99 protein-coding genes (2 of these 99 cut by a window edge) are annotated in these 115,343 nt (G+C 51.3%); 14 read left to right on the top strand and 85 right to left on the bottom strand.

Annotated elements, in window-relative coordinates; all coding sequences use genetic code 11:
* Nucleotides 1-1,156, bottom strand: partial view of a gamma-glutamyltransferase gene (ggt, locus tag V5T82_RS09240; RefSeq protein WP_332895339.1) — the 5' portion only. Its footprint begins 407 nt before the window's first position; only the first 1,156 of its 1,563 coding nucleotides appear in the window; the start codon lies at nt 1,154-1,156; its stop codon lies beyond the left edge, outside the window.
* A 119-nt stretch (nt 1,157-1,275) separates the two neighbouring features.
* Here ggt and V5T82_RS09235 point away from each other — a divergent pair, with 119 nt between their 5' ends.
* Both V5T82_RS09235 and V5T82_RS09230 read left to right on the top strand, forming a co-directional pair.
* Nucleotides 1,276-2,547, top strand: a complete 1,272-nt coding sequence (locus V5T82_RS09235) for a ChaN family lipoprotein (protein WP_332895338.1) — start codon at nt 1,276-1,278, stop codon at nt 2,545-2,547.
* Nucleotides 2,547-4,469 carry a M1 family metallopeptidase gene (locus V5T82_RS09230; protein ID WP_332895337.1) on the top strand — a complete coding sequence of 641 codons (1,923 nt, stop codon included), beginning with the start codon at nt 2,547-2,549 and terminating at the stop codon, nt 4,467-4,469. The genes V5T82_RS09235 and V5T82_RS09230 overlap by 1 nt, the downstream gene beginning before the upstream one ends.
* A 14-nt stretch (nt 4,470-4,483) precedes the next feature.
* On the opposite strand, the gene V5T82_RS09225 is transcribed toward V5T82_RS09230, so the two are convergent.
* Nucleotides 4,484-4,618 carry a hypothetical protein gene (locus V5T82_RS09225; RefSeq protein WP_332895336.1) on the bottom strand — a complete coding sequence of 45 codons (135 nt, stop codon included), beginning with the start codon at nt 4,616-4,618 and terminating at the stop codon, nt 4,484-4,486.
* A 228-nt stretch (nt 4,619-4,846) separates the two neighbouring features.
* Here V5T82_RS09225 and V5T82_RS09220 point away from each other — a divergent pair, with 228 nt between their 5' ends.
* The 4 genes from V5T82_RS09220 (at nt 4,847) to V5T82_RS09205 (ending at nt 10,414) form a co-directional block, all read left to right on the top strand.
* Nucleotides 4,847-6,007 carry an ATP phosphoribosyltransferase regulatory subunit gene (locus V5T82_RS09220; protein ID WP_332895335.1) on the top strand — a complete coding sequence of 387 codons (1,161 nt, stop codon included), beginning with the start codon at nt 4,847-4,849 and terminating at the stop codon, nt 6,005-6,007.
* 24 nt (nt 6,008-6,031) lie between these two features.
* Nucleotides 6,032-7,324, top strand: coding sequence for an adenylosuccinate synthase (locus tag V5T82_RS09215; protein WP_332895334.1), 1,293 nt, complete (start codon nt 6,032-6,034; stop codon nt 7,322-7,324).
* A 177-nt stretch (nt 7,325-7,501) separates the two neighbouring features.
* Nucleotides 7,502-9,838: a serine/threonine-protein kinase gene (locus tag V5T82_RS09210; protein WP_332895333.1), complete on the top strand. Its 2,337-nt coding sequence runs from the start codon at nt 7,502-7,504 to the stop codon at nt 9,836-9,838.
* Nucleotides 9,839-9,850: 12 nt separating this feature from the next.
* Complete coding sequence (locus tag V5T82_RS09205) at nt 9,851-10,414, top strand: hypothetical protein (RefSeq protein ID WP_332895332.1); 564 nt, start codon at nt 9,851-9,853, stop codon at nt 10,412-10,414.
* Between the two features lie 86 nt (nt 10,415-10,500).
* Here V5T82_RS09205 and rpoH read toward each other — a convergent pair whose 3' ends face one another.
* Nucleotides 10,501-11,415: an RNA polymerase sigma factor RpoH gene (gene rpoH, locus V5T82_RS09200; protein WP_332895331.1), complete on the bottom strand. Its 915-nt coding sequence runs from the start codon at nt 11,413-11,415 to the stop codon at nt 10,501-10,503.
* Nucleotides 11,416-11,530: 115 nt separating this feature from the next.
* Nucleotides 11,531-12,520, bottom strand: coding sequence for an RluA family pseudouridine synthase (locus V5T82_RS09195; protein WP_332895330.1), 990 nt, complete (start codon nt 12,518-12,520; stop codon nt 11,531-11,533).
* A gap of 19 nt (nt 12,521-12,539) precedes the next feature.
* On the opposite strand from V5T82_RS09195, the gene V5T82_RS09190 reads away from it, so the two are divergent.
* Together V5T82_RS09190 and V5T82_RS09185 are read left to right on the top strand one after the other, a co-directional pair.
* Entirely contained in the window at nt 12,540-12,872 is a 333-nt protein-coding gene (locus V5T82_RS09190) for a hypothetical protein (RefSeq protein ID WP_332895329.1), read from the top strand.
* Nucleotides 12,873-12,875: 3 nt separating this feature from the next.
* On the top strand, nt 12,876-13,319 hold the full coding sequence (locus tag V5T82_RS09185) for a M67 family metallopeptidase (protein ID WP_332895328.1): 444 nt from the start codon (nt 12,876-12,878) through the stop codon (nt 13,317-13,319).
* On the opposite strand, the gene V5T82_RS09180 is transcribed toward V5T82_RS09185, so the two are convergent.
* From V5T82_RS09180 to galE, 7 genes are all read right to left on the bottom strand, one after another.
* On the bottom strand, nt 13,302-14,195 hold the full coding sequence (locus V5T82_RS09180) for an NAD-dependent epimerase/dehydratase family protein (protein WP_332895327.1): 894 nt from the start codon (nt 14,193-14,195) through the stop codon (nt 13,302-13,304). The two genes, V5T82_RS09185 and V5T82_RS09180, sit on opposite strands and share 18 nt — an antisense overlap.
* Nucleotides 14,192-14,728, bottom strand: coding sequence for a dTDP-4-dehydrorhamnose 3,5-epimerase (gene rfbC / locus V5T82_RS09175; RefSeq protein WP_332895326.1), 537 nt, complete (start codon nt 14,726-14,728; stop codon nt 14,192-14,194). The genes V5T82_RS09180 and rfbC overlap by 4 nt, the downstream gene beginning before the upstream one ends.
* On the bottom strand, nt 14,728-15,951 hold the full coding sequence (locus V5T82_RS09170) for a methyltransferase domain-containing protein (RefSeq protein ID WP_332895325.1): 1,224 nt from the start codon (nt 15,949-15,951) through the stop codon (nt 14,728-14,730). Before V5T82_RS09170 ends, rfbC begins: the two co-directional genes overlap by 1 nt.
* Nucleotides 15,948-17,012 (bottom strand): CDP-glucose 4,6-dehydratase, encoded by a 1,065-nt coding sequence (gene rfbG, locus V5T82_RS09165; protein ID WP_332895324.1) that lies wholly within the window; start codon nt 17,010-17,012, stop codon nt 15,948-15,950. The genes V5T82_RS09170 and rfbG overlap by 4 nt, the downstream gene beginning before the upstream one ends.
* A complete protein-coding gene (locus V5T82_RS09160; RefSeq protein ID WP_332895323.1) occupies nt 17,009-17,929 on the bottom strand; it encodes a glycosyltransferase in 921 nt (306 codons plus the stop codon). The genes rfbG and V5T82_RS09160 overlap by 4 nt, the downstream gene beginning before the upstream one ends.
* Before the next feature lie 3 nt (nt 17,930-17,932).
* Complete coding sequence (gene rfbF / locus V5T82_RS09155) at nt 17,933-18,706, bottom strand: glucose-1-phosphate cytidylyltransferase (RefSeq protein ID WP_332895322.1); 774 nt, start codon at nt 18,704-18,706, stop codon at nt 17,933-17,935.
* A 122-nt stretch (nt 18,707-18,828) separates the two neighbouring features.
* Nucleotides 18,829-19,812: a UDP-glucose 4-epimerase GalE gene (gene galE, locus V5T82_RS09150; RefSeq protein ID WP_332895320.1), complete on the bottom strand. Its 984-nt coding sequence runs from the start codon at nt 19,810-19,812 to the stop codon at nt 18,829-18,831.
* A gap of 611 nt (nt 19,813-20,423) precedes the next feature.
* Here galE and V5T82_RS09145 point away from each other — a divergent pair.
* The 5 genes from V5T82_RS09145 to V5T82_RS09125 all read left to right on the top strand — a co-directional run bounded on the left by V5T82_RS09145 (nt 20,424) and on the right by V5T82_RS09125 (nt 25,806).
* Nucleotides 20,424-22,118 (top strand): B12-binding domain-containing radical SAM protein, encoded by a 1,695-nt coding sequence (locus V5T82_RS09145; RefSeq protein WP_332895319.1) that lies wholly within the window; start codon nt 20,424-20,426, stop codon nt 22,116-22,118.
* Between the two features lie 41 nt (nt 22,119-22,159).
* Nucleotides 22,160-23,077, top strand: a complete 918-nt coding sequence (locus V5T82_RS09140) for a DUF2334 domain-containing protein (RefSeq protein WP_332895318.1) — start codon at nt 22,160-22,162, stop codon at nt 23,075-23,077.
* 96 nt (nt 23,078-23,173) lie between these two features.
* Entirely contained in the window at nt 23,174-23,428 is a 255-nt protein-coding gene (locus tag V5T82_RS09135) for a phosphopantetheine-binding protein (protein ID WP_332895317.1), read from the top strand.
* Between the two features lie 78 nt (nt 23,429-23,506).
* Entirely contained in the window at nt 23,507-24,658 is a 1,152-nt protein-coding gene (wecB, locus tag V5T82_RS09130; protein ID WP_332895316.1) for a non-hydrolyzing UDP-N-acetylglucosamine 2-epimerase, read from the top strand.
* A 32-nt stretch (nt 24,659-24,690) separates the two neighbouring features.
* Entirely contained in the window at nt 24,691-25,806 is a 1,116-nt protein-coding gene (locus tag V5T82_RS09125; protein WP_332895315.1) for a DegT/DnrJ/EryC1/StrS family aminotransferase, read from the top strand.
* Between the two features lie 40 nt (nt 25,807-25,846).
* Here the strand turns inward: V5T82_RS09125 and asnB (V5T82_RS09120) are convergent, their stop codons facing one another.
* The 73 genes from asnB (V5T82_RS09120) to V5T82_RS08760 form a co-directional block, all read right to left on the bottom strand.
* Nucleotides 25,847-27,679 carry an asparagine synthase (glutamine-hydrolyzing) gene (gene asnB, locus V5T82_RS09120; protein WP_332895314.1) on the bottom strand — a complete coding sequence of 611 codons (1,833 nt, stop codon included), beginning with the start codon at nt 27,677-27,679 and terminating at the stop codon, nt 25,847-25,849.
* 12 nt (nt 27,680-27,691) lie between these two features.
* A complete protein-coding gene (locus V5T82_RS09115) occupies nt 27,692-28,732 on the bottom strand; it encodes a Gfo/Idh/MocA family protein (RefSeq protein WP_332895313.1) in 1,041 nt (346 codons plus the stop codon).
* Nucleotides 28,733-28,743: 11 nt separating this feature from the next.
* Nucleotides 28,744-29,388 (bottom strand): DapH/DapD/GlmU-related protein, encoded by a 645-nt coding sequence (locus V5T82_RS09110; protein WP_332895312.1) that lies wholly within the window; start codon nt 29,386-29,388, stop codon nt 28,744-28,746.
* Nucleotides 29,385-30,755, bottom strand: coding sequence for a polysaccharide deacetylase family protein (locus V5T82_RS09105; protein ID WP_332895311.1), 1,371 nt, complete (start codon nt 30,753-30,755; stop codon nt 29,385-29,387). Before V5T82_RS09105 ends, V5T82_RS09110 begins: the two co-directional genes overlap by 4 nt.
* 32 nt (nt 30,756-30,787) lie before the next feature.
* Nucleotides 30,788-31,987 (bottom strand): DegT/DnrJ/EryC1/StrS family aminotransferase, encoded by a 1,200-nt coding sequence (locus tag V5T82_RS09100; RefSeq protein WP_332895310.1) that lies wholly within the window; start codon nt 31,985-31,987, stop codon nt 30,788-30,790.
* Nucleotides 31,956-32,732 carry a glycosyltransferase family 2 protein gene (locus tag V5T82_RS09095; RefSeq protein ID WP_332895309.1) on the bottom strand — a complete coding sequence of 259 codons (777 nt, stop codon included), beginning with the start codon at nt 32,730-32,732 and terminating at the stop codon, nt 31,956-31,958. Before V5T82_RS09095 ends, V5T82_RS09100 begins: the two co-directional genes overlap by 32 nt.
* Nucleotides 32,729-34,219 (bottom strand): AMP-binding protein, encoded by a 1,491-nt coding sequence (locus tag V5T82_RS09090; RefSeq protein ID WP_332895308.1) that lies wholly within the window; start codon nt 34,217-34,219, stop codon nt 32,729-32,731. Before V5T82_RS09090 ends, V5T82_RS09095 begins: the two co-directional genes overlap by 4 nt.
* Before the next feature lie 72 nt (nt 34,220-34,291).
* A complete protein-coding gene (locus V5T82_RS09085; protein ID WP_332895307.1) occupies nt 34,292-35,317 on the bottom strand; it encodes a methyltransferase domain-containing protein in 1,026 nt (341 codons plus the stop codon).
* On the bottom strand, nt 35,295-35,903 hold the full coding sequence (locus V5T82_RS09080; protein ID WP_332895306.1) for a hypothetical protein: 609 nt from the start codon (nt 35,901-35,903) through the stop codon (nt 35,295-35,297). Before V5T82_RS09080 ends, V5T82_RS09085 begins: the two co-directional genes overlap by 23 nt.
* The gene (locus V5T82_RS09075) at nt 35,900-37,255 is read right to left on the bottom strand and encodes a class I adenylate-forming enzyme family protein (protein WP_332895305.1); all 1,356 of its coding nucleotides are present in this window, start codon (nt 37,253-37,255) and stop codon (nt 35,900-35,902) included. The genes V5T82_RS09080 and V5T82_RS09075 overlap by 4 nt, the downstream gene beginning before the upstream one ends.
* Nucleotides 37,252-37,956: an SDR family NAD(P)-dependent oxidoreductase gene (locus tag V5T82_RS09070; RefSeq protein WP_332895304.1), complete on the bottom strand. Its 705-nt coding sequence runs from the start codon at nt 37,954-37,956 to the stop codon at nt 37,252-37,254. Before V5T82_RS09070 ends, V5T82_RS09075 begins: the two co-directional genes overlap by 4 nt.
* Before the next feature lie 2 nt (nt 37,957-37,958).
* Entirely contained in the window at nt 37,959-38,255 is a 297-nt protein-coding gene (locus V5T82_RS09065) for a hypothetical protein (RefSeq protein ID WP_332895303.1), read from the bottom strand.
* 383 nt (nt 38,256-38,638) lie between these two features.
* Nucleotides 38,639-40,147, bottom strand: coding sequence for a B12-binding domain-containing radical SAM protein (locus V5T82_RS09060; protein WP_332895302.1), 1,509 nt, complete (start codon nt 40,145-40,147; stop codon nt 38,639-38,641).
* Between the two features lie 319 nt (nt 40,148-40,466).
* Nucleotides 40,467-41,423 (bottom strand): hypothetical protein, encoded by a 957-nt coding sequence (locus V5T82_RS09055; RefSeq protein WP_332895301.1) that lies wholly within the window; start codon nt 41,421-41,423, stop codon nt 40,467-40,469.
* Nucleotides 41,424-41,675: 252 nt separating this feature from the next.
* The gene (locus V5T82_RS09050; protein ID WP_332895300.1) at nt 41,676-43,343 is read right to left on the bottom strand and encodes an MBOAT family O-acyltransferase; all 1,668 of its coding nucleotides are present in this window, start codon (nt 43,341-43,343) and stop codon (nt 41,676-41,678) included.
* Nucleotides 43,344-43,371: 28 nt separating this feature from the next.
* Nucleotides 43,372-43,617 carry an acyl carrier protein gene (locus V5T82_RS09045; protein ID WP_332895299.1) on the bottom strand — a complete coding sequence of 82 codons (246 nt, stop codon included), beginning with the start codon at nt 43,615-43,617 and terminating at the stop codon, nt 43,372-43,374.
* Nucleotides 43,618-43,633: 16 nt separating this feature from the next.
* On the bottom strand, nt 43,634-45,580 hold the full coding sequence (locus V5T82_RS09040; protein ID WP_332895298.1) for an HAD-IIIC family phosphatase: 1,947 nt from the start codon (nt 45,578-45,580) through the stop codon (nt 43,634-43,636).
* Nucleotides 45,581-45,623: 43 nt separating this feature from the next.
* Complete coding sequence (locus V5T82_RS09035; RefSeq protein WP_332895297.1) at nt 45,624-46,304, bottom strand: SDR family NAD(P)-dependent oxidoreductase; 681 nt, start codon at nt 46,302-46,304, stop codon at nt 45,624-45,626.
* Between the two features lie 18 nt (nt 46,305-46,322).
* Entirely contained in the window at nt 46,323-46,757 is a 435-nt protein-coding gene (locus tag V5T82_RS09030; RefSeq protein ID WP_332895296.1) for a MaoC family dehydratase, read from the bottom strand.
* A 25-nt stretch (nt 46,758-46,782) separates the two neighbouring features.
* A complete protein-coding gene (locus V5T82_RS09025; protein WP_332895295.1) occupies nt 46,783-47,952 on the bottom strand; it encodes a glycosyltransferase family 4 protein in 1,170 nt (389 codons plus the stop codon).
* 4 nt (nt 47,953-47,956) lie between these two features.
* Nucleotides 47,957-49,282, bottom strand: a complete 1,326-nt coding sequence (locus V5T82_RS09020; RefSeq protein ID WP_332895294.1) for a lipopolysaccharide biosynthesis protein — start codon at nt 49,280-49,282, stop codon at nt 47,957-47,959.
* Complete coding sequence (asnB, locus tag V5T82_RS09015) at nt 49,279-51,156, bottom strand: asparagine synthase (glutamine-hydrolyzing) (RefSeq protein WP_332895293.1); 1,878 nt, start codon at nt 51,154-51,156, stop codon at nt 49,279-49,281. The genes V5T82_RS09020 and asnB (V5T82_RS09015) overlap by 4 nt, the downstream gene beginning before the upstream one ends.
* A gap of 9 nt (nt 51,157-51,165) precedes the next feature.
* Nucleotides 51,166-52,104, bottom strand: coding sequence for a glycosyltransferase family 2 protein (locus V5T82_RS09010; RefSeq protein WP_332895292.1), 939 nt, complete (start codon nt 52,102-52,104; stop codon nt 51,166-51,168).
* Nucleotides 52,101-54,605: a glycosyltransferase family 4 protein gene (locus tag V5T82_RS09005; RefSeq protein ID WP_332895291.1), complete on the bottom strand. Its 2,505-nt coding sequence runs from the start codon at nt 54,603-54,605 to the stop codon at nt 52,101-52,103. The genes V5T82_RS09010 and V5T82_RS09005 overlap by 4 nt, the downstream gene beginning before the upstream one ends.
* A gap of 2 nt (nt 54,606-54,607) precedes the next feature.
* The gene (asnB, locus tag V5T82_RS09000) at nt 54,608-56,542 is read right to left on the bottom strand and encodes an asparagine synthase (glutamine-hydrolyzing) (protein WP_332895290.1); all 1,935 of its coding nucleotides are present in this window, start codon (nt 56,540-56,542) and stop codon (nt 54,608-54,610) included.
* Nucleotides 56,543-56,611: 69 nt separating this feature from the next.
* Nucleotides 56,612-57,742, bottom strand: coding sequence for a glycosyltransferase family 4 protein (locus V5T82_RS08995; protein ID WP_332895289.1), 1,131 nt, complete (start codon nt 57,740-57,742; stop codon nt 56,612-56,614).
* Entirely contained in the window at nt 57,739-58,731 is a 993-nt protein-coding gene (locus V5T82_RS08990; protein ID WP_332895288.1) for a GDP-mannose 4,6-dehydratase, read from the bottom strand. The genes V5T82_RS08995 and V5T82_RS08990 overlap by 4 nt, the downstream gene beginning before the upstream one ends.
* A 121-nt stretch (nt 58,732-58,852) precedes the next feature.
* A complete protein-coding gene (locus tag V5T82_RS08985; protein ID WP_332895287.1) occupies nt 58,853-59,881 on the bottom strand; it encodes a glycosyltransferase in 1,029 nt (342 codons plus the stop codon).
* Nucleotides 59,878-60,801 carry an SGNH/GDSL hydrolase family protein gene (locus V5T82_RS08980; protein WP_332895286.1) on the bottom strand — a complete coding sequence of 308 codons (924 nt, stop codon included), beginning with the start codon at nt 60,799-60,801 and terminating at the stop codon, nt 59,878-59,880. The genes V5T82_RS08985 and V5T82_RS08980 overlap by 4 nt, the downstream gene beginning before the upstream one ends.
* Nucleotides 60,776-62,266, bottom strand: a complete 1,491-nt coding sequence (locus tag V5T82_RS08975) for an MBOAT family O-acyltransferase (RefSeq protein WP_332895285.1) — start codon at nt 62,264-62,266, stop codon at nt 60,776-60,778. Before V5T82_RS08975 ends, V5T82_RS08980 begins: the two co-directional genes overlap by 26 nt.
* A gap of 137 nt (nt 62,267-62,403) precedes the next feature.
* Nucleotides 62,404-63,564 (bottom strand): glycosyltransferase family 4 protein, encoded by a 1,161-nt coding sequence (locus V5T82_RS08970; protein WP_332895284.1) that lies wholly within the window; start codon nt 63,562-63,564, stop codon nt 62,404-62,406.
* A 152-nt stretch (nt 63,565-63,716) separates the two neighbouring features.
* Nucleotides 63,717-65,825 (bottom strand): B12-binding domain-containing radical SAM protein, encoded by a 2,109-nt coding sequence (locus V5T82_RS08965; protein WP_332895283.1) that lies wholly within the window; start codon nt 65,823-65,825, stop codon nt 63,717-63,719.
* A gap of 90 nt (nt 65,826-65,915) precedes the next feature.
* Nucleotides 65,916-66,938, bottom strand: a complete 1,023-nt coding sequence (locus V5T82_RS08960) for a polysaccharide deacetylase family protein (RefSeq protein ID WP_332895282.1) — start codon at nt 66,936-66,938, stop codon at nt 65,916-65,918.
* Nucleotides 66,939-66,995: 57 nt separating this feature from the next.
* Nucleotides 66,996-67,721 carry a class I SAM-dependent methyltransferase gene (locus V5T82_RS08955; protein ID WP_332895281.1) on the bottom strand — a complete coding sequence of 242 codons (726 nt, stop codon included), beginning with the start codon at nt 67,719-67,721 and terminating at the stop codon, nt 66,996-66,998.
* Between the two features lie 21 nt (nt 67,722-67,742).
* Nucleotides 67,743-68,588: a sulfotransferase family protein gene (locus V5T82_RS08950; protein ID WP_332895280.1), complete on the bottom strand. Its 846-nt coding sequence runs from the start codon at nt 68,586-68,588 to the stop codon at nt 67,743-67,745.
* Complete coding sequence (locus V5T82_RS08945) at nt 68,585-69,979, bottom strand: glycosyltransferase family protein (RefSeq protein ID WP_332895279.1); 1,395 nt, start codon at nt 69,977-69,979, stop codon at nt 68,585-68,587. Before V5T82_RS08945 ends, V5T82_RS08950 begins: the two co-directional genes overlap by 4 nt.
* 18 nt (nt 69,980-69,997) lie before the next feature.
* The gene (locus tag V5T82_RS08940) at nt 69,998-71,155 is read right to left on the bottom strand and encodes an NAD-dependent epimerase/dehydratase family protein (RefSeq protein ID WP_332895278.1); all 1,158 of its coding nucleotides are present in this window, start codon (nt 71,153-71,155) and stop codon (nt 69,998-70,000) included.
* A 49-nt stretch (nt 71,156-71,204) separates the two neighbouring features.
* Nucleotides 71,205-71,930 carry an acylneuraminate cytidylyltransferase family protein gene (locus tag V5T82_RS08935; RefSeq protein ID WP_332895277.1) on the bottom strand — a complete coding sequence of 242 codons (726 nt, stop codon included), beginning with the start codon at nt 71,928-71,930 and terminating at the stop codon, nt 71,205-71,207.
* 10 nt (nt 71,931-71,940) lie between these two features.
* Nucleotides 71,941-73,344: a glycosyltransferase family protein gene (locus V5T82_RS08930; RefSeq protein WP_332895276.1), complete on the bottom strand. Its 1,404-nt coding sequence runs from the start codon at nt 73,342-73,344 to the stop codon at nt 71,941-71,943.
* 42 nt (nt 73,345-73,386) lie between these two features.
* Nucleotides 73,387-74,346, bottom strand: a complete 960-nt coding sequence (locus tag V5T82_RS08925; RefSeq protein WP_332895275.1) for an NAD(P)-dependent oxidoreductase — start codon at nt 74,344-74,346, stop codon at nt 73,387-73,389.
* Nucleotides 74,347-74,369: 23 nt separating this feature from the next.
* Nucleotides 74,370-75,530, bottom strand: coding sequence for a UDP-N-acetylglucosamine 2-epimerase (neuC, locus tag V5T82_RS08920; protein WP_332895274.1), 1,161 nt, complete (start codon nt 75,528-75,530; stop codon nt 74,370-74,372).
* Nucleotides 75,527-76,549: an N-acetylneuraminate synthase family protein gene (locus V5T82_RS08915; protein WP_332895273.1), complete on the bottom strand. Its 1,023-nt coding sequence runs from the start codon at nt 76,547-76,549 to the stop codon at nt 75,527-75,529. The genes neuC and V5T82_RS08915 overlap by 4 nt, the downstream gene beginning before the upstream one ends.
* 2 nt (nt 76,550-76,551) lie before the next feature.
* On the bottom strand, nt 76,552-78,273 hold the full coding sequence (locus tag V5T82_RS08910) for an ABC transporter ATP-binding protein (RefSeq protein WP_332895461.1): 1,722 nt from the start codon (nt 78,271-78,273) through the stop codon (nt 76,552-76,554).
* Nucleotides 78,274-78,431: 158 nt separating this feature from the next.
* The gene (locus tag V5T82_RS08905) at nt 78,432-79,829 is read right to left on the bottom strand and encodes an aldehyde dehydrogenase family protein (RefSeq protein ID WP_332895272.1); all 1,398 of its coding nucleotides are present in this window, start codon (nt 79,827-79,829) and stop codon (nt 78,432-78,434) included.
* Entirely contained in the window at nt 79,826-80,389 is a 564-nt protein-coding gene (locus tag V5T82_RS08900; protein WP_332895271.1) for a thiamine pyrophosphate-dependent enzyme, read from the bottom strand. The genes V5T82_RS08905 and V5T82_RS08900 overlap by 4 nt, the downstream gene beginning before the upstream one ends.
* A 28-nt stretch (nt 80,390-80,417) precedes the next feature.
* Nucleotides 80,418-80,939, bottom strand: coding sequence for a sulfopyruvate decarboxylase subunit alpha (comD, locus tag V5T82_RS08895; RefSeq protein WP_332895270.1), 522 nt, complete (start codon nt 80,937-80,939; stop codon nt 80,418-80,420).
* The gene (locus tag V5T82_RS08890) at nt 80,936-82,258 is read right to left on the bottom strand and encodes a cysteate synthase (protein WP_332895269.1); all 1,323 of its coding nucleotides are present in this window, start codon (nt 82,256-82,258) and stop codon (nt 80,936-80,938) included. Before V5T82_RS08890 ends, comD begins: the two co-directional genes overlap by 4 nt.
* Nucleotides 82,259-82,302: 44 nt before the next feature.
* Nucleotides 82,303-84,720, bottom strand: coding sequence for a GNAT family N-acetyltransferase (locus V5T82_RS08885; protein ID WP_332895268.1), 2,418 nt, complete (start codon nt 84,718-84,720; stop codon nt 82,303-82,305).
* Between the two features lie 46 nt (nt 84,721-84,766).
* On the bottom strand, nt 84,767-86,014 hold the full coding sequence (locus V5T82_RS08880; RefSeq protein WP_332895267.1) for an N-acetyl sugar amidotransferase: 1,248 nt from the start codon (nt 86,012-86,014) through the stop codon (nt 84,767-84,769).
* The gene (gene hisF, locus V5T82_RS08875) at nt 86,011-86,886 is read right to left on the bottom strand and encodes an imidazole glycerol phosphate synthase subunit HisF (protein WP_332895266.1); all 876 of its coding nucleotides are present in this window, start codon (nt 86,884-86,886) and stop codon (nt 86,011-86,013) included. The genes V5T82_RS08880 and hisF (V5T82_RS08875) overlap by 4 nt, the downstream gene beginning before the upstream one ends.
* Nucleotides 86,879-87,547 (bottom strand): imidazole glycerol phosphate synthase subunit HisH, encoded by a 669-nt coding sequence (hisH, locus tag V5T82_RS08870; RefSeq protein ID WP_332895265.1) that lies wholly within the window; start codon nt 87,545-87,547, stop codon nt 86,879-86,881. The genes hisF (V5T82_RS08875) and hisH (V5T82_RS08870) overlap by 8 nt, the downstream gene beginning before the upstream one ends.
* A 15-nt stretch (nt 87,548-87,562) precedes the next feature.
* Entirely contained in the window at nt 87,563-88,684 is a 1,122-nt protein-coding gene (locus tag V5T82_RS08865) for an N-acetyl sugar amidotransferase (protein ID WP_332895264.1), read from the bottom strand.
* 53 nt (nt 88,685-88,737) lie between these two features.
* Entirely contained in the window at nt 88,738-90,216 is a 1,479-nt protein-coding gene (locus tag V5T82_RS08860; RefSeq protein WP_332895263.1) for a hypothetical protein, read from the bottom strand.
* A gap of 173 nt (nt 90,217-90,389) precedes the next feature.
* Nucleotides 90,390-91,505, bottom strand: a complete 1,116-nt coding sequence (locus V5T82_RS08855) for a polysialyltransferase family glycosyltransferase (RefSeq protein ID WP_332895262.1) — start codon at nt 91,503-91,505, stop codon at nt 90,390-90,392.
* Between the two features lies 1 nt (nt 91,506).
* Nucleotides 91,507-92,475 (bottom strand): Gfo/Idh/MocA family protein, encoded by a 969-nt coding sequence (locus V5T82_RS08850; RefSeq protein WP_332895261.1) that lies wholly within the window; start codon nt 92,473-92,475, stop codon nt 91,507-91,509.
* Complete coding sequence (locus V5T82_RS08845) at nt 92,465-93,166, bottom strand: cytidylyltransferase domain-containing protein (RefSeq protein ID WP_332895260.1); 702 nt, start codon at nt 93,164-93,166, stop codon at nt 92,465-92,467. The genes V5T82_RS08850 and V5T82_RS08845 overlap by 11 nt, the downstream gene beginning before the upstream one ends.
* A 38-nt stretch (nt 93,167-93,204) precedes the next feature.
* Nucleotides 93,205-94,254, bottom strand: a complete 1,050-nt coding sequence (pseI, locus tag V5T82_RS08840) for a pseudaminic acid synthase (protein WP_332895259.1) — start codon at nt 94,252-94,254, stop codon at nt 93,205-93,207.
* Nucleotides 94,251-95,534 (bottom strand): DegT/DnrJ/EryC1/StrS family aminotransferase, encoded by a 1,284-nt coding sequence (locus tag V5T82_RS08835; protein ID WP_332895258.1) that lies wholly within the window; start codon nt 95,532-95,534, stop codon nt 94,251-94,253. The genes pseI and V5T82_RS08835 overlap by 4 nt, the downstream gene beginning before the upstream one ends.
* Nucleotides 95,535-95,536: 2 nt before the next feature.
* Nucleotides 95,537-97,588 carry an aminotransferase class III-fold pyridoxal phosphate-dependent enzyme gene (locus tag V5T82_RS08830; protein WP_332895257.1) on the bottom strand — a complete coding sequence of 684 codons (2,052 nt, stop codon included), beginning with the start codon at nt 97,586-97,588 and terminating at the stop codon, nt 95,537-95,539.
* Nucleotides 97,581-98,555, bottom strand: coding sequence for a Gfo/Idh/MocA family protein (locus V5T82_RS08825; protein WP_332895256.1), 975 nt, complete (start codon nt 98,553-98,555; stop codon nt 97,581-97,583). The genes V5T82_RS08830 and V5T82_RS08825 overlap by 8 nt, the downstream gene beginning before the upstream one ends.
* Nucleotides 98,552-99,577, bottom strand: a complete 1,026-nt coding sequence (locus V5T82_RS08820; RefSeq protein WP_332895255.1) for a methionyl-tRNA formyltransferase — start codon at nt 99,575-99,577, stop codon at nt 98,552-98,554. The genes V5T82_RS08825 and V5T82_RS08820 overlap by 4 nt, the downstream gene beginning before the upstream one ends.
* Complete coding sequence (locus V5T82_RS08815; protein ID WP_332895254.1) at nt 99,574-100,353, bottom strand: SAM-dependent methyltransferase; 780 nt, start codon at nt 100,351-100,353, stop codon at nt 99,574-99,576. Before V5T82_RS08815 ends, V5T82_RS08820 begins: the two co-directional genes overlap by 4 nt.
* Nucleotides 100,354-100,398: 45 nt before the next feature.
* Nucleotides 100,399-102,093 (bottom strand): carbamoyltransferase C-terminal domain-containing protein, encoded by a 1,695-nt coding sequence (locus V5T82_RS08810; protein WP_332895253.1) that lies wholly within the window; start codon nt 102,091-102,093, stop codon nt 100,399-100,401.
* 45 nt (nt 102,094-102,138) lie between these two features.
* A complete protein-coding gene (gene pseG / locus V5T82_RS08805) occupies nt 102,139-103,188 on the bottom strand; it encodes a UDP-2,4-diacetamido-2,4,6-trideoxy-beta-L-altropyranose hydrolase (RefSeq protein ID WP_332895252.1) in 1,050 nt (349 codons plus the stop codon).
* 15 nt (nt 103,189-103,203) lie between these two features.
* The gene (hisF, locus tag V5T82_RS08800; protein WP_332895251.1) at nt 103,204-103,989 is read right to left on the bottom strand and encodes an imidazole glycerol phosphate synthase subunit HisF; all 786 of its coding nucleotides are present in this window, start codon (nt 103,987-103,989) and stop codon (nt 103,204-103,206) included.
* A complete protein-coding gene (gene hisH, locus V5T82_RS08795) occupies nt 103,986-104,612 on the bottom strand; it encodes an imidazole glycerol phosphate synthase subunit HisH (protein WP_332895250.1) in 627 nt (208 codons plus the stop codon). The genes hisF (V5T82_RS08800) and hisH (V5T82_RS08795) overlap by 4 nt, the downstream gene beginning before the upstream one ends.
* Nucleotides 104,609-105,790: an N-acetyl sugar amidotransferase gene (locus V5T82_RS08790; RefSeq protein WP_332895249.1), complete on the bottom strand. Its 1,182-nt coding sequence runs from the start codon at nt 105,788-105,790 to the stop codon at nt 104,609-104,611. The genes hisH (V5T82_RS08795) and V5T82_RS08790 overlap by 4 nt, the downstream gene beginning before the upstream one ends.
* An 18-nt stretch (nt 105,791-105,808) precedes the next feature.
* On the bottom strand, nt 105,809-106,660 hold the full coding sequence (locus tag V5T82_RS08785; RefSeq protein WP_332895248.1) for an SDR family oxidoreductase: 852 nt from the start codon (nt 106,658-106,660) through the stop codon (nt 105,809-105,811).
* Nucleotides 106,657-107,619, bottom strand: coding sequence for a UDP-N-acetylglucosamine 4,6-dehydratase (inverting) (gene pseB / locus V5T82_RS08780; protein ID WP_442917454.1), 963 nt, complete (start codon nt 107,617-107,619; stop codon nt 106,657-106,659). The genes V5T82_RS08785 and pseB overlap by 4 nt, the downstream gene beginning before the upstream one ends.
* A gap of 377 nt (nt 107,620-107,996) precedes the next feature.
* Nucleotides 107,997-109,829 (bottom strand): carbamoyltransferase family protein, encoded by a 1,833-nt coding sequence (locus tag V5T82_RS08775; RefSeq protein WP_332895247.1) that lies wholly within the window; start codon nt 109,827-109,829, stop codon nt 107,997-107,999.
* A 12-nt stretch (nt 109,830-109,841) separates the two neighbouring features.
* A complete protein-coding gene (locus V5T82_RS08770) occupies nt 109,842-109,991 on the bottom strand; it encodes a DUF5989 family protein (RefSeq protein ID WP_332895459.1) in 150 nt (49 codons plus the stop codon).
* A gap of 9 nt (nt 109,992-110,000) precedes the next feature.
* Nucleotides 110,001-110,420 carry a hypothetical protein gene (locus V5T82_RS08765; RefSeq protein WP_332895246.1) on the bottom strand — a complete coding sequence of 140 codons (420 nt, stop codon included), beginning with the start codon at nt 110,418-110,420 and terminating at the stop codon, nt 110,001-110,003.
* 2 nt (nt 110,421-110,422) lie between these two features.
* Nucleotides 110,423-111,871: an SGNH/GDSL hydrolase family protein gene (locus V5T82_RS08760; RefSeq protein ID WP_332895245.1), complete on the bottom strand. Its 1,449-nt coding sequence runs from the start codon at nt 111,869-111,871 to the stop codon at nt 110,423-110,425.
* Between the two features lie 632 nt (nt 111,872-112,503).
* Here V5T82_RS08760 and V5T82_RS08755 point away from each other — a divergent pair.
* Complete coding sequence (locus tag V5T82_RS08755) at nt 112,504-114,540, top strand: B12-binding domain-containing radical SAM protein (protein ID WP_332895244.1); 2,037 nt, start codon at nt 112,504-112,506, stop codon at nt 114,538-114,540.
* A gap of 33 nt (nt 114,541-114,573) precedes the next feature.
* Here V5T82_RS08755 and V5T82_RS08750 read toward each other — a convergent pair whose 3' ends face one another.
* Nucleotides 114,574-115,343 carry the 3' portion of a hypothetical protein gene (locus tag V5T82_RS08750; RefSeq protein ID WP_332895243.1) on the bottom strand. 409 nt of this gene lie beyond the right edge of the window, so the window shows 770 of its 1,179 coding nt (coding positions 410-1,179); the start codon falls outside the window, past its right edge; it ends in the stop codon at nt 114,574-114,576.

Raw genomic sequence — 115,343 nt, 5'->3', positions numbered from 1 at the left:
GATTGATGTCTTCTTCGCCCAACATATTGTTGAACACCACGCCGGTATGGGGGGCGATATAGCCAGAGCCCTCCCCGTTCGACACGGTCAGGGACGCTGCGTTGCCATCGCGGTCAATCACACTGATGTGGGTGGTGCCGCGATGGGCTTTGGGCGCGTCCAGAATTTCGCTGCGGTAGCGTTCGATGAAATCCGCATCCAACAGCTTTTCTGCACCCCCCTTTGGGCATTGATTAAGCCCGCTTTCCACCCGCGCCTGATTGGTCAACGCCATCACCTGGGCGAGTTGGTCAAGATGCGCAAACGAACCAAATTCGTGACCACCCAAGCCCGTGTCCTTTAACAGATTCAGCGCAAACGCGATCAAAATGCCCCCAACAGATGGCGGCGGGTTGGTCAAGATGCGCGCCTGGCCATAGTCGACCACCAGCGGTTTGCGTTTGAGGACCTGGTAATTTTCAAAGTCCGCCCGGTCCAAGTGCCCGCCCTTGTCCTCACAATCCAACGCGACGGCAGCGGCCACCTCGCCACGATAAAACAAGTCGTCGCCTTCGCGCGCCAAAACATCCAAAAAATCCGCCTTGGCCGGAACCGTCATGCGTTCGCCCGCACCGATGAGCGCATTGGAATTGTTTGGGCTGGCATACTGTTGGCGGCATTCAGGCGTCGACATATAAATCGGTTCGACAATTTCGAAGATATAGGCCTGCAACGGCGACAAATCCAAACCATGGCGGGCTAAATCTATGGCGGGCTGAACAATTTCGCTCATGGGCAGACGGCCCAGCTCGCGATGCACTTCAAACGCACCTTTGACGATGCCCGGTGTGGCGATGGAGCCCATGCCGATGTGAAATTCCTGGGTCACCGTGCCGAAATCGGCCAAAACCGGGTGAAAGTCCACTTCTGAGCGTTTTTGGAGCGGTGTGTGGGCGAAAAAATCGTAAAGCGTTGCCAGTCCGGATTGGGGGGCCGCCAACAAGAACCCACCGCCTGCCAAGCTCGACAACACCGGTTCGGCAATGGTGGACGCGAACAAGGCTGCCAAAACCGCGTCATACGCGTTACCGCCCGCCTTCAAAATGTCCGCACCGGCTTGTGCCGTTTGCACGTCGCCTGCAGCGATTGCGCCGCCGTTAGGCCCGGATCTGCTCACCGATGGTTCTCCTCTAAAATTCAAGACGTGCACCCTATCCATTGAAGCGCGGACTGACAATAGGGTCTCAGGCAATCGCGCCATAGCCGTGCCACATTTTATCGGCTAGATTCAAGACTATGAGCTTCAAAACTGTATGCCTAGGCCTCTCGCTCAGCTTGGCGTTGTCCGGCTGCGTCGTAAATGCCCAAACACCGTCGAGCTTCGCGGGCGCTGCCGATGACATGCGCGGCACGGCCTGTGTGCCCCAAGGCACTTGGTTTGATCCAGCGCGGGGCACCTCTCTCTCCACCCAAACTGTGATCGAGCGGATGCGCACCAGAGACCTTGTCCTGCTGGGCGAAACCCACACATATGCCGATCACCACCGCTGGCAGATGCAGACCCTTTCCCAGCTTTATCTGCAAAACCCGGATCTGATTTTGGGCTTTGAAAGTTTCCCCCGCCGGGTCCAAGGCGTGCTGGACAAATGGGTCGCCGGAGAGCTTAACGAAGACGACTTCGCCCGCGACACCGATTGGGAAACCGTCTGGAAGTACGACATCGGCCACTACATGCCCCTGTTCCAGTTTGCGCGCATGAACACCATACCCATGGTGGCGCTGAACGTGGACCGGACATTGATCCGCAAAATCTCTGCCAACGGCTGGAAAAATGTGCCTGAAGATGAACGCTTAGGTGTCGGTGATCCCGCGCCCGCCGTTCAGCCCTATATCGATATGTTGGCCGCCGTTTACACCAGACACGACGACAAAGACGCGTCGAAAACGCCGACGTTGGACAACCCAATGTTTTCCAACTTTGTTGACGTGCAGCTCACCTGGGACCGCGCCATGGCCGAGGCCGCTGACAGCGCGCTCAAAGCCGCCGAAACCCAAGGCCGCACCCCGCAATTCGTCGCCATTGTCGGGCGCGGACACATGGATCATTTCCTCGGCATTCCCGAACAACTCAATCATTTGGGCCGCACCAATTATGGTGTGTTGACGCCGTGGGATGATCTGCGCAAATGTTCCGATCTGCAACGTGGCGATCGCGTCGCTGCCGATGCGGTGTTCGGCATCGAACCCACCAAACAAGCCTTCAACCGGCCTAAGCCCAAACTGGGGGTGATGATCGAAGGTTCGGACGACGGGGTGCTCATTGGTGACGTGGTCGAAGGATCCATCGCCCAGAAACACGGCCTTCAAAAAGGCGACGTCATTGTCAAAGCTGCGGGAACCCCGGTCAAAAAAGTCGGTGATTTGGTTGAGATCATCAAGTCCATGAGCCCCGGCACCGTTCTGCCGCTGAAGATCAAGCGCGACAAGACTGAGCTCGATATCATGGCCCGCTTCCCGACTTTGGCTGAGCAAGACGCCGCCCACAAAAGTGTGCATGGGAATAACTAATGCGCACGCTCGGCAGGATCATCGCGTTGGCGCTCTGGACCGTTGCGCTTTCCCTGGCCCTGTCCCCGGCCCCGGCCTTCGCAGCCGAGGTTTTGCACCACGCCGTCGCCTTCAAAATCGATCCGGACAAAAAATCCCTTCGGGTTCGTGACACCCTGGAGATTGCCGGAACGGGCGAAGTCGTCTTGCATATCTCAGACGAACTCAAAATCTCCAGTGCAACGTCGGACGGTGTGCCCATCACCTATAGCCGTGATGGCGCAGAAATGATCATCATCTTCGCCGAACCTGGCAATCACACACTGGAACTCTCCTACGAAGGCTTCGGCCTTGCAGGGTTGAGCCGCGATGGTGGTTTTGTTGACCCAAGCTGGGTGGCCCATCCACAAGACCAACTTTCCACGTGGGAACTTGCGGGGGAAACCCCAAAGGGCCAAACGTTTGTGCTGCCCGGTAAACTGGAAGCCGAAGACGAGGACGCTGAGGGCTACCGGGCGCAGTACAAAATCACCCGTTTCAGCCCGGCGCCTATGTTGATCACGGGGCCGTTCCAGGTCGACGAGCTGATGTCGGACGGCGTGCGGATCCGCACCTACTTCCATCCTGAACTGTCCAAGCTCGCGCAAGACTATCTCAAAGACAGCGCGCGCTATATTCAATACTATGCCCATGAAATCGGCTCTTATCCCTATCCGGGGTTCGCCATCATTTCTGGGCCCGCCCCCGTCGGCTGGGGCCTGCCCGGCATGACCTATATGGGCAAGCGTGTCCTGACCCTGCCGTTTATCCGCTACACCTCCCTGCCCCACGAAATTGTGCACAACTGGTGGGGCAACGCCGTGGACGTCGATTACGCCACGGGCAACTGGGCCGAGGGGCTCACCACCTACCAAGCCGACCACGCCATGGCCGAAGCCGCCAAGCCCGGCGGCGGCAAGGCCAAGCGCATGGAGTGGCTGAGAAACTACGCCGCCTTGCCCGCAGATCGCGACAAGCCCATCTCGGCGTTCCGATCCAAAATCCACGACGCCGCCCAAGTGGTGGGATACGGCAAAACCGCTTACGTGTTTCACATGCTCAAAACCCAGCTGGGCGCTGAGACCTTTACCAAGGCTTTGCAGCGGTTTTACCAAGACAACCAACGCAAAATCGGCGACTGGTCCGATATTCAAGCCGCGTTTGAAGCCGAAAGCGGCCAAAACCTTAACGCTTTTTTTGAGGCTTGGATTTCACGCACAGGTGCCCCGGATCTGGTCTTAAAAGACGCCCAACGCACGGACACGTCCGTCACCTTCACCATCGAACAGCGCCAACCCGGCCCGGCCTATCCCTTAGACCTCACCGTGCAGTTAGACGACCAGCGCCGAACGGTAAATTTGAGAAAAAAAACTCAAAGCATCAGCCTGAGCACGCTCAAGCCCGTCAGCACCCTCACCATTGACCCCAACGGCGATATCTTTCGCAAGCTCCATCCCGGCGAAGCCCCACCTATACTGCGCGACATTACACTCGACGCCCAAACCCAGCTGATGGCTTTGGGCGACGGCGAATTGCGCGACGGGGCTTTCAATCTTGCTGCGCGTTTGCTTCAGACCCGGCTGCGCCTGTTGGACCCCAATCAGGCCAAAACCTTGATCGTCTCCGGTCCGGCTGTCGACGTTCGGGCGCACTTAAAAGCCAGAGACTGGAGCGCGCCCCCCGCAGATATCGCCGCCAAAGGCGACGCGCGGGCTTGGGCCTTTAAAACCAAAGGCGACCAGACGGTCTTGGCGGTGGAAGCTGAAGACCTTCAAGCCCTAAAAGCGCTCAGTCGCGTTTTGCCGCACTACAAACGCCGCAGTTTTGTGGTGATGAAATCGGGAAAAACCATCGACAAGGGCACCTGGGAAAGCACCCAAAGCCCACTGACTTGGAAATTTTGATAAATTTCAGGTGATTAAGCCACCAGGAGAATCGCCGCAACGCCAAAAAGCGCACCCGCACCAATGCCCACGCCATAAAGTCCCAACGTCACCATTTGGGTGATTGTGTTGGAGGCCTGAGGCTCAATTGCGACTGTCTGCGTGTTCATGCTCATCTATCCCTTGCTAAATCCCGAAAATCACACGCTCGGGACGCACAGAACCCTGAGTCTTACCCCCAACCCGTTAAGCATTCCTTACTGAACAGGGCATTGGCGGACTTGCCCAAAAGCGCGTTTTCGGCTACTTACTCAGTCTCTTGTCCGATTTGACCCGAAGTGGCGTCTCACCGGACGTCTCGAAGAAGATTTCAGATACCCGAACAAAGTCCGAATTCCATGAGCGACATTACCGACAAGGCCCTGCTGCCCGCAGGCATGCAAGATGGCCTGCCGCCCGAAGCCGCCCGCGAAGCCGACGCCGCAGAGCGTCTGGTTGCCCATTTTGACGCGTGGGGCTATGGCCGTGTGAAGCCGCCCATGATGGAGTTTGAAGAAAACCTGCTGCACGGCCCCGGCCAGGCGATGGCGGACCAAACGTTCCGCGTCCAAGACCCGGTCAGCCAACGCATGTTGGCGCTGCGCCCCGACATGACGCTGCAAGTGGCGCGCATCGCCGGTTCGCGCATGAGCAATTCCCCCCGCCCGCTGCGTCTGGCCTACGCCGGACAAGTCGTGCGCGTCAAAGGATCGCAATTGCGCCCCGAACGCCAATTCGGCCAAGTGGGTGCAGAGCTCATCGGCGCATCCGGCCCGGCGGCCGACGTCGAAGTGATTTTGATGGCGGTCGAAGCCTTGGACGCCATTGGCTTGGAAAATCTGTCCATCGATTTGGGCCTGCCCACCTTGGCGGGCTTGGTGTTGGACGATGTGGAACTTTCCAAAGACCAATCGCGCGATTTGCTCACCGCCTTAAACCGCAAGGACGCTGCCGCCGTTGGGGCTTTGGGCGATACCTTAGGCGATGCGGCCACCACGGCTTTGTTGGGAATGATCGAAGCCGTGGGCTCCGCCGAACAGGCCTTGGAAAAACTGAGCGCCATTGACCTGCCCGCAAGCGCACGCGATTTGTGCACGCATTTGAGCGCAGTGGTCGAAGGCCTGAAAACCGCTAACGCCAACATTCAACTGACCGTAGATCCGGTGGAGATCCGGGGTTTTGAATATCACACGGGCGTGACGTTTGCGCTGTTTGCCCGCGCTGCCAAAGGCGAACTGGGCCGCGGCGGTCACTATGAATCCGAAGGTAACGGCAACGCCGAAAGTGCCACAGGATTCACTGTGTTTATGGATACCGTCTTGCAGGCTCTGCCCGCAGGCGAACAAAAGGGCAGCGTTTATCTGCCTGCGAACACTCCGGCCGCTGAGGCCCGAAAACTTCGCGATGAGGGTTGGCGCACCATCAGCGCCTTAGATGAGACCGGCGATGCGGACACTGAAGCCCGTCGCCTCAACTGCACGCACCGGCTTGAAGGCGGCTCTGTGCGTGAACTGACATAATTTTAAGGGGAAGAGGGTTTTAACATGGCCAACGTAGTGGTCGTCGGCTCCCAATGGGGCGACGAAGGCAAAGGTAAAATCGTCGACTGGCTTTCGGAACGCGCCAGCGTCGTTGTGCGCTTCCAAGGCGGCAACAACGCTGGTCACACGCTGGTCATTGACGGCGTGACCTACAAGCTGCACATCCTGCCCAGCGGCATCGTGCGCGAAGGCACGCTATCGGTCATCGGCAACGGTGTGGTGCTGGATCCGTGGAACCTCATGAGCGAAATCGACAGCATCAAAGAACAAGGCGTCGACGTCACACCCGACCGCTTGAAGGTCGCGGAAAACGCACCGCTGATTTTGCCGCTGCACCAAAACCTGGACCAAGCGCGCGAAGCTGCATTGGGCAAAGCCAAAATCGGCACCACCGGGCGCGGCATCGGTCCGGCCTACGAAGACAAAGTCGCGCGCCGCGCCATCCGCGCCGGTGACTTGGCCGATGAAGAGCTGATCAAAGTCAAAGTGGACAAAATGCTGTTCCACCACAACGCGCTGCTCAAAGGTTTGGGCCAGCCGCTTTTGGACGCCGACGAAATCGTCGCCTCCTTGATGGAAATGGCGCCGAAGCTTCTGCCCTACGTTGACACCACCTGGAAAATCCTGGACGAAGCCAAAACCTCGGGCAAACGCATTTTGTTCGAAGGCGCGCAAGGCACGCTTTTGGACATTGATCACGGCACGTATCCGTTTGTGACCTCTTCGAACGTGGTGGCGTCCCAAGCTGCCGCCGGTTCGGGCATGGGTGCAAACGCCATTGATTACGTCCTGGGCATAACCAAGGCCTACACCACCCGCGTCGGCGCAGGCCCCTTCCCCACCGAACTGTTCGACGACGTCGGCCAGGGCCTGGGGGAGCGCGGTCACGAATTTGGCACCACCACGGGCCGTCCGCGCCGCTGTGGTTACTTCGACGCCGTTCTGGTGCGCCAAGCCGTTAAAGTCAACGGCATCAGCGGCATCGCGCTGACCAAGCTGGACGTTTTGGACGGCATGGAAGAGCTCAAAGTCTGCGTCGGCTACAAGCTGGACGGCAAAGAGCTGGACCACCTGCCCGCGTCCACCAAAGAGCAAGAAAACGTCGAGCCCATCTATGAGACCATGGAAGGCTGGTCGGAAAGCACCTATGGTGCGCGCAGCTGGGCGGACCTGCCCGCCAGCGCCGTGAAATACGTGCGCCGCATCGAAGAGCTGATCGAAGCACCCGTGGCACTTCTGTCCACCAGCCCCGAACGCGACGACACAATCTTGGTCCACGACCCGTTTGCGGATTAAGATTTTTAGGGGCCTTTTCGCCTAAGGTACTACCAATAGTGATTCGGGCCCCGCGTTAACCATACGCGGGGCCCGAAATGCATCGAGAATCGTTCAAAGTCATTGTTTTTTAGGCCTTTTATGGCTACATTTAAGCGATATCTTATACGCCCGTAGAACTCGGGCAGGAGGGCAAAGATGGCCGACGCCCTGGACCAAGCCGTAGAAACGGCTGAGGCTCAGAACAGCGCGCCCGCACCGGATGACGGTGGCGGAGCTGTTGGCGTGCCTACGGATACGTCTTCTGGCGAACCCAAAACAGACGACACACCGTCTCTTAAAGAACTCGAAAACGCGGCCGTCGCATCCAAAAGCGCGTCTGAGGCTGATACCCCAGAGAACAGCACCCCAGAGAACAGCACCGAAGACGCTCTGGCTGAACCCATAGAATCCAGCGTCCCCCAACAGGCCTCAAAGGGCAAAGCCCCCGACATTCCGATGCCGGATTACGATACGGATCAGCCCAAGCTCGATCCCATCGATCACCCCCCCGTCACCGTCAATGGCCGCTATACCGTCTATCCGTCCATGGCGTTGACAGAGCTTAACTCACCCCAGGCCTATGCCTACGCCGCAGAAGACCGGCGCGAGCCCGGTCGTCATGTCTTTGCCTTGGTCACCAAGCCCGGCATCCCCCTGCGCACCCGCATGATGCGCGAAATAAAAGCCCGGCGCATGAACGGGATGTTGCTGCTGGTCGATTTTGGCCCGGCGTTTTGGACGGCGACGGAACAGACTGCGGTCATCGCCATTTACGAACGACCCATGGGCGGGCGCTTGATTGATGCGTTCGGCGACAAGCCTATCCGCATTAATGAATATGAACTGGGCAAATTGATCATGGAGCCGATAGCCCAAGCGGCCACAGAATTGGCTGCGATTGATTATGCGCACCGGGCTGTACGCGTCGACAATTTGTTCTTCCTCGACAAGGAACGCCGGCAATTGGTTTTGGGAGAATGCATCACCTCGCCCCCGGGATACGACCAACCCGCCATCTATGAAACCATCGAACGGGCCTACGCCATGCCGTCCGGGCGCGGTGAAGGAATGTCCTACGACGATATGTATGCTTTAGGCGTCACCGCCCTGTTTGCCCTTTTGGGCTACAACCCGGTGCGCAAGCTCTCTGAAGACGACATGTTGGCCGCAAAATCCGAATACGGCAGCTACCAGACCCTATGCGGCAACGAACGCGTCCCCTTGTCCCTGATCGAACCACTACGCGGCCTGCTGGCCGATGACGAGTTTGAACGTTGGAACGGCGAAGCGTTGGAAACCTGGCTGAACGGTCAAAAGAAAACCCCCATCCAACGCCGCCCCGCACCCAAACCCAAAACTGCATTTAAGTTCGGCGGGCGCGATCTCCGCACCACCATAGCCATCGCCCATGCGTTTTCAAAAAACATCAAAGAGGCCGTCAAACAAATCAAAGGCGGCAAGCTGGAACAATGGCTACGCTCCAGCCTGGGCGACAATCATATTGCCGATGGCGTAGCCGGCGCCGTGACCATCGCCAAGGTGCACGAAAACTCTCCTGACGGTTCCGACGATGTTTTGGTGTCTAAAGTCTGTATGCGCCTGGATCACAAAGGACCGATCCGCTTTAAATCATTTGCATTCCAACCCGACGGGTTCGGCGACGCCGTGGCGATCGAATACCTACGCACTGGAAACTTCCAAATGCCAGGAGAGATCTTGGCCCGTGATCTGGTGAGCTATTGGGTGGCCTGTCAGGAAAACCGAACACCCGACTTGACCATTATGGAAAAAACCTTCAACGCGCTGCGCGGGTTCGCACGCATTGGCGAAATGGGATATGGACTGGAACGCTGCCTCTATGAGCTCAACGAAAATCTGCCGTGCCAAAGCCCAATTTTGCAAACGGCATATGTCGGGCATATCGATGACTTCTTGAAGGCCATGGATGAAGTCGCCGATCATGTCGACACACATGAACTGCCCATGGACAAGCACATTGCGGCCTACATCGCTACGCACTTTAAGCACGACATCACGCCTCACCTCAAAGCCATAACTGATGGGCGCGAAGACGCGTCGCTGATCGGAATATTGAGCCTGTATGCGCTGATGCAGTGGCGCTCAAAAATACAGACCTTGTTCGGATTGTCCAGCTGGTTGGGCGGATTGTTGCAACCCGCGATCAAGACCTATCACAGCCGCACCACACGCAGACGCATTGAAAGCGAAATTCCAGCCTTGGTTCGACAAGGCCGGCTGCCTGAACTCTTCGATCTCATTGACAACGCCGAACGCCGCCATGTCGACAAGGTTGATTTCGAAGAAGCCCAATTGGCGTTCGCCCAAGCCGAAGTTGAAATCGATAGCTATGTCGGCGGCGATGTCGATCAAAAGAAACGCGCCACAGAATCGGGTGAGCGCGCGACCGCGATGATGGCTTTGGTGGTTTCCATGATCGCTGTCACCGTCGTTATCTTTGTAAAGGCGTTGTAGGGAGGATTTAATATGAATCAACAAATGCCTTCCGACATGAGCAACGAAAACATGCGTCGGCGCGGCAGCACCTACATCACGTGGGCTTTATTATTGTTGGCCTTGTTTGCCGTGGTGGCTGGGCCGACCTTATTGTTGGTGGTAGTTGGCCTTGTGCCCACGATCGTGGCGCTGATCGTCGATCGCAGCAAACAAAAAAGTGGCGCCGTGAGTGTCGGCTCGATCAATGTCATTGGCGTCTTTCCCTATGTCATCGATCTGTGGGCGGGGATCAACACCTGGCACAGCTCGGCCGAGATCATTTCCGACGTCTGGACACTCTTAGTGATGTACTCTTCTGCCGCATTCGGCTGGCTGTTATTCTTGACCTTACCGTCGGTCATCAGTTCGTTTGTGATGGTATTACAGCAACGCAAAGTGGCCCAGCTGCGCGGCGAACAAAAGGACCTGATTGAAGAATGGGGTGAGGACGTTGCCGCCATCGTCGAAATGCAAAAAGAAGAAGCCCAAGAAGATCACCTTGAGCACGCCATGGACCACATAGACATGGACGGGGGGCGGCCGCACAATCCCTAATATGCGCCTAAATGCATGCGCTCTGAGCACAAAAAAACCGCCGCAGATCTTCAGCGGCGGTTTTGTTTTGAGGGGGTCTGGGAACTTTAAGCCGAGATGTTTTGCTCGATCATAGCGTTCTTGACCGATTTCTGCAGTTTTTCAAAGGCGCGCACTTCGATCTGACGCACACGTTCACGCGAAATGCCAAACGACTTGGAGAGGTTCTCCAGCGTTGCCGGCGTTTCTTTGAGACGACGTTCGGTCAAGATGGTGCGTTCGCGGCCAGACAGGCTCTTCATCGCACCTTTCAAAAGCGAACGGCGGCGGATGAGCTCTTGAAACTCGCCCAGCTGGTCTTCTTGGCTGTCGCCATCGTCTTCCAGCCAGTCTTGCCACTGTTCATCGCCTTCCATGCGCACCGTCGCGTTCAAAGAACTGTCCGGCCCGCCCAGACGGCGGTTCATGTTGACGACTTCCGTTTCCGACACGCCTAAGGTTTCAGAAATTTCCGTGACGTGTTCCGGCGTCAAGTCGCCTTCTTCGTAGGCCTGCATTTGGCCTTTGAGGCGGCGCAGGTTGAAGAACAACTTTTTCTGTGCCGCCGTCGTGCCCATTTTAACCAAGGACCAGGAATGCAGGATGTATTCTTGAATGGCGGCACGGATCCACCACATGGCGTACGTCGCCAGACGGAAGCCACGGTCCGGGTCGAAACGCTGAACCGCCTGCATCATGCCGACGTTGCCTTCCGAAATCAGTTCCGCTATCGGCAGACCATAGCCGCGATAGCCCATGGCGATTTTGGCAACCAAACGCAGGTGAGATGTCACCATCTGATGAGCCGCATCGTCATTGGCATTTTTGACCCAATCATTGGCAAGCGATTGCTCGAGTTCCAACGACAGCATCGGAAATTTACGAATTTCTTGGAGATAACGCGTAAGATTTTGCTCTGGTGAAATGTCCAAACGCGGCAATGACACACTTTTTTGTGTAGTAGCTTTATACAATTCAGCCATTTTTGATGACCTCCTCACTAGCGGCCTAATCGGCCCTTCCCTATGGACTTAGTATACGCGGCATTTGCCGCGACTGCAACAATACCCTAGTACATTACTCAGGAATTTATCTATGTCAAACCTTTTCCAAAGAAATGCATAAGTCTTTGATATATTGAGGAACAGGTCGGTTATTCACAACCTTCTTATATGAGCAAGGGTGCATAAACCCAAGTTCAAAAGCATACAATGCTTGATGGTCGAGCTGATTGATCAGGTTTTTTGTGTTCTCTGAGAGCCGAGTCTTTCTCGATTTTCCACCGCCGCCATAAACCGGATCCCCCAATAAAGGGTGACCGATGGAGGTCATATGCACCCGGATTTGATGCGTGCGCCCCGTCGCCAAGCGGCATTCCACCAGGGAGGCCACGGTGCCAAACACCTTTAAGACTTTGTAGCGTGTGAGCGCGTGTTTCCCGCCGCGCTCCACCACAGCCATTTTTTTGCGGTTTTGGGGGGAACGTCCGATATTGCCCTCAATCTCGCCCTTCAACGGTTTTGGCACGCCCCACACCAGCGCATAATATGCCCGGTCCAAAGAGTGATCTGCGAACTGCTTGCTGAGCCCTTCATGAGCTCGATCGTTTTTCGCCGCCACCATCAAGCCGCCCGTGCCTTTATCTAGGCGATGGACAATGCCAGGGCGCGCCACCCCGCCGATGCCCGACAAGCTGCCTTTGCAATGATGTAGCAAGGCATTGACCAACGTGCCGTCGGCATTGCCCGCCGCCGGATGCACCACCAGGCCCGGCGGTTTGTCGATGACGATCAGGTCGTCGTCTTCATAGAGTACGTCCAACGCAATGTCTTGGGGTTCCGGTTCAGCCGCGACAGCGGGCGGCACACAGACGACAAAGACATCCCCTGCGCGCGCCTTTTTCTTGGCGTCTTTGAGGGGCTCGCCCTCCAAATCGCCGATCAAAACGCAGTCATCGTCCATCAACGCCTTGATGCGCGCACGCGACAATTGATCCAATTCTTCGCTCAATAACTTATCCAAGCGCATCCCGGCCTTGTTTTGTGGTACGTGTACGGTGTATGTCGTCTCACAAGACTTGTCGTTCATGATTGTAAGGACTTCCGAAATGCTCAAAGGCTTAGTGATGGTGATGGGCTTTCTCATCGTTTTGTTGATGGGACTGATCATCTATGGATTTTATCAAAAAGCCCAAAACCCCGACTACAAGATGTTCCGCTCCAACGATACGACGAGCCAAGGGGAAGACGCAACGGCCACGCTCAAGGATATTCCGGCAGGCTCCATGGGGTTGTCTGAAGCCGCAAAAATATTGTCGGTGAACATGGACGGTAAGCGCGCAATCTTGTTGGTGGCGCGCGATGGTGTGAACGCCGACTTATTGGTGGTGATCGACACCCGCACCGGACAAGTTTTGAATCAGACAGCCACACATCCTTAAGCCATGATCCGTCTCCGCTCCGATCAGTTAGACGACATTCACGCTCAGGCCGAAGCGGCCTATCCCTTTGAATGTTGCGGTCTGTTGGCTGGACGCACGGATTCAAGGGGGGAGGTAACCCTCACACGCGTTGTGCCCAGCCCAAATACGCTGCACGACGAAACAGCCGGCGGGGGAATGGACCGTTTCGAGGTCGACCCTCAAGTGCGATTCGATTTGATGCGTGCGTTGAGCGGGACGGAAGAGGAAATCATCGGTCATTATCATTCCCACCCTGATCACCCGGCAGAGCCATCTGAAACCGACGTCAACATGGCGTTCGAACCGGAAATGATTTGGCTTATCTGTGCTGTGAGCCATGGACAAGCCGAAGTCACGCAGGCCTTTCAGCTCAATCGCGACACCCAAGAGATCACCCGGGTGGATATTTTAAACAAAACCGTCTAAGACCGCCTTGAGACCGTCTCGCAAGCTGATAAGGGGCGTAAACCCAACTTCTTTATTCAATCGCTCAACGTTGGCAATCAGTTTTGGCGGGTCATCCGCTCGATCTGGATAAGCACCCAGCTTGACCAGATCCGCCCGTCCCGCCAATTGGCCCAGAGTGTTCGCAACCTCAGCAATGGTGACCGCCTCACCCGACGCGACGTTGACGGGACCTGTCACGTCGCTCATCAACAGGGCCGCAAATCCGCGCCCCACGTCACGGGCATCCATAAAATCTCGAATTTGTGTGCCCGATGAACATTTGGCCTCTGCGCCGTCAACCAGCGCCCGGGCAACATCCGGAACCAAGCGTTTGGGAGCTTCGCCTTCGCCATACAGCAAGAACACCCGGCCCCACGCCGCACGGACATCTGTCCGGTTCAACAGCCAATTCGATAACGCCACCTTACACTGCCCGTAAAGCGTATGAGGCTTCAGCGGCGTTTCGTCTTCGCGACAAATTCCGTCCCCCAACTGGGTCCAGTCGTATTCCGCACAAGAACCCGACACGACAACACGCTTTCCGTCTTGTGCCACGAAGGCGTCGATTAAGCGCTGAGAAACCGTCAGCCACAATTTGTTGTCGAGCGAGCCCCAAAATTCACCGTGCTCCGTCACCCACGCCAAATGCAACAGGTGTGTCGCCTGTGCCTCTTGAACGACACGCTGGGCTTCGCCGGGGTCGAGCAAGTCGGCTTCGTGCCACGTCATATTTTCAGGAAAATCACATGGCCGTGTGCGGACCACACCATGCACGTCGAGACCACGTTCAACCAAATCGGCAACAGCATGTCGGCCGATCAATCCCGTTGCACCCGTGACCAGCACGCGGGTCATGTCAGCACCTGCACGTCGGGATAGCTTGCGTCCCGGTCCGAAATCACGTCCAGCTCACGCGGCCAGTCGATGCCAAAAGCCGGGTCGTTCCAACGTACACCCCGGGCCAGTTCGGGCACAAACACTTCGCCCATTTGATAATGCACCACCGCATCGTCGGTGAGTGTGATGAAGCCATGCGCACAGCCGGGTGGCACGAACAAGGCTTTGCGGTTCTCAGCGCTGAGCTCCTCACCATACCACTCGAGATAACTGTCAGACCCAACACGGATATCGACGATGACGTCAAAGATCGCGCCTTGGATACAGCTCACCAACTTAGGGTCGGGTTTGGGTTCGGCTTGATAATGCATGCCGCGCAAGGTGCCCGCCTGGGCGTTTTGCGAAATGTTGCTTTGCACGACATCCAGTTTCAAACCCACGTCTGCAAACTCTTGCGCACAAAAGCTGCGCGCGAAGTATCCTCGCTCATCGCCCAAGCGCTCGATCTCTATCAAAGCGCCACCTTGGATGTTGAGCGGGGTTATCTTCATCACCACACCTCGATTTGTGGAACGGCGACAACGAACTGGCCACCCCAAGTGCGTATGGATGACAGCTGCTCACCGATTTCCGTTTTGAGGTTCCAAGGCAAAATCACAACGTAATCCGGTTTTGCCGTTTCAATGTGATCGGGCGAAAGCACCGGAATGCGCGAGCCCGGTAAATAGGTGCCTTGCTTGGCTGGGTTCCCGTCGCACACAAAATCAATTTGATCGGCGTCGACCCCAGCATAATTCAACAGCGTGTTGCCCTTGGCCGCCGCGCCGTAACCAACAACCGTTTTAGAGTTGTCACGGGCATCCGCCAAAAACGACAGCAATCCTTCACGCACTGCTTCACACTTGGCTTGGAAGCCCTGATAGGCGAGGCGCGAGTCCAGGCCTGCCGTTTTTTCTTTGAGCCGCATCGCCGTCAGCTCGGGCTGATCAGGGTATTGGGTGCACGCTTTTTTACACGCAAACACGCGCAAAGATCCGCCATGGGTCGTCAGCTCTTGCACGTCAAAGGCCCGAAGTCCGCATTCGCTAAAGATCCGTTCCACCGCCAACAAAGACAGGTACGAATAGTGTTCGTGATAGATGGTGTCGAACTGCACCAAATTGAGCAGGTTCAACAGATGCGGATACTCAAACGTCACCACACCGTCGTCTTTCAACAAAACGGCAAAACCTTCGACGAAGCTGCGGATGTCGGGCACGTGGGCCAAGACATTGTTGGCGGCCATCAAATCCGCGCTGTGGCCGGCCGCTTTGAGACGCGTTGCCGTCTCAGCATTAAAAAAGGCGACCTCGGTTTCGACGCCTTTTTCCTTCGCCGCCGCAGCGCAGCCCGCAGCCGGATCAACCCCCAGAACCGGGACGCCTGCGCCCACGAAGTGCTGCAGCAAATAGCCGTCGTTGCTGGCGATCTCGACCACTTTGCTGTTCGCCCCCAGTTGGAAGCGTTTGATCATATCTGCAGCATAGGCCTTGGCGTGTGCCACCCAGCTGACTGAAAAGGAAGAATAATATGCATAGTCAGCGTTGAAGATTTCACCGGGTGGGACTTCGTCGGCCAACTGCACCAGATAACAGTCTTCACACACAACCGTGCGCAGCGGGAAAGCCTTTTCAGGTGCATCGCCAGACTTCAGATAGCTGTTGGACGGCGGCTGTTCGCCCAGGTCCACCAGGTCCAAAGAAATGTCCGCACCACAAAAGCGACAAGTGCTCATTCAAATGCTCCGTACTCTTCCAATTGACGCGCCGTGAGTTCTTTGGCATCCGCCCCGTTCATAAAAGCGCCGTACCAATCCGCTGTGAATTTCACCGTCGCATCGACATCCAGTTTCGCTTCCCAGCCCAACACCTCGCGCGCCTGTTTGGCGTCCACGGACAACAGCGTCTTTTCCTTCAGCTTCGACGGCTTGATGTCCGGGTCCATGTCTTGGCCCAGGGCTGCCATCATTTTTTCGGTAATCGCGCCGACGGTGTAGCTGGGCCCGGGGGCTGGGCCGAAATTCATCGCCAAGGGTGTGTCTACCTGCCGTTTGGCCAAGCGTTCGATGTACATTAAATAACCCGCGTCCAAATCCAGCACATGCTGCCAGGGCCGCGTGGCGTCGGGGCTGCGCAAGACCAGCTTCTCGCCGCTGGCCAAAGCCCGGTAGATATCACAAATGAGACGGTCTTCGGAAAAGTCGCCCCCACCAATGACATTGCCCGCACGCGCGGTGGCGATCACCACGTCGCGATCGCCAAAATAACTTTTCGCCCACGACTGGGTGACGATTTCTTGGCAAGCTTTCGACGCCGAGTACGGATCGTCCCCGCCCAGTGGGGCATCCTCAGCGAAGGCCAAGCCGTCGTCGGTGTTTTGATAAACTTTGTCGGATGTAATAATCAACGCAACGTCTAAGTTTTCAGCGTCGCGCAAGGCCTCCATCATGTTGACGGTGCCGACGATGTTGGACGTGATGGTATCCACCGGCTCACGATAAGAGCGGCGCACCAAGGCCTGGGCCGCCATGTGAATAACGATTTGCGGGTCCGCGTCTTTGACCGCTTTTTTAATGGCATCCCCATCGCGCACATCGCCGATGATCGACGTAATCCCGTCCCAGGGGGCGAGCATGTCAAACAAGCTGGGATCACTGTCGGGTTCCAAGCCAAAACCAAAAACTTCAGCGCCCAAATTTTGCAGCCACAACGCCATCCAGGTGCCCTTAAACCCGGTGTGCCCCGTCAGCAAAACGCGCTTGCCCTTCCAAAAGTCAGGCGTGATGGAAATGCTCATATTTCAGCCCCCTTCGGGCGTGCACGGTTGGTTGTTTTGGAAACGGCTTTGGCGCGCATGAAGTCCAGCGCGCCGCAAAAGCGTGCCGCGTCCCGAACGGCTTTGCGCGGGCGGAAGATCAGCAAAGCTTTGGGACCGAAGCGCAGCATCTGTTTCCAACCTAACCGCTTGGCCGCCGCCAAGTCGTTGTACTTGGCTTCAAAGTATAAGCGCGACCAAGACATGTTATAGAATTTTTCCCAGTGCCTGTCCCAGCCCGCGCCGATGGAGCCACCGCCAATATGGCGGCACTCAGCCCCCGCGACGACCACAATGTTATGGCCCGCGTCCTTCAGTCGATGACAAATGTCGTCGTCTTCGTGATAGAGGAAAATCGCATCGTCGAAATAGCCAACTTGATTGACCGCCGACATGCGCACCAAGTTCACGGCACCCGATACCACCCAAGTGCAAAACGAGCCTTCGGGCTTGGGTTCGTTGGACCGGTCGCTAGGCATTTGGTCACGCAAAAACAGCGGCCCGTTCCACGCCCGATCATAATCGCCATCCGTGCCCAACAGCAACGGTGACAACAACCCGGCATCGGGGTGCGCATCGGCTTCGGCCACTAAATTGCCATAGGCATCGCCGATGAACTCTGCATCCGGGTTCATCAACAAGGCGTATTCGGTTTCGACCAGCGCCAACCCCTGGCTGGCCGCATTGCCGTACCCGACACCGATTTTGTTTTGAATGATTTCCGCCTGCGGCGTGCGTGCGCGCACGATGTCTAAGGTGTCGTCGGTGCTTTCGTTGTCGATCACAATGATGCGCGCCGAACGCGAGACGCTATCCAAGCACGGTCCGATCACCGCGCTGGAATGGTGTGTCACGACAATGGTCGTCGTGCGCGCCCAGGCCTCATCCAAACCCACCATGCATCAGCCCCAGGTCTTCCAGGGCGCATCGCCCGAAGCCCATAAATCTTCGAGCATGCGTTTTTCACGCAACGTATCCATGGGCTGCCAAAAGCCATCGTGTTGGAAGGCGGACAGTTGGCCGTCCCCGGTTAGACCTTCCAGGGGTGCGCGCTCCCAAATGGTATCGTCGCCGGCAATGCGGTCGAGAACGCTCGGCTCCAAAACAAAAAAGCCGCCGTTGATAAAATCGCCCTCACCGGCAGGCTTTTCGACAAACTCACTCACCCGGTCGCCGTCCAACTTGGTCGCGCCGAAACGGCCAGACGGGCGAACCACGGTCACCGTGGCTTCACGGCCTTGGGTTTTATGAAAATCGATCAGCTTAGAAATATCCACGTCCGAGAGACCGTCGCCATAGGTCATGCAAAAGGGCTCCCCCTTATCCAAGTAGGGCGCCACACGCTTGACGCGGCCACCGGTCATGGTATCGGCACCGGTGTCGACCAAGGTGACTTTCCAGTCTTCGGCTTGCGTGGAGTGATAGGTGATTTGATTTTTCGCCAGATCCATCGTCACGTCGGAGCGATGCAGAACGTAGTTGGCGAAATATTCTTTGACCATGTAGCCCTTGTAGCCAAGGCACACGACAAATTCGTTGAGGCCGTGAGAGGCGTACATCTTCATGATGTGCCACAGGATCGGCATACCGCCGATTTCCACCATGGGCTTGGGTCTGAGATCGGATTCTTCGGCAATGCGCGTCCCCAATCCACCGGCAAGCAGAACGACTTTCATGATCGGCTCCAAAACTAAATATCAGGCATGACCCTCAGACGGTGAAAAGCCTTCGAATCTATGGGTTTCTTTTAGCGAACTCCGCCTCCCACCACAAGCCGAACAACAGCTAAATTCGGCAGTTATGCCCGCTCTTTGTGCCAATTCCATGCGGTTTGAACGACGCTGTGCAGATCGCTCTGCTTCGGCGTCCACCCCAAAACGGTTTTGGCTTTGGTCAAATCAGCGACCAGACGCGGCGCATCGCCCGGGCGGCGGGCCTCCATTTTGACGGGGAAATCCACGCCGGACACCTCTTTTACCGTGTCCAGAACCTGTCGTACACTGGACCCCACACCACCGCCAAGGCAAAACGCATCTATCCCGTTTTGCCCTTCCAAAAGCCGCACCAAAGCTTTGACATGGGCATCTGCCAGATCGGTGACGTGGATATAATCGCGCACACAGGTGCCATCCGGCGTGTCGTAATCTTCGCCGAAAATGTACATGCCTTCGCGCTGTCCCAAAGCCGCTTGGCAAGCGATTGGGATCAAATGGCTTTCGGGATCGTGGGCCTCGCCGATCTCGCCATCGCCATCAGCCCCTGATGCATTAAAATAGCGCAAGGCCGTACCGTTCAAACCGTGGGCCGCCGAAAAGTCCGCCATCAGACTTTCCACATACGCTTTTGTCTTGGCATACGGACTGATCGGTGAGATCGGTGAGTTTTCGACAATCGCCTGGTCGCCAACGTCGCCATGAACGGCACAGGTACTTGAAAAAACGAACTTTTTGAGACTGTGGCGATGCATAGCTTCCAAAACATTCAAAGCACCCGTCACGTTTGAACGGTAGAAACGCTCTGGATACTTAACAGATTCACCAACTTCGATGAGCGCCGCAAAATGCATCACCGCGAGAGGGGAATATTCGCCAATGACCGCGTCGAGATCTTCGGGATTGAGAATGTCCCCGCGGACCAAGGGGCCCCACTTTACCGCCCACTCATGCCCATTTGAGAGGTTATCGAAACTGATCGGCGTAAATCCTGCCGCCGCCAGAGCCTTGCAGGCATGCGATCCGACATATCCGGCACCTCCCGTAACGAGAATTCTTTTTTCAGGCATTGTTCCCACTCACATAAAAAATACGACATATTTTGACGGGCTGCCCATCATAAACAAGAATATTCACACTCAAAATGGACCAGTTTATGGGGGGGTAGGTCAACTCTTAGAACGGCTGTCTCAATTGCCACAATCGCGCAAGGTGGGGGTGATTGAGAAGCCTTTCACTCTTAAACGTTCTGATGGCGGGCCGGGCGAGACTTTTTTCAGAAAATAACTTTAAGCCCAATCACTTAAGCTATACCATCAACAAAAGTCCGTCGCGAACATAAAACGCGACACCTCATTTGAATTCGAGTTTGTCCAATGATGGTCACTTGATCAACCTGGCGGCCCGAAATTCAGGTTATAACCTTACTTTATATCGTGTTTAATTTTACGGCTATTTCAATATCATCCTTTCAAAATCAGCTTGCAGGTATTCAGGAACAACTTATATCATGTATAAGAACTCACTATGCACGAAGGCAGATCGACTGCAAAATGTAGATCAATATGGCACGTTTTCTAGGTGAGCCTGCTCTCTTGAGATTCTTATTTGTTTATAATCAGGCAAGTTGCAAACACTTGAATCCCTCTCTCTCCCCCCGTCAAAGTAAGGATAAGAAGTCGTGAAAGTTGTTTTGTCCGCAATGGGGGAAATGAACATGGGTACGGCCGCCGTATCTGCGGCCCTAAAACAAGCCGGACACGAAACAGCCATGGCTTTCGATCCTGCGCTTTTTGATGAACATCTTTACTTTGTTGGTGAAAGCTTCCCCATGAAGCAACTGGCGAGCCTGTTCAGTCAGCGCGAGAAGGTGGTTCAAAAAATCGTCGACATGCAGCCGGATCTCGTAGCGATCGGCGTGATTTCCGACACCTACCAATGGGCCATCGCCATTGCCGAAGGGGTTAAAAAGCAACTTGACGTTCCGATTGTGTTCGGCGGGCTGTTTGCCACGAATTGCCCCGAAACACCGCTCTCAACCCCATGGGTGGACATCGTCTGTTGCGGTGAGGGTGAGCAGCCGATGGTTGAGCTTTGCAACGCAATGGACCGTGGTGAAATCGATCACTCGATTCCCAACCTTGTCTTTAAAAAGGATGGCGGGTATCTCTACAATCCGGTACGCCCCCTGCAGGACATGGATGAAATCCCCCCGAACGATATTGCCCTGTTCGAAGACGACATTGTCGTGCGCAACCGCTACTACACGCTGTCATCCAAGGGATGCATTGTCAGCTGCACATTCTGTTCACAAGCTTTTTATGAGCTGTTCAACGACACCCGCGACCCGCGTCGCCGAAGTGTCGACCTCATCATTGACGAGCTTGTGAAAGCCAAAGAAAAGTACAATGTGCGCCTCTTCGACTTTGAAGATAACATTCTCTTTTCGAATAAAAAATGGTTCCGCGAGTTCGCACCAAAGTATGCCGAGCATGTCGGGGTCCCCTACATCTGCATGGGCCACCCCATGGTGTGCTCCGACGAAACGGCTCGCTTGCTGAGCGAAAGTGGTTGTTACCGCGTGCAGTTGGGCATTCAGTCCATGGACGAAAAGAACCGCCAAAAGCTGTTGCGTCGACCTGAAACCAATGAACAAATTCGGGCTTGCTTTGACAATCTTGATAGGCACAAGGTTAAGTACTCTTGCGACCACATCTTTGGTTTGCCCAATGAATTGAAAGCTGAATATCTCTACAATGCAGCAGTTGAATATTCAAAATGCGACATGATCAACAAGGTCAACACCTTTTTTCTGACGGTCTATCCGAAAACGCCGATGGTGAAACAAGCCATTGAATGGGGACTGATTACAGAAGAAGACGAAGAACGTATCAATGCGGGGTATTCCGCATATTACTACGATTATGGCATTACCAACCGCCCGGATCTGAAGAAGTTGTTCCGTTCATATGCCATTTTCTACCGCATTATGCCAGCACTGCCAAAATGGATGCGTTTTTTCATCTTAAGAACGAAGATCTTCAAAATTTTCGCTTACTTCCCGAAAACAATTACCTTGTTTTTGATTGACCTGTTTTTGACCGTCATTCACTGGGATCCGGTGTCTCGTCACGTGATGGGAACATACTTCAAGTGGTTTAACAAAATTGTCTTCAAGGGCGGTGTTAAATACGAAGGCCCTGTGATCGAGGGCAAAACCATCAAGCCTTTATCTGAATATACAATCACGAACACGCGTCCCATCGGTGCCCCAAGCGATAAGATCGAGAAAGGTCTTATTGACGCAAACGCCACGCTGAAGGATTATGTTCCAGAAGAAGATAGCGGTCGCCGCGAAATTTCTGCGGCAGAGTAGGCTATCTTTTATAAAACTCTAGAAAATGGCTTTAATCTTCTGTGACTAGACCTGTTCTGATCCGCATCGATGTTGATTCCATTGAAGGCATTCGCAACGGCGTTGACTTTTACCTAGAGCTTTTTGAAAAATACGGTTTCAAGGCATCTTTTTTCGTTCCAATGGGGCCGAACAATATTGTCTCAGCTGGCCTGAAGCGGGCTTTAAAACCCGCTTTTTGGAAGCAAGTCTATTATATGAAGCCTTGGCAGACCTATAATTTGCTTGATAACAGCCAGGATCGTAGCTGCGAAATTGGTGGTGGCGCCCCTGAAGTTCTGCAAAAAATCATCGCGCATGGGCATGAGGTTGCCCTTCATGGCTATGATCATGCTTTTATCTCAGATAACGCCTATACACTTTCACCGGAACAATACAAAGAGCAGCTGGATCTGGCTCTCAAGACATACTCATCGGCCTTAAATGGTAGGCCAAAAGGAACCGGCTCTCCGGCGTGGCGTTGCAATGAAACGATGCTGAGAGTTCAAGACGGTTTGGACTTTTCTTATGCTTCCGATTTCATTGGAACAGGCCCTTGTCGGGTCAAAATTGGTGAGTATGTCTCACCGACCATCCAAGTTCCCGCCAATCTTGACAACGTCTTTCCCTTAGTCGTCCGCCATAAGGGTAATCATGATAAAGTTCTCGATTATCTCAAGCGACAGATTGACAGCCGCGGAAATTATGTCGCCATGACAATTCATACAGAATATGAGTTTGTTCAATTTGGCAAACACATGGACAAGTTGTTTCAGTTTATGGCTCAAACAGGCCGTGTCGGAGAGCGCTATGATCGTTATGCAGAAAAACTTGACGCTTCGACCTTGCCCCTAAAAAAGATATCTTATTATTCTTATGACGGTGCTGTCGGTAATGTCGCAGCAACCGATTTCATAGGGCTGCTACGCGAACAAGCCTGAGTTGATTTGCAGAAATTTGAGCCTAACACTCACAAAACTAAACGAAGTCGAGTTCAGCTTTTAAGGCAATACGGAAAACTGTCGGAGGCCACATTCATGTCAGATGTCGAAAATATCACAGAAACGGTTCAAAACACCGTCCTTCAATACTTAAGCCAAAATGGTGTTACCGATGCGACGATCAATGTAGATGAAGACTTAACGCAAAATAGCGGGTTGGACTCGTTTGACTTAGTGGCTTTGATCTCCGATTTAGAAACCAAATATAACAAAAACATCGACTTGGCCCAACACATGGGAACGGACGCCACGCTGTCCATCTCCCTACTCTCTGCCCTAATTTCTGAATAGATTGTTTTTCGACCGTTCATGTCCCTGGTATTGAGTGCTTATCAGGATACTTTTCTGCCTTTCATCTAGAGAAACTGCATGCCACCGTCTCTGAAAGTTGCCGTCGTACTGGGCGCCCGGCCGAATGTTGTCAAACACTATGCTTTTTCGCGGGCGAGCAAATCCAGAAACATAAACCTTGTGACACTCCATACAGGGCAACATTTTGCCCCGGAGATGTTCACAAATATTTTTTTGGAGCTCGGCATTCCTCTTCCCGACTACACGTTTCAACGTCAAAACAGCACCTTTTCAGATGAATTTCCTCAGCTATTGGAATTCATTGAAACCACCCTTGCTGCTGAAAGTCCTGACGTGACTGTCGTTTACGGCGATGTGACGTCTTCACTCGCCGGGGCGACGGCCTCAAATGCTTTGGACATACCTGTTGCTCATATTGAAACAGGTATTCATACAAACGACCTCAATAACCCTGAGGAAATTAACCGTAGAGGGGTAGAGCTTTGTGCCCATACGCTCTTCCCCCACACAAAACATGCAGAAAACGTTCTCCTGAGTGAGGGATACTCAAAAGAGAATGTTTTTTTGGTGGGCGATATCATGAAGGACGCACTGGTTAACATTTGTTCCGAACACAAAATCGAGCCGACAGACGACGGTTATCTGTTAGTCACATTCCATCGCGCAGAAAATACGGATTCACCCACGCGCCTTAGGAATATCTGTAACGCACTCATTCGCACTGAAAACGATATCATTTTCCCGGTTCATCCTCGGACGAAACAAGCCCTCGAACGCGAGGGGCTGTGGGACACGTTGCAAAGTAACGACCACCTTACCCTACTGCCGCCACAAAGTTACATCGAGACCATAAAGTTAATCTCCAAAGCAAGTAAAGTTGTGTCTGATTCAGGCGGTTTGCGCCGTGAAGCGTTCATGATGGGCAAAGCGGTCGTCTCTCTCATAGAACTCAATTGGGTACCTGAAATGGTCGATGCAGGTTGGGAAATCATCGCTGGTGACGATACGAATAAGATTTTAGAAGGTATTGAGAACTTCACGCCGCCCAAACATCAACCCGTGATATTTGGGAACGGACAAGCGGCTGAGAACATTATGGATATCCTTATTGAACGATATTCATTACAACGTTTAGATCAAGGCAAACACGTGAATGAAAAATGCGCGCCCCTTTCTTCACTTAACGTCAGTTCGACAGAAACGTCATAATTTGAAATTCCAAGATATCAGATCAACTCAACATGAACCCCATACCACTGGTTGACCTTTCTTTACAGCACGCCCCGATCAAGGACCAACTTCAGTTGGCTTTCGAGACGTGTTGGCAAGAGAATAGCTTTATTGGAGGGGCTGACATCAAGGCCTTTGAAGACGCCTTTGCCCAATATTTGGGTGGCGGGCATGTCTCGTCATGTGCAAGTGGTACAGATGCGTTGAGCCTGGCGCTTATGGACGTTCTGGGGCCAAGTTCCGGGGGCGATGAAATCATTACGCCTTCGCTAACCTTTGCAGCAACAGCAGAAGCGATTATTTCAGCAGGATACAAGCCTGTATTTGTTGATATTGACCCATCGACGTGTCTCATGGATTTGTCTCATGTCGCAAATTCAATCACGCACAACACGCGCTGCATTCTTCCTGTCCACCTGTATGGACAAATGGTTGATATGGAGACGCTAAATCGCATCACCAAAAACAGGTCCATAAAGATTGTTGAAGACGCGGCTCAAGCACATGGTGCTCTGTGGAATGGAAAACCGCCAAGCACGCTCAGCAATGCGTCTTGCTACAGTTTCTTCCCAAGTAAAAACTTAGGGGCTTTTGGGGATGGCGGCGCCGTTCATTCTTTTGATGAAAACCTGTCTGACAGGATTAAAAGAAGAGGCAATCACGGACGCCAGGACAAATTTGTTCACGAGACAGTTGGCACCAACTCGCGATTGGACGCTTTGCAGGCGGCAATCTTAAATATAAAGCTGGAACACTTGCCTAGGTGGAACCGGGAAAGACGCGCAGCTGCAAAATACTATTCCCAACTACTGCGTGACGTTGACGAGGTCTCCATTCTGCACGTCCCTGGAAAGGCTCATCACGTCTATCACCTGTACGTCATCAGGCTCAAAAACCGCGATGAGATTAAGGAGAAGATGCGCCGTAAAGGCATTGAGGTTGGCGTGCATTATCCAATTCCTCTTCATTCACAGCCTGCATTTAGAGTTTACGCTGATCAGAAAACGTCGCTAGCAGAAACCGAAAAAGCCTGTGATGAAATCATGTCTTTGCCGATCTACCCAGGCATTACACATGAACAAATTGAATATATAACGGACACGCTTAAAGAGCTCGTTCACGCGTAGTCTCATTGCCAAGCCCTGCGCCCTATAAGCAGATGAACGATTATTGTGGGGCGGATGAATTGTGAAAGAATATTTTCAGCATTTGGTTCAAGGATAATAGGGCCCAAATCAACCTATGCCTGTTCGTTATTCCCGCGAGATGCTCTTCCATTAATTTTTTCACGAACTGATAATCCGTATAGTCATAGATTGGCTCTTTCGGGTCAAAGAGTTGCTTGCGAACATATTGACCACCACCAATCCGATACCAGCTATTATTTGCACCGGTAAAACCAATTTTTCTTCTGGCGGCATATTCTTCAGGCAAATATTTTCGCAAAACCTCTCTAAGAATCATTTTCCCCTTATTATTTCCGGACGATAAGGCATGTGCAAATGGAAGCTGCATAGCATATTCGACGATCTCGTTATCCAAAAAAGGAAACCGTGTCTCAACGCCATAGGACATGCCGATTTTGTCTTCAAGCATCAACAAGCCCTGAAGAAAAGTCCTATATTCAAATGCACGCCAAGCATTAAAATAGTTTTGTTGGCCTTCCCCCTGAATATCGTCAATCGTGAGAACGTCTCTAACGATTGCGCGGGTGTCGACGTGTTTGACATGAGATATAATCGGGGACAGTAACTTGTTGCGCTCGTCCTCACGCGTGAGGCTATGCCAATAATCATGAATATTTTTCTCGAACTCGGCCATAGATGAACTGTTCAGCACAATCTTGTTGCGCCAAGGATATCCCCCAAACAGCTCATCACTGCCCAAACCTGAAACAACCGTTTTTCCAAATTCACTTGCCGTACGGGCGGCTGCATCATTTGCATAACACTGCCCCATCTTTACATCCTCGAGATTCAAGATGATGTTCTCAAAATTGCTTCCAGACTTTTCTGCTGACATCATTTGGGCGTGGTGAGTGGAACCAATGATTTGAGATATGGCCTTGGCCGCTTCATATTCATCATAGTGCTGTTCATCACGCGCAGCATTTTTGACATCAAATCCTATATGAATTGTATGTATTGGCGAATGCTGAAGGCTTGCGATTGAGGAGATTAGCGACGAGTCGATACCTCCACTCAAGTAAACAGAAGGCTGTTCTTTCCCGCCCATCTGCCGCGTTATGGCTTCTTTCAGTAAGGCGTCCAGTTTTTCCGCCTTTTGTTCAACAGAAAGGTTCCGCATATCCGTTTCGAACTGTGGTCTGTAATACTGTGTCGTTTCGATAGGTTGGTCTTTTTCAAAGGGTATCCGTACGATGCTCGCCTGTGGGACCATTTGAACATTCTTAAATAAAGTCTGTCCTCCAATCGTATTCTGGAACGCCATATACTCCGCGAATGAGTCCAAATTCAATTCAGGCTTAAAATCGGGGTGGTCTCTCATCGCCTTAATTTCTGAAGCAAAAATAAGGGTTGAGCCAAGGTCCGCATAATAAAGCGGTTTTATACCATGGCGGTCTCTCACCAAGTACAAGCAGCGTTGGTCGAGATCCACCCACGACAAAGCGGCCATCCCATTAAATCGCTCGCAAGCTTTCATGCCCCATGCAGACAAAGCCTGATACACGACTTCTGTATCACCTTCCGTTTTGAAGATTATATTCTTCTGCTTCAGCTCATGGCGTATGTCTTTAAAGTTATATAACTCGCCTGCATATGAAAGAACAAAACGCCCCGAACCGAGGCGCATGGGTTGATCTGAATGGGGTGTTGGGTCGACTATGGACAGGCGGCGATGGCCAATGCCGATCTCGCCGTTTGTGAAAACACCGTTCGCATCCGGCCCCCTATGGGCCAAGCGTTTGGTCATATGAGCTAAAATTTCTCGAGATACAGGTTCTTCATTCCGGTTGAGTATCCCGACTATCCCGCACATCTGCTCACCACTTTACAAATCATGATAATCAACTGGGGTAACTTCGCCATCTTCCAATGCGGACCTTGAAAGGGCGTCCATAATCGTTGTGACTTCTAATCCTTGGGTCACATCCGTTTTGCATTGAGCAAGTCCAAGCATACAGTCGATAAAGTGATCCAGTTCCAAATACAGGGGCTCCGCCGTTGAGACATTGGGAATGAACACATCCCCGGCCCGCTTTGTCACATTATATCCGGCTGCTCGACCAGAAATAATTTCATCAAGTTCCATAGATCTATCGTAAATTTTGATCGGTTGTGTCTGATCGACATCATCGTAAACCAACATTTTTTGGGATCCGGCAATGACTGACTTACGTATCTTTTGTGGGTCGACCCAAGACAAGTGCAAATGCAGGCTGACCTCATTTGGGTAATCGAGCTGTGCAAAGCATATTTCAGCATGCTGTTGCTTTTCCCCCACGTAAGACAGGGTCCTGGCGCTCACTTGATGGGGGCGACTATCAAACCAATAGTTAAACATTGAAATATCGTGCGGGGCCAAAGTCCAGATGACATCTGAATCTTGACGGAATTTGCCCAAATTCAATCGTTGAGAATAAGCATAATATACATCCCCAAGCTCGCCGGAGCGGATATAGTCCTTCACACGTTCCACGATGGCGTTATACAGATATGTATGACCGACCATGACCAGCTTGTCTTCGTGTGCAGCGGTTTGAGCCAACGACACCGCGTCTTCAAGCGACAATGTCATCGGCTTTTCGACAAACACGTCTTTACCCGAACGAATGATGGCTTGCGTGTGTTCAAAATGCTGCCCAGAAGGGGTAGCGATTGAAACCGCGTCAACATTCGTGTCAGAGAGAAGTTCATCAATACTCTTGTAACGCCGAGCTGATGGAAGGACGTCGCAAACAGGCTGCAAGTTATCGATATTTTGATCGCAAAGAGCGACAACTTCCGCCCGAGGGTTGCGGATGAAATTCCGCAGCAGGTTTTGCCCCCAGTGCCCCAAACCCATTTGAGCGATTTTTATTTTATTTTGCATGGCTAAATCACTTAAGACAAAGAGGTGGACTCGCATTGGTTTTGAGGATTGATTTGATACGCTTCACCACATTGATGACACACAGCCCTTGTCCAACTGTCTTTAGGTAGCATTTCCCCACATTTACACATGTAGCCCATTTTTTTTGCTGGATTTCCAACAATCACTTCAAATTTTCCGACGTCGGTCGTCACAACTGCACCGGCACCGACAAATGCATACTCACCAATCGTTATGCCACAAACTAACGTCGCATTTGCACCTATCGATGCCCCGCGACACACCGTTGTTTTTCTGAACTCATGCTTACGGTCAATCGGCGAACGCGGGTTAATCACGTTTGTAAATACGCAGCTTGGGCCGCAAAAGACATCGTCTTCTACAATTACACCTTCATACAAACTGACATTGTTCTGGATTTTACAGCCTGAACCAATTTGAACATGCGGGCCGATCATTACATTTTGGCCAATTATACTTCTTGGACCAATTGAACACCCCTTATACAAATGAGAGAAATGCCAGATTGACGTGCCTTCCCCTATGGTGCACGGACCATCAATGACGGCCGTCGGGTGAATGCGGACTCCGGTATATTTGTTCGTTGAAAAAATGTCCAAGACGAATGATCGTATACAAAGCAGAAGGTTCTTCACGTATCTTTTGCCTTTTCTACGATGAGATCTTTCGGCAAGCCATATCTCATATCCAATTCCTTCATCAAGGACAGCACATAAGAATAGTCCGCCCCCCACCCATGGTCCTCTGAAAACGTGTGCGTGTGCCAAACAATCGCAGCTTTGCCCCCCACGGCTTTTACATCGGAAAGTAACGTAAGAATTGCTGCGCGCCGATCATCCTCAGATAGGGTTTGATAATAGTGAAAATGTGTATCCATAGCGATCGTTGGAAGGACAATGATATCATGTGCTCTTTGGCGAATATGGTCAAATGGATGATAAGCCATCGCAAGCCCGGAGCGAAACCCGGCTAGGTCATTAAAGCAAAGAGATGTGTCAACTTTGACCCCACTTTCCCATTGTGACGACCAGGTTTTGGAGAATGAAAATCGAAGCCAATGCTGTCGGCAAGATTGTCGCGGGGGCTGTGCCAACATTTTGGCTAAGAGAATCTGTTCATCTCTCATACAATCAGCTTCGCACCAACTGTCAAAGGCAAAGTGAACACCGATTTCATTTCCGCTGTTCATTAAGTTTTGCAGCACAGAAATAAGCTCTGGTTCACGCTGAAGATTATAACCAGGGTCAAATAACATGGATTTTAACCGTGTAAAAATATCAACAGGGGGGCGTGATACAAACACGTTAAAACAAGACTTAACCCCGTAGCGATCTTCTAGATCTGAGATTGTCGCAATATTGAAATAATCTGCGTCCCCAAAAAACATCCTCAAGATCCACTTGGACTTTAGAGACCTGTCCTTCAAGCTTGCATAAACCCGGAACATTCCTTCTTTCAGTCGCGTCCGCATGGTTTTGCGTATGACGTCAATGTCATGCGTTAAATACAGAACGGCATCTGTGCCAATTTGGCGTAACGTATAGGGATATTCTTTTGCAATCCTTTCACGAAGAGCAAGCCCAATAAAATGTGCATAAGGTCGAAGAAACCGCGTCTTATCTTTCTGGAATTTTCGCACATACGAATGGGATGGCCCCCTTCTTCGCTCGTACTCAAATTCTTCTAGGCACGAAACATAAGCAAAAAAATTAAAAAATAAATCCACCTCTCCAGAAGCTCTGTCTATAGAGCTTTCATAGATAGGAATTTTGACATCCCCAGACGAGGCACATTGGAAATGAATTGGTTTCGTTTGGGCATCACCAATCTCAGGACAACACGGAACATATAGTCCGTCGCCCGACGGTGGATTGACACCATAATAGATGGTCGCGCATGTGCCTTTAGGGGCGGGGTTAGAGCCAAATTGGATGGGGGCATTTGTTCCGATGACCGTCTGTAAAAGGTCCAGCGTATAAACGAACCAGGGTTTGCCGATCACGTCTGCGGGCGCTTGAATATAAATGCTCTGTGTTATTGTCTCCACGTGTCGAGCCCATGTCGAATAGCATCTAAATCGGCTTGACTCAGTTTTGCATGGTTTGGGATGAGAGCAATATGCTGTGCGACATATCGACTGACCTCAAAATCTCCATGCACGTATTCCCTATAGATCGGCATATCCGAAAGAGAATAATTAAACACTTCACACCCAACATTTACGTTACAGTTTTCCATATGCCCTATAAATGCATCTCGATCATCAACCAAGCATGGTAAATGGGACCAGCTAGCCCCTTCGATGTCTGCGGGGCAACGCACACCTTCACACGTCTCCAATACATCACGCAAGTACCGTGAATTTTCTATTCTGGCAGATAAAATTGCATTGGCTTTTTTTAACTGAGACACGCCCAACCCAGCGAGACTCTCAGGCATCGTTTCCAGATAATTCCCCGCAACAAAAATCTCATTTTCAGCGTAATAATCCGTTATTCCCCGAAATATGTTGCTATGCCTATGCAACCATAAAACAAACGGATAGATCCTGGGCGAAAAGCCGACATGAGCGCCGAGCATTAAAGTCAACTGCCGCATGCTCCGCCAAATCCGTGGGTTCGAAAATCGTTCATTTCGAACAGCCTTCACCGCTTCGTAGACATCCACATCATCCGTTACCAACGCCCCACCTTCGACAGTGCTAAGCTGCTTACCTAAACTAAACGAAAAAAATGCCGCACTGCCATTTTGGCAAACAGGAACATTCGAAAGTGTTGTTCCCATGGCTAATGCACAATCTTGAAGAAGGGTAATGTCAGAGCGGTGCTTTAAGATGCGCGATAGAGGCTCTATATCCAGCGCAAAGCCATACATATGTGTCAGCAGAATTGCTGCCGTATTCGTTGTCACGGCAGCCTCAATTAATCCCACCTGCATGTTAAAATCATCCGTGCGAATATCCACGAATACTGGAATATTTCCTGTTTGGATGATGGTGTTGGGAACCACAGCGCATGTATAAGCAGGTATGATAATCTCTCTGCCTTTCCACCCCATTGCGGTTATATATGCAAACATGGCGCTTCTTGCCATCGGAAAGGCAAGCGCATATTCCATGCCGGCAAAAACGGCTAGTTCTTGTTCGAATTGTTCAATGGGGTTCAGTTCATTATTGAACAGAACAGATCCAAAGTCTGAGCAGTCAAATGACGGAGAAAGACGCGGGATCATCATTGCGTATCACAACATACTTACGTCTTTTCAAAGACCAAAGAAACTTGATGTGTCGAAAGGCTGTGCGAACGAATTTCATTTTTGAATGGCCGTGAAGACGCGGATGCACTTTAACAGGCATTTCAGCAATCTCGTAGCCTAGCAACAAACCTTTGATCAGAGCTTGAGACGTCGCAAGAAAATCATCTGCATCTGGAAGGATATTCGAAACAACCGTATTCCGATAAGCCCGAAAACCACAAGTATATACACTTAGCGGTTTCATATCGGCACCAAGCGCATATCGATAGAGCCACGCAACGGTTTTGCTCAAGACATAACGATGTATTGGATAGTCACATGCCCCTCCATGTGCAAAGGGGGAGGCGGTGACGATATCATATCCGGCTTCAAAGAAGTGTAGCATCTCTGGAGCCAGTCGAAGGTCGTAGTTCGTATCGGCGTCAACCGTAACGACGACGTCGCCGCCAGCCCGAGTTAACCCCGTTTTTAGGGCAGAGCCAAATCCGGAATTGACCTCATGACGGCACAAAACGGTGCCTTTGACCTTTTTGAACTCCTTTTGCAAAACATCCCATGTGCAATCTTGAGAACCATCATCAACAATAATGATTTCGGCCTCTATCTCGCGTTTGGACAAAGATGCACACAGCTCCGTTATCCTTTCGGCGAGCAATGGAATGGCTTCTTCCTCATTGTAACAAGGAACAACTAGAGAAAGAGAATTCACCCCTGAGCCGGTCATTTCCCGGCCTTCGCGTCTGCCGTTAATGTGCCGTCGAAAAATGCTTGCTTCAATCCTGAACGGTCAATTTTGCCAGATTTGTTCAAAGGCATATCCGCCTTGCAAATGACTTTCTTTGGATGCATGTAGCTCGGCAAGCGGCTCGCCAAGAACGATTTTACTTCACTGACATCAATCGTTTTTTTCGTGTGCAAAATGCCAACAATGTACTTCCCTTCCGCTTCACCAGCCACGACACAAACAGCAGCTTCCACGCCATCCATTGCGCGCAAATGGGCTTCTGTATCTGACAACTCGATGCGATAGCCTGAAATCTTAACCTGGCTATCTAACCTGCCCTTGCAAATCCAGACATCTTCAAACGGAACGGCTTTATCACCCGTATGAAACCACGTCTGTCCGTCTTCAACTGAGAAGGCTTCCGGGTTTACACCGTTCAGGTAACCAGACGTGATTTGCACCCCTGAAACGCAAAGCTCCCCATTTTCAACAATTTTCATTTCAGTACCGGGTAGGAGGGAGCCGATCGGCATAACCCCAAATTGGGCAAAACGTTCAACATCTTCGGCTTGGCACAAATGACGGAATGTCCAACATGAAACTTCCGTACTGCCATAAAAGTTATTCACTTGATGAGCGTTCAACTTATCCAAGCAGTACTCAAGAATATCAATGTGCATTGGCTCACCGCAACTGACGATGATATTGAATTGCACAGTCGGTAACCCATCAGGCTTTAACCGTCTAATGCTGGCAATCGTTGACGGCACCGTAATCAGGACCGTTATATTGTTTGCCGCCAAGTGATTTCCTGGCATCAGCAAGTCCATGTTGTTCAACGCAGGTGAGATCGCACTTTCCGTCATCACACACGGGAACAATATCGGAACAGATATAACAAATCCGAGATCGTGATAATCCGCAAATATCTCTCCCTGATTAAAGGGTAAAAGTTCCAGTAAATTTTCAACTGTTTGGATGTAATTTTTATGCTTCAAAGGGACACCCTTAGGCATACCTGTCGACCCAGATGTGAAGTATACAATGGCGTCATTATCGGCTTGGATATTATCCAGATTAAAATCTGCTACGTCATCCTCTTCAATCAAAGCTTCCAAACGATAAACGGGAACATTCTTTTCGGAGGCGTAGTCTGAGAGCTCGGCTGGCAAATCCTGGTCGGATAGAATAACTTCAGGCTCTGCCTGTGACATCATTTCCAGGACACGGTTCGGGGGCAATGTTGGGTTCATCGGAACCCAGGCATTGCCTGAAAGGACAGTCGCAAACAAGGCGCAATACGTATTGAAGTCCTTATTGGCGTAGATCACAACCCGACGATTTTGGAACTGAGACAACAGGCTGTTAACTTTCAGCATATTGGCGTACATCTCGGTATACGAATGGCGCTCATCGTAGCGAACAAAAGCATCGCGCTCGGAGTTCTTAAACACTCCAAGCATTTTCGAGTAATAATCCTTTACCATGGCAACAGCCTCACCGACCTAAAACGAAAATCTCACAAGGGTTTTGTCAGCACAACCAATAGACATCTCAAGCTACTTGATTGCCCTGACGGCAACCCAAGGGTAGAGGTTCTTAGGTGTTGGGGAGACAAAACTAATCAGCTTCAAAAATCCCATCACGGCAATGACAGGTGACCATTTCGAGCTCTTTGAAAAGCTGTTTGGGTTGAGGTGATAGACAACTTCTACCGACTTAAAGTTTGCATTCCGCAACACTTCAGCAACTTTTTCAGCTTCAAATCCAGGACCTGAATTATGGTGAAACTCAGCAACTTGTTGTTCATCCGTTTCAGGTATTTGCCCTTTTAAAATCATCCGGCGCACCCAATGAACGGTGTTCACCAACAAAGAGACCGCCCAGCCTGTGTGTGTGACATGCCCGTTCGGATCCCAATCGGTGTAAAAAGTCCCACCTGACTTCAGCACGCGGGCCATTTCTTGAACAACATCCGTGTAATCAACAAGGTGATGCAATGCGCTGAAAGCTGTTACGCAATTCACGCTATCGTTGGCAAAAGGAATGTTCGTTGCGTCTGCGCCCAGGACTTCAAGTTCGCGCTTGTGAGCAATTTTCATCATATTGGTCGAAATATCGATACCAATACAGTTCTTGAAAACGTTATCCGCTGTTCTCAATACATTGCCGGTTCCACAGCACACATCGAGCAACACGTCATTTCCAGAAGCCTTCCCAGCTTCCTGAATGGTTTCTTGCAAGCGATGCTGACAAGCTCCACCCTCTTTAAATATGTCGTATGTTGAAACATCGTGCTCATATTGCTCGGCAATATCATTGTGAAACTTGATATTTGCTTGCTTAACAACATCGGCAGGCATTGCATCTAAGTTTTGAGCCTCGATCGTGACGCTGTTTGCATCTCGAACCAATCCCATAAAACTTTGCGAAACAAGAAATGGAAAATCGTCAAAATAGCTGAACTGCTCACCACAAGCCGAGCATTTGGCCCACACATCACCATCGGAACCTGCAATCATATTCTCGCTATGACAGCTCGGACAGCGAAAAAAATCCACATTAAGTGCCTGAAGAGAACTCATAGATCCCAAGTGTTCTGTCTTTTGTTTGGATTTCATCAATCTGCGAAAAACCAGCTCTTTTCATGACCATTTTTCCGCCTTTGTTCGTGTCGTTCGTAACGGCCCAACATGCTGATTCTGTTTCACACAACTGTGCGGCAGTGTAGGCGATCAATTTTGTTAATAAAAGCACATCTTCAAAATTTTTGCCAATGCAGCCAAAGGCTCCCAAGTGGTTTTCCGGGCATTTCACCGACCGGGCCTGATCGTTTCCCAGAATGTTATCGACCACCTGCCCAATCGAAATCGTTCCTGTTAAAACCTTTTTAGCGACAAGAAAATAAAGGCTCAATCCCAGTCTTTTTTTGAGCGTGGCGTTAAATGCGCTGTATTGGCGAAACCCCAAGCACCATGAAGAGATTTGAGCGTCATGACTTTGGCGAATTCCAACGGCAATCGTGGCTGGGTCTTCTATGGCAAGATTATAAAAAGCTTTTAGAAATGTAGGGCCCAGCTGAACCGATAATGAAGAGGCCTCCCATGTTTCGAGGTGAGCCTGAATAACGTCCTCCAGGTGGGATGAATCCAGCAAGAAGCATTCGCTCATGCGCCCTCCTTGCCGAACTCTGCACGTCGCATGCGCTTAAACCGGTTGTTGTATTGATTAAACGTTGCGACCTCGACTTTATGAGGGATTTTATAATCAGACACTTTGCCCTTAAGCGTCATCCGAATGCGTCTCTTTAATTCACGAGAAGATTCTTCATACTCAAGGTTCACTGTTGCCACAACAATTTGCCCCAGCAAACTGTTGTGTTCACCCCGAACGGTCACATCTTGGATGTTATCGATCTCAAGCAGCAGGCTTTCAACTTCTGCAGGAAACACTTTCTCACCGCCAACATTGATAATTTCGGAATCACGGCCTTTGAAGCGAATATAATCGCCATCACGTTCGACGATGTCGTGGGTGTTTAACCAACCATCCTCATCAAACGGTGACGGAGCATTGAGATAGCCCAGCATTGCGGAAGAAGCCTTGATCAACAAGTGCCCGTCTTCAATCTTCGTTTCATACCCATGCCCGCCAAGTTTCACCCACAGCGATCCATCGCTTTTGCTCTTTGAGCTTAATATTCCAACTTCAGACAGGCCGTAGGTTTGTTGCAAAGTCACCCCAGGAAACTCTCTGTGTATCGCGTCAAGAGTGCTCTGCGGCATAGGCTCCGTACCGTAGGTAATTTTCTGCAGACTTGAAATATCGTAATTTTGATACTCTTTCGTGAGCAAACACAAATTCAAAAAAGTCGGCGAAACAGGCAAGAGTTCGACACCGGCAAACTCTATCGCTTTAAACACACCTGCTGGCGAGCGGTCGCTTGTGGCGACAAGCATGCCTCCGTTAGAGATCACGTGGAAAAACGTGTTCACGCCACCAATGTGATCTAACAACAAGAACGTCAAAGACCGCATTGCCGGACGCTTTGTGCGATATTTCTCCAACAATGACACCAAAGAATGTACAGCGGCTTTACTGCCACCCGTCGAGCCGGAGGAAAAGAGAATTAATCCCGGATGCCCCTGGTCCACCAGCTCTTGAATAAGAGAATGACGTGGGCTGGCGTCTCGCTTTTGAATAGAGATGCCGTCACGGCTGTCGACAATATAATCAACATTTGCAATATCAAGAAACTCAGGATGCTTAACATATGTGCTCGGCATCAAGGGAACGATTATACAACTCTGGCCGAGTAAGGCGATAAACCCAGCACATGTTTCAGGAGCGAAATCACCAACCAAGGCAACTGTTGCACCGGGCCGTATTCCATACTCATGAAACTGTTTATCTAGCATTTCAGCTATATCAACCAGTTCACTGTACGACGTTATTTTCCCATTCCAGACAATCGCGTCGCTTGCCCCATATCCTTTTAAGGTTTCAAGCAGCCATTTGCTCATGAGGGGACACCCAACGCAATAACCTGACCGGTCACCATTGAGCTGTCTGGCTTCAGGAAAAAGTCGGTGACATTGTGCACGTCCTCAAACTGACCGTAACGAGACACGCACATGCGCCCCAGCAGCCTATCCATGGATTTCTTGGGCACGCTCTGGGTCAAGGCTGTATCAATCGGGGGTGGGGCGACAACATTAACGGTGATGTTATGCTCAACAACTTCCCGGGCCATCGCCTGGGAAAAAGCCGTAACTGCAGACTTTGAAGCGACATACACGGCCTCACCCTCCAAAGTCAGGGGCACAGCAACTGAACTAAAATTCACAATCCGTCCATACTTACGCTTCATCATGACCTTCGCGCTCTCACGCGAGACTAAGAATGTTCCTTTAAAATTCAAGTCCATCAATCGATCAACCGTTGCCGCTGGGGTCAGGCAAATATGGTTCATACTGGCCGCACCAGCATTGTTAATCGTCGCATCTATGCGCCCTTGTTCACGGGAGACTTTTCGAACCCATTTGATAACCTCTTTTTCATCGGTTATATCCAAACAGGTATGATGGAAATTTTCGTGATCGATGTCTGTCTCAGAACGGCTACACCCGGCAACGATCCAGCCATCTGCAAGATAGTGCTCTGCAAGGTGTCGCCCAATTCCTCTGCTGGTTCCAGTCAACACCAATACGGGTAAATCAGACACGTCTATTGCTCCTCAATCGAACTCATAACAAATTCAATCATCGCAGAAACGTTTCGAAATGGGCTTTTTTCTTGTGAGACGGCCTTCTCGTCTAATAAAGACACCGTCACGCCGGTGACCTCCTCAACATGCTCTTCGATATCGAGAACCATAGAGACAAGGGCTGTGGAATCGAGCAGAGAATCTTTGCCAAAAATGGCACTGTCCATTGAAGCCTTTTCATGATGGTCATATTCAGCCCAGGAATGTTCCAATGCCTCAAAAACAATTCCCGCGACTTTATCTCTAATCTTGTCCATGAAGGTCCTTCCCACGCACCCGGCCACGCACCCGGTGAAATTCGAAAAATAGTCAAAACTTAAGACGAAGTGACGCCGTCACACAGACATGTTAAATGCTTCAAAAAGCATATATCCCGTTAATCAGCATACTCGTATTGGTGATTAAAATTGCCAACGTTTTCAAGCAATCCAGGCTTTCCGAAATCAAATCCTAAGCCCGCCATTCAGCACCCCTAACATCTTGTTGCAGCGCACATTTTGTATCATAACGGGTGCATAAACAAGCCCTCTGTAACGTCTAAACGGGGCCGTTTTTCACCCCAACCTGAGGGGCGTTTCGGGGCATGAAGCCCTAGAAGGGGCCATCTGGACGCGTGAGAGCGGTTGGCGCTCAAGGCGGACTATTTAATGTAGACAGACCGTGCGAGACGGGCTCCCATGCGCATTTTTCGAAACAATTCCGAAAAACTAGAGACCCGTAATAGTTCACGGATTAAATAGCGAGGGCGATAGTAAAATTTACGGTTCCCACGATTGAGCGCCTTCCTCAGAACGGCTAAACTCTTTTTATTTCCAATGACTTGGTCGGGAGACAGATGAGGAACAGGGGCCTTGGCATACGCCAGCCAAAAATCGCCTTCAATCTCCCCGGATAACAGCATCGTTTGATACATCTCTGTCCCTGGGTACGGAATAGTGATGGAGAACTCAGAATAATCTACGTCTAATTCAATGGAGAATTCAATCGTCCGCTCCATATCTTTCACGGACTCTCCTGCATTGCCGAACAAAAAATAGGTCAATATCTCAAAGTCGGCTTCTCGTGCCGCTTGAATTGCAAACCGGGCCTGCTCGAGGGTGATCCTTTTCTTCATTTTGTCCAAGACACTTTGAACACCAGATTCAATGCCTAAATGGATACGGCGGCACCCTGCTTGATACATCAATTGATACAATTCAGGATCGGCTGATGAAACCCGGTCTCGAACAGCCCATTTCACCTGATTGCCAGAGGCGATTAAACCTTCACAAATGCTGCGCAGGCGCGCCTTTCCCCAGGTAAATGTATCGTCATAGATTTCAACCTCACGAATGCCTAAGTCCGCAATCCGTTGGAATTCGGAAACGACATTGTCCGCCGATCGAGCCACATTTTTTTGAAAATCCAGTTTGCAAAAGGTGCATCGGTATGGGCATCCACGGCTCGTGATCATCGTTGTCGAAACTGCCGTCTTACTTAAAACAGAGCCATAGTTTGAGATTGGCAATAAGGCCCGATTTATCATGGGCAAGTCATCGAGGTCGGTTTGTACAAACTGCCTAAGTGGCGGCGTCTTCACCCCGCCTGCGGCGATATGTAGGCCTGGGAAATCATTGATCAGGTGATCGTGTGACACCATGTTGCATAAATAGAGAAATGGCATTTCCCCATCACCGACAACGACGCTGTCAACGCAATCCATATCCAATGTTTCTGTGGGGTAAATGCCGACATGCGGCCCCCCTACACATATATGAACATGAGGCAAAGATTGTTTGATGATCTCGCACGTATGGAATGCAGGCCACCAAAAATCTGTCCAAGCCGTAATCCCTATGACATCGGGTCGAAATGCAACAACCTTGTCCAGCAACGTTTCAAACGTCAGTTCCTCGGCAATTGCATCAATTAACTCAATCTCATGGCAAGACCGGTCCTGAAGCGTGCTGGCGATCGACAGAAGTCCCAAGGGCGGCTTAAATCCGACATTTTTCGTCCCCTTTTGAAAGTGAGGAAGCAGAGATTTCACACCATCGATTTCAGGAGGCTGGATCAAAAGCACCCGAAGAGATCGGAGAGCGGTCTCTTGTTCTTGAGTGACGGACCTGAGTGCTTCCTCACAGGTTTCCTGAATACGCCTTAATTCCATTTGTTTTAAGCTTTCACAGCCATGTCAGCCCCTATGTATGATCGCTTTTATGCAAAACAATATTAATCTGCCATCGGCCACTCTGGAATCAGGCGTCAAGAAAACGCAGCCTCGACGCTCGACGATACGATCTCACAACACCCTCTGAAAGGCATGGGTAAATGCCTTCATACGTTCCACATAGGCCTTGGTTCAGGCATTCGGGCTAATGGGCGTAACAGATGAAATTTCGCGGAGAGCATCATTGCCAACACTGCCGTGAGCCACGCTGCAGATGAGGATTGTTTTGTGTCATTCCACACGCTTTTCTGAGGCGGGCTTACTGACATCTGTCCGCAGGTTGGCGTTTTGGCATCAAACTCAAAATATCCGGTGCGGTTTTGAGAAACTCGAGACGGCTTTGGGCGAGCTTAGCCAATTCTCCGTCAACAGTTTTCGGCAACAACTTCACAGCAAAATCAGAAGGCGTATCATTACGGGTCTTGAACCCTTTCACCAAACGAAGAGCATCAGAGACCAATGCGTGGCTGGCGTGGCCAGGATCATAGAAACTATGCACGTTTGTATCGTCACTATCGATTTTGTGAGACTCGCTTAAGACATCGAAAGACGTCAATTGCGAATAAGGTGAAAAGTGCCAGACGGGAACGTCATACTTGGCCCCAACCGCTGTCAACACATGCAAAAACTTTTCATAGTTCGGCCAATTGTTTGTCCACTCCACCATTTCCAACAACGTGCTGTGAATGACCGGCGTCATGATAATCACGTCGACATTGTTCTGCTTTAAAACAGCCAAAGCCTTATCCAAGTGCTCAGCCGTTTGATCAGACAGAGAATAGCAACCGTAAAGGTCATAGCGGTAAAACTCGACCAACGCCTGTTGCCACAACGTTTCACGCTGGGAGCGCGTACGCGACTTTCGCGTCACGTCTACAGGTGATTTTTCATCCTGGTTAAGTTTGCTCCAAGAGCTTTTGGCCATCTCGAAGCTGAGAAAGTTCGAATAAACGGCAATCGGCGTTTCGGTAATGCGCCCACCTAAGTAGCGCTCGTCTTTCCATCCTGCACCGTCCGGGCGGGCATCGTTCATGGACACAAAATCAATCATCATAATGACAGATTGGACGTCGTGGAGCTCAACCGCGTGTTCCGCGATGCGGCGCATGACATGTATATTGGTTCCTGAAACGCCCGCGCTGTAAACGGACATCTCTGGATAAATCTCTGCCGCCACATCCGTATTGATATAGCCGTCCCACCCCGAATTAAGCATTTGCCGTACCCTTGAAGATCCGATGTGCAGGACATCAATGGGTTTTCGCCGCATCCAGTAGGCATGCGTCACCCTCTCATTTGATACATCAATATAGTTTGTCGTATCCCACTGGGCTTGCCCACCAGAACGCAAAGCCCACGGATCGTTGATGAAATTGAAGCCCATAACACCGATCAAAAAAACGGTGATAGAGCCCAATATGACGATGTTGTATGTCTTACAAGTTTTCATCACGGCTTGACTGCTGGTTTAAAATTGAAAGTACAAAAATTCGGATGTCGAGGTCAGTTTGTTGACGATGGCGATTGATGCCCCAGTCGCCAAAATGGCCCAAAATACGTTCGGCTTCCAGCTGATCACATCCGGAATTTTGCGAATGTGGGCGTAGCTGTGAAAGACAGGACTGTCGGTCGATATACCATCCGAACGGTCTTTCATCACCAAATACCGCGCCATAAACTCCTGCGTGTTGGGAAGCGCCCAACAGATGAACAACGCGAACGCCAGCCATTTGACTTGGTCTGTGCCTTTGAAGATCAACATGGCGCTGTTTGAAAATTCCAACCCGACAAGGCTTTGTAAGACCGGGCCAATGGGGCCCAGGATCGAAGCATAGCTCTCGCGCAAAACGATGCCGTTCATCCCCATCATGCCTTGCCAGATGTTGATGGCACTGTCCATTGAGCCGGAACGAAACGGGACAAATAAAGCGACAATCAGTGAAAATGTGAGCGCGACGGACGCAAGCGTCAGGACCGATTTCGCCCAAGCCCCAAGTTTCACATGCCAACTGTGCATCAAGCCCCGCCAGGCGTGGTTCAGAACCAAAAACAGGCCGTGCAAAAAACCAAAGACAATGAATTGATAGCCTGCACCGTGCCAAATGCCGGCCAATGTCATAGTGATCATGGTCGGCATGGCCAGTAGCGACAAAAATGCGCCGGGGGTGCCCACACCACCCCGTAGCCCCGGCAGGCGCCTGATGGCGCGATAGCGTGTAACCTTCAATGTGATCGGGTTGTAGCAATAGCCTGTTAAAAAGTGCGTCAACGTCAGGTGCCAACGCTGCCAAAAATCAATGATACTCTTGGCTTTCATGGGTGAATTGAAATTCAGCGGAATGCGTATACCAAAGATACGCCCCAAGCCAACCGCCATGTCGGCATATCCGGAGATATCGAAGTAAAGCTGAAATGTATACGCCAGCGCCGCCCCCCAGGCGTCCACAAACGACACCAAGGTTCCGCCCTCGGCTTTGACAAATACCGGGGTTGCAAACAGCGCGAGGTTGTCGGCGATCAAAACCTTTTTGACTAAACCGATGATAAAGAAGGTCAAGCCGATGCTCAAATTGGTGTTGGAAAAGAGCGTCATTTTTCGAAATTGCGGTAACAGTTCATCGTGGCGCACAATGGGGCCCGCGATCAGCTGGGGGAAGAAGGTGACAAACAACGCGTAATGCAAAAGACTTTGGCGCTTCACATGTCCACCCCAGGTGTCGACCAAAAAGGCAATTTGCTGGAACGTGAAAAACGAAATGCCCAGCGGCAAAATCAGCTCCGAGAAATTGAATGACGTCGAGAACGCATCATCGACAATGGAGCCCAGAAAGAAGAAATACTTATAATAAGCAATCAGGGATAGGTTCAGGCCTACCCCAAAAATCAAAACAATGAAACGTGTGGTTTCTTGCTTTCGATCCAGCGTCGTCAACACGACATTGCAAAAAAAGTTCAATCCGATTGATGCAAATATGACCCAGATCAGGCCCGGGTCCCACCAGCCGTAAAACACAAAACATGCACCCAGCAAAAACACCAAAGACGGCGTCTTGCCGAAATACTTTTGCACGAGGTAATACCCCACAATGCAAAGCGGCAGAAAGACGAAGATAAAATCGAATGAGTTAAATGGCATCTAGCGTGAGGTCACAATGATTGGAACATCAGCCCTTGAGTTTCGTCGCGATGAGCTCGACCATGCCACCGACATTTTCCAGACGTTCGACTTCGTAACTGCTGAATTTCAGGCCGAAATGCAGTTCGATCGCAACAATTAAGTTGATGTGGCTGAAGGAATCCCATTCCGGGATTTCGCTGGCGCTCGTCTCGGCTTTGAGCTCGATCGAGCTGTCGTCCAATACATCGCAAAAAATCTCATTGAGCACAGCATAAATTTCTTCGTGTATCATATTCTACGGCCTACATTTAAGAAACTGAAACGTTGATTGGTGTGTCTAGTGCGGCGACATTTGCGTCAATTTTTAACACAAAAGTCTCTGATGTCTTAGTCTTATTCACCCCGACACTCTCCCCTTCAGCCGCAAAGCCAAAACGCAAAAACAGATCACTCACCATGGCGTTTCGCTCTGTCGGAATATACTCTCCAACCACAACCTCCATGTTTTTTCGCCGGGCATAGTCCAGTACATGATTGAACAGCTCATGTTCGACCATTCGGCCCAGAACCCGACAGCTCATTAGCCAGGTGTCAATGATCAGCGCAGGCCCGCCCGCATACTCGCCATGCTTTGCGATCACTACAGAAATCAAACCGTTATCCCCAAATTTGTCCTTCAGGCGTGCGGATATGGTCAAGACATCTTCGTTGTCGGCGAGGTGGTCTAGCTCCGCCTGTTGATAGCGCTTGGTTGTGACGTTGAATTGATTGGTCTTGTTGACCAACTGGGTGATGCGCTGCATATCGATCGGAACGAACGGGGAAATGGAAAGCTCCATACCCAGGCTGGACAGGTAGGCTTCCATATTGTCGGCACTCTGCTCGACTTTAGCACGCTCCTTATTCGCTTTGTATTGTGAGGCGCGCACCAAGTCGTCTGCGGTCAAGCTGACGGTCTCGAAATACCCCGCACTTTCCAAGCAGTTTACATAGTGCGCCGGGTCTTGCGGAACTTCGGGCACACAGACCATCGGCAGCGCTTGGCGCACGTGGTCGCGTTCCATCGGGTTGTCATCGAAAAAGACCAGGCTGTCGAGACCGATGTTCAGCTCCTGAGCGATTTCGGCAATGTTGTCCGGCTTGGGTTGCCAGTTGGCTTTGATGACGCTGAAGTCGCTTTCCTTCAGAACCATTTCGGGGTGTGCATTGATGGCCTCGGCGGCCACCTCGTAGGTGTTTTTAGAACAAATAGCCAGTAAGATGCCCCGTTGATTGAGCTGCTTGGCATAGTTCTGAAAGGCCCAAAACGCTTCACCAACGGCACTGCCCATGCCCAACGAAATACCCTGAAGACCATCGTCGCCGATGATGCCGCCCCAAAGCGTGTTGTCCAAATCGAGCACCAGACATTTTTTCGAAAGCCCATATGCAGCTTGCAACGTGCGGACACAGTAATCAGCCCAGATGGGCGCGGCGGCGGGGGCCGTCTCCTGTTTGGCGTGGTTCCAAAGCATGGGATTGAACATGTTTACAATGCCATACTTCGCATAGAGCTGGTCCATATCAAAAAGTAAGCAACCCGTTTCGGCGGCAGCGCGCCAAAGCTCGTCATTGTACTTTTCCACAAACGTCCGCGGCGAAGAGGCGACATGGCGGTCATAACTGCCGTACAGTGTAGGCGCAATGGGCGCGCCGGTTTGCTGAACGACTGTCACGCCAAGTTCCGACTTGAGGGCTTGCCAAACTTTAGAAAGTTCCTCCACGTGCGAGGCCGCCATGGCGTCCACATCTTCGCCGCTTAAACCCGGCGTCAGCGCAGAAACCAGCCCCGCCGTATTGCGCGAAATCAAGACCACGTCCGGGTCGAAATCCTTCAGCTCCGACGTCGGCGAAAAGACTTGTTGTTGAATTTGCCCATAGGGCGCGACGTAACAATCAATTATGAAGCCCCGGCGCAATCCTGCAACACGCAAGGATGCGACCAAGTGATCAAAGGTCGAATCCGCCAAAATCGCGAGTTTGATCCGCTTGAGCTTTTCGTGCTCGAACCCAGGCGCGGCCTCGAGATGCGATTGAACGATACGGTCGAGTTTCTTCTCTTCCAAAAAGCTCATCTGGTGCAGCGACAACACGCGCGCCAGCTCCACTCCGGCCGCGTCACCAAAGGACAGGTCTCTCAGCGTGCCGATCGCATCAGGCAAGTCTTGATGTTTCTTGAGCCAGAAAAGATCTGTCGGCGCGTTAATCTGAGCCATACGGGCAAACCCCAATTCGTTTAATCTTGAAATGTCAGAACCATCACGTTGCAAAAACCGCGTCGACGATTTTAGCTGCGGCTTCTTGTGGACTGCTAAATCTCTGGTTGGGTTCTTTCTTGCGCATCATATCCAAAAACCGGGGATCGAATGCATCGAGCATGGAAGTTTCAGTGTAACCCAGAGAAACCGGCTCAAACCTCAACCACGCATATTCGGCTTCAAATGCCTTCATCAGGCCCAACAGGCCATACTTAGCAATCGTGTAGGCCCCCATCTGCGGTGCAGCTTTCGCATTGCCGCCGCCCATGGCATCAGACAACACACCGACGACGACACCCCGGCGGTTTTGCTTCATGTGAGCGTTGATCAGAGCCTGACACAGCTGGAAATGTTCCCCAACGTTCACATCCCACTGGGCTTGAAGATCGACCATGTCGAGCTTTCGCAGGGGTTCGATCCGCAACACGGGCGACGCGGCTAGGACGATGCCCGTTATGGGGCTGCTTTCGTTTTCCACCGGGTTGGGTAGATGCAGTTCCCCGGTTCCGAGCTGAACCGCCTCGCCATCCAACTCTTGGGCCAACTGACGCGCTTTGACTTCATTACGGTGGTAACCGATCAGCGGTTTCAGGCCCCGCTCATACAACAGGCGCGCGGCGGCTTCACCGATGCTGCCGGTGGCTCCAGACACAAAAATTCGATCACCTTCTTGAACCTGCATAGATGTCTCAATGCTCAATCATGGAAACTCAGAACGAAAAACGCACAGGGCGGATCCTCGGTTCACCAACGTGCCGACTTGATTGACGGCGGACAGTCTCAACTTCACGCCCTTAACAGCTTCGATTAGCGCCGCAACTTCGACCCGGTGTTCCAAGGTATCATCCACGTATACGGGCTTGAGCATATCAAAGTTCAACTGTTGGATAACCGTGTTCGGCCCCGGCAAATGCATGCCCAACATTTTGGAATAAGCGCTGTTGATCAGCAAGCCATGCACGATCCGGCTTTCAAAGCCCAGGGATTGAGCGTGCTGATCATCCATATGGACCGGTGCTTGGTCGGCGGACACCTGGGCAAAAGCCTCCACCAGTGCATCGGTATAGTTCACCACACAAGTGTAGGCATCACCTTCTTGCAATTGTTCGACGCTGTCATACATATGATCGATCATTTTGCGAACTGACGTGTGAATTGATTTAAGTGGCCGAACAAACGGTATTGTATTGCTGGCTGTAAACGCGACGATACAAGGCTTCGTAACGTTGCACCATCGTCAACAGCGGGTTTGAATCCTGTATGTATTTGCGCGCGCTCATACCCATAGCTTTGCGTTCAGACGGCGACATTTTCGACAATTTGATCAGGGCCTGCCCAAACGCGTCATAATCCCCCACTTTGGTGATGTAACCATAGTCATTGACGATTTGTGCACTGTCGCCAACATCGGTCGAAACGCACGGCAGGCCGGACAGCATGGCTTCGCCCAGGACATTGGGCGACCCCTCACCGAACGCCGAGCTTAAGGCGAGAGCATCAATAGCGGAGTAGAACTCGACCATATCGTGCATCAGACCAAGAATGTGAACTTTTGACGTCAGACCGTACTCTTCGATAAGGCTCTTAAGATCGTCATTGTCTTCGGAGATGTTTTCACCGCACAGCAAAATGGCGACGTCGTCATGGGCCTTCATCAGCAAGCTGGCTGCCTTCAAAAAGGTTTCGTGGTCTTTTTGCGGGTCATACCTAGACGAGTTGCCGACGACAAAGGAGCTCTCCGATATGCCGATTTTTTTGCGCAAAGCTACGCCGATTTCGGAATTTTCTTTGTATTTGCTGTGGTCAAAACCATTTTTCAAAGTCACCATCTTGGTGACGTCGTAGCCCATTTCGGAGTGTACGGAATGGGCAGCTTCGGAACCGCAAATGATTGTATTGGGAACCAGCGAAGACACCTTGGCACACAAATGGGCCGTTCGAATGGTCGATTTTTTACTGTGAACGTCATGAAGATTACTTTGACGCAAGTTCCAGATGATTGGGGCGGAAGTGACCAGTTTGGCCGCAATTCCACCTATCAGGTCAGCGTGATACATCCACGTTTGCACAATGTCGGGCTTTTGACCTCTGATCCCGCGGCACAACTTCATGAAAGGCAAAATGTTGCTACTGTCTTTGGAGAAATTATACGCAGAGACGTTCACCCCGCTCTCAACCATTTGCTGGCCGAGTTTGCCCAGATCGGTCAAAGAAATGACGCTGTTTTTATAGCATGCCGGATCCATTTCATGAATCAAGCGCATCAAGACTTTTTCGGCGCCTCCGACCGATAAGCCTGTGATAACGTGGGTGATATTGATGGGAGGCATAATTTTACGAAAACACTTTACGGCGAAGATTTTGGTACAAATAAGCAACACCCAAAACGTGAATGACGCTCATCGCAATCAGAGGAGCATATAACCCGACGAATGGGAAAAGTGCAATTACGATTATTACTTTGGCAATGGTTTCAAAGCCCAGCACAGCGACCAAAGGCTGCAAACGGACGGTTGAAAAGGCATACACCACTGGCAAGCGGGCAATCGCCATCCAAAACAGTCCGAGCCCGGCCAGCGCAAAAGCACCACTCACCTGCGGGGTGTGTTCCACACCTACCCACAGCTCGACGATAGCCTGACCAAATAGAGCATATAAAAGGGCGCAAAGGGCGCTAAGGCCAATCATCGTGATATTCGCCTTTTTGTATATGCCCTGCATACGATGACGCTCACCTTTTGCATCCATATGGATCAGATAAGGCGTCAGCGTTTCGGGGAGCCGCCACAGGAGCTGCAAGATCACATCAGCTCCTTTCCAAATCAGCACATAATCCGACACGATCAAAGCCCCGCCCATGGCAGCCAAAAGCAACGTATCGCCTTGCAACAAGGTCAAAATCAAGATGCCGTAAAGGGCGTATCCTCCACCCATGCGGCCCATAAGACGTTTAAGGTCCGTGACGACTTGGCGCGTGGAGAGGCGCATCACGATGGCATTTCGACGCATCACCACAAACGACATGATCCGAGCAACCACATTGCCCAAGAACAGGGCGCCCATCACGCTACTGAGGCTGCTTTCATACATCATAGCCGGGATCACGATGCAAGCAAAGACGAACAGCGACACAGCACTTAAAACGTGGGCCCAGGCCTGCTTACCGACCGCAATCAAAGCAACCCGGTCCGCGTTTAAGTCATACATCACCAAAATGTTGGCAAAGCCAAAAACCACAATATACAAAGCGTTTGGCCCAAACAAATCGACAAAGCCCACTTCACCGCCCAGATAAAACCACAGCACAGCGAAAATCACCGCTGATGTTACAATGGCATAAAGCAGGTAAAGCCCCTTTGTCAGGCCATAGGTGCTGAGCAGTTCAATGGTGCGTTCATGACTGGCGTGCTCCCCCATAATGCGTTGGGATCCCGCCGCCACCCAGCCGATCCCGATCCCCAGATAATTCGTGCCGCCAAGAATAATCATCAGCAGACCAAACTCTTCCTTCGACAGATAGTGTAGATAAATCGGGATCAGGACGAGCTGAACAAGAATGTTCATCCCCATGTGCACGTAGCTGCTGAACACGCTCCACGTATAATCGCGGTTGCGAGCGAGCGACGATATGTACTGTCGAGCTGTCTCTTGCACGTTCATGACGGGACGCGGCCTCGAATGGCTAAGAAGCGGTTCAGGGCATACAGCTTTGCGATCAAACTCGCCGGAATGCTCGGGTCTTTTTCATCAAACCTGGATTTGAGGTTTTGTATTTTGTTTGCATCCAAAAGCCCCCCGCAAGTGTTGGGCGATGCAAAGACATCGTCGATGCGCTCTTTCCACGGCCCCCGCAACACGGCGTCTTCTTGGATGTAATATCCAAAACCACGTTTTTGCCCATTCAAAACCGTTTGAGGCACGATGCCCTGAAGCGCATCTTTCAAAATGCGTTTGCCGCTCCAACCGTTTCTGCCTAACGTCACCTTTTGTGCATAAGGCGTCGTGAGCGCCAGCTCAGCCAAGTCGCGATCCATAAACGGACAGCGCACTTCGACACCATGCAGCATCGCCGGCAAATCACCACCAATGGTTATGGCGTGCGCATTTTCCTGCATCAATCCCAAAAAGGCTGCCTCGTCGATATAGGCATCCGGCGCAGAGTGCATCCAAGGCGCCATCCAATCGGTCAAACTGGCGACATCGTTTGGTGTCGCAAAAATCTGGGGCCACAACGTGTGGGCTTCGTTTTCATACAAAGCCAGCTTTCGCGCGCCCTTGGGATGGGTGATGACCTCCAGCGCATCGCGAAGCCTTCCCGGCTTGACCGCACCCCGCATGCATTTCGCCAGCGCTGAGAACACACCCAGGCGCAAAACCGGTTCAAGCTTAGACAGCAACAAAAGGTGCTTTGCGCCATCATAACCATAGAACAACTCATCCGCGCCATGCCCGGCCATAACAGTTTTAATGCCATCCTTTTGAATTTCGTCAAACAACATGGAAGCATGCGTCAGCGGCAAAGCCATGATCGGCTGTCCGTGATGGACAAGCAAATCTTCGAAAAGGTCATGTTGTTTTTCGGGCTGGAAGTAAAACTGTTTGTGGCGCGTGCCATACACGTTCGACACCTCACGGGCCCGTTGCAATTCGATGTCGTTTTCATCCAGGCCAAATGCATACGTGCGCACAGGTGTGTCCATCTTCTGGGTGAGGTAAGCCACAATCGCGGAGGAATCGACGCCGCCAGATAAAAGCGCCGCGATCTCCACATCCCCGGTCAGTCGGCGCTCGATCGCGCATTCCAACGCGGCACGCACATCTTCTTTGCTCGTCGGTTGAGCTTTCAAAGACGGATGCCAAAACCGCTGCACGTTTCTCACGACACCGTTTGAGATCTTCATCGTGTGCCCTGGGGGAAGGCTACGCACCCCCTTGTATATAGTCATGGGGTCGGGTATCTGGCGCAAGTTTCTCAACAAGAAAATTCCAAGCGCGCGCACATCAATATCCAGCTGAACTTCTGGCACGGCTAGCAGTGCTGGGATTTCGGAGGCAACAGCTACAAGGGCCGGCGTCTCGGCATAATAAAAAGGTTTCTTGCCTAACGGGTCGCGTGCACAGAACATCTCGCCGGACGGAATGTGTAAAATCACAAACGCGTACATACCGACAATCTTGTCGACCAGTTTGGGTCCATACTCCTCGTACAGGTGTAAGATAACCTCGCTATCGCTTTGTGAGCGGAAGCTATGGGACTTGGCCTCCAGCTCTTTTCGAAGCTGAACGTAGTTATAGATTTCACCATTGCAGATCAGAGCCAGCGTGGCGTCTTCGTTCAACATCGGCTGACGCCCGCGCGAGCTGGTGTCGACAATGCTCAAGCGACGATGCGCCAACGCAGCCATTTTATTGTCGCAGACAAACTTCCCTTGATCGTCAGGGCCTCGATGACGAATTGTGCTCGACATGACACCGAGCATCTCTGCAATGGCGGGGCAGCTCGTACGGGCTGAAATTGCGGCTATGCCACACATGTGTTTCGACTATCCAAACTTTTTAACCAAGCCCAGGGACTTGGCGATGCGAATGGCGAAGCTGGTAAATTTGCTACCCAAGACAATAAACAAAAGTGCGCCAGCGCTTTCGACAAAAAGGGAGACACGGGCATTCTCTTTCCAAACTCTGAACGCTTTTGACATGTCCCCTGAAAGCGCCAGATAAACAGATTGGCGCAGTCGGCGTTTAAAATAATATCTGGGTGAATGAGCGATAAAATCGCTTTCGAATTCGTCGAGCACCAATTCATGACAACGCGAAATTTGGCTGGCCGTTTTGCTCTCATTTCTGGAATGCGTTAATGAACCCGGGCGGTCATAATGATACACCCGCAATACCGTTGAACTGATCCACACCGGATAGGTTTTGGACAGACGCAAGTATGTCCACATCTCACACCCCCAGGGCATTTGGGGGTCTAAGTATCCTCCAAGTTCTCGGATCTTATCGCCCCTGAACATGGGTAAGTATTCCCCGGCGTAGGTTTCAGAGATGATGTCCCCAAACGTTTGCGGCCCATCGTAATCGGGCCGCGACACCGTCGTTTCACCGTTTTGAGTTTGGCAAGCACTAAAGCAAATTAAAGCATCTTCGGGCCAGTCTGGTAAAATCGAAGACAGACGCTGGGGCCAGTCCGGCACAAGGGTGTCGTCGGCATCCAATATGATGATGACATCACCCTTCGTTTGACTGATCGCCAAATTGACGGCGGCAATCTTCCCTTTGTTCGTCTCATTGGCGCAATATTTAACCTGTGGGTACTGCCCAATAATATTGAGAAGTTTTTCGCGATCAGAGCTGCCATCATCGGCGACGATGACTTCCAGGCTCATTTCCGCAAGAGGCTCTGGCGCAAACACGGACCCCAAGGTCGTATCAATGGTCTTGGCGGCGTTATAGGCGGGAATGACAAAAGTAATCATCATGGGTTTTGTTTTGCCATCTCCGCCGCGATTTTTGAACTGCGAAGTGAAGCACGCGTACGAAACTCCGGGGCTTGGGCACATTCACTGAGAGCGGCGACCAGAGCGTTTTCAAAACCCGTCGTGTCTATTTGGCTAAGTGCTGCATGCACTTGGTGGATATCGGAAAACAGTTTCGATGGTCGGTCCTTGTCCCAAATGGACACGGGAGGTTCCAACAAAAAGCCGTTATCACCGTCATGAACCATCTCACCAATGGCGTAGACATCCGTGGCGATGATCGGCAAAGCCTCAAACAGCGCTTCCAAGACAACCATGCCAAACGAGTCGAAATAGGTCGGATGCACCAACACGTCGACATTTTGTAAAAAGCGCTCTCGGATCTCTTCGCGCGAATACTGTGCCGGATGGATAGTGACGTTGGGGATATTTTCAGCCAATTCCGCTAAGTGCTCCGGGATGTGAGTAACCATATCCAAAGTGCAATGCGGGTGATCCGCCACGACACGCAGAAACGCCCTCAACAAGGCTTCACCGCCTTTGATTTCAAATTGTGTGGAGATGAACACAAAGCGGCAACGATCCGGGTCTGCCGTTTTGGGGTGCGCCACCGTCAACGACCCACACGGGTATTGCACGGTGGCTTTGTTGAGAACGGCCGCACCAAACTCGCGGCCCAATGACGCGCGGCATGCTTGGCTGAGACAGCGGATCTCTTGACAACGGGGATGTTCAAGTATTGCCGAAAGGATCGGTTTATAAAGCTTCAACGCCATCGGATTGTAGGCCGTATAGGCGTAGGGATTATCAATATCCGATATGAACGGGCCGTGCGTGATCAGACCACCCCAGACATAAACTGTGGAGCCGCAAGGCGCTTGATCCGGGCGGCGTTTGAGGTTGATCAGGGGCAACCTGGTTTTCCACGATTGGCCTGCGGGCTTCAACGCTTGTTCACGCGTGACTTGCCCGCCCGTGCGCGCCGTCACGAGGTCTGGGTTCTCAACGCCTTCTTCCGGCCAGCTGCGAACCGTGTCCATCTGGCGGTCTCGTAAATAGGCATGCGGATAAAAGAAGACTTTCCGGCCAATCGCGGCCGCCCCCCCCATAACGCCCGTCGTTTCGGCGACAAGATCAAACATGGTCTTGAGAACGGACTGGAACCCAAACATCATCACGCAGGGAATCGAGAATAAAAGCAAGCTCTGCACAATGATCGATCCGCCCCGCACCCAATTGAACATATAGATCAAGATGAATAGACTGATGACGATTTGCATCGGTGTGGCCTGCCCAGACCAAAAGTGACGCTCGCAAATGCCGAGAAGACGTCCTAGCAAGAACGTCAACAATGCGGCGAAGACCAGACCGAAGCCGAACGAAAAGTCGACCGCAAAAGACATCGGTATCCCTGCGGTTGCAAACCCGTCTTTGAACGCTGCTGGGTACAGCCAGTGAAACTGTGCGAACCCGCCATAAATAACTGGCTTGGTTTCCCAGACCATCCGGGGAACCAACGACAGGCCCGCGTTAAAGACCCACGACGTACCGTGATCAACACCGGTCAAAAGCTGCAGCCAAGACGCTTTATCCATAAACCGCGCCAGATGCTCCACCCCTTCGTAGCTCGACGAAATGAACATGGCGAAATTTTTGATAAAGACATGCTCAATGAGCTCTTTCGGTGAGGCAAACGAATACTGACTGTTGGACAGGTAAAAAAGTTGGCGCAAAAATTCGAGAATGCCGGTCGCGACAATCGAAGACAAAAACACCATCAGCCCAACCGGCCACCAGGCTTTGCGTTTGACAACCAGCAAGATTACCATGCCCAGCAAAGCCGCCGCGATGAATCGGCGCGAGAACAAATCAATCGACACCCAAACGGTTAAGCCCAAACCAACTGCAATCACCAGATACTCGATACTGCGGATCGGTCGTGCCCGATACGCGATCAGCCAGCCCAAAAGGATCAACACCGCATACGTAAACAGCTCGGGTATCATCAAAAGCGGTCCGGCGCCCAATCTCGATTTTTGATACGCCGCCCCGTTAAAGTCCGTGATAGCTCTTTCACCAAGCACAACAAGCACAATAATACACACGAGCGCCATGATGCCAAAGCCGATCAACAGTCGTTTGTGCTCGCGTCCAGTTTCTTGAGCGGGTGAGTTGTGGGGTTTGGTCTCGTCATCGCTGACGGCAAAGCTTTTCAAGATCGAATGGCGGCCGGTAAGTGCGGCACCCCACAAACCCAAAACAAAGATCAACGCGGACGCCAACATTACCGATGTCGGCTTCTCATCTTGGGCATGACCCAGAGCTTGAATGATGATTAAGTCCGCATCGATCATCATCGCCCGAATGGGGAAGGCCACGCAGAGAATGAAGGTGAAATACCAAAACGGCGACAACACCACCTGATGAATGGGGCGCGTACGAATTTCTTTGCCAAGGATATACAGTGGCACCACCACACACAGAGCTGCGACGGCGTTCAACATCTCTATTGCCCAGCCTTATGCCAATTTTGGAACATCAAGACATTCCACAATGCATATTGATAATTGCGGGTGCCCAACACATGGTCTTGCCAGATAGAGCGTACCGCGGAAACATCGAAGAAACCATCATTGCGCAACCGCTCTGGCGACAAGAGGTCTTCAGCCCAATCGCGCAAATCTTCACGCAACCATGTTCCCAACGGTATGCCAAAGCCCATTTTAGGGCGTTCAATCAGTTCGCGCGGAACATGCTTATACAGGATCGAGCGCAAAATACTTTTACCCTGCCCGTTCCGCACCAAATATTCGCGCGGCAGCGTCCAGGCGAATTCCAACACCCGGTGATCGATCAACGGTACGCGCACTTCTAGCGATACGGCCATGGAAGCCCGGTCGACTTTGGTGAGAATATCATCGGGCAGATATGTCATCATATCGAGCAGCTGCATTCGCCCCATATCGTCCGCCCTGACCTGGTGTGTCGAAGCGTCCCACAGCACGCCTTGATGCTCGCCATCTCCGATCACAATGTCAGCGGGGTCCGGCCATTGGCTCACCAACCGGCGATAGACGGCATCGATTGATGGCTCACCGAGGATGTCCGCAACTTTATATAGCTTGTCGCCGAATTGAGGCGGAATGCGCTGGGACGGAATAGCGTTGGCCAAACCACTCCAGGTTTGAGGGGGTAAGGCCTTGATCAGCCCCGCCATCAATTGGCGCAGCGGCCGGGGAACGCGACCTGATACATTCCAGATGTTTGTTGCCCAGAAGTAACGGTTGTATCCGGCAAAGACCTCATCACCGCCGTCTCCCGACAACGCCACGGTGACATAATCCCGGGTCATTTTGGACAAAAGATATGTCGGGACTTGGGAGCTGTCGGCAAACGGCTCATCGTACCACGTGCCCAAATTTGGAATGACATCCAAAGCATCGCGTGACGAAACATACAGTTCAGTATGGTCTGTGCCTATGTGTTGGGCGACGGCTTTAGCGTGAACAGACTCATCAAAGCCTTTTTCTTCAAAGCCGATGGAAAAGCTTTTAACCGGCCGTGAACTGGAAGCCTGCATCAACGCCACAACGAGAGAAGAATCGATCCCACCTGACAAGAACGCGCCCAATGGCACATCTGAGACCATGCGTTTTTGAACCGCGTCGTGGATATGCTTTTCTGCAACTTCGACGGCTTCATCATATGAGCCACCAAACGGCGTCACGTCACCGGATTTCGCAACATGGCGAACATCCCAGTATGGCTTTGTGACGGGCGGTTCACCTTTCGCAATTCGCAAGATGTGTCCCGGCAATAGCTTGTGAACATTTTTAAAAATGGAGTACGGCGCAGGCACATACGCGTAACGCATATAGCTTGCCAACGCGCTGCGATCGATCTCTTCTTCAATCAGTCCAACAGCGCGCAGAGCTTTGAGCTCGGACGAAAAGACAAACGCCTTTTGCGTATGCGCCCAATACAACGGCTTGATTCCGAGGCGGTCGCGCGCCAGCGTCAGACTTTGGGTTTCGCGATCCCACAGCCCAAAGGCAAACATACCGACGCAGCGTTTCAGCGTTTCTTCCACGCCCCACACGGCGCAGGCCTCCAGCAACACTGCGGTGTCGGAATGGGCATAGACCTCATGACCAGCGGCTTGCAGCTCTTTGGCGATTTCTGCAAAGTTGTAAATCTCACCGTTATAGGAAATCACAAACCGGCCGTTCGCACTGACCATGGGTTGGTGGCCCATGGGTGAACAATCAATGATAGACAAGCGACGGTGGCAGAGCCCGACAGGGGCGTTCGGGTCCGTCCAAACGCCCTGATCGTCGGGACCGCGATGTTCCATAGCTTCAGCCATGCGTGCCGCCAACACGTCGAGCCCCTCTAGACGCGGGTCAGGTTGAAACAGACACAGGCCGGCTACACCGCACACGGGGCTGGCTCCTTCAATGAACTTTTAATATTGATGTCAAAGAATGACACGCACATCTCCATCAACGTGCTACTTGGCAACATCATCTATAAGCGACGCATACACTTCTTCATGGTGACGCCGGGCAACAATCGGCCAATCACACGGGGAAACGGCCACATGTGCTTTTTTGAGTAATGTGTCCCGATCCTGGATAGACAAGATGTCACGTGCTTTTTGAGCCAGACCTGTCGGGGTCAGCGTCAAATCAAGTCCGCCTGTCACGCCATCTTCGATGAGGTCAGGTGCCATGCCGACGTTAGTCGAAACAACGGGCACATGGGATGACATGCTTTCCATCAAGCCCATGGGCCCGCCTTCTTCACGCGAGCTCACAATATACAGATCAAGCGCGTGATAACATTCCACTAAGTTCGCCGGGTCTTCGGGATAGGTGTGGGCAAAAGGAATACCCGCTTCGTCCAAGCGCGCTTTAACGTATCCACGCGCCGGGCCTGTCAGCATGACAAATACGGGAAAGTCGTTTTTTAATTCTTTCAACGTTTCGACAAAGATATCCGGCCCCTTGATCAATTTGGGCTCCATCCCATCGCCCCAGCCGACACCGTCTTTTTGAAACGAACCTATCACCACCGCGTCGGAGGGAATGTTGAACTTGGCACGAGCCGCATCGCGCTGTCCTGCTTTCGGCGGCACAAAGGTCTTCATGTTGACGCCGATGGGGATTTGCACAATCTGAGATGACGGCACGCCCCAAGACACCAGCCGGTCGTTCAGAATGCTGTTCGACACCACAATGCGCGACAGGCGCGGGGTGCTGTCTAAGAAGCGATCGATATGACGCGCCACATCTGGGCCGTCTTCGTACTTTCCGTGAAAAAAGGAAACCACGTATTTGTTCGAACGGCCTGCAGCACCGCCCCAAGACAGCCACATGTATTGCGAACCGAAGTGCACGACCTTGTTCAAATCTCCTACGGGGCTGATGCCCGTCTTCGCCGTGGAGGGATGAAGTGCATTGATCTCCTCACAGATGTGTTCACCAACCCAGCGGATGGCCCAGTTTGCATCTTCGATTATGAACTTCACCTGAGTATCATCGCCCGCTTGAGACGACAACCCAACCAAACCGCGCATGCGGGCCGGGAGACATTTTGCTGTATTGAGCGCGATCCTCAGATGTTCTTTGAGGACACTCATGAACCGTTGTCCTTAGCAGATTGGCATTCGAGCTCAGCTTCTATCATTTTGTGAACGACCTCATGCATGAACGTCTTGGCTTCCCAGCCCAGTACGGTTTTCGCTTTTTGAGAATTGCCGACACTTTGTTCCAGTTCGTTGGGGCGCATGAAGGATGCGTCGGTCTTGACGAAATCCCGGTAATCCAAGTCAAAGGCTTCAAACGCGGTTTTGACAAAATCTTTCAGCGGATAATCCTGGCCCGTCGAAATTACGAAGTCCTGCGGCTCGTCTTGTTGCAGCATCAACCACATGGCGTGCACATATTCCGGAGCCCAACCCCAATCGCGACGAATGTCCAAATTACCCATCGTCACACTGTGGTTCGGGTCTTGAGACGCGCGCACTGCGGCCTTGATGATTTTTTGGGTCACAAACCGGGATGGCCTCAGCGGCGATTCGTGGTTGAACAAAATCCCCGAACAGGCAAAAAGGCCATAGGATGAACGATAGCTTTCCACTTCCCAGTGCGCCGCCGCTTTGGCGATGCCATACGGGCTGCAGGGACGAAACACCGTCTCTTCATCCGCAGGCGTTGAGCCAGTATGACCAAAACACTCGCTTGAGCTGGCGTTATAGAATTTAGCATCAATGCCCGAAGAGCGTATGGCATCAAGGATGTTAAGAGTGCCCAACGCAATGCTAGTGAGCGTTTCCGCCGGTTGTTCGAAGGACAGCCCTACAGAACTTTGACCACTTAAATTGTAGACCTCGTCCGGCTTGGCCTGGATCATGGCAGACAAGACGCTATGAAAGTCTGCCGGAGCCGCCGACAACAGTCGAACCTGATCGCAAATCCCCAGCGCGTCCAAATTGCCGAGGTTCACCATTTCCGCATCACGAGATGTCCCGTGCACCTCATAGCCTTTCGACAGCAACAATTTAGCCAAATAGGCGCCGTCTTGGCCTGAAATGCCAAAGATAAGAGCTTTTTTCGGAGTCTGGGACATAGATTGTAATCGCCTAATCAGAAAGCCGCATGGCATGGAACGCGGGGCTCATAACCATGGTTTGCTTGAAGGTAAACTTATGCCACATCAGACGCCAGACGCAAAGAATTGAAACCACACATTAATACGGAATTTGGTTGAGAAGATACGTCAACGGACTGCGCCAAATCGCGCGCATTTGAACAATCGCGTCCCGTTCGGCATACAACTGGTCGAACAGCTCCACATAAGCCTTAATGGTGTTCGCGGCGGTGTTGGGATACTTCAAAACGTTCGACGTCCAGTGGGCATAGTTATCCATGATCTCTTTCAGGGCGGGCTCGAAGTCCTCGACCCCGTTGAACATCACGCCGGACCCTTCACAATATTCCGGCATACAACCTGAATTTCGATACAACAGCGGCAAGCCGCACAAAGCGCCTTCGTTTTGATGATTGCCGCCTGGCTCGTTGATGGAACCCGTGACATAGACATGGTGGCTGCGCAATGCATTGGCGATGCCCTGTGCATCCATCGGCTCCAACAACGTCGCATTTGCGAATTCAAAATTCGCCGGAACATTTCCGATGTAGGTGAAGTCAATGCGCTCTTTCCAAGCCGCATCCCCCATCATCTGATCCAAGCGGCCATAGATGTCGAAACCCTTCATCCAGTTCCCACCCCAATGATGGGTGACCAACTTCAAGGGCTCAGAACCATCCCATACGGCCCGGCCTTCGGGATGGAAGATGTCTGTATCGGCCCCGTTGAGGATGACGCTGGAACCGTGATTGTCTTGCTCTCGCCAGACCTGTAAGTCCTTCAGCCAAGACCCCACAAACACCGTATGGTCCGCACAATAATTGAGAAGCTGCAGCCGCCAGTTCATGAAACGCGTGCCCTTGCGTTCGTCGCATTCATTGATGCGATGGACAACAACGGCGTTGGGATTTTGCGTTGTCAAATAGCGCAGAATGTTCCCTGCCCCAAACGGAATATTGGGAATGCGGGTACGTGGATCGATGACTAAAATGATATCGATATCGGGCCCGTCCAGATCGTAGACGACCGAGTGACCAGCCTGTTCAAGGGCGGTACTCAAGGACTTCACAAACCGATTGCCGCCGCCCCAAGGGCCTTCAATCACTTGGTAGCCGATTGCAATTTTCATTGAGCCGTTCCAAAACAAGAGCTGTAAACGATGTCGGTGAGTTTTTCCGCGCCTTCAACATTCAAGTGATCGGGGTCGGAAAACAAGGCGTCGGAAAAAATAGCCGACAAGTCGACATATTTCGCCGACGTCGTCCGTCCCAACCCGGCGTAGAAGTCCTTGGCCTTTTGGTAGGTGGCTTCGCCGTTTGAATACGTGCGGTAGGTTTCGCTGACCGGGAACGTCACGAGGCAAACCTTCAAACCTTGGCGAAGAAACTCATCCACCGCCATTTTATATTGTGGCGCGAACTTGGCGCGTTCAAAGCTGTCAATTGGAATTTGTTGTCCGGCACGGATGGATGTCTTTTGTTTCACTACGGCCTCGGATAGATCCGTCAAACGCACAATCTTCGACAAGCTGTGACCACCCGCTTCGCTGTGTTTTGGCGAACCCATGAACAGCTCTTTGAGAGACGCAGACCAGTAGCTCAGAATGTATTGGCGATACACCGGCCGCAAAAACTGGATCAGATGTTGTTCATTGTCGATCAAGTCTTGTTGGATAGCTGACTGGTCGCGCTCTAAGCGGTAGCTGGCGAAGTGATGTGGGTCGGCTTGCAGAACAATGCCTGTTACGCCCGGACGTGCAGAAAAGATTTGTGCCTTCGCCAAAATGGTGTTGAGGTTGTCGCCCGCAGTTGAGAAATTCTCAAAATTGGGCGAGCTTTTCAACCCGTTCGCGCCACGTGAATCGGCAAACGCACCATAAGCCGCATTTGACGCATATAGCCCGGCGCGAATGTCATCAAAACTGTTCTTTGGTGCGTAAACCGTGCGCACCAGGAATTCGCTGCCCGCGCAGAACCCGATCACGCCGATCAGCAAAACCGTGGCGTATCCGTTCAGATAACCCTTAAAATTGGAAGTAGATGAATTCACCCGACTGGCCTGCCAAAAGTTTAAGGATAATGCTCAAGGTCACACCACCGACAACGATGCCTAATAACAAGGATGGGCGCCATGCCCAAATGGCGACACCAAACACGCGTGGCGATCCGTGGGATTTGAAATCCAATGCCGGTTCGAACTTGTGCATCAGCTCTTGCGTGGTAGGGAAGAACCACACAAACATCAAAGCACCCGCGAGCCACAACAGTTGCATTGCCCCGCCGTACAAAGGCACTGAACCGTAAACAACCCCAAGCGCATCCAGCACCGGAGTAAGGCTGCTCAACGCGGCTTGGTAGTGGTGCGGAAGAACGATTTGATTGAACGCGACCAGGGCCCTGAACATGCTTTCAACGCCCATCATCGATTCAGCCCTAAACAACGTCCACGTCAATGCGACACACACGAACGTCAAAACCAGTCCGGCTGCGGATGCAAGCTTGCTGGCCTCGACGCGATCGCTCAAGCCCAGTGCCCTGAGAACACGATGCCAAAAATGATTGATGGTCAAAAACGCGCCGTGGGCCAGTCCCCACAAAACAAATGTCCAACCGGCTCCGTGCCAAAGCCCGCCTAGGCCCATGACGATCATTAAATTTAGATATCTGCGCCCACCGCCTTTGCGGTTGCCGCCGAGCGGGAAGTAAACATAATCGCGCAAAAACCGCGAAAGGGTCATGTGCCACTTGCGCCAGAACTCAACGATGTTTCTTGATTTATAAGGTGCATCGAAGTTCAACGGCAGCCGGATATTGAACAGGCGCGCCAGCCCGATGGCGATGTCGGAATAGCCGGAGAAGTCAAAATAGATCTGAAACGTGAAAGCCAAAACGCCAATCCAAGCTTCGATAAACGTTGGGTCGGTTCCCAGGGCTGCCGTGCTGAACACACGGTCCGACCAAAACGCCATCTTTTCCGACAAGACGACCTTTTTGAACAACCCGATGGCAATGATGGTCGAGCCAACCGCAAGATTATTCAATAACTGCCCGTTCATGGGCGGAGCCGTCTTGAACTGACCCATCATTTCGCGGTGGTGAACAATGGGCCCAGCAATCAGCTGTGGGAAGAAGGTGACGAACAAACTGTAGGTTAAGAGGTCCGTCTCTTCAGCCTTACGGGCGTAGACATCCACCAAGAAGGCGATTTGTTGGAACGTGTAAAATGAAATTGCTAGGGGCAGCACGATGGACACGGTGCTGAAGCTCGCACCGGAGACGGCACCAAACGTTTCGAGAAAGAAGTTGCTGTACTTAAAGAAACCCAGTGCAAACAGATTGCCGCAAATCCCCACCACCAGATACAGCATGGTCTGGGCATTCCGGGCGCGCTGGCGAATGATAAGCTGTGCAATAGAATAGTTGAAGATGATCGAAGAGACGATCAACAGCAAATAAACCGGCTCCCACCAACCGTAAAAGAAGAGAGAGCCAACAACTAAGAATCCGATGCTCATGCGGTGTGATGCGTACGCATTCAATGCGTAATACAGCATCAAAACCACCGGCAAAAAGAATAGCAGAAATTCTGGAGAGTTAAACAGCAAGGACGACAACCTGCAGTTTCATTGAACGAAACATAGAGAGTGAAACACTATCGGATATAGTCAAGTTGATCACGAACGATCTTTTCCAAGGCGTGATCCATGCGTGATATGCTGAAATGATCGTCGACGGTTTTGCGGGCCGCACGCCCCATTTCTTCGCGCCACTTGGGGTCGCTGTTAAGGCCTTCAACGGCATCTTTCAAGGCCTTTGGATCCCCCGGAGGAACCAACAAACAGTTTTCACCGGACTTCAATTGGTCTCGGTCCCACAAGCCTTTGATATCGGAAATGACAACGGCTTTTCCACAGGCCATCGCCTGCAAGGTCACGCTGCAACCGCTGGGCTGCCAGACGTCGCGAACCGGCACGACGATCACTTTGGCGTGCTGATAAAGCTCACGCAGCTTTTCGTCCGTAATTTCGGATCCGAACAAACTGCCACGGACGATTTCCACATTGTCTGGAACATCTCCCCCGCCCACATTCAAACGCGTAATAATGCGCACCAGGTCTTGGATGTTGGCATTGATCAGCGTGGCGAAGTCGCGGCTGGGATCGCTGCCGACGGACAAAACGGTTTCGGCCTCATAGGGCTTATCATCTGGCCGCCAAAATTCGGCATCGACGCCAAAAGGGTAATAGCTGGTTTTTTCTCTGGGGATTGAGAACATTTCAATGGCCTTTTCCCGATCCACTTCGCCGGAGAAAAACAAATGATCCAATCCTTCAATAGCTTTCATCAGTTGAGATTTTGCATAGCCCCGAAACATACTGGGCGGGCGCTCGACCAAATCTGAAAGCCCATGGAAGCCCCCCAATAAACGCATTTGGCCGGGAATGTTGCTCCGATAAAGCCCCATGGAGAGAGAAAAAAAATCGTTAAAGCTCAACGCGATGTCTGCACCACCAATCTGATCGGCTATGGCATTGACGCGTGAAACGCTCAAACCGAAGTTCAAGTAGCGGTTTCGGATGCGTTCATACATCAACACACCACGGTTCAACGCGCCTTTGGGATCTTTGCGCGTGTTGCCGATGGACACATCAAACCCACACGATTGAATATGGGGTAAGCCATAAAAGAAATCCTTGGGCGCACGCCCTTGTTTCACCAAGTCCATTCGGCTGTCACGGGCTGTGCCCGGATACAAAAACAGAACCGAACGTCCTTGCTCGCTCGATAAGGTTGATACAGTAGAGTGAGGCATTGTTTTATAGGTGCTCAAAAAGCGACTCGCCCTCAGGAACGGTTATGTTCGTGGGGACCAAAGCTTGAGATGTGATCAAATGATGTTGGCCACACGGCCTTTAAGGAATTTGCCCCCCGATACATATATTCGGGGGGCAGTCCTGAAAGCGTCTAAGCGGTGACCCGTTGAGGTTGGCGTAGCAACTTCTTGGTATGTGTTTTTGTCAGCGCCCGGGCAATCCCGTTGAAGTCATCCCCAAACACGGCGAGGTTGCGTTCAATCGCCTGCTTTTGGGTGTCTTCCAACACGAACTTAAATCCGGTCGGTTGGTTCAGCAGGTAGTTGTTGACTGAGCTGAAGTCTTCTTCTTCGGTGGTAAAGCGCGCGATGTCAAAGTTGTAGACACCGGTAATTTCCACGTCGTTGTTTTGCCAGATGTTGCTCATTTTGCTGGCGTCGAAGTCGACGGCTTCGTCCACGAAACGAACATTGGCGGGCGTATCTTGTTTGATTTCTTTCAAGAGCGCTTGAGCCGTCAGTTTGGCGTGGTCACGAATTTCCGGCAGGTATTCCGTCATGCTGTACGCTTTGTAGCGCAGCATCAGGTTGTTGCCCAATTCCCCTTTGATGTAGCGTTCGACAGTATCGCCTTCTTGAACAAAGGCTTCCAACTCATGGCGGTCGATCCACAATTCGCTTTCGGTGTCGCCCATGAAGTTGTCCAACAAGCCCTTCAAGCGACCCTCTGGGGGCGTCTCGGACAGCAGTTCCAGCCAGCGGAAGATGGGGACGCCAATGGACTTCAAGAACTTCAGCAGCGTGCTGAACACAGCATCGTTATGGAAGATCGAGATCATCAAGTGCATGCGGCGGCACTCAAGGTATTCTTGGAACGACAGCGTATTATTGGACACGCAAATGCCTTCGACTTCGGCTGCGTTGATGCGCTTGCCCGCCATTTCGAAGTGACCAAAGCAACGCGGCAAAATCCGGTAGCGCAGCTCCATGCCGTATTTTTCGATGGTTTCGCGGGTGGCTAAATCACTGCCCGGCAGCATCATCAATTGATAGGTGATAACACGATTAAAGCCGGCTTCCATCAGCGTGCGCAGCGTATGGAAGTGTCCTGCCTTGGTTTCACCCGGCAATCCCAAGATCACTTCGCTGTAGGAGTTCGCGTCGATCTTGCGGCCCTCAAGGGCCAAAACCATCATCTCATCGGTGGAGATATTAGCGCGGTTAACGATTTCCAGGGCGTTGGTGTCCAACGTCTGTACCGAACCCGACAAACGCAGTGCACCGTTCACCATTCCAGCAACTTCCAAAATGCGATGCTTTTGGTTTTTGCCCATGGCGACGTGGATGTATTCAGGGAAGTTGTACTTTTCCTGCACGGCGGCAATCGATTTCGCGATACCGACGTCGCCTTTGTACATGCCGAAGTTGGAATCAGCGATGGACAGGTCGTTGCGGCCTTTTGCGCCACGGGTTTTTTCCATCATCGCACCGATATAATTGAGTTCGGCATCGATTTTGTCGTCATCGTTAGAGGTCACTTTGTTGTAAAAAGCATCGCCTTCCACACAGTACGTGCAACCGAACGGGCAGCCGCGGCGGACCTGCATGATGGGCAGAAGTGTTCCGTCAAAGAACTTATCTAGACGTCCGCTCAGATACGGGGACGGAACCGCTGTCAGATCTTTCAGGCGGATCGAGGAGTCTCCCAAGTAAGCTTTGCCATCCGCAGCCATGGCATGAACCGACGGGATCGCCAGACGTTTGACCGTATCAATGTCGAAATCGTGATCGATTAGACCTTGCAACAGACGGACAAACGGAACTTCGCCTTCTTTGATGACGTAAAAATCGATTTCCGGGTGCTCGCGCAGGAATTCGACTTGCTCATCTTCGGACACGGGATAGCTGGGGCCACCAAAAATCGTCGCCATGTTGGGGTGCAGCTCTTTGAGACGTTTCGCGAACTCATAGCCGAAATAACCATTCCAGACAAAGTGGCTAAATCCAATCGCAATCGGAGCCTCTTCAGCTTCTTCGATGGCCTGCGTTAAGTCCTCGGGATATTTGAATATCCGGATCGGCGTGTCGAAGTCGATACACTTTTCAGCATATTCGGCCAAAAGCCCCATAGCATAGGGAATCAATTCAGCGGAGACCTGCTGCTGGGTGTAAGTCGGGTCTACAAGCCAGACAGACTTGCTGATTGATCGTTTCTCTCCCTCATCGTCATGAGGAAGGACGTCATACTGGGGTGTTCGCATTAAGAGGTCTCCAGTCATCTGTAGTCAGGTCTTGCAACTGATCTGCATGCACACTCTAACTTAATGTGCTTGTTGTTGGTTTCAAGGCCGTTAAGAGCTTAGCGGACGTAGGGTTTTCAGCGTTTCAAAGCTGTTTTGAGTGAAATTGCCATCGACATCAAATAAATCATTCGTGACATACCGGGGAATCGCCCAGTTTTCATCAAGTTCTTTCTCGCTGATTGATTTTGGGTGCAAAGCGTGGCCACTTCTTAACCCCAAGTCTGTCATGATATCAACCGTATCTTCGTTCCACACACCGTATACTCCAAAAGGGTATGCAATGTGAACATTTTTAAGGTCGAGGTGGTGTTTAAAATAGTTCAGACACACACGGATTTCCTCATCTTGTCCAGCCCTGTCCAGGCGGCTCAAAAGTCGGTGAGAATGGGTGTGCAGGCCGATTTCGATGCCATCGTCCTGACAGCGGCGCATATCGTCCAAAGACATGTACAATCGCTTGCTCACGTCCCGCTCATCGCCAAAATGGGTCGCGAACATCACTTCGAGGATGTGATCTAAAACATCATAGCGAAGTTCAAAGTTGATCATCCGCTTGAAGTCACCAACGGTTTTATTGTCAAACCGGTGGCTGCCGCGCAGGCCCAAATGACTGATATCCTGCCGATCCCTGGCCAAATCGTAGCCGTGCGTATCGGCAACAGATTGAAATTCTTTGGAAAATTGGTCAAATCCCAGTTTACTGATCATCAGGTGGATTTTTTGGACATTGAGCACCTTGCCTTCCATTAAAGGCTGGGAACAGCAAAACACAATCGCGGGGACGCCTTCGGCTTTCAGCGTCGGGCGCACGTAGCGTTCAACATCGACGATGCCGTCATCAAAGGTGATGCAGGCCTTCAGGCGCCCCGATTGCGAGGGCTTATCCATGAGATCCGAACAATCCACCATCTCAAAATGCTCTTTCAGCCCCTGCACGTGCTTGGCAAAAATGGGGCTCTCAACACCGTGAAGTCCCGGGAAGTCGTATCCCTCCCTGGGGTGGCTGTAGTGATAGATTACGGATAGGGCCTTTTGATCTGTCAGATCAGAAGGATCAAGTTTCGTCGCCATAGACTTTCTTTCGACTTGTGATGGATAACCTGAGTGACATGGACATTGTTCGACATTTCAGCTTATGGAATTAGCTGAAAGCCGGTCTTGCGCTGAAATCGGCAATTGGGAATCAACCTCAATTTTGCCCCCGTTCAAGTCCCCCAGTTCTAACAAAAACCCTGCAGACAGGATGTATGAGACATTAGGTGGGACGACCGTTCTATTGTTCAAGCCCGTTTCGTAACCAAACAAAGAAATTTTCGAAAGCCCCTTACAGCCGTGCAGATATTCAAGGAATTTCGGCAGACAAAACAGGTTGTAATTGAGCCTGTGTTCTTTGCCGCAGTAAGAGCGCTCGATGTCCACAACATGCTCATCAACATTGGCGAGTTTGACATCGAACAACACATACTTGTTTGACCAGTTGATCATGCGATTGATCAACTCTTCGAATTTCACTTCGTGTTGCATCACGCCCGTGGCATTGACCAAATCGAACGTATCCGTGTTTTCAAACTCAAGGGCGTTTGTGCAATGGAATGCAAAGTCAGGATAATTTTCACGGGCCAGGCGAATGTTTTCTTCGACAATATCGACGCCGGTGTAGCTCAGGTCTTGAAACTTTTGGCTCAGCAGTTCGATCATGCGTCCACTGGCACAGCCAATGTCCAAAACGCTGTGGGCATCGTGGGCCATGGAATCGATAAAAACCGTTTCGGACTTAAAGAAGTCCTCGGCACCTTTGTTGGCAAACCCACGGATGCAATCGACGTCCCGCCAACGTGAATATATGTCGCTCATAAAAGGTCCTATGATCCTGCGTTAGGATTTGACGCCAATTTTGTCGGCATAAACAGAAAGCTCGCGATCGATCGTCTCGGCCTCTTCGGGTGACAGAATGCGTTCCCATTGACCGATGGAGTCCGGAAAAATCTGTTTGGACAGAGAAATATTGGTGTGGCTTTCACGACCCAAAACCGTTTTCACTTTTTCGCGCTCTTCACCTGTCTTGTCCAACTGTAATTCAGCGCAGGCTTCTGACCAGTCTTCACCAATGAAATCCAACACTTTGCGCATCGTCGGTTCGGTCTGAGTGACGAGATCAAAGTAATCGATCTGGATGTAATCGTCCGTCTCTTTACCAAGTAAGCCATCGATGTCGTGATAGGCGGAAAGCGCGGACGTTAAGAACGTCTCGATCGTATCCTTACGCTTGTCCTTCCAACTCGCAAAGCAGTCTTTGTAATTCCGCGTGACATGGATAAGCTTCGCGTTCGGCCAAATCTCTTTGGCAAGCGTCCAATGGCGAATGTTGTCCGGCGTCTTTTCAACCCAACGCTTCTTCCCGACTTCTTGGGTTTTGTACTCAAGCACTATATCCACATATTCGCGCGCAGGATCGGCGCATTTGAGGTCGCAAATCTTTTCATACGTCGGATCGTCTAAGTCGAAAAAGTTCCGCAGATAACCCATGCGCTTGGAACTTGGGTCTGCCCAGTTTTCCCGAATCGCGTCTTCGTACCAGTGTGTTTCAAAACTGCCAAACAGATCGGGGTGTTGGCCTAATAAAGCGCGCAGCAGGCTGGTTCCCGATTTCATCAAGCCGCCGATAAAGATCGGCTCGGGGGCTTTGCCATAGGCCTTTTGGGATGGTTCTTGATCGCTCATTGAGAGGTCATTTCTTCTGCTAAGTGATAAAGGCGCGTGCTGTAATTGGGCTCCGACAAATCGACAAAGCGCTGAGCATATTCCAACATGGTTTGATGCAGGTCTTCGTCGTTCGACTGCTTCAACAAATTGGCGATGCTTGCCGACAAGTTGTCGTCCGAGCGGCACATATCAACACCCGGACGGCCCCAAAGCCCCTTAAAGTGAGCCAGTTTGTCCAGCAAGTGTTCGGGGCGGCCGAATTTTTTGACCATGTCCGCATGGGGCATGAACGCAATGGTCGGCTTGCCGTGCAGAACGGTGTCCAGCAACAACGTCGACAAACTGGAAATCGTGCCCGAGACCATTTTCAACAGCTTGCGCGAAATTTCAAAATCCGACATATCCATGCCGCGATCATTCATGGTCGAAATACGGCGGTAATAGTTTTCCATAAATGGGTCCATGGAAATGTGTTTGTAGTCGTGATCAAAGAAGTTGTCTTCGTTCTCAACCAGGTCACCGCGCCACGGGTGTGGACGGTATAAGATATGGCAATCCGGAATTTCTCCGGTTTCTATTTTGTCTTCTAACATCGTCAAATGACGGATTTCATCGAGCGACTGGCTTATGCCGCCGTACAACACGATGGGTTTGTCTTGGGGCACTTTAAACATGCGGCGCAAAGTCAGGTCGTCATCTGAAACCGGGGTTCTGTAACCTTGGTATTGGGCCGCACCCAAGACGCGGATTCTGTCGGCCGGCATGTTCATGTATTCGATGGCCTGATCCTTGGTTTCTTCCCCCCAGACGCCAAGGCAGTCGGGATGGTCGATGGTCATCGCCCTTTGGCTGGGATTATCCCAAGAATTCATCAACACCAAAAATGGAATCTCCAAGATGTCCTTGAGCACAAGCAGCTCGTTCACAAAGTAACCTGCCAACACTGACGGATGAATCAGAACATCGGGTTTTTCGGCTTTGATGAGCTTCTTCAACTCTGGCAAATGGCCTTGCTTGTTGAAGACGTAGCGCTGGGCGATCGCATATATACCGGGCAGGCCCAACACATCGAAAATGTTGGTGCGCAAATACCCGTGCGTTTCATACAGACGTTGTTTGCAATAAGCCTTCTGTGCTGTGCCGCGGTTATCGTGCATCGCGCCGATTGCATAGAGCTTGTACCAACTGGCCATCCGCTCACGCGTGATGTGTGTTGTCAGAACCCGGGGCAATTCGAGTTCATCAATATTGGAAAAGATGGATGTCTCTTCTGTCGTGGGATCGTCATTGAAAACGTAGGTCACATCCCAGTTTTCATTTAAGTCCTGAAACGCACGACTATTGATGAAATTACGAATGATCAAGTCATGGTCAATGAAGACCATGGCCCGTTTCCTGGGTTCTGCCATTTAGGCACGCACCTTAGTTTAAGACTGGTTCGACCACTTAATGCGCGGTTTGAACACTTCAGCGTCCACGTGATCGCAGTTTTCCATCACGGTGGCCAACATGCTATCGAGAACTTCTTCGGTCAACAGCACCGGCTCCAAGCCCAAATCAACCAAACGCGTATGTTTGGCATTGTAATAGTGTTCTTCTTGCTCAACACGCGGGTTTTCAAGATGGTTGATAGTGATGTCTTTACCGACGCGCTTGGCGGCAGCTTGAACCTTGGCAGCCAACTCCATGACCGAGAACTGTTCAGTAAATTGGTTGAATACGCGGAACTCGCCTTGCTCCGGCGGGTTGTCCGCAGCAATTTCTACGCAGCGGATGGTGTCGCGCAGGTTCAAGAAACCGCGGGTCTGCTTGCCGGAACCATAAACCGTCAAATCGTGATCCGTTGCCGCCTGAACCAAGAAGCGGTTCAAAACCGTGCCGAACACATCGTCATAGTGGAACGACGTTTGGAAGTCCGTACCCATTTGGGTTTCGTCCGTGTCGATGCCGTAGACAACGCCTTGGTTCAAGTCCGTGGAGCGCAGCCCCCAGACGCGGCAGACAAACTCGATGTTATGGCTATCGTGCACTTTTGAGAGGTGATAGAAGCTGTGCGGTTTTTTGGGGAACAGCACGCGGTCATGACGGCCATTGTGTTCCAGCTCCAACCAGCCTTCTTCGATATCGATGTTCGGCGTACCGTATTCACCCATGGTGCCCAACTTGATCAAGTGGGCATCCGGGCAATACTTTTGCATAGCGAAAAGGACATTGAGGTTGCCGACAATATTGTTCACTTGCGTGTTCACAGCCGTGGTGCGCCCTTGCATCGAGTACGGGGCCGACGGTTGTTCCGCGTAGTGCACAATGGCATCGGGCTTGCACTCTTCAAACAGCTTGTAGACAGCCCGGTCATCGACAAGATCCATGATGCGCAGATGCATCTCGTTGTCGGAAACCTCGTTCCACTTTTTGACCCGATGATGAAGGGGGGCGATGGGGCGCAAGGGTTCGATGCCCTCTTCCATCTCCCAGCGGCGCTTGGCAAAGTTATCAATAATCCAAACTTCGTCGCCACGTTTGGAAAAATGCATTGCAGTCGGCCATCCAAGATAGCCGTCACCACCAAGAACTAAGATTCTCATGAGTCAAGTGCGCTTTCAAAAAGTCGTAAGGAATAGGTGTGTAAACGTTCTAGCGATCCTGCATGTGAGGCAAACTCACAGCCCCAGCCTGGATCAGGGCATGGGATAACACAAGATCGAGTGGTTCGTCGAGATCAAATTCATATGGGCGTTCGACTTCGCAACCCGCACACGGTTCTGCGTAAAACCCGCGTCCATCAAGCAGCGCCGAAGATCGGGCCGCGATTAGGTTTCCGAACACCTTAAGTGCTGGTTTTTCTTGCTTATTCCGCGCCGATTGGCGCTCTTTGGCAAACAAAAAGTTGATTTTTCCGTCTGCGTCTGCGGTACGCTGGTTCCAAGCATGCGTGTTGTGGGGAACCGGGCAATAGTTGTGTGCAGACTGGGCCCAATCGCAGCTGTTGAGCAGATCGATGAGATCGCAGACGTGTTCCGGCAGTAAAAACGGGCTGGTGGGCTGAATCAGCACAACAATATCAGGCAATGTGCGACCCGCTTGCTGCGCGCGCAGCAAGAAATCCTGGGCGACTTTGTCCACCTTGGCGGTGTCGCCAGACAACGTGTCCGGACGACGATCGACATCAATTCCAAGCTCCGTCGCACGTGCGGCGATGCCATCGTGATCGGTGGAACAGACAATCCGGTCAAATCGACCGCTTTTAAGCGCTGCCGTCGCGCCGTAATCCAAAAGCGGGCGGCCATCCAGATCAACAAGGTTTTTCAGAGGGATGCTCTTCGAGCCGCCCCGGGCAGGTATCAATCCCCAAACAGTCATTGTTGTACCTCTATGCCTCGCGATTTGATGTGAGCTCGTGGGCGAGCATGTTGAGACGCTCACTATAGGTCGGACCCGATAAGTCGACGAAATCCTGCGCATACTCAAGCATTGTTTTGCGCAGTTCTGGGTCTTCGGCGCCTTTTAAAAGGCCGTTCATGCTCTCAACCAAGTGGTCATCCGACTGACACATGTCGACACCTGGCTTATTCCACAGGCCGCTGAAATGGGCCAAACGCGGCAACAGGTGCTTTGGCGCGCCGAATTTGTAACGCATGTCTGCCTCAGGCATGAACGCAATGGTCGGCTTACCGTGAAGAACGGTTTCCAGCAGCAAGGTTGACAACGTCGAAATGGTGCCGGAAACCAGCCCCAAAAGACGCCGAGTGACTTCGTAGTTGGCCATATCGATGCCGCGCGTTGTTTCGCTCGTCGCGCGACGATAATAGTCTTCCATGAACGGATCCATGGAAATATGCTTGTAGCCCTTCTCAAAGAACCCGACTTCATTGTTGACCAATTCACCGCGCCAGGGGTGCGGACGATAGAGGATGTGGCAGTCGGGGATTTTGCCGGACCCAATGTTCTCTTCCAAAAGGTCCAGGTGGCGCGTTTCGTTGACCGATTTGCTGACACCAGCATAAAGAATAATGGGCTTGCCTTTGGGGACTTTGAACATCTCACGAAGTTCGGCGTCTGTTTCCGGCACAGCATTACGGTATCCCTGGAACTGAGCTGCACCAAGAATTTTCACTTTGTCCTTGGGCATGCCCATATACGTCATCGCCTGACGGCGGGTTTCTTCACCCCATACCGCAAGACAGTCCGGATGCCCGGTGGTCATCGCTTTCTGACTGGGGTTGTCCCAAGAATTCATCAAGGCCAGGAACGGAATTTTCAAACGGTCCTTCAAGACCAGAAGCTCGTTCATGTAGTAACCGGTCAAAACCGAAGGGTAGATCAAGATGTCAGGGTTTTTCTGCTTAATCAGTTCTTCGAGTTCCGGCAGATAAGCTTGGCGGTTGAGATAGTATTTTTGAACCATCGGGAAAATCCCCGGCAGGCTCAATGCGTCGTAAATGTTCGCCCGAAGTGGCCCGTTGATTTCGTAAATCCTACGCTTGCGAAACTTCTTGTTGGGCGTGCCTCGCTGATGGTGCAGAACCGAAATCGCATAGAGTTGATACCAGCTGCCCATGCGCGCACGGGTGATATGGGTTGTGAAGACTTCTTTGAGGCCAAGATCATGAACGTCCGTGAAAATATGCTTTTTCTCGGTCGTTGGATCATCATTGAAGACGTACGTGACGTCCCATTCTTCGTTCAACCGTTCAAACGCCTTTCCGTTGATGAAATGGCGGATGATGAGGTCGTGGTCGATAAAGACCATGGCCTTTTTCTTCGTGATTGGCATTCGCGTACTTACCTGTATTTAGTCGTATTGAACCGCAGGGGGTTATTCTGCGTCATCTATTCCCAACGCTTTCGCGGCCTTGATGATAACGAATCGTTCCGTTTCCAACCAGGCATCCGTTGTAGAACCGCCGATGTGCGGCGTCAGGACAAGGTTGTCGTGCTCACGAGCATAGCGGGCGATGCGGCTGTCGCCGAAGTGATTGCTGAACTCAGGATCGTATTCGCCGTCAATGGTGTCGAGACCGGCAGCGTAGAGGTGACCGCTTTCGAGCATATCCAGCAGAGCTTCGGTATCGAGCAATTCGCCCCGCGCGGTGTTGACCACCATTGCGCCCTTGGGCAATTTTTCAAGGACCGAGCGGCTGACCAGATTGCGGGTTTCTTCGTTCGCAGGCGCATGCAGGCTCAAGATATCCGATTGCGCCGCCAACTCTTCAATGGTGTCCACAGAACCTTCGACATAGGGGTCGAAGAACGCTGTCATCATCCCCATGGCCTGAGCAATCTCTGCCGTTTTCTTGCCTAACCGGCCATGCCCCACAAGGCCTAAGCGCATCCGCGAAAACATCCGCGGCGCGCCCCAGTCTCGACGGTTCCAATCCCCACCGGATGCTACGGCATGACACGCTGGAATACGCCGCCAAGCAGACAGCATCAGTCCGATCGTCAGTTCCGCCGTCGGTGTAATGGTGTCGAGAAAAGCTTGCTCGTCATGCAATGCACACACGGCGACCGAACGACGACCAGCTTCTTCGGCATCGATGTGAGGAATGCCAGTGGTGTTGGACACAACAGCCTTCAATTTGGGGCAGCGATCCATTTTGTCTTGATCGACCAAGAACCCTAAGGGCGCGAACAGCACTTGCGTCCCGGCTAATATCTCATCCGTGTCATAGCGGGGATCGTCCAGTTCAGTGACGTCATACAGGCGCTCAACAAGGGCTTTGTTCTCTGCACTGTATTGCATGATCCGATAATAAAGAGCGCGGGGTTTTTGCATAACTGACCTATACCCAAATGGGATTAGTAAAGAATGGTTTTATCCAAAGGCGGGATGGGCTTTTCAAGAACGGCTGCAATTCGGCCGCCCGAATCTCCGCTGCCATAAACGGAATCTGAACGATAGCGGCCGTGTGCAATTTGCTGCGTGGCTGCTGCAACGATGGCTTCGCTGTCGTATCCCGAATCCATAACGTTGTGCCCGCGCTCCCGGCTGTGTTGGCGCGTGCCGATATTGACGACAGGAACACCTAAAAACGCGCCTTCACGCAAACCACTTGACGTGTTGCCGATAAGACACTTGGCGTTAAAGAGCAATCGGGCATAGTGACCTAAGCCCAAACCACCAACGACACACAATGGCGGTGCATCGCTCTTGTTGCCCAAAGCCTCCACCACGTCCCGCGATTCCACTCCGCCAACATCGTCGTTGGGCAACACCCAAACCGTTGGCAGGTTCAATCGAAAAACCGCATCGGCGGTTTGTTCAAACTGAGATCGCGCTTCATCGCATTCCGTCACCACCGAGTGTTGCGACACGACGAGGTAATCTTGCGATAGGTTGATGGACATGGCTCCCGCGCGGCTGTTCAAATGTGCCTGTAGAGTGTCGATGCTACCTAAGTCCATCTGCTGAATTTGGTCGAGGCTTGGTGTACCGACCACATGGATATGCTCTTCGGCCTCGCCCAATCGTTCGATCCGTTCTCCCGCTTGTTTGGTCGCGGGGAAATGGATGTGGGACAGTTTGGTGATGGCATGGCGGATGCGCTCGTCGATCGAGCCCGACACCTCTCCGCCTTCAAGGTGGGCAATGCAGATGTTCATGCACATGGCCGCCTGAGCAATCGATAGGGATTCGTATCTGTCGGCAATGATCATCACGACATCGGGCTGAAGCTCTTCAAAAATCTTTGCCGCCTTAGAAGTGCACAGCCCGGCGGCGGATGCTGTTTCATACATGCTGCCGCCTTTTGCAGGGTAGTCCAGCTTATGATCAATGGGGAAACCGTCGTTCTCGATGGTTTCCAAGAACGGGCCGTAGCCAGCGTCGAGCAGCGCGCCCCCAACAACAACCTGTAATGTGACCGCGTCGCTATCACGCAAAGCCGTCAGGGTGGTCTTCATTTTGGCATAGTTGCCCCGGGTCGTGAGAGGCACGCAAATTTTGCGGCGCGCCGTCATTGCAAATCCTCAAACGAAATAAGGGCATCCGCGCGCAAAGGCCTGGCCAGTTTTTTCCCCACAACCTCATCAATGCGATTGGGAGAAATGCCATCGCCGGGACGTTTGGCATCAATGTCCTCGTGCGTTAGGACATGACCCACAGGCAAGTCCGTTGCAGCGACAAGAGATTTTAACGCCCATTCAAGAGCCGGCTGTTCACACGGCGCCATCTCTTTGCGCCCATGTCCGATCATCGTTTCCACTCGCCGGATGTCTTCGATCAAAGGACGCAAAGTGTCCGGATCTGCGGAGACTTTCCAATCTTGAGCATTGGGAATATCGCGCAAGATGGTGATGTGTTTTTCAATCATCGTGGCACCACGTGCAACGGCCATCAACACGGCCAAGCCATCTTCAGTATGATCGGAATACCCAACGGGTCCAGAAAAGAACGTCTTCATATCATCCATGGCAGCAAGATTGACGTCGCTGGGCGGTGTCGGATAGCTGGTGATGCAGTGCAAGAGAGCTAGCTTGTCATTACCTGCAGCTTCACAAGCTGCCATCGCATTTTGAACATCGGACGTGCTCGACATACCCGTCGAGATAATCATCGGTTTTCCCAGCTCGGCAAGACGTTTTACAAAGCTCGAGTTGTTGCGCTCGCCTGAGCCGATTTTGATCGCCGGGACGTCAAGTTCTTCCAACCACGGAATGCGCGTTTCGTCGTGCGCCGTCGCCAAAAAGATCAAGCCTTGGTTTTCGCAGCTTTGTTTCAGCTCCGCAGCTTGTTCAAGGGTCAGGTTTCGCGGACGCAGACGGTCTTGCCAATCTTTGGAGCGATTGGAAATCAGGGCCTCGACATCGAACAGTTGGATTTTAAAAGCATCCGCACCGCTGGACACTGCAAGATCAAGAAGTTGGCGCGCCATATCCATGTCACCAAAGTGCGCGACACCGGCCTCTGCAATAAAAAACGATGGCTCACCTGTGCCAACGGTCTTGTTTTCAATTTGGAAACTTGGCTTAAAGAACATGCTCAATTCTCTTTTTCATCATTGTGAGAGGATTTACCCTCCCCACCATCGCTCTGTTCAGGAGCGTTGTTCAATTGTTGGAAGTGAGTATTCGTTTGCAAGAGGTCTGTGAACGTACCCTGTCCAACAATGCTCCCTTTGTCGCCCATCACGATGATCTGATCGACATTGCGCAATGTCGAAAGCCTGTGGGCAACCGCAATGATGGTGAGCTCGCCATACAGATTTTCAATCGCTTTGAGAACTTTCGTTTCGGAAATGTTGTCCAGCGCGCTGGTCGCTTCGTCCAATACAAGAATCTCAGGTTTCTTATACAAAGCACGTGCGATCGAAATGCGTTGGCGCTGTCCACCCGACAGGTTTGCGCCCCTGTCACCAAGTTTCGTATTTAATCCATCTGGAAGTTGTTCCACCAAATGTGTGAGGTTCGCTTTTTCGATACACCATTCGACTTGCGCAATATCAATCTCTTCTTTTGGGCGCCCGTAGGCAATGTTGGACAATAAGGTGGCATCCGAAATAAAGGGCTCTTGCGTGACATAGCCGATTTTTTTATGCCATGTGTGAACGTCACAATCGGAAAGGGACTTACCATCAATTAGAATGTCGCCATCCGTCGGCCTTAACAGGCCAACCAACAAAGCCACAAGGGTGCTTTTCCCTGAACCCGACACACCGACAAGACCGTAAGATTTCCCTTTGGAAATGGTCAGTTGAATTTGATTTAGAGCAACTTCAGATGTGCCTTCGTATTTGAACCCGACGTGTTCACAGTCCAAGACACTCCATTTGTTTATCGGCTTTTTGCCTGCCTGGCTTTGTGTAAAATCTTCTCTTGATGCTTCGCGCAGGCTTTCCCGGAAATCATGTATTCCGTCCAACCAAGGCACAAAACTCCATAAGGCAATAATGCGCGAGCTAGCTTGGTTGATTGCCGGTACGATGCGCGATGCAATCAAAACCAACAAGGTGACGTTGGCTGCAAGATCGGCTGGCGGTATATCAGAGAGGCCCAAAATCGTTGCGATGATTACCAGACCGGCCTGGCCAACCGTCTGAATGGTCAAGTTGGGGATTTGGTGCAATAGGGATGATTTGTGATGTCCCATGCAAAAATTGACAAACGATGAATTGAACAGCTTCAGGAAATAAGCACTGCTGTTTGAGAATTTGACCTCGCGGATGCCCGAAATCATCTGATATGTGACCAGCATCTTTGTGCTTTGAGATTCCTTTTTATAACGCGCGATGTAGTTCAACTTTCTGCGGATAGACATCAATGATAGAACTGCGATGCCGCCAATCACCAAACCGCCGATCAATCCCGTCAGTGGTGTCACGAACAAAACCGTTCCAATGGCGATCACCGTTAAGATAGTGCTGTCGAGCAACAGCAACGATTGATGAACAAAAGACCGCCCCCAGTCGGTGATGTCGTTTTGGAACAGACGTGTGATCAAAGCTGAGTTGTGCTTCAAAAACCATGAGTATGGTGCGGAAATGCACTCCGTCATCATGTCGTTCGCCAGTCTGTTTTGACATCTGGCGCTGTACATATTGATCATGTAGTGATTGACGAATTTGATTACGGCTGCACAACAGAGCATGATGACCGAAACCGAGGCAAAAAAGATCAATGCCTCGCGTTCGTCATTTACATCGAAGATGTTTGTGATCTTATTCAAATACTCATTTGACGTAATCGATGCAGGATCCACGATCATACCGATCACAGGCATAACCGAACCCAAGGCGAGCATTTCAAACGAAGACGTCATAAACGAAAACAGGGAAATGAGACCCGCAAGATACAGTTCACGTCGGGTCAACAACGCAAACCCGCGCCGAATGCTTTTAAAATGGTTGATTTGATCAGTCATATTTATAAGACGACGGTTTTAATCTTGGTCATCGAACGCACCGCGTACTTCACGCCCTCACGGCCGAGACCGCTGTCTTTTGTGCCACCGAATGGAAGGTGCTCAGCCCGGAATCCCGGTGCCTTATTGACCATCACCGCACCAGTTTCAAGGGTCTTGGCAGCCCTCATAATTTTTTCCATATCGTTGCTGAAGATCCCGGCCTGAAGCCCGTATTGCGTGCCGTTCGCGACCGCAATGGCACCTTCGAAATCTGCAACGCGGATGATTGGTGCGACGGGACCAAAGACTTCGTGCTGCACCAGTTCATTGGTGGAAGATACATAATCCAAAATCGTCGGTTCGATAACGGCACCGTCGCGTTTGCCGCCAAGCTTCAGCTCTGCGCCATCGCGTATGCCTGCCTGGATAGCCTGCTCAACCTTTTCAGCGGCGCTTTCATTGATCAAGGGGCCGATGTCCGTCGACGGGTCCAGTGGGTGGCCGATCTTCAGCTTGGAAGCGGATTCGACAAACTGTTTGACGAATTCATCCGCAATTTCACCTTGGACAATGATGCGCTTAATCGATGTACAGCGCTGACCGTTGTTGCCAAATGCACCATCGATGGCGATGGGGATGACTTTGCGAAGATCCGCATCCTGGAGCACAATCAAAGGATCGTTGCCTCCAAGTTCCATACACTTTTCAATCATGCCCGATTGAGCACAAATCGTCTTGCCCACTTCGATACTTCCCGTGAAGGTGATTTTGGCGATGCCTTTATGGCTGATCAGTTTTGGTCCCAGCACCAACGGATCACCGGTTAAAACCTGGAACATCTGCGGCGGCAATCCACATTCCAGGAGAAGCTCACCAAGTCGCAATGCTGTCAGAGGTGTGTGATTTGAGGGCTTTAAAATCACCGGGTTATTCGCAGCCAAAGCCGGGCCGACTTTGTGCGCCACGAGATTTAGTGGATAGTTGAACGGTGTGATGGCGACAACCGTGCCAATCGGTTCATGGACGGTGAACGCGAGCGTGTCCGGAGCCCCTTCGACAGCGGCAACCGGCACAACTTCACCTGTGATGCGTTTGGCTTCTTCTGCAGAGACCCGAAAGGTCGTGATCGAACGGCTCAGTTCGATTTGCGCGTCGCGAATGGTCTTCCCGGACTCTTTGCAGATCAGTTCCGCGATTTCATCACGCAGTTCGTCCAGGCGTTCAGCTAGCTTACTGAGAACGGTGTAGCGCTCCCAAGGAGTCAGGGCATAATCGTATGTACCCGCGTATTCAAAGGCTTTATCGACATCCGCAGGACCAGCCTTTGGCACATCGCCAATGACTTCCCCGTCGAACGGACAGGTGATATCGTCTTTGTCCTGGGTGGACACCCAGTCGCCGGCCAAAAGCATTTTCATGATGACAGAACCTTGGTCATGCGCTGCTTCACTTGCACTCCGTTCATGGGAATGATCTGAATATTGTCCATCAAGCCGATTTCAGCTTTGGCAACAATCACCGAAGCACCGTCGGTGTTCAGTTCCTCCTGGATCGTAGTTGCGATATCCGTCGCGTCATCCATACGTCGGACGTTTTGAATTCCACAGCCCTTTGCAACTTTATCAAGCTGTAACTCACCCGCCGTAAACGTCGGTTGGAAGCCCGTCGATCCATTGGCGTGGTTGTCAATGATCACTACACAGAGATTAGACGGGGCGTTGTGCGCAATGGTCGCCAAACCACCCATGTTCATGGAACACGCGCCGTCTCCGTCAATCACCACGACCTTTTTATTCGGCTTGGACATAGCAATCCCCAAGCCAATCGACGATGCCAACCCCATGGAGCCAAGCATATAAAAATTCTCTTCTCGATCACGAAGTCCGTACAATTCCTGAGACGGATGGCCGATGTTGCAAACGACAATCTCATCCGTCATTGCGTTGACGATCGCTTCGAGAATTTGATAGCGGATCATTGCAAATTCCTCACTTTAAATGAAAGCATCATTTACCTTCCCAGTAGCTGAACGGGAACAAGAACGCTGCCGATTGCTCTTCGGCGTAGCCCTTTTGTGCCGTCTCTTTCACCTGTTCTAAATCTGCAGGTGATGCGACTTGAACAAACGGAATCGAAGACGCTTCGAGCAAGCCGTGGACCGCATTGCCCATCATCGTTTGGGCCTCAACGGGTTCGCCTTCGCTGCCACGGTGGCTCATGAAAAACATGACGGGGACCTTGTAGTAGTGAAGCAAAGACATAATGGCGTTGATGGAATTTCCTAAGCCTGAATTCTGCATCAAAATCGCAGGTTTCTTTCCAGAAAAATAAGCTCCGGCCAAAATGCCTACCCCCTCTTCCTCCCGCGTAACCGGGGTGTACGTGATGCTGTCATCGCCGGCAACGTGTTCCATTAAGTCGCCAAGCAACTTACATGGAACGCTGACAACAAAATCAATCCCAAGGTCCTTTATGGTTTGATGCAGTTGCTTACTAGGGGTCATTGTTTCCACCATTTCTTTTATCAACGGATATCACCTTCAATCACGTTCATCGCCTCATCGACTTGGTCCGGATTGACGCGGATTGAAGGTTGGATGTGGTGAGCATTGCCATCAATACTCTGAATTGCTCGTCCGCCACCTGTGATGTGCAGCAGTATGTCATCATTGGGCTGAACGGCTTCGGAGACAATCGCTTTGATCAACGCTGCCGTCGCAACGGCGCCGGCTGGGCCGATATCAATCCCTTCAAGGGCATTGAAAATACGAGACGCCTGATACAGCTCTTCATTACTGATGCCCCATGCCGTCCCATCCGTCGCTTTGAGCATGTCATGAATGCCACCCGCAAAACTATAGGGCGGGTTTCTGTTGGTCAGCACCGAGGCCGTCACCGCCGCAATTCTTGTGCGGGCGGTTTCATCATCACAGTCCAACAGCGTATCACTGCCCGCATTTACGGCATCCACGATTGGAGTGAACGGCTCGTTTTGCGCCAGATGTATTGTGGTAATCGTGTCGCCAAACCGCCCATCTTTTCTCAACAGCTCTGACGCTTCCCATGCACCGAGCGCACCGGAAGCGCTGCCGACCGCTTGGAAATAGTGCTTAAACAATCGCGATGTGCCTTCAACGGGGTTGGCGACTGCGTTCAACATCACTGTCCCCATACCCGAACGCCGGGCGACGTTTCTGACGCCGCCATCTTGGATCAGGTTCAAACGTTTGCTTAACGCTCCGGCCAATTCAATGGCATCGGAATAGTCTCCATTAACGCAAATCAGTTTCGGCGATGTTTGGAACGGAAGGATGAGATTATCCAACCCACGTTCCGGGACGACCAATACGATGGGGATTTGAAGATGGTGACTAAGGAGAGCAAAGCTGTTCGCCGTGTTGCCAGCTGATGCGATGATCATCGGCGGCAGAGTCTTTTTCTGAGACGTATCAATATAACGCAAAACGCTCGCTTGTGATTCGAACTCCTTAAAGGAACGTGTCACCAAGTTGGCCCCACGTTGCGGCCAATACCCGCTGAAGGAAATGTGTAGATGGTTGAGCCCCAGATAATCCGCCAGTGCATAACTTTTATACGTCAGCGGAGCGCCGAGGCTCACACCTGTACTGGACAAGTTTGCATCTCCGATGGGCAACCAGTTTCTAAATTTCAAGATGCCCGGCAAATTCAGATCAACCCGCAGATGTGTATCGTCATAAACCGGACGCAACAAAGCCGGTCCGTGTTTATGATTGAGTTCATTATCACAAAACAGGCGATAAGAATCCGTGTCGTCATAAACCGCTTTGCAGTCCGGGTGCTGGCATTGAAGACGGTATTGCGTCATGGGATTTGCTTCACATCTCGAATAGATATAGTCGAACGGTGGGCTTAGGCACTGCTGTCGGCAGTCATCATTTTTTGTTGAACCATCATCGCCAGATCGCCAACAAAAAAGACATCAATCATATCGCTAGGCGATATCTCGATTTCAAATTCTTCTTCAAGACAATTCCAGATCATCACCGTGCCCAGTGAATCCCACTGTTCAATATCGGTAATGGCGGTTTGTACGGAGAAATCATCGATCGAAATGATAAACGCGTTCTCGATAACCGCTTTGAGGCGCCCAAGGAATTCGTCTTCGAAAGGTGGAAAGTGTCTCGCCGTTTTCGACAGGCCATTTTCTTTGATATCGAAGTACTCGTCAGCCAAGATACCGACCATGAACTGATCGCGCCACTGACCGCGCAAAAAGTGATGACGACGTAGCGTGCCTTCGGGCACGAAACCAAGGCGCATCAAAGACGGCAAGGAAGCTGGGTTCGCCCCGGAGCCCCACAAGCGCGTAAGGTGCAGTTCTTCAAACGCGTACTTCATCACCAACTGCAGCGCGTCATGCGCATAAGGCTTATCTTGAAAATCGCGATAGATCAGCCGCCCGAAATCACCAATTCTGGCGACCCAATCAACGCGCAACGAAATCGAACCTACATGCTGATCTGTGTGTCGGTCACAAATGGAAAACGCCATTTGGTCCGGAGTCTTCACGCCCTGCCAGTACTCTTCGAGCTCAAACTCGCTCATCGGGAAGCGACCGGCATAGGTGTACTTCTGCAATTGCGGATCCATAATGGAGTTAAAATACAGATCGCTAGTTGTGTCGGTTTTCATTATCGGGCGCAGATAAATGTTGTCGTTCCAGATAAACGCTCTCGGTTTGCCTTCCAACGACGCGGGCGGAACGTCTTTGATCACCGATACACGTCCTGCTGTATACTGTTTTTTGAAGTGCGCGCGCGATTTCTTGAAATCTTTCTGCTGGAACGTTTCCGTGTTGAGCAGGATACGCGTCGGCACCTTATAGCGCACCAACTTATCTGAAATCTGCTTGCGGATTTCCGACTCATTGAAGCCGCCATCCTGATGAAGCCAGACGTAAGATATGACATCTTCACCCAGCAAGGCATTCGGCACACCAAAGACGACGGCATCTAAGATCTGAGGAAATTCAACCAGGGCTTCCTCGACTTCCTTCGGCGAGACCTTGTTGCCCCCGCGAATGATCAGGTCCGAGCTGCGCCCTTCGATGAACAAATACCCGTCTTCATCCAAGAAACCGATGTCACCGGTCAAAATGCCGGCTTCAGAGATATTCTTTCCACCGGTTTCATCACCCACGTATCCATGCATCAGCAGCGGACCTTTGACGGAAATACTTCCAGTCTCTCCAGCAGGCAAAGCTTGGCCTTGCTCGTCAAGGATGGTGACTTGTGCCACATCGACGGGTTTTCCAACCGAACCGATTTTATCAGCGCGTTCATCTGGATGATTGAAACACACGCCGCAACTGGTTTCGCTGAGTCCGTAGCCTTGGGCAACGCGATGTCCGAACCGCGCTTCGAATTCCCGGATCATCGACGGCTTATGGGGTGCGGATGCGCTGCCGATATACTTCAATACCTTGCCATGAGATTTGTCGTCCGCTTGCGGCGCCATCGCCAACAAGGCGTTGATGATGGTCGGCACGACCTGAACAAAACCAATATCGTTGGCATCGATCCAGTCCCAGAAGTTCTCTTTTTGGAACTCCGGCGCCACAACGATGGACGCGCCTTGTGAGAACGGGATCAGCAAATTCCGATAGAGCGCTGATACGTGATAGACGGGCAATACGCAGAGGTGATTACAATCGCCGGATAAGTCGTAAGCGCGCTGCATCGAAAACAGTTCCGACAACAGGTTTGCGTGAGTGATTTGACACCCCTTCGGAGTCCCCGTCGAGCCGGAGGAAAAAATTATATAGGCAATGTCATCCAGAGTAGCACTCGATTGCGGAACGCTATTTTCAGAGCGCCCAGCCTCCGAAGAACAAATTTCGTCGACCGCAATGAACTGCAGCTGTGAAGCATAACCTACACTGTCGCCTTGTTCCGCGCCGACACAGAAGCGCGCATGGCAGATGCCTAAGATCACTTGGAGCTCTTGTTGCGACAATTGAGGGTTGACCAAAACCGGAACACACGAAATACGAATTAACGCCATAAACACAACAAAGAAGTCCGGAGAATTCGGGATGGTCATCAGGACCGTTTCGCGTTCGTTGAGCCCCAAAGCCAAAAGCGCATTGGCGCATTCATCAACACGAATTTTCATGTCGCCATAAGAAACCCAGCCTTCGTTCTCAATGGTGCGCATCAGAGGACGGTTAGAAAAAGCATTAGTTGATGCTTCAAAAAACCTCGCTACATTTTTGTGGCCGTTTACGTAGTCTTCGACTTTACCGGTTTCATCGCTTGGTTTCGTCATGACTGTCTCGCATTCATGTTTGCAATGGCTAAACTATTGAGTGGCATTATAGATGTCCCCGTGACATCAAGCGATATTGAATGTCGTCATACTTCGGGCGTTTTGACGGTGTGATGACAAATTCACAGTCATCGGTTTTGTCCAGCGCGACTTCATTGCCTCGTGGATCGCTATCTTGATGAGTTACGCACTCTTTCTTAACCCAATCGCCTTGATCATTTTGGGTCCAGACCGCATTGGACCGAACGGCCTCGATACAGGCGTCAAATTCCTCGAAAGGCATGCCGAGCCAATCCAGGAAAAGTGTTTTGTCTGTGGGTTGGATATCCTGATAACGCTTCACAAGCTCGAGGCCTTCAGCCCGCGTCAGTCGTTTGAGCCGAATTTCGCGCACTGCATGATCGACGACTTTACTGTAACCCCATTTCACATGCTTAATGTGGTCGTGCAAACCGGAGTAGTGATGGCAGTTCACATCATTATAGGTGTCGAACGTTCTCAGCTGCGCAGCCGTTTCATAATCGAACAGTTCGATCATGTCTTCATGCTGCTGCTTTGAATCCCAACGGATGTAGTTGCTCAAGTAAATGCCCCGAACACCCACTGCCGAGAGCTCACTATTGTGCGGGTACAAAAACGGCTGCAAGTCGGATTCGGTCAGTTGTTGCGTCTTGCCAACTAGGTCTTCGGCCTCAAAACCCATCAAGTCATGTTCTGCTCGATATTTGCGGGTCATCTCAACTTCGTCTAAGTGCGAATACATCCCCACTTGATCGCAGCCCTGGTGCACGCCCCAAACAATGAGCGGGATTTTCATCTGTGTCGCGACCTGCACAGGGAAAGCAGTTTGTCCGGCAATGGCATGCCAATGGAAGCTGCCCATTTGATGGAGCGTTTCACGAACGACGCGTTTGACCATTTCCGGTGAGGCTGTCGATTCCAAATAATCGCAATCGAATTTCGTGCGCAGGTACGCCAGATTGCGAATGCCCAACTCGGTATTGTACTGGCGGTTATAACTCACGAGCAAGGGCCGCATGCCGAACAAATTTTTCACTGTATGCACGATGAAGTATGAATCCCGAGCGCCCGAAACCGGAACAATGCAGTCATAGTTTCGTCCGTCATTGCAACGGTATTCATCAAAGATCCGCGCTAAAAGTTGACGACGTTCTTGCCAGTCGAGACTGTCTTTTTCCTCATGTACGCGACACCCGCTGCAAACCCCTTCGTCATCGAACATAATGGTAAGCGGATGATTTTCCGGATAGAGGCAACGGCGACAGTACTTCATATGACCTCCTTAACGATTTTCTGAAAGACCATTTCAGCCAACACCGCATCATCCAATCTGACAATGCGACCGCGGCGGTCTTCCAATGCATGGGATTCATATTCCGTCAAGCTATCGAAACGAACATCGATGCCATGCTGGATTAAGTATCTCTTGGTGACTGCAACGCAATGTTCGCTGTGATTGAAGTAATTGCCCGCAGCAGCAGCCGATACATAGTCGCTGTCCAAGATCTTCCTAAAATGATCTGGATGACCGGCGCCACCAGCAACAATCAGTGGGATTTTCACAACGTCCGCAATCGGCGCAACCAAGTCCATATCAAAACCGGAAAGTGTGCCGTCTTTATCCACCGAATGAATTAAGATCTCGCCAACGCCAGATTGCTCAAGCTCGCGGGCCCAATCCTGTGGCGTGATATCAGAACAATCGCGCTGCGTGTGACGATAGATCCGACCGCTGCCGTCTTCGGTCTTTTGAACATCGATGACGGCAACAATGCATTGGCGTCCGTACACGTAGGACAGTCGGCCAACCTCACCCAAATGATCGAATGCCATGGAGTTGATGGCAATTTTATCCGCACCTGCGCTCAAGCTTTCGCGCACGTCTTTTGCCGTTGTGATTCCGCCGCCGGCGGTCACGGGAACAAAGCAGTTTTGCGAAACCTCTTGCACCACATTCGGTGAGATCACTCGTCCCTCTTTCGCCGCGTCAATATCCAGCAATATGATCTCATCGATACCCCAGTCGTCCAGATAACGGGCAATGATTTCCGGGCGTCCGATGGGTAGGTAGCGTTGAAATCCAAAGCTTTGAACCGCCACCTTCCCCTTCACGAGGATCATGCCAATGATGCGTTTTTTAGTCATCGCTGTTCGGCTTCTCTAATGTCTCAGCACAGTAATTGGTAAACCCCCGCAGAAGCCGCAACCCGTTCTTTTGACTTTTTTCCGGGTGGAATTGCGTTGCGAAAATGTTGCCGCTTTGAATGGCCGCCGTCATCGGGGTGCCGTAATCGCACGTCGCGATCACCACACTGGGTTCGCAAACCATGTGATAGGAGTGATCGAAATAAAACGAAGGCTCGTCCGCCAGCCTTTCAAACAAAACGTTGTCCGTGGCGTTAAGGGTTGCCCACCCGACATGAGGCGTGCGCATATTTGTGACTTCGCGAATAGCCGTGACCTCGGCATCGATCCACCCCAACCCTTCACTCGCGCCTTTCTCGGTCGAGCTTTTGGCCAGAAGTTGAAGACCTAAGCAAATGCCCAACATCGGCTTTTTGCGATCCAGGATATGCTCTTCCATGTTGGCGATCATTTTAGATTCTTGCAGATGGTGCATGGCCTCTTTAAACGCACCGACACCCGGCAAAATATATGCATTCGCCTGTTCAAAGTCCTGAGGTGCGGTTATGCGCGTACTTTGCACACCCAAAAACTTCAGGGCATTTTCAACAGAGCCTATGTTGCTCATGCCATAGTCAATGATGCCTACGATGAGTTGATCTGAAGAGTTTTCCATCGTCATGTCTACTACTAAGTGTTACCGCAAAGGATACTTGAGCACCCAGTCGTTACCCTTGCGTTCCCATAGATCGTGGTTACGGTACTTTTCAGCGACTTCCCAGAAATCCTCTTGGGAGATTTCAAGATAGTCGCAGAATTGCTCAATATACTTGGTCGAACACCTGCCATCATATTTCCGGGCCAGCTCGATCCCCTCTTCGCGGTCAATCTGTTTGGAGCGGACCAGCGAGGTGATTTGTTCGGATGCACGCCCGAAGCCCAACTTGATGTATTTCAGATGCTGGTTCACCGGCACAAAGTCAGAATCAAGCGCATCAAACGGATTGATTTGCCCAATGTTTTCCGGTCGCGCATCAAAGCCGGTTCTCGGCTCCAGGCCATGCTCGATGGCGACCCGACCGTTTACCGTGTCATTAAAATCAGGAATGTAATAACCAAGATAAATCATACGGAGGTTCGCACGTTCGATTTGACCGTTGGTCGGGAACGTATACCAGTACAGCTCCTGCTCGGTAAAACCTGCTTTGAGATACATCGAGATATCACCATTTTGTAGCGTATTGGTGCTTTTTGTTTGGTTTGCATTGCCATCCAACGAACCGCCTGAACTGCCCCAGGATAGTGCCGGATTTTCCCCATATAAGATGAGCGGTATCGAAAAGAAGCTCGCAATCTTGGGGGCCGAAACATAAATCGCCAATTCGTTCGCTTTGCTCAAGTTTCCGTACTTGAAAAAACAAAAGCGCATCAGCTTTTTCCACGTCTGCGGCGCGGGGCTAACGGTGTAAGTATCGCATCCTAGACTGGTGAGGTTGGCCAGATTGTTGGCTCCCCGTTCGGTGAATTGTTCGGGCGGGCACGCCAAACTCACTAATAAGGGTTTAAGTCCAAATTCCTCACGGGCAATAATAACCTGTCTATGGCTATCTTTGCCGCCACTGACAGGAATAATACAATCGTATCCTGACGAATTGTGGCATTTACCCCAATCGGCAATTTCTTCCATTTCCCGGCGTCTTTGGTCCCAATCGATCGAGGGCATGTTTTCTTGATAGCGGCACGGAAAACAAACACCTTCATCATCGAACTGACAGTCGGGCCGTGTGTCCGGCTCTAGGCATTTCTTACAATATCTCATTATTAATCAGTCACTATTCTGCGATTGTGTCCAGGAATGACGAATAATCGGTGCTATCCAACTTGCGACATCTTATAGGGATGGAAGTATGGGCTATCGCTGACATACCAGTTGCGGATCAGTTGCATTTCTTTAATCAAGGTCTCTTTGCCTTCAGAAAGGAAGGTGGGAAGTGTCTTGTAAATGATGTCCTTATGTATGTCTTCAACCATCTGGATTTCTTTATCTTCATCCGAAACGCAATAAAACATCCCAGCAAACATCGAGGCATTTTGGGCGGCCTGATCCCTGTCTATTTCTGTCCACCAATGCGTTTTGAGGGCACCCAGATAGTCTTCCCGTGAACTTGGCCACTTCGCAAAACCGCCATGATGGTACCATCCCCGATCAGCAACCATAACAGGCTTCCGGCAAACTGCGGCTTCGATAGCTATGGTGCCGTGATACGTGACAAATGCATCTATACTGTCGATCATCGTCCGGCCGTTCCATTTCGTATTCGCCAGCCGTATGTTTGGGGCTGAAGTTCCATCGAGAACATCTTCCAATGTGACGCCCCCGTACCAAGCGTCACAAGGGTGGCTTTTAAACAACCATTGGATTTCCGGCGTATCCACAGCTACTCGATACGTTTCTAGGATCCAGTCATAAAAATCTGTGAAATGCGACATACCAACAGTGTGTGGGAAATCGAACCAATTTGATGCGTATATGCCAACAATTGGTTTATCTTCAGACCACCCAAAGTGCTTACATATAGCAGCTTTATCGATCAATTCGTCGCGCTTGTTATATGAAAGCTGTGCGCCATAATCATTTGTTTTACCACCCAGGCGGTCTTTTATGTATTGAGCGCCAAGCTGGAGAAGCTGGGTTTGCTTTTCGTTTGAGAGCTTATGGATATCATCGATGGAAATGGTATCGTAGAAATCATAGATATCTTTCGGATCTCTGATCTTACTAAAACGCAGCACACCATAGTCACCATTGTGTTGAATGACTTGTATACCCATTTGACATGCCAGAACGGCCAACGATGCAGCAAAGAAATTTGCGCTATGACTTAATATCACAAGAGAAGGCTTGTGCTCGACCAACAAGCGATGGTTTCGCTCAAACGTAGATATAGCCTCAGCAACGTAATCAACAAGCATTGGGTCGTCTAAATCTACAGTCTCCTTTTTTTGACGAGCAAGCACGCCATCGTACAATGTCACATCCGCAGGCAAATCATAGGGAAGTTTGACACTCAAGAAATCTTCTTGAGATTTGATCCCGGCGAGTATTTCAGCTGCTTCGGTAACATGCCGCCTTTTAGGGGAGCCAACATTTCGTTCTACTGTTCGAATACCTAAGTTTTTAAGGCTTTTGATCGAAGAATTAATATTCCACGGACCAACAATTCCAACTTCCTTGGATTTGTGAAGTCCCAACGCTCCACGCAGCAATGAGAAACGGTACCAGAAGTTCGGGTTATCCCAAGTGGCGTCCACCAAGACAGTTCCAAATAGCGCAGGTGCATCAAAATCCAATCGCAAAGCGGCCAGTTTTTCCTCTGTTTCTCTACGGAGCCGCTGTAGATTACGGCCATCCTTAGAGAGTCTGTGGACAGTATTTCTATAGACGTTATACGCCGCCTTCAGGCCTTGGAGGATACAAGCGGTGATGTTGTTTAGCTTACAATGTGTCATTATTTGCGTTTAGGCTAATTTTCAATCGATACTTCGTTGGCGGATTGACCACCTACCAGAATATCTGTCAAGCAATCTGCAAAAGTATTGCAGCTCCCGTTGATGAGCAATTGCAACTGTCCCAAATCCCCGCCACTTTTTGGTGATTTAACAAACGATTGAAGATCTTGTTCAATCGTTTGGCGTGAATACAGCTTCTCAATTGCCGGGTTTTCGTCGATGGATGAATTCACCACGACTTTACGGTCCGGCTGAAGAGCGGCAGTGGGAATCGCAGCTAAACTCGCCTCCATCAACACACTCGAGCCGATACCAAGCACAACATCGGCAATCGAATAGAGTTTCATGGGAGAAGCTGTTTCAATGCTGATCTCCAGTCTTGAGTGGATTGGAAAAGCATTTATAAAATTTTGCCAAACATCAACATCTTCATGAGGATGAGGTTTTATAAAAAGCCTCAGATTTTCATCTTGCACAGCATTTATTACATGTGTTGCCACGTCGAATTCATCGAATCCAGGTTGCGCACTGATGGGCAACCCGAGGTTCACAGGCTCTGAAAAAAAGACCACGATCGGCGGCTTGTTTTTCTTAAAACCCTTCCGTAAGGATTTCAAAGATGCTGCTGTCTTCTCCAGATGCGGCTGACCAACGACGTGTGCTTTAGCGTCTTTGAGGTCAAGGTCCTTAAAGGAGGCTAGAGTGGCATCATTGTTGAGACACAAGACTTCAGGATAATATTGCCCCTTATCGACGTTGTGCAAAAAACGCAGCTCCAAATTCATTGAAGCATCAACTCCAGCAACCGTTTTCACCCCCATCTTGCGGCCTATATCCCATGTGTCACGGTCGATATCAGAACCATACTCAGAACTCTCAGACATGCTTGTGCCAGTGAGCAGCAAATTGGGCTGAAGAGAAACAATTAACGACTGTAGATCATCCTTACCCACCACATCCGAATGAAGGGGCATCCCGCCATCAGCCCAGATAGCCGCCCCAGGGCCACGAGCAATCAACGTGAGCTTTTCACCGCGTTGCTGCATCTCCTCAATAACGGGAAGTAGCATATTGGCACCGCCGGGATCATGACAAATCGCCACGACATTGTGTTCGTGCGAAGCAGCCATGTTAAGCATCCCCCCCGCCATCCGACATGAAGCGGATCATTTCGCAAAGTTGAATCACCTTAGCGCCGTCCTCTCCGGTGCAATTCAAGTGAGCCCCGCTTTCAAGATGATTAAAAACGTTGTCGATCGCATTATAAAAGGAAGCTGTATTTTCGGTTTCTTGGAATGCGCCACGTGACAGATGGCGTTCCCCCGGAAACAACGGATCATCATCAACCAAACGCAGGCGCACAGTCTGTCCAGCGTCTTCGATAGCAATCGCGCCTTTCTCACAGTAAATCGTCAGTTCGTGAAAAAAGTAAGGGTTCGTTGCCAAGCCACCGATATACGCCATTGCCCCTTGCGATGTTTTCAACACGAAACCGAATGTATCGTCGTCCTCAAAACCCGGCTTCATATCCGTAACGGCTACCAGTTCGAGCGAGCCCAACAAAAACTCAAGCAGGTTGATGATGTGGCTTCCGTTTTGATAGAGGCCTTTGCAATATCCACCGTGGATGGATTGCACATTTCCCCAAACGCCACTGGCAAGGTCGTCGCGCAACTTGATCAGGGTCGGGTCCCAACATCTGTGATAGTTCACAGCTAAGGAAATCCCCTTGTCGCCATACAAGGCCAAGATGGCCTGAGCTTGAACCAAGCCGCCGGTAAACGGCTTTTCGCAGATCACGGCTTTAGGATGCAGTTCGACACCTTGGCGTAAGGCTTCCTCGTGAAACGCCTTGGGCGTCGCAATGCTGATGACATCGGCTTCGATACCGTCGGCTATGGCATCTTCGAGTGAAGCATATCCGGCAAGTAGGTTCCACTTCTCGCAACATGCCGATACGTTTTGTGCGTTCGGATCGACACAAGCTACCAAATCCATATTCGGATGCTGAGTATAAGCCGCTGCGTGCGAATACTCATCGTGACCCGCGCCAATAACACCGCACCCGACCAAAACAGCCTTGTATGTCTTAGAAGACATTGCGTTCGACTTTTTCAACCAGCTGCAGAAAATCCGGACGGCTTTTCAAAAGTGACAAAATTTCACCAAGTCCGAACTCAGGATTTTGAGGGTAAAGCGTTTCAAAGATGAGCTTGATCAGTTCGAAATCATCCGCCGTATCCAACGTGATGTGGATGTCTGGGGCCGTAAGCTCCGCACTGCCTTCGACATTCATCAGGCGATAGATATCAGGGTTTTCCCATATGAACGTCGTCACATGCTCGTGGTGGTACGGGTCGTCGGTGCGTCTTGCGGCATCTTCCAAAACCTTCGTGCCAAACACCTCGACTTCCATGCCGATGGGGTAAGTGTAAGGCCGAAAGTTGCAGACATGATCAACGTCGTTGACCTTCCAGGCTTGTATGGCCTGTTCGATCAGTTCCGGATCGATCAGCGGGCAATCGCCCAAGGTCTCGACGATCACGTCGACTTGATGATGCTGAGCTGCGCCCAACACCCGTAGCATGACGTCATCCTCGCTTCCGCGATAGTATTTGATGCCCAGGCGTTCGGCCAGCTCAACTGCAGGGTTATCATCCTCGTTTGATGTGGTGGCCAAGATGATGTCGTCTAGAGACGGAACCCGTTTCAGGCGCTCAACCATCAGCTCCAAAACCGGCTTGTCCAAGATCGGCTTCAACACCTTCCCGGGCAAACGGGACGAAGTCATGCGCGCCTCAATCGTGGCGCAAATACGCTCGCCAGACACTAGTTCAAAAGCTCCCACGTCAATGGCGTTCCGTACGCAATGTCCGCTTTTACGGTTTTGCCCAGCACCTCTGGAAAATACTTCGGCGCGAGCCCCAAGCTTGGGCGAATGGAACGGACATTCTCAGGCGTGAGCATTTCACCCGCAGCGATGTCTTTGACGGCATAGAGCGAACGGCGGAAAATCAGGTTAGCTTCTTCCGAAGATTTCAGACCGTAATCCACTTGGCCCAAAGCCTCAAACGCGGCGGCGCAGCCAGATGTGATGTCTTGCAGCTCATTGGGCTCCAACGAAAAAGCTGCGTCCGGACCGCCGTCGTCACGCGACAACGTCAGATGCTTTTCAATCATAGTCGCGCCCAGGGCGACGGCAGCAATCGGAACGGCAGAACCAGGTGTGTGATCGGACAGGCCGACTTGAACATCAAACCGGTTTTTCATATCGACAATGGTGTTCAAGTTGCAATCGCTGATGGGGGTCGGATAGCCGCTGGTACAATGTAGCAAAACCAGTTCTTCACACCCGGCGTCACGCGCCGTTTGAACCGCAAGCTCAATTTCATCGGTATTGGCCATACCGGTTGAGATGATCATCGGCTTGGATGTCTTGGCGCATTTTTCAATAAGGGGCAGATCGACGATCTCGAAAGACGCAATTTTGTAGGCCGGGCAAGACAGGTCTTCAAGAAAATCAACGGCCGAGTGATCGAACGGAGAGCTGAATGTTGTGATGCCTAACTCGTTGGCTTTTTCGAACAAGGCCGCATGCCAATCCCAAGGCGTATGCGCCTCCTCGTATAGGTCGTACAAAGACCGGTTATCCCACAATCCACCTTTGATCAGAAATTCTGGTCCATCGTGATTGATGGTGATCGTGTCTGCGGTATAGGTCTGCAACTTAATGGCATCTGCACCGGCTTCTTTCGCTGCTTCCATAATTTTGAACGCATATTCGATATCACCGCGGTGATTTCCCGACATTTCGGCAATGATATAAGGCCGTTGGTCCGGCCCGATTTCACGCCCATCAATGGTCACGTTTTTAATCATGAGGACGTCTCATCCATCCCTTGCAGTTCATGGCGCTGGCTGTGAACTTTGTGAACGGCTTCGATAATCTGCGCCTTCTGTGTATCGGAATAAGCATAAGCACAAATCTCAAACGTCACGACCTCTTCGTTTTGCAGTCGTTCTACAACCGGGCATCCGACATCTTCGTAATGGCGATCGGTGATGGAAAACGGATAAGCATCCCGTCCAAAGGCTTTGCGTTCTTGGAACACCGGCAATTTGTACAAAGGTTCAAGATAGCCTTTGGACAAGAACACGCCTTCCGCAGCCAAGGCTTTGACGAAGGTGTCGCGTGAAATCCCCAGCTGTTCTTGATCCACACGCATTGCCCAAACGTAATAGACATGACGGCAACCGTCACGGGTCGGCGGCGTGATCAAGCCGTCCAATCCGGACAGGTTTTGATTGAGGTACTCAGCCAGCTCGACACGCGGGCTGATCAACTGGTCCGCTTTTTTCAGCTGCTCGATGCCGACGGCGGCGCTCAGCTCTGTCATGCGGTAGTTTTGTCCGACAAGGTTCGTCAGGTCTTCAACCTTGGTGTCGCGCACAACGTTTTCACCGTGATTGCGGATCATCTGCAAACGCAAAGCCAAATCATCGTCATCGGTGGTGCAAATCCCGCCTTCACCGGTTTGAATGTGTTTGTGACAGTTGAGACTAAACACGCCCACATGCCCAATAGTGCCCGTGAACTTACCGTATTCGGAAGCGGTCGGTGCCTGAGCGTTATCTTCGATCAGATAAATATTGTGTCGATCGGCAAGGGCCCGCAGCTTTTTCAGCTTTGCAGGCTGACCGAAAAGGTTCACGGCGATGATTGCTTTGGTCTTGTTGGTGATGAGCTGTTCGACGTGTGCCGGATCGATGCAAAAATCGTTTTCGTCAATGTCTGCAAAAACGGGTACGCCCCCGTAATACAACGGGGCCACCACAGTTGCGGACATGGTGTAGGGCGGGACGATTACTTCATCACCGGCGCTAACTCCAATCGCACCCATACAGCTTATCAGTCCGCTAGTGTTGGAGTTGATCGAAACAGCATGTTTACAGCCGAACGTCTCTGCCCACAGCTCTTCGAGCTTTCTGATCTTGGGGCCACCCCAGAACTCGTCGCACCACGATCCGTAAAAACCGGACAGCAGGCCGCTGTCGATGACTTCGCAGACGGCATCACGCTCTTCCTGTCCGACAGACTTGAAGAGCTTGAATTCACCTTCAACAGTTGGCGAACCGCCTAGGAGTGCAAGCTTGCTCATGATTAAGTCGACCTAATGGAAAATACGGGTTCGATAATTTGATTGCCGATCTGTTTGGCGGTGTCGTTGGATTTGATAGACTCCGCGACGTACGACAGGGCATAGTCATAGGCACCAAGGACTTTCGACACATCGTCTTGCGAGAAACTGTAACTCACGTTATTGCTGGCGTTGATCAAAACGCCCGCTTTCAGCATTTCGCGAACGAACAAGGTTTTGATCGCTTCCTTTTTGGTCTCGCCGGCGTCTTTATAAGCCAAGATCGTCCAGGGATCGGCACCGATCAAAGACATGTAGTCTCCCAAGCCGTTGTCTTTGATGGCTTTGCGTACGTGTGCGGCAATGATGCCGCCGACGTTCCAGACGTGCTCAATGACGGGCTGGGTTCTGATCTTGTCGAGCACCGCAAGCGATGCAGCAATCGAAAGCGTTTCCCCACCAAACGTGGACGACAAAAACACGTCTTCCATTTCTTTCATGATGTCCGCAGCACCGACGATGGCGGCAATAGGCATGCCGTTGCCCAGCGCTTTGCCGAACGAAGCCAGATCCGGCGTGACACCGTAGTATTCCTGTGCACCGCCGGCGGCCCAACGAAAACCGGTCACGACTTCATCAAAGACCAGCAACGTGCCGTGTTTGTGAGCCAGTTCCTGCACGGCTTTGAGATACCCCTCGTTCGGGATATTGGCACCGGCGGGCTCGATGATGACGGCTGCAAATTCATCTTTGTGCGTATTGAGCAGTTGTTCCAACGCATCGAGATCGTTGAACGGGAAGCTGTGTGTCAAATCGCAAACCGCATCGGGAATACCTTTGTTGCGGGTGGTGATGCCAACGTACCAGTCTTGCCATCCGTGATAACCGCCGACGGCAATGCGATCACGTCCGGTTTTGGCGCGCGCGATGCGCACTGCTGCCGATGTCGCATCTGTGCCGTTCTTGCCAAACCGAACCGCTTCGGCGCATGGGATCATGTCGATCAGTTCTTCGGCCAGCTGGATTTCCAGTTCGGTCGACAAACTAAAACTGATGCCTTGGCTCAGCTGGTGTTTTACCGCATGGTCCACATCAGGATCGCGGTAGCCCAAAACGATGGGCAACAGACCCGACACCATGTCGATATACTCGTTGCCATCCACATCCCAAACCCGCGCGCCTTGACCGTGGGTCAAAAACATCGGTGCGGCAGACTTCGGGTATTGTTGCCAGGATTTACTGAACGTTTGAGAGCCCAACGGAATAACCTTTTGCGCACGTTCCAACAGTTCGTTGCTGCGGGCATAATCGCGATCCAAGTCCGTCGGGTTTTGAGCGACTGATTTGGCCAAGCCTGCATCACGTTGTTGGGATGCGTTCAGCTCACGAATTTCAGGGTGTTCGCGCACGATGGAAAACACATCCAGAACCGACGGGGTGTCGGTGTTGAGATGCTTGGCAATCTCTTGGAAAAACGCCCAGTCTTCAGGCGTGTCCAGCGTCCAGCGCTCATTGAAAAGATCTGGGATGGGGCAGACCAAATCCTGGACTTTGAATTTATGACGCGAGTTGCGAATGAACGTAGCGACGTGTTCACGGTCAGACGGGCGGGTCGCTTCTTTGTCAGCCGTCATCAGCGCGTCGCGGGTCATCGCTTCGCAATCCAATCCGTCCGGCCACGACGGCGGGTCGTTGTTGGTGGTGAAGTCGGCAGCCGTGGACAGATGCATTGCCAAAACCTGACCGCACACGTGTGGATCGACAAACGGGCAGTCGGATGTGATACGCAGAATGTTGTCTGCGTCTTCACCCTCGGCTGAGATCGCATACCGGCGCAAAACATCGTCTTCAGGGCCGCGATAACAGGTAACATCGTTTTCCGCGCACCAGTTGAAGATGGCGTCATCGGACGGCTGATCCGTTGTGGCGACAGCGACGTTGCTCACACCGACGATTTGCCTTGCAGCTTCAACGCTCCAAGCCAACACGGGGCGCCCTTTCAATTCCAGAAGAACTTTTCCGGGTAGACGCGAAGACCCTAAACGCGCCTGGATAATGACTACATTTTTAACCATCGATCGGTAATCCACTTTGAGTGCGTGACGACAAAATCAAATCGAGAACATGTGCAGCATCGGAATTGGAACACAGCGGCTGCGCCCGACCTTCAATGCAATCGACAAAGGCCTCCATTTCGGAGACATAATCATCATCGAATGTGCCGGGGAAGGTTTCTTCATAAGCACCCTCATGATCAACGCTCAGCGAAGTAAGCTTGCGTTTTATGAGATCCATTTCCAAACGCCCTTTGGTGCCGGACAAAATAGTGGTGCGCAACGACGGCTGTGTGACGTAATCCACATGCACGGTGGTTTGAGCCCCTTGGTCGTGGCGCAAGATCACGTCAGCGATATCTTCCGTCGGCAAATTCAGAATGCCGCTTTGGTGCGTCTCAGCTTTTTTCACGAACGCAGGGCCCAACAGCGCATACATCAAATCGAACTCGTGGATGTTGTCGAACAGCGCCCCGCCGCTTAACGGATTAGCCGCATAGCCTTTGCTGTAATCTTGGTGCGGACGCCAGTTCGGCAAATAACCAGAGCAAATCGCTTGGCCCCACAAAATCTTTCCCAACGATCCGTCTTCGATCAACGCTTGGGCTTTTTGAACGCAAGGGTGATGGCGCAAAAACAGGCCGTGAAAAATCACACGCCCTTTGGCGTCGGCTTTTTTGAACAGTTCGTTCAGACCCGTGTTGGAATGCGCCAGGGGCTTTTCGACGAACGCATGCAGGCCCAAGTCGATGGCATTGCACAAATCTTCGAAGTGATACTCACTCGGCGTGCAAATCAATGCGGCATCGGCAGCACCCAACGCGGCGTTTTTATCGCTTTCATAGCGCCCACTAACTTCAACCAAAAGAGCGCCACGCTCAGCCGACGGGTCGAACCCGATAACGTCATGGCCCAGGTTAATCAAGTTTTTGGCGTGCCGCAATCCAATCGATCCCAAACCCAATACGCAAAAGACCGGAGACGTCATGATTTTACTTTCAGCCCGGTGGGCGTATAGACGGGACGGAAGGACAACGCGGTATCCAACTTTGCTTGAGGTGTGTACAAGCGATCCCCAACTTGCAGGGTCTGGTCTGTTTCAATGGCGTTCAGCGAAATCATCAGATGACCACCTTCGCACACAACCATCATGTCCGATTCATCTACCCGCACGATCAATCCATTGAAGAAAGGATGATCGATATCCACCGAAGCTTCAAAACGGGCGTGATAAATCAAAACTTCACCATCGTTCACAAGTGTTCGGGCGCCTGGGTATGGATGGGAGAAGGCACGCACGAAACGCTCAACCATTTTGCCTTGCCAGCTCCAGTTAATCCAGGCCTGGGTGGGCGTATGCAACCGTGGGAAATACGTGGACTGGCTTTCATCTTGACGAATGAGATTGAGTTCCCCACCGTCGCGCAAAATGGAAAGAAACTGTTCAATCGCCACCGCCTCATGTTTTGCGGCTTCGACCTCATATTCGCGGGGGCATGTTAGATCGTTGGCAAAGGTGTAGCCTTCCTGAAACACAATATCGCCGCCATCGATACCGGTCGTCACCAAGTGGATACAGGCATTGCCGCGGCGTTCATCGGCCAGGATGCGCCAGCTGTACCCGCCGCCGCCACGCCATTTGGGCAAAGGAGCACCATGGCTGTTGAATACGCGTTGCGGAAACAAGTCGAGGAAGTTCTGCCTGAATATAAAGGGGCTTCCGACGGACAAAACCGCATCGCCTGCCCGACCACCCTCGTCTTGATAAAAAGAAAAATCCGAAAGCTTATTTTCCAGTTCGGGAACGATGCCCAAAGCTTGAAGCGAAGCCATGACCTTGTCGCCGTTTGCATCAACGATATCGAGTTGGCGTTCGCTTGCTCCCACGAACACATCCAAGCCACATTCAACTGCAAACTTGGCAGCAACAACCGTCGGGCTGCCAAAGCCAATGATGATAAGCCTTGAAAAGGAGCCTGGCTCGAATGGACGGTATGTGTCTGTCGTCATTTCTTCTGTGCAAGTGCAAAGTGCCAGGGCAAAAAGACCGGTCCGGAAAATTGGCTTCGCGGGTGCAGGTCAGTGCCCATGGTATAGCTGCCCCGACGACCGTTTTCAGGCTTGGGCAGATCCACTTCGGGATAGAAAGGGGTGAAAGATGTTTCGTATCCGTAGCGTTCAAAAATTTTCGCCGTTTTCTCAAACGAGAATATGTTGAAATCGCCATCGGGATCGTCATCTTCAATCCACGGCGTGTCATAACCACGAATGTGGATCAATACATCCAAGGGACCATCATAAAACAGCGAGTTCAAAGCAATCCAGCGCGGACTAAGCTCGCACAACTTTGAAATCGGCTCGTCAATGTCTTTAAAGCAGCACAGGGTGTGCACGCTCATCACACCATCATACTGTCCCTTCATATCACTATCAAGATCGAACCAGTTACTACACTTCAACTCGACACTGTCGATGTTGCGTTCTTTCAAAAGCTGATTGCCAAGTTCGACATCGGATTGGTTGTAATCAATGCCCACAAAGGACATGTCTGGGTTCTGTGCACCAAAGTATGAAAGATAAGCGCCGTAGCCACAGCCCATATCCAACACTTTCTTTCCGGTTTGCAGGCATCCTTGCTCTTTCAAGAAACTTTCAAGCTTTTGCGTGCTGTAAAATGGGTTGTCGAATTGCTTCAAAGCATTGGATGCATTTGTGCGCGTTTCCAGGAAATCCGAGGAAACTGTTTTCGTGAAAGTCTTTGATTGATCTGATGAGGAAGACGTCATGTGTGTTTCACCGATAATAAAGAAGATGGTGTCCTGCCCAGGCGTTTACACACCGTCAGGCTGACGAACAAGGTAATCGCCTAAGGCCATGTAAGGCAGCCCGCTGGCGACAAAGGCTCGAATGGCATCGCTTGCATCCCCAACGATCGGTTCTTCATGCATGTTGAAACTGGTGTTCACAACACTGGAAAAGCCTGTCAGGGATTTGTAGTGTTCCAAAATTTCATGAAATTCCGGATACAGTTCTTTGCTAACCAATTGCGGACGCGCCGTTTTGTCGATGTGAACGGCTGCCGGAGCGTCTTGGCACATTTTTTCGGTACAATCGAAGGTCATAGTCATGTAATTGGCAGGCACCCGTGCTTTGTCCAGATTGTGATAAAGCTCAGGCGCGTCTTCGATAAGTGTGGCCGGTGCAAAAGGCATGAACTCCGAGCGCTTCAAGCGATCATTCAGCCACTCGTTCGCCGATGGGTCATTGGCTTTGTACAGAATGCTGCGATTACCCAGTGAACGTGGCCCGTATTCCATGGCGCCGTTACACCGAACGACAACGCTCCCGTCTGCCAACAAATCGGCAACGCTGTGAGCGAGGTTCTCGGGGCGCTCATACGGCAGGCCGCTTTTTTCCAGGGCGGCTACCACCTCGTCATCTTCAATCGTCATGCCCAACAGCATCGACTTGGGCGGCACTGGGTTCTTACCTGTTTTTTCGACATACGCCAACCATGCCGTACCGACAGCCAAGCCACCATCGCCCATACACGGGAAAACGTACACGTCCGAAACATTGTCCAGTTCCGTGATCCTTTGGTTAAGCTTCACGTTGGCAAAAATGCCACCGGCCAAAGCAAAGCGCTTAGGCGTGTTGCTCAAACTGGAAATCAGTTCGCACACGACCTCTTCGAGACGTTTTTGCGCCGCTGCAGAAACATCTTCACGGCTGTAGTTTTGGATAAAGTCAACCAGCGGCGGAGAATCATAGGTCGGTGCAAACAATCCGTTTTCGGCGTGGCCGACAAACTTCGCGCCCTCAACGTCGGCGCTGACCATATTACCGATCTCACCATACGATTTCGGATCTGAACAATACGCAGCAAGCCCCAGAACCTTGCCTTCGTGGCGGTGGGGAATGAAGCCCAGGGACTTCGTAATGGCACCGTAGAAGTAGCCCAGAGAATCTATCGTCGGGGTAGTGCTGATGTGTTCCATCTTGCCGTTCGAACACGACCAGATGGTCCCAGAAGCATCTTCGCCCCAACCATCTGCCGTCACTGTGATGCAATCGTCCCAACCGGATGCATAGTACGCGCTGGCCGCGTGAGCTTCGTGGTGGGGGAAGGTGATGACGGGGCGACCGAGAGATTCAAGCTCGCGGATAATCGCGGGCGTACGTTCTTCACACACGAACGTTTCATGATCGAGGCGTTGCTGGATTTGTTGCAACTGGTGCTCACGCAATGCTTCGGAGATATCCGCCTCGCGAATGCGTTGGAAAGCGGCTTCAAAAGCAGTCTTGTCCGGAGACGTCGGCGCACCGTGAACTGCGAAGAAATCGATCTCACTAAGCTTTAATCCGCCGATTTCCAAGACCTTGTCGATGGCTTTTCGCGGGACGCCTTTCCACAATTTTTCACGGTTGAGACGTTCTTCACCGATTGCGGCAACCAACACACCGTCAGATACCAAAGCGGCGGTGGCATCTGCGGTAAAAGCTATTCCAATGATATTTAAAGACATAAGTTCTGGTTCTCGTCGGCTTGGAGAATGAGTTCTTTAACGCACTTAGGCGGCTATGACCTCGTCAATGACGGAGACCACCCGTTTCGTTCCGGTTCCATCGCACACGGCTACGGCTTTGTCTACCATTTGTGCATATTGGGCAGTATTCAAAGCGATATCGCGAAACGCCTGAACGATATCGTGTTCCATAACCTTAGAATACCACCCCAGGTTTATGGTCGCGCCTGCGCATTGCATCGCCTCAGCAATGCGCTCCTGATTGTCGGCCATCACAATGGTGATGGACGGCAAGCTCAGACAACAGCGTTCCAACGCCGTTACGCCGGACGCGCCGATACTTAAATCACAATCTGCCAGTAATTGGGCCATATTCACGCCGTCAGCATGAAGCGTTACGTTATGATCCAGGGTCTTAGTCACGCACAAAACGTCTTCAAAGTGGGGGGCTTGGCGCAACAAGACCACATCAAGCTGCAGCTTTTCATCGACGGAAGATAACGCTTGCAAGACCTGTTTGGTGAAATTGTGTGAATCCGTCATGCCCATACTGACCACGATACGCCGCGGTGCCTGGCAAGTCTTGTGGTGCTGGTAGGCCTGGTTTTTAAGTTCTGCGAATTCCGGGCGCAACAGCGCATAACCTGCACCCGTGAGTACGCGGCAATGCGGCGGAACCAAGTCGTTATATTCACCGACCTCGCGACCGAATGTTTGATCCAACACCACATCCGCATCAAGCTGGCGATTGGCCATATCATCGATCACCAAGATGGTCTCGGCCCAGGGGCGGCACTGGCGGTGATACGTTTCATCCCAAACATAGTGGTCCACGACAAGAAGTTGACAGCCCTGATTTGCAGCATCGATTAACGCTTGAGGCGTGTTGTCCACGTCTACAACATCAAAGCCACTGGTGCTGAGCGTCGGCAAAATGTCCAAGGTATCCGGTGAGACCGCAAACAACACCCGCCGACCTGAGCGTTTCAGTTCCGCAGCCAACGTCAAACAGCGGATCACATGCCCGCCCCCTATGGTCGAGGATGCATCGCATCGAATAACAGCATCATATTGATTTTGAGGTGCGGTACTCACTTTTCCCCTAAACCTTTACAGCCGCATATCGATACCCTGGGAGGCCAGGTATCGCTTCACTTTGACGAGGTTGTTGTCGGAAAAAATCAGCATGGTTCCTGCACACACGGCATCTGCACCGGCTTGAAAAGCTTCGGCCAAGTGATCCAGTGTACCCGCGCCACCTTCCAAAATCACCGGCACATCAACCATGGCACGTGCGCGTTGCAAAAGGTCTAAGTCCATACCAATGCGTTCGCCTTCCCGGTCGACGGACATCAGCCGCACTTCACCAGCACCGCGCGCGACCCCTTCTGTGAGCCAGTCTTCCCAAGTCTTTTCAGGCTCGGTTTTCTGTGTGCGGAAATCATAAAGTTCCCACCGATCGTCAACACGTTTGACATCAACACCAAGCAAGATGGCTTGACGACCATATGTATTGGCCAATTCCGAGATCAGATCGGGGTTGTCCAGCGCCGTCGTGGTGATGCAAACCTTGTCTGCACCAGCTTCGAAGCACTGGTGGGCAACACCCAACGAATCAACCCCGCCGCCGACGGTCAAGGGCATGAAGCATTCCATTGCGACCTTCGAGATCATCTCCAAATCCGGCGCACGTTGTTCTCGCGAAGCTTCGATATCAAGCAACACCAACTCATCCGCGCCTTGGGCGTTATGAGCCTTCGCCGTCGTATCCGCACGACCGGAATCTTCCCAGTCGGCAAACTGCTTGCCTTTGACCAACCGATGCCCCTTCAATAAAAGGCTCGGGATCAAGCGCTTTTTCAGCCCGTTTTGCACTATAGAGCGATCCCTGCTCACGGGTTCCACCTCATAAAGTTTGAAATCAACTTATCGCCGTTCAATTGGCTTTTTTCCGGATGGAACTGTGTTGCAAAAACCGTATCCATTTGCAAGGCCGCGACGAGAGGGGTTCCGTAGTTACACGTAGCTGCGACGATACTATCGTCGGTCGGACGCAACGTGAACGAATGGTTGAAGTAAAAATCCGCACCGTCCTTGATACCTTTGAACAGCTCTTGAGCCACCGCCCTTGCCTCGACGCTATTCCAGCCCGTGTGCGGAATACGTCGGAGTACACCCTCAACGTCATGAAGGTCTGTGACATCAGCGTCAACCCACGCCAAACCCGGTCGTTCGCAAAACTCATGCAGCGCCGACGCAATCAACTGCATGCCCAGGCAGATGCCCAACATCGGGCGGCCTTTGGTGCGCACGACCTCACGCAAGGCTTCATCCAGGCCATTTTTGGTGAGGTTTGCCATAGCCAGACCGGCTGCACCGACACCTGGCAGAACGAGGCGTTCGGCAGCCAGCACATCTTCCGGCGTGGACACCTTGACGGCATCCGCGCCCGCCATGTAGAGGGCGTTTACGATCGAGGCAATATTGCCTGCGCCGTAATCGACGACAGCGACGTTCATTTATCTACTTTACGGTCACCAACGATGCGGACCCACTGGTCAAAATCCCAGGGAGCTTTTTTTGCATGATTGTTTTCACGGTCTTCTTTGCTGGGAAACTCATGCGGCGGGACGAGGTGCGGCTTGACCAGTTCGTAGTATTCGTCCTCCGTGATGCCCAGGTAGTGCAGGAATAAGTCCAAAGCAAACGGGCGTTTGCCGTCGTACTGCTCGGTCAGACGCGCAGCTTCCTCACGGGTCATGCGGTCATTGCGAATGTCAATCGACGTCAGGTGCGCAGAACGGCCAAAACCGCGCTTGAGGTGCTTGGTATAATCGCGCAAGCCCTGCATGTAGCATTCAATTTTTTCGTATTCGTAGCCGGGCGGAACACCTTCCACTTCATCGCCCTTCCAGCCCAGCTCATCTTCGATGATCTTGACCTGTTTTTTGACATCCCAGGGAATGTAGGAGCCTAAGCAGATCGAACGAATGTTCTTCGAGCGAATTTCACGGGCGGGCGGGAAGGTGTAAGGACGAAGGTCACGTTCCGTCACCGGGAAATCGGAAATCTTATCATCCAACATGCCCAGCATGTCTTCGGCGTTGATGCCCAAGTTAACCAGAGTGTTAAAGCGGCGCTCGTCAACTTCTTCCTCTTCGCCGTATTCATAAAACGAAGTGTATTCAGCAGACGGCTCACCCCAAATCACCAGGGGGATGTTATGCCATACGGCGATCCACATCGGGTATGCAAAGATGCCCGTGTGGCAGTGCCAGCAAAAATCGCCGCGACGTTTGAGGGATTCAAACATCAGCTTGCGCACAATTTGCCAGTTCGGCGTAAAGGTGATGGAATCCACACCCAACGTGCGGAGCGTGCGCAGGTTGTTTTCAACCAGGGTCTGGCGCATAAACCCGTGGTCGAACCGAACCACCAGAGGCTTCAACTTTTTCACCTTCACCAGATACCAGAGCTGGTAGGTGGAATCCTTACCGCCCGAGAACGGGACAATGCAATCGTAATTGTATTTGCCGCGTACGGATTCGATGATCTCGTCCAGTTCGGCGCCTTTGGCATCCCAATCAATCTCGGTGTTTTTGAAATTGATCTGCTGACAAACCGAGCATTCGCCATTCTCATCAAACGCCAGCGTTTCAGCGGTTTCTGGCATTACACATTTGCTACAACTGCGCATCAATCATTCCAATAGGTCTTAGATGGTTAGCTTACGGATTTCACTGTTGAGTGTAGGCATTTGCATACCCAAGTCCGTTTCAATTCGGCTTACGTCCAGGCAAAGATTGCTGGGGCGAGGTGCCCGGCCCTCAATATCTCGCCCGCTCACGGAACGGTACTGAACGGGTTCCAGTCCCAGATGCTCGGCAAGCGACAGACAAAACGCCTGCTTGGAAAGGCCATTACGGCTGCCGAGATTATAGACCCCCGTCAGGCCCTTCTGGATCGCTTCAACGACAAACTGGCTGAGCGTTTTCATGTGAAGAGGCGAAAAATACATGTCGTTAAACAGAACCAGTTCGTCGCCCATTTTCAGCTTGCCGATGAAAAAATCGCTGAGACTTTGACGGCCCGGCGTGCGGGACGGCCCGAACATGTTGGTTCTGAAGATCAGGTGGTTTTGCGTTTTGGATGCAAACGCCTCACCTTCCAGTTTCGTTTTTCCATAGGCATTGATCGGATGCGCAGGGCGGCTTTCGGAGTTGCTGTCGCTCTCGCCGCTGTAGACCTGGTCCGTCGATAGATAGACCAACTTGGCTTCGTGCTTGGAGGCTAAGTCCGCAAGATTTTCCACAACATGCGCATTATGGCGTTTCGCGCTTTCCTGATCACGCTCACACGCATCGACATCAGTTAGGGCCGCCGTGTGAATGATGATCTTGGGCTGGACTTCTGCGATCAACGCTTCAACATCTTCGAACGCGCTCAGATCACACTGCACATCGCCGCCGGTGCGCGATGTGGTGGTCAGAGTTCCCAAATCTTGGCAGGCATCCACCAAATACGGGACCAACAGCCCCGTGGCACCCGTGATCAGCAGATCGCTCATACATCCTTCAGCAAGGTCTTGAAATCGTCGACACCAAGCCAAGTTGAGTTGTTGTCGCTAGAGTAATAGAAACCATCAGGAAGTTCTTCTTCGCCTTCGTATACGGGATCCGTATCCTGCATAGAGATAGAAGGCTTGATGACAAATCGGTCCTCAAGCATGACGGTGTTGCGCGCATCGTCTTCCGTAATCATGATTTCGTGAAGTTTCTCACCAGGGCGGATTCCGACAATGCGTTGCTCAAGATGCGGCGCCATAGCCGTTGCCAGATCCGTAATCCGCATGCTGGGGATTTTCGGAACGAAGATTTCACGGCCCTGCATCATGCCGATGGTGCTCAGCACAAAATTGACGCCGTGATCGAGCATGATCCAAAAACGGGTCATGCGCTCGTCCGTGATCGGAAGATGGTTACTGCCTTCATCAATCAGCTTCTGGAAAAACGGAATCACGCTGCCCCGAGACCCCAAGACGTTGCCGTAGCGCACTGCAGAAAACAGCGTCCTGCCCGAGCTGAGATTGTTGGCGGAAATAAAAATCTTGTCCGATGCAAGCTTGCTCGCACCATAAAGGTTTAGCGGGCTCGCAGCCTTGTCCGTCGACAAAGCCACAACCTTTTTCACGCCACAGCGAATAGCCGCCGTTGCCAGGTTTTCGGCGCCGATCACGTTTGTGCGAATGCATTCAAACGGATTGTATTCAGCTGCGGGAACGTGCTTCAAAGCAGCGGCGTGGATGACGATATCAACATCACGCAGTGCCATTTCCAAACGGTCGAGGTCGCGAATATCGCCGATGAAAAATCTCATGGTTTTCATGTCTTCATCGTTGAATTCCTGAGCCATTTCATATTGCTTGAGCTCATCGCGCGAAAAAATAATCAACTTATTGGGATGGTACCTTTTCATGACCGCATGGGCGAAGGCCTTACCAAAGGATCCTGTGCCGCCGGTGATCATGATATTGAGACCGTTTAAGTCGGGCATTTGCTTGTCAAATGTATGCATTTTTTCTCTTGAATCCGCTGAAAGTGAGCACAATATCTACCCCTTACGTAAGGCGGGTTTCAATATCTTGCTGGATAACGATGAAACAGTTCAGGATTGGTATACCGAATATCACATTTGATCAATGAAATCCGGTCATGCTACCGCAGGCCAGGTGAAAACAAATCGTGATTTCCCCTAGCTTTGGCACTAATGTTCACGTTACGAACACCCATGTCAAGGGCATTCTAATGCACGAAAACAAAACGCCCACAAACCACACTTCACGGGCGCCGTTTAGGGCTAAATTCCTCAGTTTTCCGCCAATTTGGGGGGATTTGGGTTGGGGCTTAGTCCAGCTCGAAATTGTCTTTGTAATCCAGGCGTGCATGAGCCGGTTGATCGGCCTTGTGCAAGATGCAATTTCCCACGACCAAAACGTCAATATCGGTCCCCATGAAGCACCGATATGCGTCTTCCGGCGTGCAAACGATAGGCTCGCCACGCACGTTGAAGCTGGTGTTCAACAAGACCGGGCACCCCGTATCGGCCTTAAAGTGGCTCAGCAATTCATGGAACATCGGATTGGTGTCGCTGTGGACCGTCTGAATCCGTGCGGAATAATCGACGTGGGTGACGGCAGGGATCTCCGATCTTGGAATATAGAGCTTTTCGATCCCAAATAAGTCTTGTTCTTCAGTGGTCGTGGCGCGTTGGCGCGACTTTTTCACGTCGGCCACAATCAGCATATACGGGCTGTCTGCCTCCAGATCAAACCAATCCGAGACATCTTCACGCAGCACGGCCGGAGCAAAGGGGCGGAAGGATTCACGGTATTTCACCTTGAGGTTCACCGTTTTTTGCATCGACGGTGCACGCGGGTCACCCAAAATCGAACGGGCGCCTAGCGAACGCGGCCCAAACTCCATGCGTCCTTGGAACCAGCCCACCACTTTTTGATCTTTCAAGGCAGTCGAACACTTTGAAATCAAATCACTTTCTTCCAACACGCTGTACACGGCACCGAGCGCATCAAAGCGCTGTTCGATGTCGTTTTGCACAAAAGAAGGCCCCAGATAGCTGCCCTTCATGTTGTCCTCGTCCCCAGGGGTCCGTGGCTCGTTGAAGTGAATGTGATATGCCGCGAGGGCTGCGCCGAGCGCCCCCCCGGAATCCCCCGCCGCTGGCTGCACCCAAATGTTCTTAAACGACTGATCTTTAAGAATTTTACCATTTGCAACGCAGTTCAATGCAACTCCACCGGCCAGGCACAGGTTGTCTATTCCGGTTTCCTGGGCCAGGGCGTCGGCCATTTTCAGGACGATTTCTTCCGTCACCGCTTGGACGGATGCGGCCACATCCATATGAAATTTCGTGAGCTGGTGTTCCGGGGTACGCACGGGCTCGCCGAACAAAGCCGAAAACTTGGCATTGGTCATCGTCAAGCCGACGCAATAATTGAAATACCGCATATCCAACCGGAAAGAGCCATCCGGTTTGATGTTAATCAGGTGCTCCTTCATCAGCTTGGCATACTTCGGTTCACCGTAGGGGGCGAGCCCCATTACTTTGTACTCACCCGAATTCACTTTAAATCCAAGATAGTACGTGACGGCAGAATATAAGAGGCCTAGGGAATGCGGGAAATGAAGTTCTTTGACCGTTGTCAGCGCGTTTCCATCGCCGATCGCAACCGACGAGGTGGCCCATTCTCCGACCCCGTCCATGGTCAGAACCACTGCTTTTTCAAACGGCGAACAGAAAAAAGCGGATGCGGCGTGGCTCAGATGGTGTTTCGAAAACAACAATCGTTCTTGCGGATCAAAACCCGGGTCATAGCGACGCAACTCGTCGCGCAACATGTTCTTTTGAAACAATTTTTCTCGCAGCCAAATCGGCATCGCCTTGGCGAACGACTTAAAACCGCGCGGTGCGAACGCCAGATATGTTTCCAAAAGTCGTTCAAACTTCAAAAAGGGTTTGTCGTAGAAAACCACATAGTCGACATCGGTGAGCGTGCAGCCCGCTTCTTCAAGACAGTATTCGATGGCTTTGCGCGGGAAGTTGCTGTCGTGTTTGATCCGCGAAAAGCGTTCTTCCTGGGCTGCGGCAATCACCTCGCCTCGACGAATCAGGGCCGCCGCGCTGTCATGATAATAAGCGGAGATGCCAAGAATACGCATAGAAGCCACAGCCTAGAATACAGCGTAAACGAAAGGCGCAACGGCGGAACCCTGCGTCAAAATGACCAAACCGCCAAACAGGACCATGATGATCACAATCGGCATCAGCCAGTATTTTTTTCGTACGCGCAAAAAATAAAAAAGTTCTCGTAATATATCCATCAAAGTCACTCAAAACTGGTGGGTCATAGATGACGCTTCCGCGTCTTCATCCGTCGCAATCCAATAGCTCGTCGCTGCGGGATCCATTTTCAGCCCCAAAACATCCTTCTTCGCCAAACGCAACAGCACCCCGATCGGGGTGATCAGACAATACAGCATAGCCCCCATAATCAGCGGGTTGATCACTTTGTGCAGGAGCTCGCCGAACTTAAGCCAGAGCACATTCAGGACGGCCAAGAGTTGAGGCACCACCAGTGCGATGACCAAAAAGGATGCCGCCACCGCCCCCAACACAATCACCAAAGTGCTTTCCGGATTGCTACGCCACGTGATGAGCGCGAACACGGCAAAAGCAACGGCCATCACAATCCCAAAAGCCCGCGGACTGGATTTCTTCGGCGGCTCAGCGTGTGCTGTGAGATCGTTCATATCTACTGTTTTACATCGAGATCGGGACGACGCGCTTCGGCTTCTTTCAAGCGTTTAATCAGGTCCGACTTAATACCATCATATACGCCTTGCGCGAAGAGGGAATATCCCTTCGCCGTTAAGTGCGGATCATAGTGCCCCCACATGTCTTGAGAATCCACTTCAAACAAGGGATAGGTGTCGATATGTGATATGCCAAGCTTTTGAGCATACGCATCCATGAGCCTGGGATGGACCCTGTTGGTGGAAAAGTCGAAAACCGTATCCGACTTGTTGGTATCTACGTTGTATTCAACGTTTTCATACGGCGTAATCATTTTGGGATAGGGATAAGACGCCAAATAAAACGATTGATTGCGCTTCAACGTTTCATTACGGATATATTCCATGGATTTAAACGTCGGCTGGTATTCTTGAATAGCCCGCTCGAGAGTGAACGGAATTGTATCGCGGCGGACGTATTGCGGCAGCCCCGGCGTGATATCGTCGCCGTACTTCTCCAACAGCTCGTCATATGTGGTGATCTTGATATTGGGATATTTTTGGGCAAATTGCTCGACAGCTCCCTTGGCACTGGAAATTGGCTTTCCGCGCGCAGGCGTTGCGTTTTCTTTTTGCCCTTCGGAATTTTTAATGTAGTCACTTGCCGATACGACGGCATGATCTTCACGGCTGCGCATCCAGTCAGCGAGATAAAACACACCCTCACCCAGTGGACTGCCCATTCGAATACGGGTCTTCAAATCAAAGTCCATCTTATCCTGGACCATGTTGCCCCACACGTCGAGGGCCAACATTTCACCCTCTTTCTTTCGCAACAGCTCGTCTGCATCCTTCAGCACATACGGATAGCCTTGGTCATCGAGGATATAGTCGTCAAAGCGGCTCAAGTCCTCTCCAAAGTCACTTTGATCCAGTGCGACCACGACGATGTCAGGATCGAGAAAGTCGAGATAAATTCGCGCCAGAGCGGCATAGCGCACGCCGGAATAAGACGAAACGCCTAAGGAAAAGACTTCGACATCCTTAGATAGTTTTTCGTGGATGATGTCTTCAAGCGCAGCCGCCGCCGTTTCGCTTTGATTGGCGTTATAGCCCCACATGAAGGAATCCCCCATAATCACGACGCGGGTCTTCCAGGGAACTTTGGGATAAAATTCGTTCGTCCGAAAACCGTGATTGTTGATCGAAACCCGGAACTCGACGCCCGGCTCGATCAAAGGCAGCATCCCTTTATAATTGGCGACAGATGTATACATCAAAAAGGGATGGGACGAATTTTCTTGCCTGTATTTCATCAAGCTCAGGTTCTTCATAAAAAATGAAGCATGGCGTTGGACGAAAAGTTCGCCTTTCGAGATTTCGTAGGCGCGGATGCCCAGGTCGACAAGCGCCACCAATCCAAGGGTGACAAAACTGATGAGCACATAGGTCTTAATCGTATTAAACACTTCAGCCTCGAAAAATATGGGGAACTTCTTGATAAAAACACAGAACGGAAACGGGTCGTTTCAACCCCTGCACAACTTACAGAAAATCCGCTCAATTCCCACCTTTTTTCGCAACTGCGGGCGATTGATGGATCCGGGAGGTATTTTGAACAGCCCAACTGCAAAAAGTTGTTTTCCTGCTGGCCCTCTTCGCGCAAACGGTGATCGGCCAGCGCATGGCCTTGATGCCAAACAATCCGTGCTTCGAGATGAGAGACACGAATGCGCGCGCCTTGCGTCGCTGGAACTGTTTCGGCTAAGGCCTTGACTTGTCGGGCCATATTCCCGCCCTAGCCAGGGGCCTGCGTGCCGATCAAACAGGCCCTAGACATAGCATCGCCTTAAGAAATCCTGGAATCATCTCCATTGCAAAATGCAGCCCGTCTATACAAATTGACTAAGTAAAATATCAAATATAGGATAAATTTTAATGTCGAGGATCGATCCGGACATTTTTACAGGGGCTTTACTCAGGCCACTTATATCCAGAAAAGCCTTGGTAGGGCTGGCGTTACGAACAATATCGGGTACTGTGCACTTAGCTCATGAACCGAACATGCCTTAATAATGAAGCTTTAATCTCGTGAGGGCTAATGAGCAAAAAAATACTATACGCTGATCCTGTACATTACCATGGTGAAGTCGATCCAGAAATGTTCCCCTATATGCGTCCCGTGCCATATCCTGTTGCGCGCATCGCTGCATATTGTTTAAAATATTTTCCTGATCACCAAGCTCAAATATTCAAGAACATGCACTTGTTGCTTGATGAACTAAGGGAAAACAAGCCTGACATCCTGGCAATCTCCAATTATTTTTGGAATACAAAGCTGTCCCATCGCGTCGCAGAATACGCACGACAACTTTATCCGGACATCTTGATTGTGACAGGCGGACCAAATATCGACCGGACGCAAGAAGCTTACCAAAGCTACGCACGTAACTACCCTTACATAGACTTTGTTGTCGTGGGTGAAGGTGAGTTTGGTATGCATGAAATTCTCAAAGCATACGAAAAGTGTGGTTTTGATCGTAATAAAACAAAGGATATGGATGTCAAAGGGTGTTTCTCCATAACGTCTGAGGGGCTTCACAAATACACCCCTAACGACCTAAGAACAAAAAACTTAGATGATTTTCCGTCCCCCTATTTATCGGGCTTGCTTGATCCGTTTTTAGCCGAGGGATTGCACCCGGTTTTAGAAACGGTTCGCGGATGCCCTTACACTTGTACGTATTGCGAGCAAGGCACCTCATTCTTCACTAAAATTGCCACAGCATCTGTAGAGAACTCTATTGATGAGCTGGAATACATTAGAAAGACGTACAGTGGAAACTGGCTTTTTCTTGCCGATGTGAATTTTGGGATTGTGAAGCGCGACCGTGAGATCGCCGAGTATTTAAACAAAACCCATCACGAATATGGGTGGCCCAAATACATGGACACTTACAATGCAAAAATGCCGACTGAGCGAACACTTGAGTGCATTGAACTTTTGCATACCATGTTGCCAGCCATCATCAGCTTTCAATCAACAAACGAAAAAACTCTTGATGAAATCAAAAGATCAAATATTGGCTTTGATAAAGCAACGACATTAGCAAAATGGGCAAAAAGTAAAGACTTCGAAGTGCTGACCGAGCTGATCTACGGCCTGCCTTATGAAACAAAAGAAACGTTCGTCAAAGCAGTTGATGATCTAACAGCGTTAGGGATTGATAAAATAGCAATTTACAATCTGCGCCTGCTGCAAGGTTCTGAATTAAACACCCCTGAGGATCGGAACAAATACGAATACGAAACACGCTTTCGCCATGTTGATATTTGTTTCGGAGAGTATCTCTTCGATGAGCTCGAAAAAATTATTGAACATGAAGAAATTGTGTTCACGTCGCATACGTTGACTGAAAGCGATTTCTTCTATTGTAGACGTTTCAGCATGATGGTTGATGCGTTGTGGAACAGTGGCTTATTTAGACCCGCATTTAAATACCTGCTGTCCATCGGCATCCCGACTGGTACTGTTATCAAAAAATTATTAGACAAGAATCCTCTGCCACCTTCGCTAAAGGATTTCTTAAACGACTACACTGATGTGGCCACGAAAGAGCTGTATAAATCCTCTGCAGATATTGATGCTGCTGCTAGGAGTGGAAAAATATGGGGCGACAATACAGATGCCAAAAATGATGTCTCAAAACCAAACTTGGCATTTTCATATCGCCTCAGATGTTTTGAACCGAAAGCTCTTTTGGAAATCTCTGAATTTATCCAACAAGAGTTTGCCAGTGACTTAGAAAGCAGCCAAAAGCAAATCCTACAAGATATTCTGCAACACTGTGTATATCAGGCGCCTGATTTGCTTGGAGACGCTATCAAGCTCTCTGGTTCCCGTTTTAATATCTCTTCCATTCCTGAAGTGGAAGCACATGGTGACGTCTCAGCTTCACAAACCCAGACATTAAATAGTTATGCTTACAAGCTCGATCCACAAAAAGCTCAGATCGTCATCGACACTTATGACGATTTGAAAAAAAGTGGTGTTTCAATCAACGCCATATCTGATCGGTTGACGCGCATTACTTCTGCTTCTGATTTAATGCGAACACCCGTACCAGTGGACAATTAGGTCACTCGAATTTAAAGCCCCACTGAGCATTCATCATTTATCGCAATCCAGTTGCAGAAAATCGATCTCGCGTTCATCAGGCAACCTAAATTGGTCGTCGGAAAGCGCGTTCCCTGAATACCGCTTAATCAGTTGCTCCAAATGCTTCACGTCAACTCGTGCCCGCATACTAGAAGGTAAAGCCTCAGACATGGCTTTGACTTGTCGGGCCATATTTACATCGCCGCCGTGAATGCCATCCACAAATTCGCAATCGCCAGACCCCATTTGCGCAGCATCGAAGAAATCGAAATGGCGGTCATTGATGGTGTGGAGGCGTTCGCGAAATCCATGGATGTAGCTGTAGCGATCACCTTTTTTCTCCATCTCCTGCCAGATCAGCGGCGCGACTGGTGTTACAAAGGTCACCACCTCGACACCTGCAACTTTCAGCATATCGACGGATCGTTTAATCGTGGCCAGTCGCTCTTCGGATACCTCTTGACCAAAGCGGTAATGCGAGTTGGCCACGCCCAACCAGCGCAGGGTTTCTTTGAACTTTACATATGGCGGGTCCGTGCGGCCATACACCCAGGCGAGATAATAGTTCGACCCATCCCGGGCAAAGCCGAGCCCACGACGTATGGCACTTAACCCAAACCTGTTCGCGGAAGACGCCGACAAGCGCCCCGTAACCAAATCCGTGAAGAATCCAAAATCAAACTTGCCGTCCACCAACCATTTGACTGGCGCGAACAGAGCCTCCGGCGTTAAGGCACCGCCCCTGTCGTCGTGATTGAGGAAGTGCAAAGCCTCAACCGTGT

Origin of the sequence: Magnetovibrio sp. PR-2 (assembly GCF_036689815.1) — a bacterium.
Lineage (GTDB): Bacteria > Pseudomonadota > Alphaproteobacteria > Rhodospirillales > Magnetovibrionaceae > Magnetovibrio.
Note: the sequence above shows the minus strand (reverse complement) of the source record. Positions and strands in the feature narration are given on the sequence as shown.

Excerpts from the sequence above, each read along its gene's own strand:
- V5T82_RS09235 (WP_332895338.1), top strand. The coding sequence starts at position 1,276 with ATGAGCTTCAAAACTGTATGCCTAGGCCTCTCGCTCAGCTTGGCGTTG.
- V5T82_RS09230 (WP_332895337.1), top strand. The coding sequence starts at position 2,547 with ATGCGCACGCTCGGCAGGATCATCGCGTTGGCGCTCTGGACCGTTGCG.
- V5T82_RS09225 (WP_332895336.1), bottom strand. The coding sequence starts at position 4,618 with ATGAACACGCAGACAGTCGCAATTGAGCCTCAGGCCTCCAACACAATC.
- V5T82_RS09220 (WP_332895335.1), top strand. The coding sequence starts at position 4,847 with ATGAGCGACATTACCGACAAGGCCCTGCTGCCCGCAGGCATGCAAGAT.
- V5T82_RS09215 (WP_332895334.1), top strand. The coding sequence starts at position 6,032 with ATGGCCAACGTAGTGGTCGTCGGCTCCCAATGGGGCGACGAAGGCAAA.
- V5T82_RS09210 (WP_332895333.1), top strand. The coding sequence starts at position 7,502 with ATGGCCGACGCCCTGGACCAAGCCGTAGAAACGGCTGAGGCTCAGAAC.
- V5T82_RS09205 (WP_332895332.1), top strand. The coding sequence starts at position 9,851 with ATGAATCAACAAATGCCTTCCGACATGAGCAACGAAAACATGCGTCGG.
- rpoH (WP_332895331.1), bottom strand. The coding sequence starts at position 11,415 with ATGGCTGAATTGTATAAAGCTACTACACAAAAAAGTGTGTCATTGCCG.
- V5T82_RS09195 (WP_332895330.1), bottom strand. The coding sequence starts at position 12,520 with ATGAACGACAAGTCTTGTGAGACGACATACACCGTACACGTACCACAA.
- V5T82_RS09190 (WP_332895329.1), top strand. The coding sequence starts at position 12,540 with ATGCTCAAAGGCTTAGTGATGGTGATGGGCTTTCTCATCGTTTTGTTG.
- V5T82_RS09185 (WP_332895328.1), top strand. The coding sequence starts at position 12,876 with ATGATCCGTCTCCGCTCCGATCAGTTAGACGACATTCACGCTCAGGCC.
- V5T82_RS09180 (WP_332895327.1), bottom strand. The coding sequence starts at position 14,195 with ATGACCCGCGTGCTGGTCACGGGTGCAACGGGATTGATCGGCCGACAT.
- rfbC (WP_332895326.1), bottom strand. The coding sequence starts at position 14,728 with ATGAAGATAACCCCGCTCAACATCCAAGGTGGCGCTTTGATAGAGATC.
- V5T82_RS09170 (WP_332895325.1), bottom strand. The coding sequence starts at position 15,951 with ATGAGCACTTGTCGCTTTTGTGGTGCGGACATTTCTTTGGACCTGGTG.
- rfbG (WP_332895324.1), bottom strand. The coding sequence starts at position 17,012 with ATGAGCATTTCCATCACGCCTGACTTTTGGAAGGGCAAGCGCGTTTTG.
- V5T82_RS09160 (WP_332895323.1), bottom strand. The coding sequence starts at position 17,929 with ATGGTGGGTTTGGATGAGGCCTGGGCGCGCACGACGACCATTGTCGTG.
- rfbF (WP_332895322.1), bottom strand. The coding sequence starts at position 18,706 with ATGAAAGTCGTTCTGCTTGCCGGTGGATTGGGGACGCGCATTGCCGAA.
- galE (WP_332895320.1), bottom strand. The coding sequence starts at position 19,812 with ATGCCTGAAAAAAGAATTCTCGTTACGGGAGGTGCCGGATATGTCGGA.
- V5T82_RS09135 (WP_332895317.1), top strand. The coding sequence starts at position 23,174 with ATGTCAGATGTCGAAAATATCACAGAAACGGTTCAAAACACCGTCCTT.
- wecB (WP_332895316.1), top strand. The coding sequence starts at position 23,507 with ATGCCACCGTCTCTGAAAGTTGCCGTCGTACTGGGCGCCCGGCCGAAT.
- V5T82_RS09125 (WP_332895315.1), top strand. The coding sequence starts at position 24,691 with ATGAACCCCATACCACTGGTTGACCTTTCTTTACAGCACGCCCCGATC.
- asnB (WP_332895314.1), bottom strand. The coding sequence starts at position 27,679 with ATGTGCGGGATAGTCGGGATACTCAACCGGAATGAAGAACCTGTATCT.
- V5T82_RS09115 (WP_332895313.1), bottom strand. The coding sequence starts at position 28,732 with ATGCAAAATAAAATAAAAATCGCTCAAATGGGTTTGGGGCACTGGGGG.
- V5T82_RS09100 (WP_332895310.1), bottom strand. The coding sequence starts at position 31,987 with ATGATGATCCCGCGTCTTTCTCCGTCATTTGACTGCTCAGACTTTGGA.
- V5T82_RS09095 (WP_332895309.1), bottom strand. The coding sequence starts at position 32,732 with ATGACCGGCTCAGGGGTGAATTCTCTTTCTCTAGTTGTTCCTTGTTAC.
- V5T82_RS09090 (WP_332895308.1), bottom strand. The coding sequence starts at position 34,219 with ATGGTAAAGGATTATTACTCGAAAATGCTTGGAGTGTTTAAGAACTCC.
- V5T82_RS09085 (WP_332895307.1), bottom strand. The coding sequence starts at position 35,317 with ATGAGTTCTCTTCAGGCACTTAATGTGGATTTTTTTCGCTGTCCGAGC.
- V5T82_RS09080 (WP_332895306.1), bottom strand. The coding sequence starts at position 35,903 with ATGAGCGAATGCTTCTTGCTGGATTCATCCCACCTGGAGGACGTTATT.
- V5T82_RS09075 (WP_332895305.1), bottom strand. The coding sequence starts at position 37,255 with ATGAGCAAATGGCTGCTTGAAACCTTAAAAGGATATGGGGCAAGCGAC.
- V5T82_RS09065 (WP_332895303.1), bottom strand. The coding sequence starts at position 38,255 with ATGGACAAGATTAGAGATAAAGTCGCGGGAATTGTTTTTGAGGCATTG.
- V5T82_RS09060 (WP_332895302.1), bottom strand. The coding sequence starts at position 40,147 with ATGGAATTAAGGCGTATTCAGGAAACCTGTGAGGAAGCACTCAGGTCC.
- V5T82_RS09055 (WP_332895301.1), bottom strand. The coding sequence starts at position 41,423 with ATGCTTAATTCGGGGTGGGACGGCTATATCAATACGGATGTGGCGGCA.
- V5T82_RS09050 (WP_332895300.1), bottom strand. The coding sequence starts at position 43,343 with ATGCCATTTAACTCATTCGATTTTATCTTCGTCTTTCTGCCGCTTTGC.
- V5T82_RS09045 (WP_332895299.1), bottom strand. The coding sequence starts at position 43,617 with ATGATACACGAAGAAATTTATGCTGTGCTCAATGAGATTTTTTGCGAT.
- V5T82_RS09040 (WP_332895298.1), bottom strand. The coding sequence starts at position 45,580 with ATGGCTCAGATTAACGCGCCGACAGATCTTTTCTGGCTCAAGAAACAT.
- V5T82_RS09035 (WP_332895297.1), bottom strand. The coding sequence starts at position 46,304 with ATGCAGGTTCAAGAAGGTGATCGAATTTTTGTGTCTGGAGCCACCGGC.
- V5T82_RS09030 (WP_332895296.1), bottom strand. The coding sequence starts at position 46,757 with ATGATCGATCATATGTATGACAGCGTCGAACAATTGCAAGAAGGTGAT.
- V5T82_RS09025 (WP_332895295.1), bottom strand. The coding sequence starts at position 47,952 with ATGCCTCCCATCAATATCACCCACGTTATCACAGGCTTATCGGTCGGA.
- V5T82_RS09020 (WP_332895294.1), bottom strand. The coding sequence starts at position 49,282 with ATGAACGTGCAAGAGACAGCTCGACAGTACATATCGTCGCTCGCTCGC.
- asnB (WP_332895293.1), bottom strand. The coding sequence starts at position 51,156 with ATGTGTGGCATAGCCGCAATTTCAGCCCGTACGAGCTGCCCCGCCATT.
- V5T82_RS09010 (WP_332895292.1), bottom strand. The coding sequence starts at position 52,104 with ATGATGATTACTTTTGTCATTCCCGCCTATAACGCCGCCAAGACCATT.
- V5T82_RS09005 (WP_332895291.1), bottom strand. The coding sequence starts at position 54,605 with ATGTTGAACGCCGTCGCAGCTCTGTGTGTGGTGGTGCCACTGTATATC.
- V5T82_RS08995 (WP_332895289.1), bottom strand. The coding sequence starts at position 57,742 with ATGAGTGTCCTCAAAGAACATCTGAGGATCGCGCTCAATACAGCAAAA.
- V5T82_RS08990 (WP_332895288.1), bottom strand. The coding sequence starts at position 58,731 with ATGTCCCAGACTCCGAAAAAAGCTCTTATCTTTGGCATTTCAGGCCAA.
- V5T82_RS08985 (WP_332895287.1), bottom strand. The coding sequence starts at position 59,881 with ATGAAAATTGCAATCGGCTACCAAGTGATTGAAGGCCCTTGGGGCGGC.
- V5T82_RS08975 (WP_332895285.1), bottom strand. The coding sequence starts at position 62,266 with ATGAGCATCGGATTCTTAGTTGTTGGCTCTCTCTTCTTTTACGGTTGG.
- V5T82_RS08970 (WP_332895284.1), bottom strand. The coding sequence starts at position 63,564 with ATGCCTCACTCTACTGTATCAACCTTATCGAGCGAGCAAGGACGTTCG.
- V5T82_RS08965 (WP_332895283.1), bottom strand. The coding sequence starts at position 65,825 with ATGCGAACACCCCAGTATGACGTCCTTCCTCATGACGATGAGGGAGAG.
- V5T82_RS08960 (WP_332895282.1), bottom strand. The coding sequence starts at position 66,938 with ATGGCGACGAAACTTGATCCTTCTGATCTGACAGATCAAAAGGCCCTA.
- V5T82_RS08955 (WP_332895281.1), bottom strand. The coding sequence starts at position 67,721 with ATGAGCGACATATATTCACGTTGGCGGGACGTCGATTGCATCCGTGGG.
- V5T82_RS08950 (WP_332895280.1), bottom strand. The coding sequence starts at position 68,588 with ATGAGCGATCAAGAACCATCCCAAAAGGCCTATGGCAAAGCCCCCGAG.
- V5T82_RS08945 (WP_332895279.1), bottom strand. The coding sequence starts at position 69,979 with ATGGCAGAACCCAGGAAACGGGCCATGGTCTTCATTGACCATGACTTG.
- V5T82_RS08940 (WP_332895278.1), bottom strand. The coding sequence starts at position 71,155 with ATGAGAATCTTAGTTCTTGGTGGTGACGGCTATCTTGGATGGCCGACT.
- V5T82_RS08935 (WP_332895277.1), bottom strand. The coding sequence starts at position 71,930 with ATGACTGTTTGGGGATTGATACCTGCCCGGGGCGGCTCGAAGAGCATC.
- V5T82_RS08930 (WP_332895276.1), bottom strand. The coding sequence starts at position 73,344 with ATGCCAATCACGAAGAAAAAGGCCATGGTCTTTATCGACCACGACCTC.
- V5T82_RS08925 (WP_332895275.1), bottom strand. The coding sequence starts at position 74,346 with ATGCAAAAACCCCGCGCTCTTTATTATCGGATCATGCAATACAGTGCA.
- neuC (WP_332895274.1), bottom strand. The coding sequence starts at position 75,530 with ATGACGGCGCGCCGCAAAATTTGCGTGCCTCTCACGACCCGGGGCAAC.
- V5T82_RS08915 (WP_332895273.1), bottom strand. The coding sequence starts at position 76,549 with ATGTTCTTTAAGCCAAGTTTCCAAATTGAAAACAAGACCGTTGGCACA.
- V5T82_RS08910 (WP_332895461.1), bottom strand. The coding sequence starts at position 78,273 with ATGATCGTGGATCCTGCATCGATTACGTCAAATGAGTATTTGAATAAG.
- V5T82_RS08905 (WP_332895272.1), bottom strand. The coding sequence starts at position 79,829 with ATGAAAATGCTTTTGGCCGGCGACTGGGTGTCCACCCAGGACAAAGAC.
- V5T82_RS08900 (WP_332895271.1), bottom strand. The coding sequence starts at position 80,389 with ATGATCCGCTATCAAATTCTCGAAGCGATCGTCAACGCAATGACGGAT.
- V5T82_RS08890 (WP_332895269.1), bottom strand. The coding sequence starts at position 82,258 with ATGACGCAATACCGTCTTCAATGCCAGCACCCGGACTGCAAAGCGGTT.
- V5T82_RS08885 (WP_332895268.1), bottom strand. The coding sequence starts at position 84,720 with ATGACGAAACCAAGCGATGAAACCGGTAAAGTCGAAGACTACGTAAAC.
- V5T82_RS08880 (WP_332895267.1), bottom strand. The coding sequence starts at position 86,014 with ATGAAGTACTGTCGCCGTTGCCTCTATCCGGAAAATCATCCGCTTACC.
- hisF (WP_332895266.1), bottom strand. The coding sequence starts at position 86,886 with ATGACTAAAAAACGCATCATTGGCATGATCCTCGTGAAGGGGAAGGTG.
- hisH (WP_332895265.1), bottom strand. The coding sequence starts at position 87,547 with ATGACGATGGAAAACTCTTCAGATCAACTCATCGTAGGCATCATTGAC.
- V5T82_RS08865 (WP_332895264.1), bottom strand. The coding sequence starts at position 88,684 with ATGAGATATTGTAAGAAATGCCTAGAGCCGGACACACGGCCCGACTGT.
- V5T82_RS08855 (WP_332895262.1), bottom strand. The coding sequence starts at position 91,505 with ATGGCTGCTTCGCACGAACACAATGTCGTGGCGATTTGTCATGATCCC.
- V5T82_RS08850 (WP_332895261.1), bottom strand. The coding sequence starts at position 92,475 with ATGTCTTCTAAGACATACAAGGCTGTTTTGGTCGGGTGCGGTGTTATT.
- V5T82_RS08845 (WP_332895260.1), bottom strand. The coding sequence starts at position 93,166 with ATGACTTCGTCCCGTTTGCCCGGGAAGGTGTTGAAGCCGATCTTGGAC.
- pseI (WP_332895259.1), bottom strand. The coding sequence starts at position 94,254 with ATGATTAAAAACGTGACCATTGATGGGCGTGAAATCGGGCCGGACCAA.
- V5T82_RS08835 (WP_332895258.1), bottom strand. The coding sequence starts at position 95,534 with ATGAGCAAGCTTGCACTCCTAGGCGGTTCGCCAACTGTTGAAGGTGAA.
- V5T82_RS08830 (WP_332895257.1), bottom strand. The coding sequence starts at position 97,588 with ATGGTTAAAAATGTAGTCATTATCCAGGCGCGTTTAGGGTCTTCGCGT.
- V5T82_RS08825 (WP_332895256.1), bottom strand. The coding sequence starts at position 98,555 with ATGACGTCTCCGGTCTTTTGCGTATTGGGTTTGGGATCGATTGGATTG.
- V5T82_RS08820 (WP_332895255.1), bottom strand. The coding sequence starts at position 99,577 with ATGACGACAGACACATACCGTCCATTCGAGCCAGGCTCCTTTTCAAGG.
- V5T82_RS08815 (WP_332895254.1), bottom strand. The coding sequence starts at position 100,353 with ATGACGTCTTCCTCATCAGATCAATCAAAGACTTTCACGAAAACAGTT.
- V5T82_RS08810 (WP_332895253.1), bottom strand. The coding sequence starts at position 102,093 with ATGTCTTTAAATATCATTGGAATAGCTTTTACCGCAGATGCCACCGCC.
- hisH (WP_332895250.1), bottom strand. The coding sequence starts at position 104,612 with ATGAACGTCGCTGTCGTCGATTACGGCGCAGGCAATATTGCCTCGATC.
- V5T82_RS08790 (WP_332895249.1), bottom strand. The coding sequence starts at position 105,790 with ATGCGCAGTTGTAGCAAATGTGTAATGCCAGAAACCGCTGAAACGCTG.
- V5T82_RS08785 (WP_332895248.1), bottom strand. The coding sequence starts at position 106,660 with ATGAGCGATCTGCTGATCACGGGTGCCACGGGGCTGTTGGTCCCGTAT.
- pseB (WP_442917454.1), bottom strand. The coding sequence starts at position 107,619 with ATGATCACCGGCGGCACAGGATCCTTTGGTAAGGCCTTCGCCCATGCG.
- V5T82_RS08775 (WP_332895247.1), bottom strand. The coding sequence starts at position 109,829 with ATGCGTATTCTTGGCATCTCCGCTTATTATCATGACAGCGCGGCGGCC.
- V5T82_RS08770 (WP_332895459.1), bottom strand. The coding sequence starts at position 109,991 with ATGGATATATTACGAGAACTTTTTTATTTTTTGCGCGTACGAAAAAAA.
- V5T82_RS08765 (WP_332895246.1), bottom strand. The coding sequence starts at position 110,420 with ATGAACGATCTCACAGCACACGCTGAGCCGCCGAAGAAATCCAGTCCG.
- V5T82_RS08755 (WP_332895244.1), top strand. The coding sequence starts at position 112,504 with ATGAGCAAAAAAATACTATACGCTGATCCTGTACATTACCATGGTGAA.